The 103,171-nt window shown below is 70.4% G+C and carries 94 protein-coding genes (1 of these 94 only partly in view); 35 read left to right on the plus strand and 59 right to left on the minus strand.

All coding sequences use genetic code 11. The features are described 5' to 3' along the window. From IG98_RS0132885 to IG98_RS0132895, 3 genes are all read right to left on the minus strand, one after another. On the minus strand, positions 1 to 1,648 hold the 5' portion of the coding sequence (locus IG98_RS0132885; protein WP_030921227.1) for a bifunctional copper resistance protein CopD/cytochrome c oxidase assembly protein. 395 nt of this gene lie to the left of the window's left edge; the window shows 1,648 of its 2,043 coding nt (coding positions 1-1,648); its start codon is at positions 1,646 to 1,648; the stop codon falls past the left edge of the window. Continuing rightward, complete coding sequence (locus IG98_RS45555; RefSeq protein WP_051753261.1) at positions 1,645 to 2,241, minus strand: copper resistance CopC family protein; 597 nt, start codon at positions 2,239 to 2,241, stop codon at positions 1,645 to 1,647. Before IG98_RS45555 ends, IG98_RS0132885 begins: the two co-directional genes overlap by 4 nt. Before the next feature lie 82 nt (positions 2,242 to 2,323). Beyond that, positions 2,324 to 3,616, minus strand: a complete 1,293-nt coding sequence (locus IG98_RS0132895) for a helix-turn-helix domain-containing protein (RefSeq protein WP_030921231.1) — start codon at positions 3,614 to 3,616, stop codon at positions 2,324 to 2,326. A 1,496-nt stretch (positions 3,617 to 5,112) separates the two neighbouring features. Here IG98_RS0132895 and IG98_RS53715 point away from each other — a divergent pair. From IG98_RS53715 to IG98_RS0132915, 4 genes are all read left to right on the plus strand, one after another. Then, positions 5,113 to 5,547 carry a helix-turn-helix transcriptional regulator gene (locus IG98_RS53715; RefSeq protein ID WP_169750225.1) on the plus strand — a complete coding sequence of 145 codons (435 nt, stop codon included), beginning with the start codon at positions 5,113 to 5,115 and terminating at the stop codon, positions 5,545 to 5,547. Between the two features lie 93 nt (positions 5,548 to 5,640). Then, the gene (locus IG98_RS0132905; protein ID WP_030921237.1) at positions 5,641 to 8,667 is read left to right on the plus strand and encodes an AfsR/SARP family transcriptional regulator; all 3,027 of its coding nucleotides are present in this window, start codon (positions 5,641 to 5,643) and stop codon (positions 8,665 to 8,667) included. A 67-nt stretch (positions 8,668 to 8,734) separates the two neighbouring features. Continuing rightward, a complete protein-coding gene (locus IG98_RS0132910; RefSeq protein ID WP_211264217.1) occupies positions 8,735 to 10,966 on the plus strand; it encodes a molybdopterin cofactor-binding domain-containing protein in 2,232 nt (743 codons plus the stop codon). 36 nt (positions 10,967 to 11,002) lie between these two features. Continuing rightward, positions 11,003 to 12,379, plus strand: a complete 1,377-nt coding sequence (locus IG98_RS0132915) for an NCS2 family permease (RefSeq protein WP_051753263.1) — start codon at positions 11,003 to 11,005, stop codon at positions 12,377 to 12,379. Positions 12,380 to 12,411: 32 nt separating this feature from the next. Here the strand turns inward: IG98_RS0132915 and IG98_RS47580 are convergent, their stop codons facing one another. Continuing rightward, on the minus strand, positions 12,412 to 13,443 hold the full coding sequence (locus tag IG98_RS47580; protein ID WP_157594650.1) for an excalibur calcium-binding domain-containing protein: 1,032 nt from the start codon (positions 13,441 to 13,443) through the stop codon (positions 12,412 to 12,414). Positions 13,444 to 14,101: 658 nt separating this feature from the next. On the opposite strand from IG98_RS47580, the gene ald reads away from it, so the two are divergent. Next, on the plus strand, positions 14,102 to 15,220 hold the full coding sequence (ald, locus tag IG98_RS0132925) for an alanine dehydrogenase (protein WP_030921262.1): 1,119 nt from the start codon (positions 14,102 to 14,104) through the stop codon (positions 15,218 to 15,220). A gap of 25 nt (positions 15,221 to 15,245) precedes the next feature. Here ald and IG98_RS0132930 read toward each other — a convergent pair whose 3' ends face one another. Further along, positions 15,246 to 15,962, minus strand: a complete 717-nt coding sequence (locus IG98_RS0132930; protein WP_030921265.1) for a thioredoxin-like domain-containing protein — start codon at positions 15,960 to 15,962, stop codon at positions 15,246 to 15,248. Positions 15,963 to 16,083: 121 nt separating this feature from the next. Here IG98_RS0132930 and IG98_RS0132935 point away from each other — a divergent pair, with 121 nt between their 5' ends. Together IG98_RS0132935 and IG98_RS0132940 are read left to right on the plus strand one after the other, a co-directional pair. Next, a complete protein-coding gene (locus IG98_RS0132935) occupies positions 16,084 to 16,734 on the plus strand; it encodes a DUF305 domain-containing protein (protein ID WP_037971849.1) in 651 nt (216 codons plus the stop codon). Positions 16,735 to 16,808: 74 nt separating this feature from the next. Further along, a complete protein-coding gene (locus tag IG98_RS0132940; protein ID WP_030921269.1) occupies positions 16,809 to 17,108 on the plus strand; it encodes a DUF3467 domain-containing protein in 300 nt (99 codons plus the stop codon). A gap of 64 nt (positions 17,109 to 17,172) precedes the next feature. Here the strand turns inward: IG98_RS0132940 and trpS are convergent, their stop codons facing one another. The 8 genes from trpS to iscB all read right to left on the minus strand — a co-directional run bounded on the left by trpS (position 17,173) and on the right by iscB (position 25,983). Continuing rightward, on the minus strand, positions 17,173 to 18,138 hold the full coding sequence (trpS, locus tag IG98_RS0132945) for a tryptophan--tRNA ligase (RefSeq protein WP_030921272.1): 966 nt from the start codon (positions 18,136 to 18,138) through the stop codon (positions 17,173 to 17,175). Positions 18,139 to 18,304: 166 nt separating this feature from the next. Next, positions 18,305 to 19,381: a threonine aldolase family protein gene (locus IG98_RS0132950; RefSeq protein WP_030921274.1), complete on the minus strand. Its 1,077-nt coding sequence runs from the start codon at positions 19,379 to 19,381 to the stop codon at positions 18,305 to 18,307. A gap of 127 nt (positions 19,382 to 19,508) precedes the next feature. After that, on the minus strand, positions 19,509 to 20,150 hold the full coding sequence (locus IG98_RS0132955; protein ID WP_030921277.1) for an SDR family NAD(P)-dependent oxidoreductase: 642 nt from the start codon (positions 20,148 to 20,150) through the stop codon (positions 19,509 to 19,511). Next, positions 20,147 to 22,219 carry a DUF6421 family protein gene (locus tag IG98_RS0132960; protein ID WP_030921279.1) on the minus strand — a complete coding sequence of 691 codons (2,073 nt, stop codon included), beginning with the start codon at positions 22,217 to 22,219 and terminating at the stop codon, positions 20,147 to 20,149. Before IG98_RS0132960 ends, IG98_RS0132955 begins: the two co-directional genes overlap by 4 nt. Positions 22,220 to 22,348: 129 nt before the next feature. Next, a complete protein-coding gene (locus IG98_RS0132965) occupies positions 22,349 to 23,275 on the minus strand; it encodes a hypothetical protein (protein ID WP_157594651.1) in 927 nt (308 codons plus the stop codon). 282 nt (positions 23,276 to 23,557) lie between these two features. Continuing rightward, a complete protein-coding gene (locus tag IG98_RS0132970; protein ID WP_030921285.1) occupies positions 23,558 to 23,761 on the minus strand; it encodes a DUF397 domain-containing protein in 204 nt (67 codons plus the stop codon). Further along, a complete protein-coding gene (locus IG98_RS0132975; RefSeq protein WP_030921288.1) occupies positions 23,746 to 24,579 on the minus strand; it encodes a helix-turn-helix domain-containing protein in 834 nt (277 codons plus the stop codon). Before IG98_RS0132975 ends, IG98_RS0132970 begins: the two co-directional genes overlap by 16 nt. 96 nt (positions 24,580 to 24,675) lie before the next feature. After that, positions 24,676 to 25,983 (minus strand): RNA-guided endonuclease IscB, encoded by a 1,308-nt coding sequence (gene iscB, locus IG98_RS0132980; protein WP_030921291.1) that lies wholly within the window; start codon positions 25,981 to 25,983, stop codon positions 24,676 to 24,678. On the opposite strand from iscB, the gene IG98_RS0132985 reads away from it, so the two are divergent. The 6 genes from IG98_RS0132985 to IG98_RS0133010 all read left to right on the plus strand — a co-directional run bounded on the left by IG98_RS0132985 (position 25,891) and on the right by IG98_RS0133010 (position 30,230). Next, positions 25,891 to 26,223 carry a hypothetical protein gene (locus tag IG98_RS0132985; protein ID WP_211264236.1) on the plus strand — a complete coding sequence of 111 codons (333 nt, stop codon included), beginning with the start codon at positions 25,891 to 25,893 and terminating at the stop codon, positions 26,221 to 26,223. The two genes, iscB and IG98_RS0132985, sit on opposite strands and share 93 nt — an antisense overlap. A 109-nt stretch (positions 26,224 to 26,332) precedes the next feature. After that, positions 26,333 to 26,782, plus strand: coding sequence for an ATP-binding protein (locus tag IG98_RS0132990; RefSeq protein ID WP_051753264.1), 450 nt, complete (start codon positions 26,333 to 26,335; stop codon positions 26,780 to 26,782). Continuing rightward, positions 26,773 to 26,979 carry a hypothetical protein gene (locus IG98_RS0132995; protein WP_157594653.1) on the plus strand — a complete coding sequence of 69 codons (207 nt, stop codon included), beginning with the start codon at positions 26,773 to 26,775 and terminating at the stop codon, positions 26,977 to 26,979. The genes IG98_RS0132990 and IG98_RS0132995 overlap by 10 nt, the downstream gene beginning before the upstream one ends. Positions 26,980 to 27,639: 660 nt before the next feature. After that, positions 27,640 to 28,260 carry a hypothetical protein gene (locus IG98_RS0133000; protein WP_030921301.1) on the plus strand — a complete coding sequence of 207 codons (621 nt, stop codon included), beginning with the start codon at positions 27,640 to 27,642 and terminating at the stop codon, positions 28,258 to 28,260. A gap of 474 nt (positions 28,261 to 28,734) precedes the next feature. Then, entirely contained in the window at positions 28,735 to 29,217 is a 483-nt protein-coding gene (locus tag IG98_RS0133005) for a SigE family RNA polymerase sigma factor (protein ID WP_030921303.1), read from the plus strand. Then, positions 29,214 to 30,230: a hypothetical protein gene (locus IG98_RS0133010; protein ID WP_030921306.1), complete on the plus strand. Its 1,017-nt coding sequence runs from the start codon at positions 29,214 to 29,216 to the stop codon at positions 30,228 to 30,230. Before IG98_RS0133005 ends, IG98_RS0133010 begins: the two co-directional genes overlap by 4 nt. Positions 30,231 to 30,417: 187 nt before the next feature. Here IG98_RS0133010 and IG98_RS0133015 read toward each other — a convergent pair whose 3' ends face one another. Then, positions 30,418 to 30,723 carry a hypothetical protein gene (locus IG98_RS0133015; RefSeq protein ID WP_030921309.1) on the minus strand — a complete coding sequence of 102 codons (306 nt, stop codon included), beginning with the start codon at positions 30,721 to 30,723 and terminating at the stop codon, positions 30,418 to 30,420. A gap of 120 nt (positions 30,724 to 30,843) precedes the next feature. Here IG98_RS0133015 and IG98_RS0133020 point away from each other — a divergent pair, with 120 nt between their 5' ends. Next, positions 30,844 to 31,731: a phosphotransferase family protein gene (locus IG98_RS0133020; protein ID WP_051753265.1), complete on the plus strand. Its 888-nt coding sequence runs from the start codon at positions 30,844 to 30,846 to the stop codon at positions 31,729 to 31,731. Positions 31,732 to 31,925: 194 nt separating this feature from the next. Here IG98_RS0133020 and gdhA read toward each other — a convergent pair whose 3' ends face one another. Beyond that, on the minus strand, positions 31,926 to 33,269 hold the full coding sequence (gene gdhA / locus IG98_RS0133025; RefSeq protein ID WP_030921314.1) for an NADP-specific glutamate dehydrogenase: 1,344 nt from the start codon (positions 33,267 to 33,269) through the stop codon (positions 31,926 to 31,928). A 196-nt stretch (positions 33,270 to 33,465) separates the two neighbouring features. Between gdhA and IG98_RS0133030 the strand changes: the two genes are divergently transcribed. Next, on the plus strand, positions 33,466 to 34,170 hold the full coding sequence (locus IG98_RS0133030) for a hypothetical protein (protein ID WP_030921317.1): 705 nt from the start codon (positions 33,466 to 33,468) through the stop codon (positions 34,168 to 34,170). Here the strand turns inward: IG98_RS0133030 and IG98_RS0133035 are convergent. From IG98_RS0133035 to IG98_RS0133050, 4 genes are all read right to left on the minus strand, one after another. Further along, the gene (locus IG98_RS0133035) at positions 34,110 to 34,772 is read right to left on the minus strand and encodes a response regulator (RefSeq protein ID WP_030921320.1); all 663 of its coding nucleotides are present in this window, start codon (positions 34,770 to 34,772) and stop codon (positions 34,110 to 34,112) included. The genes IG98_RS0133030 and IG98_RS0133035 overlap by 61 nt on opposite strands. Positions 34,773 to 34,850: 78 nt before the next feature. Then, positions 34,851 to 36,032: a sensor histidine kinase gene (locus tag IG98_RS47585; protein WP_051753266.1), complete on the minus strand. Its 1,182-nt coding sequence runs from the start codon at positions 36,030 to 36,032 to the stop codon at positions 34,851 to 34,853. A gap of 87 nt (positions 36,033 to 36,119) precedes the next feature. Beyond that, complete coding sequence (locus IG98_RS0133045; RefSeq protein ID WP_030921326.1) at positions 36,120 to 37,667, minus strand: serine/threonine-protein kinase; 1,548 nt, start codon at positions 37,665 to 37,667, stop codon at positions 36,120 to 36,122. Then, on the minus strand, positions 37,667 to 39,247 hold the full coding sequence (locus IG98_RS0133050; protein ID WP_030921329.1) for a tetratricopeptide repeat protein: 1,581 nt from the start codon (positions 39,245 to 39,247) through the stop codon (positions 37,667 to 37,669). Before IG98_RS0133050 ends, IG98_RS0133045 begins: the two co-directional genes overlap by 1 nt. A 634-nt stretch (positions 39,248 to 39,881) precedes the next feature. Here IG98_RS0133050 and IG98_RS0133055 point away from each other — a divergent pair. Together IG98_RS0133055 and IG98_RS0133060 are read left to right on the plus strand one after the other, a co-directional pair. Further along, complete coding sequence (locus IG98_RS0133055; RefSeq protein WP_030921331.1) at positions 39,882 to 41,948, plus strand: hydantoinase/oxoprolinase family protein; 2,067 nt, start codon at positions 39,882 to 39,884, stop codon at positions 41,946 to 41,948. A 100-nt stretch (positions 41,949 to 42,048) separates the two neighbouring features. After that, entirely contained in the window at positions 42,049 to 43,749 is a 1,701-nt protein-coding gene (locus tag IG98_RS0133060) for a hydantoinase B/oxoprolinase family protein (protein WP_037971852.1), read from the plus strand. Here the strand turns inward: IG98_RS0133060 and IG98_RS0133065 are convergent. From IG98_RS0133065 to IG98_RS47590, 10 genes are all read right to left on the minus strand, one after another. Continuing rightward, positions 43,730 to 44,314, minus strand: coding sequence for a Uma2 family endonuclease (locus IG98_RS0133065; protein WP_157594655.1), 585 nt, complete (start codon positions 44,312 to 44,314; stop codon positions 43,730 to 43,732). The genes IG98_RS0133060 and IG98_RS0133065 overlap by 20 nt on opposite strands. 68 nt (positions 44,315 to 44,382) lie before the next feature. Next, positions 44,383 to 45,069, minus strand: a complete 687-nt coding sequence (locus tag IG98_RS0133070; RefSeq protein ID WP_425428139.1) for an adenosylcobinamide amidohydrolase — start codon at positions 45,067 to 45,069, stop codon at positions 44,383 to 44,385. 74 nt (positions 45,070 to 45,143) lie between these two features. Further along, positions 45,144 to 45,917, minus strand: coding sequence for an ABC transporter ATP-binding protein (locus IG98_RS0133075; RefSeq protein ID WP_030921342.1), 774 nt, complete (start codon positions 45,915 to 45,917; stop codon positions 45,144 to 45,146). 67 nt (positions 45,918 to 45,984) lie between these two features. Then, positions 45,985 to 46,986, minus strand: coding sequence for a FecCD family ABC transporter permease (locus IG98_RS0133080; protein ID WP_030921344.1), 1,002 nt, complete (start codon positions 46,984 to 46,986; stop codon positions 45,985 to 45,987). Positions 46,987 to 47,061: 75 nt separating this feature from the next. Then, a complete protein-coding gene (locus IG98_RS0133085) occupies positions 47,062 to 48,012 on the minus strand; it encodes an ABC transporter substrate-binding protein (RefSeq protein WP_030921346.1) in 951 nt (316 codons plus the stop codon). 400 nt (positions 48,013 to 48,412) lie between these two features. Next, the gene (locus IG98_RS0133090) at positions 48,413 to 49,267 is read right to left on the minus strand and encodes a Gfo/Idh/MocA family protein (RefSeq protein WP_030921348.1); all 855 of its coding nucleotides are present in this window, start codon (positions 49,265 to 49,267) and stop codon (positions 48,413 to 48,415) included. After that, a complete protein-coding gene (locus IG98_RS0133095; protein WP_051753268.1) occupies positions 49,264 to 50,076 on the minus strand; it encodes an SDR family NAD(P)-dependent oxidoreductase in 813 nt (270 codons plus the stop codon). Before IG98_RS0133095 ends, IG98_RS0133090 begins: the two co-directional genes overlap by 4 nt. Continuing rightward, complete coding sequence (locus IG98_RS0133100; protein ID WP_030921353.1) at positions 50,070 to 51,272, minus strand: cytochrome P450; 1,203 nt, start codon at positions 51,270 to 51,272, stop codon at positions 50,070 to 50,072. Before IG98_RS0133100 ends, IG98_RS0133095 begins: the two co-directional genes overlap by 7 nt. Continuing rightward, positions 51,259 to 52,275: a phosphotriesterase family protein gene (locus IG98_RS0133105; protein WP_030921355.1), complete on the minus strand. Its 1,017-nt coding sequence runs from the start codon at positions 52,273 to 52,275 to the stop codon at positions 51,259 to 51,261. The genes IG98_RS0133100 and IG98_RS0133105 overlap by 14 nt, the downstream gene beginning before the upstream one ends. Before the next feature lie 35 nt (positions 52,276 to 52,310). After that, positions 52,311 to 53,090: a phytanoyl-CoA dioxygenase family protein gene (locus IG98_RS47590; protein ID WP_051753269.1), complete on the minus strand. Its 780-nt coding sequence runs from the start codon at positions 53,088 to 53,090 to the stop codon at positions 52,311 to 52,313. A 119-nt stretch (positions 53,091 to 53,209) separates the two neighbouring features. On the opposite strand from IG98_RS47590, the gene IG98_RS0133115 reads away from it, so the two are divergent. Both IG98_RS0133115 and IG98_RS0133120 read left to right on the plus strand, forming a co-directional pair. Beyond that, on the plus strand, positions 53,210 to 54,124 hold the full coding sequence (locus tag IG98_RS0133115; protein WP_051753270.1) for a TIGR03621 family F420-dependent LLM class oxidoreductase: 915 nt from the start codon (positions 53,210 to 53,212) through the stop codon (positions 54,122 to 54,124). Between the two features lie 62 nt (positions 54,125 to 54,186). Beyond that, positions 54,187 to 54,780 carry a histidine phosphatase family protein gene (locus IG98_RS0133120; RefSeq protein WP_030921364.1) on the plus strand — a complete coding sequence of 198 codons (594 nt, stop codon included), beginning with the start codon at positions 54,187 to 54,189 and terminating at the stop codon, positions 54,778 to 54,780. On the opposite strand, the gene IG98_RS0133125 is transcribed toward IG98_RS0133120, so the two are convergent. From IG98_RS0133125 to IG98_RS0133150, 7 genes are all read right to left on the minus strand, one after another. Then, positions 54,777 to 55,535, minus strand: coding sequence for a hypothetical protein (locus IG98_RS0133125; protein WP_030921367.1), 759 nt, complete (start codon positions 55,533 to 55,535; stop codon positions 54,777 to 54,779). The genes IG98_RS0133120 and IG98_RS0133125 overlap by 4 nt on opposite strands. 41 nt (positions 55,536 to 55,576) lie before the next feature. Further along, entirely contained in the window at positions 55,577 to 55,729 is a 153-nt protein-coding gene (locus tag IG98_RS51080) for a hypothetical protein (protein ID WP_157594656.1), read from the minus strand. Beyond that, on the minus strand, positions 55,722 to 57,233 hold the full coding sequence (locus tag IG98_RS0133130) for an amino acid adenylation domain-containing protein (RefSeq protein WP_169750226.1): 1,512 nt from the start codon (positions 57,231 to 57,233) through the stop codon (positions 55,722 to 55,724). The genes IG98_RS51080 and IG98_RS0133130 overlap by 8 nt, the downstream gene beginning before the upstream one ends. Positions 57,234 to 58,487: 1,254 nt before the next feature. Next, the gene (locus IG98_RS54425) at positions 58,488 to 58,610 is read right to left on the minus strand and encodes a hypothetical protein (protein WP_281178559.1); all 123 of its coding nucleotides are present in this window, start codon (positions 58,608 to 58,610) and stop codon (positions 58,488 to 58,490) included. A 197-nt stretch (positions 58,611 to 58,807) separates the two neighbouring features. Beyond that, positions 58,808 to 59,065 (minus strand): hypothetical protein, encoded by a 258-nt coding sequence (locus tag IG98_RS0133140; RefSeq protein ID WP_245651823.1) that lies wholly within the window; start codon positions 59,063 to 59,065, stop codon positions 58,808 to 58,810. A 123-nt stretch (positions 59,066 to 59,188) separates the two neighbouring features. Continuing rightward, positions 59,189 to 59,425, minus strand: coding sequence for a DUF397 domain-containing protein (locus tag IG98_RS0133145; RefSeq protein WP_030921376.1), 237 nt, complete (start codon positions 59,423 to 59,425; stop codon positions 59,189 to 59,191). Next, positions 59,426 to 60,286 carry a helix-turn-helix domain-containing protein gene (locus tag IG98_RS0133150; protein ID WP_386311309.1) on the minus strand — a complete coding sequence of 287 codons (861 nt, stop codon included), beginning with the start codon at positions 60,284 to 60,286 and terminating at the stop codon, positions 59,426 to 59,428. Between the two features lie 316 nt (positions 60,287 to 60,602). On the opposite strand from IG98_RS0133150, the gene IG98_RS45575 reads away from it, so the two are divergent. Further along, the gene (locus IG98_RS45575) at positions 60,603 to 61,034 is read left to right on the plus strand and encodes an ATP-binding protein (RefSeq protein ID WP_063766330.1); all 432 of its coding nucleotides are present in this window, start codon (positions 60,603 to 60,605) and stop codon (positions 61,032 to 61,034) included. Between the two features lie 264 nt (positions 61,035 to 61,298). After that, complete coding sequence (locus IG98_RS0133160) at positions 61,299 to 63,695, plus strand: helicase-associated domain-containing protein (RefSeq protein WP_030921383.1); 2,397 nt, start codon at positions 61,299 to 61,301, stop codon at positions 63,693 to 63,695. Between the two features lie 134 nt (positions 63,696 to 63,829). On the opposite strand, the gene IG98_RS0133165 is transcribed toward IG98_RS0133160, so the two are convergent. Further along, positions 63,830 to 64,816, minus strand: a complete 987-nt coding sequence (locus tag IG98_RS0133165) for an ABC transporter substrate-binding protein (RefSeq protein ID WP_245651824.1) — start codon at positions 64,814 to 64,816, stop codon at positions 63,830 to 63,832. Between the two features lie 118 nt (positions 64,817 to 64,934). Here IG98_RS0133165 and IG98_RS0133170 point away from each other — a divergent pair, with 118 nt between their 5' ends. The 3 genes from IG98_RS0133170 to IG98_RS0133180 all read left to right on the plus strand — a co-directional run bounded on the left by IG98_RS0133170 (position 64,935) and on the right by IG98_RS0133180 (position 67,964). Then, the gene (locus IG98_RS0133170) at positions 64,935 to 66,011 is read left to right on the plus strand and encodes a FecCD family ABC transporter permease (protein WP_245651825.1); all 1,077 of its coding nucleotides are present in this window, start codon (positions 64,935 to 64,937) and stop codon (positions 66,009 to 66,011) included. 94 nt (positions 66,012 to 66,105) lie between these two features. After that, positions 66,106 to 67,173: a FecCD family ABC transporter permease gene (locus IG98_RS0133175; protein WP_245651826.1), complete on the plus strand. Its 1,068-nt coding sequence runs from the start codon at positions 66,106 to 66,108 to the stop codon at positions 67,171 to 67,173. Further along, complete coding sequence (locus tag IG98_RS0133180; protein ID WP_030921405.1) at positions 67,170 to 67,964, plus strand: ABC transporter ATP-binding protein; 795 nt, start codon at positions 67,170 to 67,172, stop codon at positions 67,962 to 67,964. The genes IG98_RS0133175 and IG98_RS0133180 overlap by 4 nt, the downstream gene beginning before the upstream one ends. Positions 67,965 to 67,966: 2 nt before the next feature. Here IG98_RS0133180 and IG98_RS0133185 read toward each other — a convergent pair whose 3' ends face one another. Continuing rightward, a complete protein-coding gene (locus IG98_RS0133185) occupies positions 67,967 to 69,574 on the minus strand; it encodes a DUF885 domain-containing protein (RefSeq protein ID WP_030921407.1) in 1,608 nt (535 codons plus the stop codon). Positions 69,575 to 69,693: 119 nt separating this feature from the next. On the opposite strand from IG98_RS0133185, the gene IG98_RS0133190 reads away from it, so the two are divergent. After that, entirely contained in the window at positions 69,694 to 70,014 is a 321-nt protein-coding gene (locus IG98_RS0133190) for a GroES family chaperonin (RefSeq protein ID WP_030921410.1), read from the plus strand. Positions 70,015 to 70,142: 128 nt separating this feature from the next. On the opposite strand, the gene IG98_RS0133195 is transcribed toward IG98_RS0133190, so the two are convergent. The 4 genes from IG98_RS0133195 to IG98_RS0133210 all read right to left on the minus strand — a co-directional run bounded on the left by IG98_RS0133195 (position 70,143) and on the right by IG98_RS0133210 (position 73,616). Continuing rightward, entirely contained in the window at positions 70,143 to 71,090 is a 948-nt protein-coding gene (locus tag IG98_RS0133195) for a TolB-like translocation protein (RefSeq protein WP_157594657.1), read from the minus strand. 122 nt (positions 71,091 to 71,212) lie between these two features. Further along, positions 71,213 to 71,485 (minus strand): hypothetical protein, encoded by a 273-nt coding sequence (locus IG98_RS0133200; protein ID WP_030921416.1) that lies wholly within the window; start codon positions 71,483 to 71,485, stop codon positions 71,213 to 71,215. A gap of 159 nt (positions 71,486 to 71,644) precedes the next feature. Continuing rightward, a complete protein-coding gene (locus IG98_RS0133205) occupies positions 71,645 to 72,475 on the minus strand; it encodes an ABC transporter permease (protein WP_037971855.1) in 831 nt (276 codons plus the stop codon). 148 nt (positions 72,476 to 72,623) lie between these two features. Further along, the gene (locus IG98_RS0133210; protein ID WP_342666868.1) at positions 72,624 to 73,616 is read right to left on the minus strand and encodes an ATP-binding cassette domain-containing protein; all 993 of its coding nucleotides are present in this window, start codon (positions 73,614 to 73,616) and stop codon (positions 72,624 to 72,626) included. A 126-nt stretch (positions 73,617 to 73,742) separates the two neighbouring features. Between IG98_RS0133210 and IG98_RS0133215 the strand changes: the two genes are divergently transcribed. Then, the gene (locus tag IG98_RS0133215; RefSeq protein WP_030921425.1) at positions 73,743 to 74,531 is read left to right on the plus strand and encodes a TetR/AcrR family transcriptional regulator; all 789 of its coding nucleotides are present in this window, start codon (positions 73,743 to 73,745) and stop codon (positions 74,529 to 74,531) included. On the opposite strand, the gene IG98_RS0133220 is transcribed toward IG98_RS0133215, so the two are convergent. The 6 genes from IG98_RS0133220 to soxR all read right to left on the minus strand — a co-directional run bounded on the left by IG98_RS0133220 (position 74,532) and on the right by soxR (position 82,964). Next, positions 74,532 to 75,677 (minus strand): AI-2E family transporter, encoded by a 1,146-nt coding sequence (locus tag IG98_RS0133220; protein ID WP_051753273.1) that lies wholly within the window; start codon positions 75,675 to 75,677, stop codon positions 74,532 to 74,534. A gap of 362 nt (positions 75,678 to 76,039) precedes the next feature. Then, positions 76,040 to 77,239, minus strand: a complete 1,200-nt coding sequence (locus IG98_RS0133225; protein ID WP_030921429.1) for a PucR family transcriptional regulator — start codon at positions 77,237 to 77,239, stop codon at positions 76,040 to 76,042. A 497-nt stretch (positions 77,240 to 77,736) separates the two neighbouring features. After that, positions 77,737 to 78,111, minus strand: a complete 375-nt coding sequence (locus tag IG98_RS0133230; protein WP_030921431.1) for a hypothetical protein — start codon at positions 78,109 to 78,111, stop codon at positions 77,737 to 77,739. Between the two features lie 212 nt (positions 78,112 to 78,323). Continuing rightward, complete coding sequence (locus IG98_RS0133235; RefSeq protein ID WP_084195825.1) at positions 78,324 to 78,881, minus strand: TIGR02611 family protein; 558 nt, start codon at positions 78,879 to 78,881, stop codon at positions 78,324 to 78,326. A gap of 444 nt (positions 78,882 to 79,325) precedes the next feature. Continuing rightward, positions 79,326 to 82,262: a cellulose binding domain-containing protein gene (locus IG98_RS0133240; protein ID WP_051753274.1), complete on the minus strand. Its 2,937-nt coding sequence runs from the start codon at positions 82,260 to 82,262 to the stop codon at positions 79,326 to 79,328. A 225-nt stretch (positions 82,263 to 82,487) separates the two neighbouring features. After that, positions 82,488 to 82,964 carry a redox-sensitive transcriptional activator SoxR gene (gene soxR, locus IG98_RS0133245; protein ID WP_030921435.1) on the minus strand — a complete coding sequence of 159 codons (477 nt, stop codon included), beginning with the start codon at positions 82,962 to 82,964 and terminating at the stop codon, positions 82,488 to 82,490. 118 nt (positions 82,965 to 83,082) lie between these two features. Between soxR and IG98_RS0133250 the strand changes: the two genes are divergently transcribed. From IG98_RS0133250 to IG98_RS52780, 6 genes are all read left to right on the plus strand, one after another. Then, positions 83,083 to 83,904, plus strand: a complete 822-nt coding sequence (locus tag IG98_RS0133250; protein WP_030921437.1) for a patatin-like phospholipase family protein — start codon at positions 83,083 to 83,085, stop codon at positions 83,902 to 83,904. A gap of 7 nt (positions 83,905 to 83,911) precedes the next feature. After that, a complete protein-coding gene (locus tag IG98_RS0133255; protein ID WP_030921439.1) occupies positions 83,912 to 84,508 on the plus strand; it encodes a P-loop nucleotide/nucleoside kinase family protein in 597 nt (198 codons plus the stop codon). A gap of 372 nt (positions 84,509 to 84,880) precedes the next feature. Beyond that, positions 84,881 to 85,840 (plus strand): LysR family transcriptional regulator, encoded by a 960-nt coding sequence (locus IG98_RS0133260; protein WP_030921441.1) that lies wholly within the window; start codon positions 84,881 to 84,883, stop codon positions 85,838 to 85,840. 78 nt (positions 85,841 to 85,918) lie between these two features. Beyond that, a complete protein-coding gene (locus IG98_RS0133265; RefSeq protein WP_157594658.1) occupies positions 85,919 to 87,382 on the plus strand; it encodes a hypothetical protein in 1,464 nt (487 codons plus the stop codon). Positions 87,383 to 87,513: 131 nt separating this feature from the next. Next, a complete protein-coding gene (locus IG98_RS0133270) occupies positions 87,514 to 88,695 on the plus strand; it encodes an ROK family protein (RefSeq protein WP_030921446.1) in 1,182 nt (393 codons plus the stop codon). Between the two features lie 4 nt (positions 88,696 to 88,699). Beyond that, complete coding sequence (locus IG98_RS52780; RefSeq protein ID WP_030921449.1) at positions 88,700 to 88,882, plus strand: hypothetical protein; 183 nt, start codon at positions 88,700 to 88,702, stop codon at positions 88,880 to 88,882. A 595-nt stretch (positions 88,883 to 89,477) separates the two neighbouring features. Here IG98_RS52780 and IG98_RS0133285 read toward each other — a convergent pair. The 4 genes from IG98_RS0133285 to IG98_RS0133300 all read right to left on the minus strand — a co-directional run bounded on the left by IG98_RS0133285 (position 89,478) and on the right by IG98_RS0133300 (position 93,488). After that, positions 89,478 to 90,707: a glycosyltransferase family 9 protein gene (locus tag IG98_RS0133285; RefSeq protein WP_063766331.1), complete on the minus strand. Its 1,230-nt coding sequence runs from the start codon at positions 90,705 to 90,707 to the stop codon at positions 89,478 to 89,480. Then, positions 90,704 to 91,927 carry a glycosyltransferase family 9 protein gene (locus IG98_RS0133290; protein WP_030921460.1) on the minus strand — a complete coding sequence of 408 codons (1,224 nt, stop codon included), beginning with the start codon at positions 91,925 to 91,927 and terminating at the stop codon, positions 90,704 to 90,706. The genes IG98_RS0133285 and IG98_RS0133290 overlap by 4 nt, the downstream gene beginning before the upstream one ends. Before the next feature lie 374 nt (positions 91,928 to 92,301). Further along, positions 92,302 to 92,763 carry a cytidine/deoxycytidylate deaminase family protein gene (locus IG98_RS0133295; protein ID WP_030921463.1) on the minus strand — a complete coding sequence of 154 codons (462 nt, stop codon included), beginning with the start codon at positions 92,761 to 92,763 and terminating at the stop codon, positions 92,302 to 92,304. A gap of 26 nt (positions 92,764 to 92,789) precedes the next feature. Next, positions 92,790 to 93,488 carry a RibD family protein gene (locus tag IG98_RS0133300; RefSeq protein WP_342666869.1) on the minus strand — a complete coding sequence of 233 codons (699 nt, stop codon included), beginning with the start codon at positions 93,486 to 93,488 and terminating at the stop codon, positions 92,790 to 92,792. Positions 93,489 to 93,884: 396 nt separating this feature from the next. On the opposite strand from IG98_RS0133300, the gene IG98_RS0133305 reads away from it, so the two are divergent. From IG98_RS0133305 to IG98_RS0133315, 3 genes are all read left to right on the plus strand, one after another. After that, entirely contained in the window at positions 93,885 to 94,865 is a 981-nt protein-coding gene (locus IG98_RS0133305) for an inorganic phosphate transporter (protein WP_030921469.1), read from the plus strand. Then, complete coding sequence (locus IG98_RS0133310; RefSeq protein ID WP_211264227.1) at positions 94,862 to 95,521, plus strand: DUF47 domain-containing protein; 660 nt, start codon at positions 94,862 to 94,864, stop codon at positions 95,519 to 95,521. Before IG98_RS0133305 ends, IG98_RS0133310 begins: the two co-directional genes overlap by 4 nt. 128 nt (positions 95,522 to 95,649) lie before the next feature. After that, complete coding sequence (locus IG98_RS0133315) at positions 95,650 to 96,279, plus strand: helix-turn-helix domain-containing protein (RefSeq protein WP_051753275.1); 630 nt, start codon at positions 95,650 to 95,652, stop codon at positions 96,277 to 96,279. Between the two features lie 92 nt (positions 96,280 to 96,371). Here the strand turns inward: IG98_RS0133315 and IG98_RS0133320 are convergent, their stop codons facing one another. From IG98_RS0133320 to IG98_RS0133350, 7 genes are all read right to left on the minus strand, one after another. Further along, positions 96,372 to 97,712: an FAD-dependent oxidoreductase gene (locus IG98_RS0133320; protein ID WP_030921477.1), complete on the minus strand. Its 1,341-nt coding sequence runs from the start codon at positions 97,710 to 97,712 to the stop codon at positions 96,372 to 96,374. Then, the gene (kynU, locus tag IG98_RS0133325; protein ID WP_084195828.1) at positions 97,709 to 99,091 is read right to left on the minus strand and encodes a kynureninase; all 1,383 of its coding nucleotides are present in this window, start codon (positions 99,089 to 99,091) and stop codon (positions 97,709 to 97,711) included. The genes IG98_RS0133320 and kynU overlap by 4 nt, the downstream gene beginning before the upstream one ends. Before the next feature lie 162 nt (positions 99,092 to 99,253). Continuing rightward, positions 99,254 to 100,300 carry an LLM class flavin-dependent oxidoreductase gene (locus tag IG98_RS0133330; RefSeq protein WP_051753276.1) on the minus strand — a complete coding sequence of 349 codons (1,047 nt, stop codon included), beginning with the start codon at positions 100,298 to 100,300 and terminating at the stop codon, positions 99,254 to 99,256. A gap of 11 nt (positions 100,301 to 100,311) precedes the next feature. Then, complete coding sequence (locus tag IG98_RS0133335; protein WP_030921485.1) at positions 100,312 to 100,632, minus strand: TIGR04076 family protein; 321 nt, start codon at positions 100,630 to 100,632, stop codon at positions 100,312 to 100,314. 18 nt (positions 100,633 to 100,650) lie between these two features. Further along, positions 100,651 to 101,052, minus strand: a complete 402-nt coding sequence (locus tag IG98_RS0133340; RefSeq protein ID WP_211264229.1) for a DUF4440 domain-containing protein — start codon at positions 101,050 to 101,052, stop codon at positions 100,651 to 100,653. Positions 101,053 to 101,101: 49 nt separating this feature from the next. Further along, complete coding sequence (locus IG98_RS0133345; RefSeq protein ID WP_030921489.1) at positions 101,102 to 102,373, minus strand: amidohydrolase family protein; 1,272 nt, start codon at positions 102,371 to 102,373, stop codon at positions 101,102 to 101,104. Beyond that, on the minus strand, positions 102,370 to 103,171 hold an 802-nt coding region (locus IG98_RS0133350), incomplete at its 5' end, for a hydantoinase B/oxoprolinase family protein (protein WP_030921492.1). The genes IG98_RS0133350 and IG98_RS0133345, both read right to left, overlap by 4 nt.

A 103,171-nucleotide genomic window follows, 5' to 3' on the forward strand; every position in this document is an offset into this window, starting at 1 on the left:
TACCGATGATCACCCAGAAGAACAGGGAGCCGCTGACCAGGAAGTGCACGGTCATCACGATGTGGCCGAGGTGCTCCTCCATCGCGGCGGCGAACAGCGGGGTGAAGTACAGCGCGTAGGTGGAGACGATGAAGATCGCGGTAGCGATCGCCGGATGGGTGACGAAGCGAACGTATCCACTGTGCAGGATCGTGGTCAGCCACTCGCGGGGCCCTCGGTCGCCCCTGCGGGCGGCGGGCTTGAGAGCACGCAGGGCCAGGGTGACGGGCGCGCCGAGCACCAGGAAGATCGGCACCATCATCGACAGCGTCATGTGCTCGGCCATGTGCGCGCTGAACAGCACCTTGGCGTAGCGGGCTACACCGCTCTGGGTGGCGATCAGCAGGATCAGCACACCGGTGAACCAGGCGGCCGTACGCCCCTTGGACCAGGAGTCGCCACGCCGGGTGAGCCGTACGACACCGGCGAGGTAGAGGCCGGCCAGCAGCGCGATGACCGTGCCGGAGAACAGGTCGAACCACCACAGCGAGGCCAGGTTGGCCAGCGAGATCTCCGGCGGCATGGTGTAGCCGAGCACCTCGAAGGCCCTGTCCACGGGCAGCACCGCCGGGGGCGGCGCGGTGCGGGAGAGCGCGACGGCCAGCCCGATGGCCGCGAACATGACGACGATCTCACCGGTGGCGAAGCGGACGAAGGTGCCGGGGCCGCCCGCGGCGAGCAACGGCAGGGTCCGCTTGCGGTGCCACCAGCCGACGGCGCCGAGCAGCGCGAACGCGACGGTCTTGGCCAGCAGCAGCAGGCCGTAGGCGGAGGTGAAGAGTTCGGAGACCGAGGTGAGCCTGGCCAGGACGCTGAACAGGCCGGACAGTCCCACTCCGACGAAGCACCACAGCGCCAGGGTCGAGAAGCGAGCGGCGGCGATCTCCAGGTACGGCTGCCGGCGCAACGCGTGCGCGCAGAGCACGCCGAGGCCACCCACCCAGAGCGCGAGGACGACGAGGTGGAGCGCGACACCGGTGGTGGCCAGGTCGTGGTTGGGCGAGGAGGCGGAGTGGCCGGTCAGCGCGGGCGGGAGCAGGGTGACCAGGGCGAGAACGAGCAGGCCGCCGGCCGCGCCGGCGGTGATCGCCCCTCGGGCGAAGAGCGCGATCGCGACCGAGAAGAGCACGACCAGGGTCAGCGCGATGCCCTGGGAGACCTGGCTGGCGAAGCTGGTGAGCTCGTTGCCGCCGAGCACGTCGGCCACCGGCAGCCCGAGCGCCTCGGAGAGGCTGAACACCATCGTGGCGGCGGCGGCACCGGCCCAGACGAGGGCGATCCAGGAGGCGGCCTTGACGTAGCCGAGCGCGGGTTTGCCCAGCAGACCCTTGTCGTTGGGGAGCAGGATCGTGGCGGCCAGGAGCACACCGACGGTGAGCACGCCCGCCGCGTCCATCGCCAGCTTCGCCAGCGGCAGCCCCCAGCGGGTGAAGGTTCCCTGGTCGGGCAGGCCGGGGATGATGCGCGGGGTCGCGGCGCCTCCGGCGATCATGGCGATCACCAGGGCGGCGGCGGCCGCCACCGCGGCCGCCAGGACGAGCCTCACCGCCCGGCTGTTCCCCGACGTCTCGTTCTGCGCCGTCTGCGCGGCCCGTGCGGGCCCGCTCATGGCCGCTTCTTGTTGCGCATGCTGAGGAACGTGCCGATGCCGACGCCGGTCACGCCGCCGACGACGATCCACATCCAGCCGGGCACGCCCTGCGAGGAGCCGGGTTCCTCGTCGCCGACCGCGGCGGCCGGCGTGCTCTCGGCTGAGGTCTCCGCGGTCACCGGGCTTTCGGCTGCCACCGGGGACTCGGCGGCGGTGGCGGACGGCGACGCCGATTCCGCCGGGGAGGCGGAGCCGAGCAGGGTGAAGGGAATCTCCCCCTCTATCGGGTGGCCGTCGGAGGAGACGACGCGATATGCGATGACGTAGTCACCTGGAGGGAGATCCTCCTTGACCTTCTGGGTCACCACCGCGCCGTCGATGACGGGTTTGCCGTCCTGGTGGTTCTCGTCTCCGGAACGTACGACGACGTTCGGGAAGCGCACCGAGGCGGTGAACGTCAGTTTCACCGCCTCCAGGCTCTCGACCTTGGCGCCCTTGGCGGGGTCGCTGCTCTTGAGCCGGTCATGGGCGAAGGCCGGCGAGGCGAAGGCCGTGCCGAGCACGAGGGCGGCGAGAAGCGCGAGGGCGACCGCGACAGGGGAAGTCTTCATGGCAACCCCAAGGCTACCCACGTGACCACGCGGTCTCGACCCCCCTGTCCGATCTGCCTTCGGCGCGGGTTCCCTGCCCCTCCTACAGCCCGACGCCGGCCAGTGCCCGCCGGTAGGCTTCGACGCTCCGGTCCGGCTCGTCGATACGTTCCAGGACCCGGGCCGCGGTCAGCCAGGCATGGGCGGTGAAGCGGGTCTCCGGCGCCTGCTCCAGGCATTCCGTCCCGGCGAGCAGCTCCTGCGAGGCCTGCTCCTGCAGGCCCAGCTCCGCCAGGGTCTCACCGTGCAGCAGGCGGGCCTCCGCCTGCATGGCCTTCGGCATGCCGTCGAGCAGATCGCAGACGAAGCGCATGCGCTCCTCGGCCCGTTCGGGCTGGGCGAGCAGCAGCTCCGCCCGGACGAGGTTCATCGCGCAGCGCATCTTGTCTATCGAGCTGGCAGAGCTCTCCGCCAGCTCCCTCTCCACCTTCAACAGCACATCACGCCAGGCCTCGGCCTCCATGGGCCGCACGATCAGCAGGACCTGGGCGTAGTCGCCACGCAGCCGGGCCAGCCTTCGGGCGTCGCCGTACTCGGACTGGATGGCCAGGGCACGCTCGGCCTGGGTGACCGCCTCGTCGGCGTGACCGCTCTCGACGGCGACGATCGCGGCACCCCAGTGCGCCAGGGTGAGCGCCTGCGGGCTGGCGAGGAGCTCCGCGGCGGCGATCATCTCGACGGAGAAGTGACGTGCCCGGAGCAGGTCGCCGCGCTCGATGTAGGCCGCGAGCAGCTGGCCGCCCAACCGCATCAGGCCGTCCGTCCAGGCCGGCCGGACCGCGCCGGTGAGGATCTCCTCGGGGACGTGCACCGCCCGGGCCAGGTCCCCGCTCTCCCGGTAACAGCGCGAGAGCGCGACCGCGACCGCGACGTGACGCTCGGGGCTCAGGGCCGCCTCGTCACTCTCGCGCAACCCGTTGAGCAGGACGATCGCCTGCTCCAGGTCGCCGCAGGCCTCGGTCGAGAGAGCCAGGCCGTACTCGGCGTCCTGTCGCAGCTGGGGCAGGCCCGCCAGTCCGCCGTCGGCGAGGAGCTCGGCGTAACGGGTGCGAGCCTCGACGACCTCGCCGTTGTCCATGGCCAGCTGCGCGTAGCTGAGCGCGAGCTCGATCTCCTGCATCTGCTCGGCCGTGACACCATTGATCAAATACGTAAGGGAACAGTCGAGTTTTTCGGCCAGCAGCTCCAGCACCGCGGGGGTCGGAGTACGCTTGCCACTCTCGATGAGAGATACGTAACTGTCCGACAGTTCTGGATGGGCGAGCTGCGCCTGGGAAAAACCACGTTGCCGGCGGACGGTTTTGATGCGCTGCCCCACCAAGTCTTGACCAGTCACGTTACCCCTTGAAAGATATCATTTGAGCAGCAGAACCTACGACAGGAGTCTCCCCGTGCGCCGACGTCTTGCCTTGTCTGCCCTCGCCATGCTATTTACGGCTGCTTTTGCCGTCACTGGCAATGCTACGACCGCGAGTGCTGATTCGTCTGCCCCCTTGAACGACACCGGTAAGTATTCTTTGCAGACGAGCGCCGCCCAGTCCTACCTGGGCTGGGGCTACCCGGACTGAGCGACGGCTCAGCCCGCTGTAAGGACAGGGAACGGAAAGAACCCCTCCCGCCCTCGTGGAGAGCTTCCGGCCGGCGAGCCACTCACCTGGCGGAGCCGGTGCGGCCCGCACCGGTGTGCGCGTGCAGGCCTCCGGCGTGCGCGCTCCTCGAGACGGGACCCGCGGGTAGCGGCGGAACCGGGATCCGAAACCCTTCCGTGGAAGACCATCACCCTCCACGGAGGGTCTCGGCCGCAGGCAACACCCACATACAGATCCCATTACATCCGTATAGATTTTATTGCAGGTCACGGCTCGAACCGAGGGGGACTACGGCGACCGCCCGTCCCCTCTCATCGGCCATGCCTGTCCGCCCGCCTTTCATCGCCGACCGGCCCGAGGGCCGGTCGGCTCGCGGAATTCGGGCCGCCTCCCCATGCCGCCGACCGATCTGCGGGCTCGTCGACTCACGGACCCCATGTCGCCGGCCCCCGTGTCACCGACCGCGTCTCTCGACACCCCGCTTTTAAACCAGCCATTACTCTAGAAATACATTGAACTAATCCGCTATCAAGTCAATGTCCTAAACCGGTCAGCCGGCTTCCCCGAAGACGGAGCGGCCTGTCCACTTCAGGCAGGGAAAGGCACCCGCGAGCGCGGCCCGCCCGGAGAGAAGCCACGGGGCGGCCCGCCCCCCGTGCCCGCCCCCACCTCGCCTCCCGCGGATCCCGCCCTCCTGCTCGGACCCGCGCGGCCCGCTCCCGGACATCTCTAGATGATCTCTAGGGCCGCCTGCGACAGTCGGATGGCGAGAATTCCAGAAAGATCCGGCGAGGACCACCGGCCGGGATTCTGTTGCTCCGGGCCTACGGCCTGAGAATCCCTTTCCCGGCGTCTCTCTCGTCATCGCGGACCGGCACGACAGGACGGAGGGACGATCGATGGACGCCCCTCCGTCACGCGCGTACGACGGCGGATTCAGCACATGTGCCACGCGCCTCCCCTTCCGCATCGCGAATCACCTCGGAAATCCATCGGAGTCCGATCCGAGAGCGGCGTCACCTACCGGGAGGAACATCCGGGTGTTCGGTCGAGCGCAGTTCGCGAGGGGCACATGACCCATTCTTTCCTGACCTCTCCCTCGGCCGGAGGGAGCGATCAGATACGACCCGATATCAACACCCTCTGCTCGTCCGCGAGGCGGAGCGTGGTCGTTCTGCTGCCCAATCCCAGAACCGGCGTCGTGTTTTCTCGCATCTTCAATTCGGCTGTCATTCCACCTGGCGTGCGGACGAGGGTCGTCGTCGACTCATCGTCCGGAGCGGCCGGTTTCCCCGAGTCGGTGGAACTGAGGGTCGATCCGCTGATCTCCGAGAGATTCCTGATGATCGACGGCCGCGTCGCCTTGACCGGCCACACCTCCCGGATGGCGGTGGTACGCACCCCCGCGCTGGTCACGTTGCTGGGAGAGTTGTTCGAGCGCGTCTGGTCACAGGCCGAACCGCGCAGCCGCGAGCGGGAGCCGCTGTCCTCGCTGACGGACCAGGAAAGGACCGTTCTAAGGATGTCCGCGGAGGGCCTGACGGACGAGGTGATCGCCCGCCATCTCGGCCTGACCTCCCGTACCGTACGCCGCCACATGGCCACCGCGATGGAGCGGGTCGGAGCGCAGAGCAGGTTCCAGGCGGGAGTCCGCATCGCCAAGGCCGGGATCGTCTAGGCGATCAGCGGGGAACTCCACGCCGCGAACTTGTCAGATAAGGTCGTTCTCCTCGACTTCGCTGTGTCATGCCCAACCGCGTGTGGAGGCCTGGTGGACGAGACGGAAGCCATTACCACCACCGGCGCCGCGGAGGGACTCGGCGTCGACGTCCTGGGACCGGTGACCGGCCGGAGGGGTCCACTCGAACTCGACCTGGGAGAGCCCAGGCAGCAGGCCGTCCTCTGCATCCTGGCGATCAACGCGGGACAGCCGGTCACCAGGGACCGGCTGATCGACGGAGTGTGGGGCGAGAGGCCGCCGAAGACGGCGGAACAGAGCGTCTACACGTACGTGTCCAGGCTGAGACGGACACTGGCCCCGGACCGGGATTCGCGGAGACCTTCGATGCCACTGGTCTCCGTCCCGGGCGGATACTCACTGCGACTCGCGCCGGAACAGGTGGACGCCCTGGTCTTCGAGCGCTGCCTTGAGCTGGCCAGGAGGTCGCACGCGAAGGACTCCTACGAGACCGCCCTGCACTCCCTGAACAGGGCCTCGGAACTGTGGCGGGGCACGTGCCTGGGTGGGATTCCCGGCCCGTTCGCCGAGTTCGAGCGGCACAGGTTGAACGAACTACGCCTGACCTCGCTGGAGCTGCACGCGGACCTGCTGCTCCTGCTCCGGCGCCCCCAGGAGGCCGCGGCCCGGCTGGTCCCTCTGATCCGTGAGCACCCGTTGCGCGAAAGGCTCCGCGAACTGCACATGGTCGCGCTCTACCGCTGCGGCCGGCAGGTGGAGGCGCTGAGGGTCTACCAGGAGATCCGGCGCCTGCTGGCCGAGGAGTTCGGCATCCAGCCGCACGAGAGTCTCCGCAGGTGCCATGAGCTGATCCTGCGCGCCGACCCACTGCTCGATCTGCCCTCGGCGACGCTCCCCACGCTCCCGGAGCGGGTTCCCCCGCTCCGGGAGCCCGCACATTCGCGGCACCGCGCCGCCGCCCGGGGGAAGGTGGCTCACCAGTTGCCGCGCGACCCCACCGACTTCGTCGGACGCGCGGAGGAGCTCGTACGGCTGAGAACGCTGCTCTCACCCTGGGACGGCCGCCCGCCCCGGCACGTCGTCGCGATCACCGGGGCACCCGGATCCGGCAAGTCGACCCTGGCGCTCCGGGCCGCGCACCTGGTCCGCGACCGTTTCCCCGACGGGCAGCTGTACGTGAACCTGCGTGGGGCGACGCCGGGCATGAGGCGGCTGGAACCGAGCGAGGTGATCAGCAGGTTCCTACGTGATCTCGGCATGTCCCAGCGCGACATTCCCGCCGACCTCGACGAGGCCGCCGCCCTGTGGCGCGGCGAACTCGACGGCCGCCAGACCCTCGTCGTGCTGGACGACGCCGCCGACCTGGCACAGATCCGCCCGCTGCTGTCGGTGCCGATGGGCAACACGATCCTGACGACCAGCCGGGAGAGCTTCACCCTGCTCGACGACTGTGTCCGTATGCCGATCTCCAGGATGCGGCGCGCCGAGTCCGCCACGATGCTCGCGAGGCTGATCGGGGAGGAGCGGGTCGCCGAGGACGTTCAGGCGACGGCGCGCCTGATCGACCTCTGCGGGGGCCTGCCACTGGCCGTCGGCATCGCGGGGGCCCGGCTGGCGAACCGGCCGCGCTGGGGCGTCGTCGATCTGGTGAGCCGGCTGGAGGACGAGCGGGGGCGGCTGCGGGAGCTGGCGGCGGGCGATCTCGCGGTCCGATCCAGTCTCGCGGTCAGTCACGACATGCTCGCCGGCAGCGACCAGCACATTGACCGGACGGCCGCCCGCGCGCTGCGCGCGCTCGGCGTGCTGCAGACGGCCGACGTGACGGCACATGTCGTCGGCGCCCTGCTGGACATCCCCGCGGATACCGCGGAACGCGCGATGGAACGGCTGGTCGACGCGCACCTGCTGGAGGAGGACGAGCCGGGAAGGTACCGGCCGCACGACCTGATCCGGCTGTTCGCCGGCGAGCAGGTCGCCCGCGAGGAGACGGAGGCGGATCGCGACGCCATGCTGAACCGGGCGCTGAGCTTCTACGTCGGGACCACCCGGCTGGCCGTGAAGCTGGCCCGCTACCCTCGCGCGGAGTCGGCGGACGTCGATCTCGGTGCCGGTCCTCTTCCGCTCGGCTCCCACCAGGAGGCCCACGAGTGGCTGAACCGGGAACAGGCCAATCTGCTGTCCGCCGCCTTCCAGGCGATGTCCGCTCCCCGGGAGCGGACATCGCGTCTCGGTGTCGCCCTGGTCTTCGCGCTCTTCTGGCACCTCCACCACGCCGGTCTTCCCGCTCGTCTCCTCACGATCAGCCGGCGGACCCTGGAGGCCGGGCAGCGGCTGGAGGATCACCGGCTTGAGGCGGGGGCGCACAGTCTCGTGGGTCTCGCGCTGAACATGGTCGGCCGTCTCGAAGAGGCCCTGCACCACTTCCGGCAGCACCTGATCCTGTGTCGTCGGCTCTCCGAGCGGCACGGTGAGCAGAAGGCGCTGGGCAATCTCGCCATGAACTACCTCGAACTCGGCTGCTACGAGAAGTGCATCGACTGCGCCGAGAAGCAGCGGGAGGTCGCGGACGCGATCGGGCACAGGTCAGGCGAGCACTACGCGCTCACCATGATCGGTTCGGGGTACCACGGCCTGCGCCGGTTCGATCAGGCACTGGCCGTGCTGGACGAGGCCCTGTTCAAGTGCCGCAGGGACGGCAACCTGTATCAGGAAACGGCCGTGCACGAGAGGCTGGGCGGCGTTCACCTCGACCTGGGGAACGCCGCGGCGGCCAGGGCCTCCTTCGAGGCCGGCCTCGACTGCGCGCGCACCGCGCAGGTGGTCGTCGCCGAACCGTACCTGCTGCTCGGCCTGGCCCGCTCCCTGCTGCTCCTCGGCGAGACCGAGCAGGCCGTGACCTACCTGGGACGTTCCGTCGCGTCCGCCCGGGCGACGGGGAACGACGAGGTGGAGCAGGAGGCGTCGACGGAGCGCGCGGCCATCGGGGCCACCCGCGAGAAAACCGTCCACCTTCCCGGGCCGGATGACGGCTCTCTGAGGACCGCGAGCCCGGCGGGCCGATCACGCGCACCCGCCGGGCACAACCGTAAGAGTCGCTAACGACCGCCTCCCACGTTCCCCCGTGTCTGCCATGTCCGGCCCCGTGCCAGGCTGATGTACTACCGGAGTGAGCGGCATCGAAACGCGGCAGAGCCTGGGCGTCGGCGAGAGCGTCCTGCGTCCCGACGGGACGCTGAAGGTCACGGGCGAGTTCGCCTACTCCTCCGACCTGTATCTGGCGGACATGGTCTGGGGGGTCACCCTGCGCAGTCCGCACCCGTCGGCGTGGATCCGTTCGATCGACGTCGGCCCCGCGCTGGCCATGCCCGGCGTGTACGCGGTGCTCACCCACGAGGACGTGCCCGGCGAGAAGTTCTACGGGCTGGAGCACAGGGACCAGCCGGTGCTCGCCATCGACCAGGTCCGCTACCAGGGCGAGCCGGTCGCGCTGGTCGCCGCCGACCACCCCGAGCGCGCCAGGCGGGCGGCTGCGGCCGTCGTCGTGGAGTACGAGGTCCGCGAGGCCGTCACCGACCCGCGCCGGGCCGCCTTCGACGCCTCCTGCCCCGCGGTCCAGGAGCGGGGCAACGTGCTGCGCCACCAGCCGGTCCGGGTCGGTTCGGTGTTCGAGGCCCCCGTGGTCGTCACCGGCGACTACGAGGTCGGCATGCAGGACCAGGCCTTCCTCGGTCCGGAGTCCGGGCTGGCCGTGCCCGCCGAGGACGGCGGGGTGGACCTGTACATCGCCACCCAGTGGCTGCACGCCGACCGGAGGCAGATCGCGCCGTGCCTGGGGCTGCCCGAGGAGAAGGTGCGGCTCTCGCTGGCCGGGGTGGGCGGCGCGTTCGGCGCCCGCGAGGATCTGTCCATGCAGGTCCACGCGTGCATGCTGGCCCTGCGCACAGGGCGTCCCGTGAAGATCATCTACAACCGCGAGGAGTCCTTCTACGGCCACGTCCACCGGCACCCGGCCCGGATGCGCTACGAGCACGGTGCCACCCGCGAGGGCAGGCTGTTGTACGTCAAAGCGGAGATCCTGCTGGACGGCGGCGCCTACTGCTCCACCTCCCCGGCCGTGGTCGGCAACGCGGCCTCGCTGGGGGTCGGCCCCTACGAGGTGGACAATGTGTGGATCGACGCCTACGGCGTCTACACCAACAACCCGCCCTGCGGGGCGATGCGCGGTTTCGGCGCGGTGCAGGCCTGCTACGCCTACGAGTCGCAGATGGACAGGCTGGCCGAGGCGTGCGGGATCTCCCCCGTCGAGATCAGGATCCGCAACGCGGTCGCCCAGGGGTCGAGGCTGGCCACCGGGCAGGTGATCGACTCGCCCGCACCGCTGGCCGAGATGCTCGCCGAACTCGCCGCGATGCCGCTGCCCGCCGCCCCCGAGACCTCGGACGGCGCGGGTGGGACGGACCTGCTGAACATGCCGGGCGGCATCTCACAGACCACCCACGGCGAGGGCGTGCGGCGCGGGGTCGGCTACGGCGTGGGTATCAAGAACATCTGCTTCTCCGAGGGCTTCGACGACCATTCGACCGCCAGGGTGCGGGTGGAGCTGATCGGCGGGGAGCCGCACGTCCTGGTGCACACGGCCGCCGCCGAGGTGGGACAGGGCCTGCTGACGATCCAGGAGCAGATCGCCAGGACCGAGCTGGGCATCGACACGGTGACGGTCGCGCGGGCGGACACCTCCGTCGGGTCCGCCGGGTCCTCGTCGGCGTCCCGCCAGTCCTACGTCACCGGCGGCGCGGTCAGGGCGGCCTGCCAGGCGGTGCGGGAGCGGCTGGACAAGCTGCGGGCCGACGGATCGTCGCTGGCGCGGGCCCTGGAGGTGGCCGGGGCCGTGGAGGAGACCAGGGAGTACCGGCACCGGCCCACCTTCCCGCTGGACCCGCTCACCGGGCAGGGCGACTCCCACACCCAGCTCGCGCTGTGCGTGCACCGCGCGGTCGTGGACGTGGACGTGGAGCTCGGCCTGGTCAAGGTGGTGGAGCTGGCCGCGGTCCAGGACGTGGGCCGGATCATGAACCCGCTGGCGCTGGAGGGCCAGATCCACGGCGGTTCGGCCCAGGGGCTGGGCTTGGCGCTCATGGAGGAGATCCAGGTCCAGGACGGGGTGGTGCGAAACCCCTCGTTCACCGACTACCTGATCCCCACCATCCTCGACATGCCGCCGATGCGGGTGTCGATCCTGGAGAACCCGGATCCGCACGCCCCCTACGGCCTGCGCGGCGCGGGCGAGCCGCCCACCCTCTCGTCCACCCCCGCGGTGGCCGCCGCCGTACGGGCCGCGACCGGCCTGCCGCTGCCCCGGGTGCCCATTCGTCCCCATGACATCGCATTGAAGGGGTAGGAACCGCTCATCCCCTCCACGTCCGGAGGGGAGAGCATGGATCGCTTCTTCGAGCTTTCGGCCAGGGGGACGACGGCCGGCCGCGAGCTCCGGGGTGGGATAACCACCTTCATGGCGATGGCGTACGTCATCCTGCTGAACCCGATCATCCTGGGCGGGGCGACGGACGTCACCAGGGCCAAGTTGTCGACCCAGCAGCTGACCACCTCGACGATCCTCGCGGCGGCGGTGAGCACGCTGCTCATGGGAGTGATCGGCAACGCACCGCTCGGGGTCGCGACCGGGCTCGGGCTGAACGCGGTGGTCGCCTACCAGGCCGCACCGCACATGACGTGGGCCCAGGCGATGGGGCTGGTCGTGCTGGAGGGGCTGGTGATCGTGCTGCTGGCCATGTCCGGGCTGCGGCAGCTCATCATGAACTCCATCCCGCTGGCACTGAAACACGCGATCAGCGTGGGTATCGGGATGTTCATCACGCTGATCGGGCTGGTGGACGCGGGTTTCGTCGGCAGGGGTACGGGATCACCGGTCCAGCTCGGCACCACCGGGCGCCTGACGGGGTGGCCGGTGGCGCTGTTCTGCCTGGGGCTGCTGGTGATGATCGCCCTTTTCGTGCGCAGGATCCAGGGCGCCATCCTGATCGGCATCGTGATCACCGCCGTGCTCGCCATCGTGGTCGACACCTTCACCACGGTCCCGCCGGAGCTCTGGGGTGTGGTGATCCCCCGGATGCCGGAAGCGGTGGTCGGGGCGCCCGACTTCGGACTGGTCGGCCAGGTGGACCTGTTCGGCGGATTCGCCCGCGCCGGTGCGCTGACCGCCACCGTCGTGCTGTTCACCCTCGTACTGTCGGGGTTCTTCGACGCGATGGGCACCATCATCGGGGTGAGCGACGAGGCGGGTCTGGTGGACGAGCAGGGCCGGGTGCCCCGGCTGGGGGCGATCCTCACCGTGGACGGCGTGTCCGCGGCGATCGGGGGTCTCGCGAGCTCCTCGGCGAACACGGTGTTCGTGGAGTCGGCGGCCGGGGTCGGAGAGGGAGCCAGAACCGGCCTGGCGGCCGTCGTCACCGGCGCCCTGTTCTCGCTGACCCTGCTCTTCACACCGGTCGCCACCGTCGTGCCCGCCGCCGCGGCGGCGCCCGCGCTGGTCCTGGTGGGCGCGCTGATGATGACCCAGGTCAGGAACGTGCCCTGGGAGGACCTGGCCATCGCGATCCCGGCGTTCCTGACGATCGTGCTGATGCCGTTCACCTACAGCATCACCAACGGGGTGGGCGCGGGCGTGATCTCCTACACCGTCATCCAGGCGGCCCTCGGCCGGGCCGGGAGGATCCCGTGGCTGCTCTGGGTGGTCAGCCTGATCTTCGCGATCTACTTCGGCGTCGACGGCATCGGAACGCTGTTCTTCTGAGAGACCCGTTTCGGATCACGCGGAGCCGCTCTTCAGGACCTGTCGCTCAGCTCGCAGGCGATACCGTTCTTGTTCCCGTCGATGTACCAGTCGTACTCCTCGTGGATCCCCTTGTGGTAGGGGCCGTATCCGTTGTCGTTCGCCTCCTTGCAGGTGCTGTACCTGGGGTCGGTGTTTCCGTCGCCTGCCGTGGCCGGAGCGGTGTTCCGGGTGACGGGGTTGGTGGCGGTGGTATCCGTTCCCGCCGGGTTCGTCGCGGTCGTGCCCGGCCCTGCCGGGTTCGTCGCCGACGGGTCGGTCGTGTCCGGGACGCCGTTGTTCGACGGGTTCACCGGCTGGTCGGGCCGCGGGTCCGTGGACGGATCGGCCGGCGGAGTGAAGACCGACGTGTCGTTCGGCTGAGGGTCGGCGCTCGGCTCGGTGCCGATACCGCTTGAGCCGAGCAGTCGGACGACCATCGCATCCGCCTGCTCCTTGGTGAAGGAGCCGGCGATGCTCAGGCTGTCGGCGGTGATCGCCTGGGCGACCCGGGGGGCCGCCACCACCTTCTCCCCCACGACGATCGCGATCTGCTGCCTGACCGGGTCGTCCTCCTTGACCACCTCCTCGGTCAGATCGGTGATCTGCTCGCGGAAGGTGGGCGCGAACGCGATCCTGACCGAATAGGTGCCGTTCTTCTCCTGGATCGCCTCGATCTTCCGCACCGCGTTCACGGTGACCCCGGCGGCGACCGAGTAGCAGTTCTGCCCGAGGTCGTCGGGGTAGGTCTCCGGAAGCGTGCAGGCTCCGGCCTTCGCCTCGGTCACCGGGGCGAAGTGGATGGGAACCGCCAGCCGGCTGGGTGGCTTGGCGCCGAGCGGCATGTCGGGGTTGCGGGTCATGAGCACCGCGATGGTGCCGAGCACGCCGGTGATCAGCACGACGACGACCAGGGTGGACACCAGGATCGCGGTCGTGATCCGGCTCGCCTGGGGCACCCCCGGCGCCCCGCCCGGCGGCAGCCCCCCGGCCGGCCTGCCGCCGGCCTCCGGCACGCCCGCTCCCGGGCCCCCCGCTCCGGGCACGCCCACTCCCGGACCGGCCGGCCCCTGACCACCCGGGCCCAGACCACCCGGCCCCTGACCGGCCGCCCCTTGACCAGCAGGTCCCGGCACCCCCGGACCCTGCCCGCCCTGACCTGGGCCATCCGGTCCACGATCGCCAAAGCCCGGGCCGGCGAACCTCGTGTCACCGGGGTCCGAACCACCGGGCCCCGAACCATCGGAGCCGGGATCGCCGGGCCTTGAGCCGGCAGGACCGGAACCACCGAAATCGGGACCGCCCTGCTCCGGTTCACCGGGGCCACGGGCGTGGCGTCCGGCTGAGAGGCCGGAACGTTCGGGCGGCGTGAAGGCGTCGTAGGAGGATGAGGGTCCCCATGACGCGCCCGCGGGCTCGCCGGACCCTGCTGGAGGTTCCTGCGGTACGGGCGGCCCACCCGGCCCCGCGTGCATCCCCATCGTCATATCCCCGTATTCCTCGCATCTGTTCGCGGCGAGCCTATCGATCAGCACGGGAAGCCGGTAACCCCGCAAGTCAGGGTGGGCACCGACCGGCCGGGCGTCGACGGATCGCTGACGGCATGTCACCGGCGCCGCTCCTTTCCCGGCCCCCTGTGCGTGATTACTCACTTTCGGGGAACGCCACGTGAAGAAGAGGACACGTGCCCACCCTGGAGGAGCCGTGAAGATCTCTGTTCCCAGCGAGGTCAAGAATCGCGAGTACCGTGTGGCCCTGACCCCCGCCGGAGCCCATGAGCTCATCCGGCACGGCCACGAGGTCTTCGTCGAGAAGGACGCGGGGGTGGGGTCCGCCATTCCCGACGCCGACTTCCGACGCGCGGGCGCGACCATCCTGGACTCCGCGGACGACGTGTGGGCCGAGGGCGACCTGGTCCTGAAGGTCAAGGAGCCCGTCGCCGAGGAGTACCACCGGATGCGCAAGGGCCAGGTGCTCTTCACCTACCTGCACCTGGCCGCGTCGCCGGCCTGCACCCGGGCCATGCTCGAATCGGGGATCACCGGCATCGCCTACGAGACGGTACAGAAAGCGGACGGCTCCCTGCCTCTGCTGGCCCCCATGTCGGAGGTGGCCGGACGGCTCGCCTCGCAGGTGGGCGCCTATCACCTGATGCGCCAGGGCGGCGGGCGAGGTGTGCTGATGGGCGGAGTGTCCGGCGTGCGCGCGGCCAGCGTGGTCGTGATCGGTGCCGGGGTCTCCGGTATGAACGCCGCGGTCATCGCGCTGGGCATGCAGGCGGAGGTGCTACTGCTGGACCGCGATATCGACAGGCTCCGCCAGGCGGACATGATCTACAGAGGCCACTGCAGGACCGTCGCCTCCACCGCGTACGAGATCGAACGGGCGGTGCTGGACGCGGATCTGGTCATCGGCGCGGTGCTGATCGCGGGCGCGAGAACCCCCAAGCTGGTCGACAACGCCCTGGTCTCGCGGATGAGGCCCGGTTCGGTCCTGGTGGACATCTCCATCGACCAGGGTGGCTGCTTCGAGGACTCCCGGCCCACCACCCATGACGATCCGACGTACCGGGTGCACGACTCGGTGTTCTACTGCGTGGCCAACATGCCGGGCGCGGTCCCGCACACCTCGACGTACGCCCTGACCAACGTGACGGTCCCCTACGCCCTCATGATCGCCGACCTGGGCTGGCGGGAGGCCCTTCTGGGTGACCCCGCGCTGGCACTGGGCCTGAACACACACGAGGGGCACCTGACCAGCCGGCCCGTGGCCGAGGCTCACGGGCTGGAGGCGGTGCCCCTGGAGTGGGCGTTGCGGGCCTAGATCGGGACCTGGGTCAGGACCCCGATCAGGACGTCGGGGTGGGACTGGGAACCGGGGCGTCGGTGGCCGGAGCGTCGGTGGCCGGGGCACTCTGGCTGGGATCCGTGGACGGCGCGGTCGCCGGGATGGGCGCCTCGGCGGTGGTGGTGCCCACGCCGCCGCTGCAGGAGGCACCGAGTTCGGGGGTATCCGGGTTGTTCTTGTACTTGGTGATGAACTTGGGCAGACGCGGGTCCTCCGCGCTGTCCAGCTTGAGCTGCTTGTTCCAGGAGCTGGCCACCACCTTGGAGGACAGCTCCGGGTACGGACTCAGCAGCATGTAGTCCTTGGACGCCAGCTCCTTGAGCGTGTCCAGCTCGGCCTTGGGCAGGTCGGGCCGGTAGGTGATCCACACGGCGCCGTGCTCTATGGAGTGGACGGCGTTCTCGTTGTTGATCGGCTGGTCGTAGATGCCGCAGTTCTGCCAGGCCGGGTTGTGCTCACCGCCGAGCGGAGGGCTTTCCTTGTAGGTCACCTTGGTCTGGGTGTGCTGGCTGCCGACGTACTTCGCGCTGGTGACGCTGTCCAGCGAGGTCGTGGCCCGCTCGTTGACCATGTAGAAGGCGACGAGCCCGACGAGCAGAACGATGACGAGGCCTCCGGCGCCCCACATCAGGAAGGCCGTTCTGCGCTCCTTGCGTTGCTGATCCGCACGCATCCGGGCAAGGTGCTCCCGCCTTGCCTGCGCCTTTTCCTTGGTCATCAACCCTCCAGCCAGCAAACAACTCCGGTCACCCTATGCCCTACCGGCGTATGTAGAGAATAAAGGGCTCATAACACGTGATAGAGCGATGATTCGCAGCAGTGGGTACGCTGGGCAGGCAATGGAAACTCTGGTCAAAGACAAAGCAAAGTCCAGACGCGGCCTGGCGCTCGGCGTCCTGCTCGGCTGCCTGGTCGTGGCGGTCACGCTGCTGTTCGTCGTGGGCAGGACGGCATCCCCGACCGACGCCTCGCCGGAGGCGGGATTCGCCCGCGACATGTCCGTTCACCATGCCCAGGCCGTCGAGATGTCCTTCATCGCCAGGGACGGGAGCAAGGACGAGGCGCTCCGGCGGCTGGCCTACGACATCATCGTCACGCAGACGGCCCAGCGCGGCATCTTCACGGGCTGGCTCCAGCAGTGGGGGTTGAACCAGTCGACGGAGCGACCGGTCATGGCGTGGATGGCCGGTCACGACGGCCACTCTGTAACGCCGGGCGCCTCCGCCGCGATGCCCGGTATGGCCGGCGAGGACGAGCTCAAAAAGCTCCGCGAGGCCACAGGCAAGGACCAGGAGATCCTCTTCCTGCAGCTCATGATCCGCCATCACGAGGGCGGCGTGCAGATGGGCCGGGGGCTGCTGAAACTGTCCGACCGCGACGAGGTGGCCACCATGGCGCAGCACATCGTCGACGGCCAGACAGGCGAGATCGAGTTGATGACCGACATGTTGCGGCAGCGCGGCGCCCAGCGGCTGCCTTCCATCCTTTAATAGCGTCGGCGCGTCCCTGTGTGGCCGGTCTCCGGTCAGGGCAACATGGAGTCAACCTGGCCGGAGGAAAGAGAATGGTGAACGACGAGCCGGAGAACCGCCTGGAGGTGAGCATCTCCGCCGAGGTAGAAATGGGGCAGTACGCCAATTTCGCCTCCGTGTGGCACACCCAGGATGGGTTCGTCCTGGACTTCGCGGTGATCACCAGGCCGCCCCAACTGGCCAACGACCCCTCCTCGGGGCATCACTTCGTGAGCGTGCCGACCCGGATCGTCAGCCGGATCCGCATCCCTCCGAGCCAGGTCTTCGAGCTGATGAAGGCTCTCGAACAGCAGCTGACCGCGTACGAGCACGAGACGGGCCAGAAGAACTGAGCCCGGCCCGCCCGGGAGTCCCACTCGCCGACCCCGGCGGGCGAGACCCGGCCTCAGGCCCCCTTCATGGCAGGCCGATGGCCTGCCGGGCCTCGGCCAGCAGGCCCGCGGTGCGCCGGGTGGCCAGCGCCGCCCCGTCCGACAGGAGCCGCGACAGCTCGGCCTGGTCCGCCGAGAGCTCGGCGTAGCGCTCCTGGACGGGCCGCAGCCTCTCCACCACGGCCTCGGCCACATCCCGCTTGAGCGCGCCGTACGACCCGTACGAGAACGACTCGATCGGCCGGTCCGAGCAGGCGGCGAGCAGGGCGAGCAGGTTGGAGACGCCGGGCTTGCCCACCGGATCGTGGCGGATCTCGGTGCCGGAGTCGGTCACCGCCCGCATGACCTTGCGCCGGATGTCGTCGGGCCGGTCGAGCAGATAGACGGTTCCCGCGGCCGAGCCATCCGACTTGCCCATTTTCGAGGTGGGATCGCTCAGGTCCATGACCCTGGCGGCGACCCGCTGGTGCATCGCCTCGGGCACCGTGAAGACCTCGCCGTACAGGCGGTTGAACCGCAGGGCCAGGTCCCTGGTCAGTTCCACGTGCTGGCGCTGGTCCTCCCCCACGGGTACGACGTCCACCCGGTGCAGCAGGATGTCGGCGGCCATCAGCGCGGGGTAGGTGAGCAGCGAGAGCCGCACCTCCTCCTGCCCGGCCGACTTCTCCCTGAACTGGATCATCCGCCGCATCTCACCGAAGTGGGCGGTGCTCTCCAGCAGGTAGGCCAGTTCGGTGTGCGCGGGCACCTGGGACTGGATGTAGAGGAGAGAGCGGTCAAGGCCGCAGGCGAGCAGCAGGGTCGCCGCCTCGCGGGTGTCGGCGCGGAGCCGCTCCGGGTCGTGCTTGATCGTCAGGGCGTGCAGGTCCGCGACGGCGTAGACGCAGTCGGCCTCGTCCTGGAGCCGTACCGCGGGCACGATCGCGCCCAGCAGGTTGCCCAGCGTGAGATGGCCGGTCGGTTTGAAAGCGGTGAAGACGCGCTTTGTCATGGTCACTCCTTGTGGAAGGGAGGACCGCCGCGCACCGGTCGTACCGGAAAAACAAGAACGACCGCCGGTGAACGGCGGCCGTTTCTGTGCGCAGTCGGGACTGGCTAGCGGATCCGCCTCTCAGCGGACCGCCACAGACCCAGACCGTGCTTGCTCATACCGGCGATTATAGGCGCTCCCCTGGGTCCCCGCCCACCTCCTGCGCCACCGCGGCGGCGAACGCGTCCACGTCGGCCTCGGTGGTGTCGAACGCGGTCATCCAGCGCACCTCGCCGGTGGCCTCGTTCCAGGTGTAGAACCGGAATCGCTTCTGCAGGCGCTCGGTCACGTCTCCGGGCAGGATCGCGAAGACCGCGTTGGCCTGCACCGGACGCGGGATCTCCACGCCGGGCACGTCCCGCACCGCCTCGGCGAGCCGCCGGGCCATGGCGTTGGCGTTACGGGCGTTGCGCAGCCACAGGTCGCCCGCGAGCAGCGCCTCGAACTGCACCGAGACGAACCGCATCTTGGAGGTGAGCTGCATGGCGCTCTTGCGCAGGTAGCGCAGGCCCCGGACGGCGTCGGGGTTGAGCACCACGACCGCCTCGCCGAACATCAGGCCGGCCTTGGTACCGCCGAAGGAGAGCACGTCCACGCCCGCGTCGGTGGTGAACGCGCGCAGCGGCACGTCCAGCGCGGCGGCGGCGTTGGTGGCGCGGGCACCGTCGAGGTGGACGACCATGCCGAGATCATGGGCGTGCTCGCAGATCGCCCTGATCTCCTGCGGCGTGTAGAGCGTGCCCAGCTCGGTGGTCTGCGTGATCGACACGACCCTGGGCTGGGCCCGGTGCTCGTCGCCGAAGCCCCACGCCTGCCTGTCGATCAGCTCGGGGGTGAGCTTGCCGTCGGGGGTGGCGACCGGCAGCAGCTTCAGCCCCGCCGAGCGCTCGGGGGCGCCGCCCTCGTCGGTGTGGATGTGCGCCGACTCCGCGCAGACCACCGCCTCCCAGTGGGCGGTCATCGAGCGGAGCGCGACCACGTTGGCACCGGTGCCGTTGAACATCGGCCAGGCCTCGGCCGTGGGGCCGAAGTGCCTCTTGAAGATCTCCTGCAGCGCCTCGGTGTAGACGTCGTCGCCGTAGGCGGTCTGGTGCCCCCCGTTGGCGAGCGCGATCGCCTGGAGGATCTCCGGGTGCACTCCGGCGTAGTTGTCGCTGGCGAAGCCCTTCACCAGCGGGTCGTGCCTGCGGATGGCGTCCGTCACGTGCTCTGTTCCCCTCGTTCGGCGCCTGGCCGGTTCACGGCTCGGCGCCGTCGTGCTTCTTCGCGGTCGTCGGGACCACGGTACGGGTGGCGACCCCCCGTACCGGTCCTGACCGGTTCCAGGCCGTTCACCCGGCGGTGAGGTCGATCCTGGTGCCGTTGACGTCGGTCTCCCAGAGTTCGCCGATCGCCTCGGCGAGGTCGTCGACGTCGGTGAACCCGGGGAACCTCCGTTCCGGGGCGGCCTCACGCATGGCCCTGTTCACCAGTGCCTTGACGACCAGGATGTTCGCGGTTGAGCCGGTGCCCTTCAGCGCGTCGGCGAAGGCCAGGGTCCACGCCTCGGAGGCGGCCTTGGCGGTGCCGTACACCGCGTCGCCCTGGCCCGGGTGCTCGGCCGTCTTGGCCGAGACGATGGCGAACCGGCCGCGCTCACTGGCCTTGAGCAGCGGTTCGAAGGCCAGCGTGACGTGCTGCAGGGTGCGGATCAGCAGGTCGTGCAGGAGCGACCAGTCGTCCAGCGACGTCTCGGCGAAGGTCTTGGACCCGCGCCAGCCGCCAACCAGGTGAATGATCCCGTCCACGCGGCCGTGCTCGGCCGCCACCTCCCGTGCCAGCCCCTTGACCGCGTCGAAATCGAGCAGGTCGACCGCCAGGGTCCCGTCGGCACCGCTCTTGTCGACGCCGATCACCGTGTGCCCCTGGCCGGTGAACCTGCGGACGGCGGCCTGGCCGGCGGGACCGGCCGCGCCGGTGACAAGGATGATCATGCTCGGATGCCCTTCGTGGAGTCGATGACATCGGTGAGCTTACGACGCAGGGCCTCGTAGAACATGCTCAGCGGGAACTCGTCGGGCAGCACCGCGTCGACCACGGTCTTGGGGAACCCCTCAACGGGGAGGGCCTCCACCCCCCGGGCCCAGACCGAGGCGGGGTGCGGCTCGACGTAGGCGGCGACCAGCTGGTGGGCGGCCAGCCAGTGGGCCAGCTTGGAGCGGTCGATGCCGTCCCGGTAGAGCTTCTCGACCTCGCCCCGCAGGTCGGCCACGCCGTCGGCGAGCCGGTCCCAGTCGACGCTCAGCCGGTTGTCGGTCCACCTGACGATGTCGTTGCGGTGCAGGTAGGCGAAGAGCAGCTGCCCGCCCAGGCCGTCGTAGTTGCGGACCCGGTCACCGGTGATCGGGAAGCGGAACAGCCGGTCGAAGAGCACCGCGAGCTGGACGTAGCGGGCGTGCGGCACGCCCTCCTGCTCCAGCTTCACCGCCTCGCCGAACGCGGTCAGGTCGCAGCGGAGCTCCTCCAGGGAGTACAGCCAGTACGGCATCCGCTGCTTGATCATGAACGGGTCGAACGGCAGGTCGCCGTGGCTGTGCGTGCGGTCGTGGATCAGGTCCCAGAGCACGAAGGTGTCCTGGGCCAGCTCCTGCGAGGCGATCAGCCTGGCCGCGTCCGGCGGCAGCGCCAGCTTGAGCGTGTCCGCCGCCGCCCCGCTCACCGCGCGGAACCTGGCGGCCTCGCGGTCGGCGAAGATGCCGCCCCAGGTGAAGCGGGCCGGGGTCTGGCGGACCGCGACGGTCTCGGGGAAGAGCACCGCGGAGTTGGTGTCGTAGCCGGAGGTGAAGTCCTCGAAGGCGATCGGCACGAACATCGGGTTGTCGTAGCGGGTCCGCTCCAGCTCGGCCAGCCATTCGGGCCAGATCGTCCGGATCCACACGGCCTCGATGAGCCGGGAGGTGCTGCCGTTCTGGGTGTACATCGGGAAGAGCACGAGGTGCTCCAGACCGTCCACCCGCTGGGTGTCGGGGTGGAAGGCGTCAAGCGCGTCGAGGAAGTCGGGCACACCCAGACCCTGCTCGACCCACTTGCGCAGGTCGGCGACCACGGCGGCCAGATAGCCGGCGTCGTGAGGGAAGCGCGGCGCGAGCCGCTCGACGTGCCCGGCGATCTCGGCGACCAGCTCGGCGGCCCTGGCGTGGTCCCCCGCCACGGAGCCGTCCTTGGCCTGCATCGGCTGCAGTTCCTCGATCGCCCGCTTCAGGTCCGCAAAGAGGGCGCGGGCCTCGGACTCTCTGGTCGCCGCCGGGGCGGGGACGCGGGCGACCCAGGTGACCAGGTTGCCCCAGAGCGCGGCGTGGTCGTAGTCGCCGATCGAGTCGTCGCCGAACAGGTCGGAGTCGGCGACGACCACCACGCGGCCCTCGCCGTGCCGTACGGCCACCGCCAGCGGGCGGCCCGCGGGGGTCGCGGTGGGCGAGGTCTCGAACAGCACCGCCGCGTCCTCGGGGGCGGTGAGCACCCCGGCCCGGTAGAAGCAGGCGCTCCGCACCCCGGCCAGCAGGTCCTGGCCCGCGACGTCGACCTTTCGCGAGGTGCCCATGACCCAGGCGGCCACGCCGTTGTGGGCGCTCCGCGGATCGTGGACGAGGGTGTGCTCGACCCCGACGCCGAAGCGCGCGAGCAGCTCGACGAGGTTGCTGCCGTACTTCTCCTGCTCGTACTCGGCCAGCACGACCAGCCCGCCGCCGTTCGCGACGTACTCCTCGATCGCGTCCAGCTCCTCGACGGGCAGGACCGGGCTGCCCAGCCCGGTGGTCCGCTCCCAGCGCCCGTCGGCGGGGTGCGCGATCACCAGCACGTCCCGCGCGCTCAGCAGGGCCGGGGTGAGCGGCCCGGTGACGTGCGCGTCCACGGTGTGCCCCAGCCGGCGCAGCAGCTCGGCGGCGCGCGCGTAGCTGCTGTCGTCGGGATGGCCGGGATTCATCGTCTCGGCCACGTCCCGCCGGATGGTCCACGACTCACTGTGAGCCTCGTCGAACAGTACCCGCGGAAGAGCCGCCACGATAAATCCTCCTTCAACCAAGAGCTAACAACGGAAAATATACACAATCCATCCCATTTTTGACACATCCCTTACGCTGGAGCCTGCCTGGAAGATCGACATCTCGTGGGACGGGCGGTGCGGGACGTGTCAGGTCGGTGCCACCGCCCAGCGCGGTGGGGTGCGCGCGGGCCGGTAGTCCTCGTCAAGGCGGACCTCACGGCCGTAGACGACCGTCCAGCACTCCAACTCGTGCAGCCAGAGCCGGTGCAGGTGCGCGCGGGCCACCACCTCCTCCATGAACACGTACGCGACTCCGGCGATCGGCGGGTCACCGGAGTCTTCGAGTACGGCCAGACGGGCGTCGCGCATCTCGGCGTCGTGCACGGCGCGGTCGTGCACGACGATCCGCAGGGTCCGCGTGTCGGCGTCGTACAGGCCGCGCAACCCGTTCCGGCGTTTCGGCCACGGGTGGCGCCGCGCCCCGCCGGGCGGCGGCGACAGGTAGCCGACCCCCGCCGTGAGGAGTTCGTGTCCCGGCCAGGCCTGCTGCCGCGCGGTCTCGGAGTCGGCGGCCAGGTCGTGGAACTGCACCAGCGTGATGTCCCCACGGGTGAGGAGCCGCCACGGGCCGTGCTCCAGCCACCGCCGCGACAGCAGGCGGTCGTGGCCCGCCCCCCGGAACGCGCACGCCCACCCGTGGCCGTAGTGGAGATCGGCGAAGCCGCCGTTGCCGGTCCAGTGATGGACGCCTCCGATGGAGGCGACGGCGAAGGGCAGCGCCTCCAGAACCTCCAGCAGCGACTCGGCGGTCCAGTCGCCGTCACGGCCCGCCTTCACGATGGCGTTACCGATGTTGAACACGAAGGGCTCGCCGTCACCGTTCCATCCGACGGCGCTCTCCGCCCCTTTCTGCTGGCGGGCGGCGAAGCGCTCCAGCCAGTCCACACCGGGCACCTCGTCCGCGAAGTCCACGGAGAACCTCGCGTCGGGCGGCCAACCCGGCCCGAACACGCCCACGACGGCCCGTGCCAACGCGGACAGATCCGGCCCGTCGAGCCCCAGCAACAACCTCATGTCCACGCGTCCCGCTCCCGCAAGGCTTGATCACTCTTACGGGACGGACGCTAGGAACCCACCCTTGCGAGCCACTGGGAGCCGGGTTGGGGCCGGCGATCGCCGTGATCGGTGCCGGGCGGGCGAGGCGCGGTGGGTGATCCAGGACTCGACACACGGGCTGCCCGTCATCGGCCGGCTCACGTGAGGATCCGTACTCCGCACAGGCCCTGGTGGAGACACGGGACAGGCAGGCCCCCGCAGCTGGATGCGGGGGCCTGCCGTGTGCGGATCGTCGTGGAGCTAGACGGTGTCGTCGGTGCGGACCCAGCGGGTGAACGCCGACCACTCGGCCGGGGTGAACACCAACGCCGGACCCGACCGGTCCTTACTGTCACGGACACCGACTCGGCCACCGGACAGCTTCGCGACCTCCACGCAGTTACCGCCGTTGCCACCGGAGAAGGGCGACTTCACCCAGACAGCCTCGTTCAGTTCACGGTCCATCGAGCCCTCATCTCCCTGATCAGCTCCAGCGACGCCCGCTGCGGAAGTGCCTCGGCGCGAATCGCCTCGTACTTGATGATGATGTCCGCCACGTCAACGGGGCGATCGGTGACCTGGCCCTGGCCGGCCGACTCCATGTAGACAGTATTGGCGAGCCCTCGGACCTGTGCAATGGCGAAACCGCCCAGCAACCCGACGGTGCTGCCCGCGTCGGAAGGCATGATCTGGATGGTGACGTGCGGCAGGCGCGCGACCTCAAGAAGGTGGTCCAGTTGGGCCGCCATGATCGCCTCGTCGCCGATACGGCGGCCGAGCACGCCCTCGTCGAGGACGACCCAGAACATCGGCGGATCCTCCCGCTCCAGGAGTCGCTGCCGTTCCAGCCGGGCGGCCACGTCCAGCTCCGCCTTCTCCGCCGTGGCCCGGGGCTCCCCGATGAAGAGCACCCGTGCGTAGTCAGCCGTTTGAAGCAGACCTGGAACGATGAGCGGTTCCCAGGCCCGGAGGATTTCGGCGGCCTGTTCTATCTCGGCCCACTGGCGGAACCAGGCCGGTAGCTGGGCTGCGACGTTGTCGATCATCTCCTTGATCCGGATGAGCGCCCCTCCGGCACCGAGGGCCTCGTCGCACCTTCTGACGAAGTCCTCGGTCGGGGGCCGCTTGCCGGTCTCGACCATGGAGACCGTGCCGAGCGAGTATCCGATCAGTTTGGCCAGCTTTTCCTGGGACAGACCTGCCTCCTGGCGGTATCGGCGGAGTTCGAAGCCGAAGAAGGCGACCGGTGACGTGGTGGGATCGAGCACCTTGGCCTGCGGCATGAAAATCACCAGAACCTCTCGAGGATGCTCCGGCCTTCAGGCCGGGGAGGAATCGGGAGCGGGAGGGCCGCCCAGGCCCGAGCGTGCCCTGACCGGTCAGTCATTTCGATCGGCTTCTTTCTGGGTGGTGTAGCCGTAGCCGTCCGCGCGTTGAAGGTGACGGACGTGCCGGTGGTTGATCCCGGTGACGCGACCGTGCCGGGTGGTGATGTCGAACGAGCCGGAGGAGCGGACCAGGACTCGCCCGAGGTGAACCCCGGCTTTCTTGCCCGCCGGGACGTGTCCCCGGACCAGGTCGCCGGTCTGGAAGCCGTGGTGCAGTTTGGTCCGTGGCCGGACCAGACGGAGGAACCCGTACCGGTCGGGGACGGTGCGAGCGTAGGTGCCGCGCCCGGTCGCCTTGGCCACGAGCACGGTGGATGGCCAGGTGGTCACGGTCTCCAGTTCTCCGACGTGCAACGCGTCCAACGTGTGCGACTTTGGCGCGCCGGTACGAGAGCGGTTCCACTTCGTACGACCGCCCGAGGCGGTGTGAACGGACAGGCCAGTGGCCTCCAGTGCCCGCCACAGCGCCCACCGGGTGGCGTTGACGGCGGCGGCGTCGCGCAGCGGTGCTTTCGCCTGCTTGAGGATCTTCGCCAGGAGTGCGGGGCTGGTTTTCAGGAACTCCTGCACGGGGGTGGCGTTCTTGGTCTGGTTGCACTGGACGCAGGCCAGGGTGAGGTTGCTGATCCGGTCGGAGCCGCCCCGGCTGCGGGGGTGGATATGGTCGAGGTTGAGCGGTACGCCGCTCGCGCTGCAGTACGCGCACGCCCGCCCCCACTTGGCCAGCAGGTATTCGCGGACCTCGTACCCGGCCAGGGTGCCCTGCTGATACTCAACGCCTTCCAACGGCTTGCCCGCCGACAGGGCGTGGGTGTCGAAGGAGACCTTCTCCATGTGGACGGCGGTCACGGGCGCCCACCGGGTCAGCCGCGCCACCTGCGACATGGTGGTCTCGACGCGGTGTCGCAGGGACGGCGCGAGCCACCCTTTCGGCTTGGTGCGGTTGAGGAAGCGGGGGGCGCGGTAGCGCAGGTTCCGCCCCCGGCGGCCCCGGCGCAACGCGGCCCGCGAGGCAAGCCTGTCGCGGATCAGTGCGCCCCGGTGGTCGAGCTGGATCGCGTACCGTCCGGTCCGGCTCCCGCCGCGGTCGGTGAACACGGCCAGGCCGGTGTGCTTGGAGCCGGGGTCGATACCGACCTGCACGCCTGCCACGACGGAGTCGGTAACCGACCGGTCTTTGAGGCGGATGACGAACGGTGTGTGGCGTTGAACCACCGCCCGCCCGGCCGCCAGCAGGCGGCGGGCGCGGGCGGGGTGGCAGGGGTCGAGCGGGTGGCCGCGAGCGTCCAAGACGAACACGGCCGGGTGAACCTCACGGTTCGCTCCCTCCGGCGCCGAGGCGCCCTCGGGGTGACGCCGAGCAGGTCGGGTGCCGACCCGCTCGATCTCCCCTCGCCCAGGTTGAACACCAGGTACCGCCTGGCGGCGGTGTCCGTGAGCCGTTTCGTGCCCACCCTCGGGCGTGTCTGCTCCCACGGATTCCAGAGCGGCAGGCTGAGGAAGCACCCGCCGGTGGGTCTGCTCGACGGTTTCACCTGAACCGTTGAACACTAACCGCACCCGTTCGACTACTGACTGTAGCCTACTAATGCGATGCTGCACAGACATATTCGGAACCCGGCCGTCTGAGCAGGTGACAATGAATCCGGTGAGCGGCTTCTGGCAGAAATACCCGGATGACGAATCCGAGGTCCTCGGGAAGGCGTATCTCAAAATCGATCCCGCGTCCGCGGCAAAGGCCCGCGCGTATGTCCGGGAATGGCTCGGTGCCGATCATCCGGCGTACGAGAACGTGCGGCTGGCGACGTCCGAGTTGGTGACGAACGCGGTTCTACACACCGAACGGAGACGTCCCGACGATCTGGTAATGCTCACGCTCACCCGGCGGGCGGATTCCCTCTGCCTGGAGGTCCTGGACCCGGGTGGCGGCTCCTGGCAACCCCGGGCGCCCGGGACCGTACCGGCCGACGAGGAGCGCGGGCGCGGCCTCGACATCGTCGACGAGATCTCCCGGCAGCGCTGGGGAGTCCATGACCAGGGAGACCTCGGCCGTACCGTGTGGTGCGCGATCGACCAGGCGGCGCTCCCGTGCGAGTGATCGTGACCATGACCCGCGACGGGGTCAGGCTCAGCGCCCCGGGACAGGCAGGCATCCTGCTCGGCTTCGACGCCTGGGACGCGTTCCTGCACCGGGTCAGGAAAGGCTGGTTCGACCAGGAAACGGATGGCAGGAGAACGCCCGGCGACCGGATCAGTTGCGCATCTCGCCGCGCTTTTTCACAAGAGGGCGGCTGACCTGGTCCTCGACCGCGCAGAGGTCACCGGGACGATATCCGGACTCATCGACGTCGCCTCCGCGTTCTTCGGACTGAAAAACCATCGGAACGGCGACGTGAATCGGTGTGCGTGGGATGACGGCGGATACGGATTCCGGAGCCGCCTTTCGAAAGGTTCGCATCGTTGATCGACGTTTTTCACGGCATCCGATTCCGTTCCGCCACCTCTCCCCGCGAATCTCGTCCCGCTCCGTCACCCCCGACTCCGCCCCCGGTGAACGACATGGCTCCGTTCCCCCGATCACCTTTACCCGGCGACACCGTCGCGAGCGTGGACGGCCCCCACCCTCGGCGCGTTCAACGCCGACCACCCTTGCGCCATCGAGTCGTTTCGCAGGCTCGCCGAACTTCACGTCGAGACGGCTCGTTTCGGGCACGGTGCCCCACTCACCGACGAGGCGTCGAAGGCCGTGCGCGCGGCGGTGGCCCAGCTCAGGGGCTGAGTGACAGCCAGGAGAGAGGCACCTCCGCCCCTTCTCCCGTCCGGCCGATTCGGCGCCATCGGTTCGCGACACCCCGGAGAGCCATACTCTTCACTTAAAGTGATGGAGAAGATACAGAGAGTAGAGTGCGGGGGAAGGTGCGAGTCACGGCACCGCGAAGTTCTCCAGGGGGGAAAATGCTTGCACGGGGGGCCCGATCCCTTGCCATCCCGGCGGCGGTGCTGCTGGCCGTGGCCTTGGTGGGTGGCTGCGGCGACAGCACGCCGGCCGACCTGAGGCCCGGTGCCATGGTGGCCACGACCTCGGCACCCGCTGCCGCCCCACCGGCCGCCACGACCGCCCCACCGGCGGCGAATACCGACCAGGAGTACCCCTCCGAGGAGTGCCCGCCCGCCGGCAACGCCAAGAAGTTCGCCAAGACCCGCTTCGCACTGCACGCGGGCCTCGCACTGGGAGCCTTCTACCGCTACATCTACCGACCGCTGCGGAGCGGGGGCTTCAAGGCAGGGGCGGAGAAGCGGAAGCGGACCTTCGCGAAGGCGGCCGTGGCCGGTCTCTTCACCGTTCACGAGCTGAAGGTCGCCAAGCGCTTCGCGCTGGCCAACCCGACGTTGTGCAAGGGCGTCACGGCGGTCGCCGCCAGCTTCGGCAACCTGACCTCCAAGCTGCAGAACGGCACCGCCACCGAGGCCGACCTCAACGCCAGCAAGAACTCCTTCACCGGCCTGCAGCAGAAGGCGACACAGAACGGCTACGGCTTCAAGGAGAAGAACGTCACCGTCCCCGGCGCGAGCTGAGAGCACGCCGAGACCGAAAGGGGGCCTGGTAGCTATGAGGAAATTTCCAACGAAATAGCCTTTGACCTGCGGTGATCCCGGACTCTATGACTAAGGTCTCGATTCGCTTACGGTGTGGACCATGGGCGACGATGACCCACACGGCAGGTCAGAGCCTGCGCATAGCTCAAGTTCCACAAGAAAGGACACTTCTCAACCCCGCGGGCCAGGACCTCGCGACCGGGCGTGTGGTGCGTCCGGGACGCGGTTGAGCTCGACGGGCCTGGGACGAAAAGGTCGGGGTCGACACTGGCGAGAGTTCGGGTAATTGCTTCGGGAGCGAATACGAGAGGCTCTGAACTGGGCCGACGTGCCCAATCCACGCCTTTGTCCCCGCCCGCCATCGAATTTCCCTGGATTGCACCCCACCATCGGGCAACCTGCCGCCGTGGCCGATGCGTCTGTACCGTCAGCAGACCAACGGAAGGCAACTAGGTGGCCGACAGGGCTATATTTCAGGGCTTCGTGGTGGCTCGGTCCGACCGGCTCCTGCGCTTCGCGTACCTCCTCACCCACGACTGGGCCACAGCCGAGGACCTCCTGCAGGAATCTTTGGCGAAAGCGTGGTTCGCCTGGCCGGGCATCGACGAGCCGGAGGCGTATGTGCGGCGCGTGCTCATCACGACCTACACCTCGTGGTGGCGCAGGCGGTGGCGCCGGGAACTGCCCAGCGACGGCCTGCCGGAGAAGCCGGTGCACGACCAGGTGGCGGACGAGCGGGCGGCGCTCTGGCAGGCGGTGGGCCGCCTGCCCGCCCGGCAGCGCGCGGTGATCGTGCTGCGGTTCTACGAGGACCTCCCGGTGGCCGAGGTGGCCCAGCTCATCGGCTGCACCCCCGGGACGGTCAAGAGCCAAACCGCCAAGGCGCTGGCCAAGTTGAGAATCGACGAGTCGGTGGTTAAGGAGCTGCAGAGGTGACCGTAGAGAATCTCCGCGACGTACTGCGCGAGCACGCCGACCTGCCGCCGCCGCCGAACCCGTCGCGCGACGAGCAGGTACGCGACCGCGTGCGAAGGATCCGGGGGCGCAGGCGGACCGCAGTGGGCACGGTGGGCGCGGCCGTCGTGGCGGCGGCGGTGGCGCTGGCCGTGCCGCTCCTACCCGCCACGCCGCAGCCCGAGACCACCACGACGGTCTCGGGCGGGCCCATGCCCGTGCTGCCGGAGCAGTTCACCTCGGCGGACGGCACAGGCTACCGGCTCGTGGCCAGGACCGCGATCGAGAAGACGGGCAATGCCAAGGTCACGCTCAAGGTCCCCTACACCGGCAAGCCGCTGGACGTCGGCGGCATGTGCGTGGGGCCGGGCGACAGCCCGGTGCGAATCGAGGTCAAGGGGTCTCGGCTGCGCGTACCGGCCTCGTTCATGAACTGTGATCGGGAGCTGCGGCTGCAGCCGCTGGATGTCCCCGAAGGCGCCACGGAGGTGACGGCCACTTTCAACACGGTGACCTTCGGTCAGGGCTGCACTCAGGAGGAGCCGGGTGGTCCGTGCGTCACCCAGGCGCGCGCGCATGGTTCGTGGGTGCTGGGCGTATACGAGTGGACCCCGCCCGCACGACCGGTCACGCCCGAACCACTGCGAAACATTCCCGAGAAGATAGGCAAGTGGCAGCTCACCGAAACGAAAAGCGGCCTCTGGCCGCAGGACACCACGGCCACCTTCAAGGTCGGCGGCAAGGCGGGCAAGGTCGCCCTCGACCAGCTCTGCTCGGGCGAGCTGGCCACGCGGCTGCAGTTCAGCTTCAGGGCGAACGGCCAGAGCGGGGGCACCATCAAGAGTTGCGGTGTCTGGACCTCAGGCAAGTTCCCGATGGCGATGAGCGAGCTCTACCTAACCGAGCCCACCACCATCACCGTGGAGCTCTCCATGGTCGGTCAGTCCACCAACCGCCCGATCCGGTGGTCGGTCGGCCTGTTCGAGCGATCGTAGGAACATGTCTACCACGCCAATATGGGTCAGCCGAGGCAGGGCCAGAAGCGGCCATTGATCGCGCTGCGGCGGCGTGAACATGGCAACCTCGGAAGTCCAGGTGCCATACTCCCACAGCGATGGCCCGCAAACGGCTCGCGGACCATCGCCACGCCCTGCGGTCAGCGTGCCGCAACCGCTCAGGGCGTCAGCCCCAGCTCGCGCAGTTGCGCGGGCCGCAACGGCCGCCGAGCCGGTTCGTCTCCTTCAAGATGGCCACCGCCTCCATCGACTCGCCCGTGCCGGGCCCGCCCTGAAAGTCGATCGCGGCCAGCACGTTCGGGGTGAACTGACGCAGGTAGGTGTAGAAGGACTCCAGCTTCGAGAGCCGACCGCTGTCCCTGGGCAAAGGCTTCCACACATCAGAGATGATCTCCCGCAGCCGCTGCATGCCGATCCGCTCGCGCAGCAGGCCACCGACCTCATCGTCGGCAACCAACGGGTCGGCCAGCACGGGAAGGATCTCCGGCGGCCATGGTCACCCGGCGTTGCCACGTGAATCACCCTTGTCGTCACGGGGCCCTGAGAGGCAGGAGCCGCTCCAGCCCGGCCCTGTGATCGGTAGGGTCACGGCATGCAGAGCCGCGACCGCGCCCAGGACTCCCACGACGCGGTGGCCGCGCAGCTGCCCGGCTACCGCATCAACACCGTCACACCGCTCGGCGAGGGACAGGACAACCTCGCGTACGAGGTCAACGGCGAGTTGATCGTGCGCTTCAGCAAGGAGGCCGATCCCGTACGACGTGCCACGCTCGTGGACCGTGAGGCCCGCCTCCTGACCACCGTCGCGGGCTTCTCCCCGGTGCCCGTCCCAGAGCCGAGGTTCACGATCGCGGAGCAGGGCTGCCTGGCCTACTTCAAACTCCCGGGCCGGCCGCTGCTCGACCTGCCCCCAGCGGAACGGCTGACCTACGGTCCGTCGGTCGCCGCCACGCTCGGCGACCTGCTCTCCGCGCTGCATGCGGTTCCGGTGGATCGGCTGGCCGGCCTGGTGGAGGTGGATGCCCCGCCGCTGTCCGAATGGCTGGACGAGGCGGCGGAGATCCACCCGACGATCATTAAGGAGATCCCTGAGGCCCGCCGGCGGGCGGTGCAGACATTCCTGGACACCCCACCCCCGGACGGCGACTATGACCCGGTCTTCTCGCACAACGACCTGGGAATCGAGCACGTACTCATCGCCCCTGCCACGGGTGCGGTGACCGGCGTCATCGACTGGAGCGACGCCGCGATCGTCGACCCGGCCTACGACTTCGGCCTGCTGTACCGCGACCTCGGCCCCACCGCCCTGGAGGCGGCCCTCGGCGGCTACCGGCCCGGCGACGTCACCGCCCTGCGCGAGCGCGCCGTCTTCTACGGCAGATGCGGTCTCTTCGAGGATCTGGCCTACGGCCTCGAAACCGGCCAGGACGCCTACGTCGGCAAATCCCGCACCGCGATGGAGTGGCTATTCCACTCGTAGAACGCCCCACCGGGGCTCCGGCGATCAGAGCGGCGTATTCGCGGTTTCGCCGGTGAACGGCCACTCAGGACGCCGCCGGCATCCCGGTGCACGGGGAGCGGGCTCGGCGTCCGGGACCGCGATGGGAGTGGCGCCCGGTTATGGAAGGTGTGCCGGTGACCGACGCCTTTGGCGGTCACGGCGAACACTTCAGCTCAGATCAGGCCGAGGGAGAGCATCGCGTCGGCGACGCGCTTGAAGCCGTCGATGTTGGCGCCGGCCGCGTAGTTGCCCGGCATGCCGTACTCGTCGGCGGTCTTCAGACAGCGGCCGTGGATGTCCTGCATGATCTCCTGGAGGCGGCGCTCGGAGAACTCGAAGGTCCACGAGTCACGGCTGGCGTTCTGCTGCATCTCCAGCGCGCTGGTGGCCACGCCGCCCGCGTTGGCGGCCTTGCCCGGCCCGAAGGCGACGCCCGCCTCCTGGAAGATCCGGATGCCTTCGGGCGTGGTGGGCATGTTGGCGCCCTCGCCGACCGCGACGCATCCGCCGCGCACCAGAGCCTCGGCGTCCTTGCCGGTGATCTCGTTCTGGGTGGCGGACGGCATCGCCACCTCGCACGGCAGTTCCCAGATGCTCCGCCCCGCCACGAAGGACACCTCGCCGCCGCGACGCTTGGCGTAGGCGTCCATCCGGAGGTGCTCGACCTGCTTGATCTGCTTGAGCAGGTCCAGATCGATGCCCTTGTTGTCGATGACGTACCCCGAGGAGTCGGAGCAGGCGATCACCGTGCCGCCGAGCTGCTGCACCTTCTCGATCGTGTAGACGGCGACGTTGCCCGAGCCGGACACGACGACGCGCTTGCCGTCGAAGGAGGTGCCGCGCGCCTTGAGCATCTCGTCGACGAAGAACGCGCAGCCGTAGCCGGTCGCCTCGGTGCGGACCTGGGCGCCGCCGTAGCTGAGCCCCTTGCCGGTGATCACCGCGGACTCGTACCGGTTGGTGATGCGCTTGTACTGGCCGAACAGGTAGCCGACCTCGCGCTGGCCAACGCCGATGTCCCCGGCGGGGACGTCGGTGTACTCGCCGATGTGCCGGTAGAGCTCGGTCATGAAGCTCTGGCAGAAGCGCATGATCTCGCGCTGGGAGCGGCCCTTCGGGTCGAAGTCCGAGCCACCCTTGCCCCCGCCGATCGGCAGGCCGGTCAGTCCGTTCTTGAAGATCTGCTCGAAGCCGAGAAACTTGACGATGCCCAGGTACACCGAGGGGTGGAAACGCAGTCCCCCCTTGTAGGGCCCGAGCGCGCTGTTGAACTCGACCCGGAAGCCACGGTTGATGTGGACCTCACCCTGGTCGTCCTCCCACGGCACCCGGAAGATGATCTGCCGCTCCGGCTCGCAGATCCGCTCAATGATCTTGGATTCGGCATACTCGGGATGCTTGCCGAGGACCGGTCCGATGCTCTCCAACACTTCGCGAACGGCCTGGTGGAACTCGATCTCACCCGGGTTGCGGCGCAGGACACTGTCGTAGATCGAGTCCAGTTTTTCGTGCAACATCACTTATCTTTCTGATCGCCGGCCACACACTGTGGTCTAGACCTTATGAGACGCACTTCTCACATCTTTCACCGGCCCATGGTGAGAACTTCTTACCCCGCGAGAGGGACCCCGGATCAGCCCGGCGACGGACGACCCGGCGAGGACCCACCGCCTAGCTTCCTGGTTAAGCGGCCCCCCACAGGAAGAAAAAACCATGTTCAAGGATTCAGCCGACTTCCGGCGCATCACATCAGGTCTACTGCTGATCGTCGCCCCGCTGCTCCAGGCCATCGCTGTCATCCTCGACCCCGGCACCTGGGGCGACGAGCGCGAAGCGGTCAGTTTCGCGGAAAATCCCGCCCTCGCCCAGGTCCAGTCGGTGATGTACCACTGGGCCTACCTGCTGATGGCCGTCGCGGTCTTCGGCCTGCTGCACGTGATGCGCCGCCGCGCGGTGGTCTTCGGCCACATCGCCGGTTCGCTCACCATCCTCGGCTACATCAGCCTGTCGGGCCTGCTCATGACCGACCCGGTGGAGTGGTGGCTCGGGCAGCGGAACACCCCTGAACAGGCGCAGCGAATCCTCGACGAGATGCTGAACCTGCCCGGCGTCGTCTTCGGGTTCCAGATGCCCTGGCTGTTCTTCGCCATCTTCGGCATGCCCGTCCTGCTGGTCGGCGTCTGGCGGGCGGGATTCGCACACTGGTGGGTGCCGCTCGTCGCCGGCCTCGGCTACCTCGCCTCGCTGCTGGTCCCGTACGGCCCGGTGACCATCCCGATGTGGGTCGCCCCCGCGGTCGCGCTGGGCTGGCTCGGCGTCAAGATGATCCGGATGAGCCGCGAGGAGTGGATCTCCTACTACCCGACCGCCGCCCCCGGCCGCACCACGCCCGACTCGTACGCGAACACCACCGCCTGAGCACGGTCCCGCAGATGGAGCTTCATCAATACCCGGGCCACATGGGTCTTGACCGTGGCCTCACCGACAAAGAGCTTCCCCGCGATCTCAGAGTTGGTCAGGCCACGGGCCAGGGAGCGCAACACCTCCAGCTCACGCGGGGTAAGGTCGGCCAGCTGCGGTGGGGGCGCGGGATCGTGACGGCCCGCGAAGGAGGCGATGACTCGGGTGGTGACGGCCGGGTCGAGCAGGGCGTCCCCGGCGATGACGACGCGGATGGCGTCCACCAGTTGCTCAGGCGGCGAGACCTTGAGCAGGAACCCGCTGGTCCCCGCGCGGAGCGCGGTGTAGAGGTTCTCGTCGGTGTCGAAGGTGGTCAGCATGACGATCTTCGGCGATTCCGGCTGCCCCAGGAGCTGTTTGGCCGCGGTGAGGCCGTCCATACGGGGCATCGAGATGTCCATCAGCACGATGTCGGGCTTGGTACGGCGGACCACGGCGATGGCCTCGACCCCGTCGGGGGCCTCACCGACCACCTCCATGTCGGGCTCACTCTCCACGACGAGTTTCAACCCGACGCGGACCATCGCCTGGTCGTCGGCGATCACGATACGGATGCTCACTTCTCCTCCTTCTTGCCAGGCGGCTCGGCGCCTCGTTCATGGTTCGGTCGGTCAACCGGCTCGTACGGCCGGTTCCACTCATGCGATCGGCTCACCGGCCGACACCTCCAGCGAGGTCGGCAGGGACGCGTGGACGCGGAAGCCGCCCTCCGGACGCGGGCCGGCCTCGAAGGTGCCGCCGAAGAGCGCGGCGCGCTCACGCATGCCGATGAGGCCGTTGCCCGTCGACAGCGCGGAGAACCTCCCGCCGTTCCCTCTCCCGTTCGTGACCTCCACCTCCACAAAGTCCCGATGGTAGGAGAGCGTGATCCGGATCTCGGACTCTCCGGCGTGCTTGACCGCGTTGGTGAGGGCCTCCTGGGCGATGCGGTAGACCGACAGATCCAGCCCGGGCGCCAGCCTCACCGCCTCCCCCCGTACGTCGAGGGTGACCCGCAGCCCGGAGGAGACGAGCGAGTCCACGGTGCCGGACAGCAGGTCCAGGCCGGGCTGCGGGATGTTCTCGTTCAGGGGCATGCGCAGCACACCGAGCATGACACGCAGTTCCTCGACCGCCTCACGCCCCATCCGTTCGATGCCCAGCAGTGTCTCGTCGTCCCCACCTCGCGAGCGGCGGAGCGCCCCGGCCCGCATGACCATCATGCTGACGCTGTGGGCGACCACGTCGTGCAGTTCGCGGGCGATGCGCGCTCTCTCCCGCGCGACGGCCTCGGCGGCCTCGCGTTCCCTGTCACGTTCCAGGTGGACGGCCTGCTCGGCCAGGTGGTGTACCCGAACAACATAGGCGCGCAGGGCGAGGCCGGTGAGGTAGGCGGCGCCGAAGAGGACGGTCAGGAAGATGGCCTCCTCCAGGGGGAGCCGGCGGTGGTCGACGGCACCGGAGCCGAACACCAGGATGCCGCTGACGGCGCAGGTGAGCCCGGGCCTGAAGGGGAGCTCGGCACCGACGGTGTGGAAGACGATCAGCAGGGCGGCGAGCTGCCAGGTCTGACAGTGTTCGTACCCCTGCCGGTGCCAGGCGTACTGGGCGAGGATCATCAGGATGAACACGGCGACCGGTGACCGGCGCCGGAACCACACGAGCACGCCGGTGACGAGCGCCTGACCGACCCACCACAGCTTGGTCATTCCGGTCGTGCCGTACTCGGTGGCGACGGTGAACGCCTCCAGCATGCCGAGGGCGACGATCGCGGCGCCGATCAGCAAGTCGGACTTCGGCACCGCGCGCAGGTGCCGAAAGGGGAAGAGGAGAACCGCCATGCGGGGAGACTAAAGCTTGATGACCGTCTTGCCCATAGGACAAAACACCCGGACAAGTCGATCACAAGTAGGACGCAAGTCAACCGTTCAGAACATTGGGAATGAAACACTCCGCACCAACCGATTGGCGGTCGCGTTGTCGCACCTGCCGGACGCGCAGAAATAGATGATGAGGGCCGGCTCGTCCGGCCGCTCGACGACCCAGCCGGTGAATTCGAGCTGGCCGCCGCGCTGCGGGTCGGCGATCGTCCCCTGCAGCCGGATGGCCGGCTGCCCGCCCACACTCACCTGGACGACCTGGGAGAAGACGCTGACCGTGCCGGGAAGCGAGGACTGCATCGTCTCCTGCAGCTGTTTGGCGCCGCTGCGCGGGTCGAGGGTGTCGAGCGTCTGCACGTAAAGGCCGCCGGCGTCCTGGGGGGCGTCCTTGATGATCTCGTTGACGGTCGCCCAGTCGGCGGTGACGGGCGTGGCGAACAGCGCCCGGAACTGCTCCACTCTCGGTGAGGCCACCACGAACACGTCGGCATGCGGCTGGAGGGTCCAGGCTCCGGGGTACTGGAAGGCGACCGGCACCGCGGCCGAGCCCTGGTACGCCACCCAGGTGTCGCCACCGCGCAGGAACGTCGCGAGCATCGCCACCAGCGCGACGATCGCCGTGATCGCCACTGCCGCACCGATGAGGATGCCCTTCCCGCCGGATCTGGGCCTGCTCGGCTCCTGTCGCCCGGCGGGCACCGTCGGTGCGGCGGGGCGAGGCTGGGTGAGCTGGTACGACTGGCCGGCACCGCTGATCGCGTCACGCAGTTCGGCGACGAACTGGCCGCAGGTCTCGTAGCGCTGCTCGGGCGACTTGGCCAGGGCCCGCATCATGACGCCGTCGACCTCTAGCGGCAACTCGGGGCGGAGCGTGGTGAGCGGGGTGGGGGTCTCGGCGAGGTGCGCCCAGAGCAGGGCGATCTCGTTGTCGCGCTGGAAGGGCAACCTCCCGGCCAGCGCCTCGTAGACCACGCAGGCCAGGCCGTACTGGTCGCAGCGGCCGTCGATGTGCTCCTTGTTGATCTGCTCGGGCGACATGTAGCGGGGGGTGCCGATGAACTGGTTGGTCTGGGTCAGCCCGGAGATCGAGGTGCGGTGCTTGGTGATGCCGAAGTCGGTGAGGTAGGCGTGGTCGCCCTCGGTGTGGGCGGCGATCAGGATGTTGGCCGGCTTGACATCGCGGTGAACCAGGTCGTGGGCGTGCGCGGTGTCCAGCGCGGCGGCCACCTGGGCGAAGGTCCGGTTGACCTGGCTGACCGGCATCGGGCCCCGGTCGTAGAAGAGCTTGCGCAGGTCGGGGCCGTTGACGTAGCGCATCGCGATGTAGAGGGTGCCGTCGTCGGCGGTGTCGGCCTCGTAGATCGGGATGATGTTGGGGTGGTCGATGCTCGCGACGGTGCGCGACTCCAGCACGAAACGCTGACGGAACCGCTCGTCCTCACCGAGGAGCGGGTTAAGGATCTTCAGTGCCACCCGGCGGTTGAGCCTGGGGTCGACCGCGAGGTAGACCACGGCCATGCCGCCCTTGCCGATGATGTCCTCGATCTGGTAGCCGGCCACTTCCCGGCCGATCAGCGCCCTGTCGTTCACCGACATCACGTCTTGGCCGGCTGGCCGCAGTAGCCGCAGAAGCTGTGGGCGGGACCCAGCCGCATTCCGCAGCCCGTGCAGTACTTCTGCACCGTCGTCTCGGCGGGTCTGGGGTCCGGAGCGGTACTGGAACCCGGATCGCGCGCCACCAGCACCGGCTGGCCGGGCGAGGTCGAGGAGATCTTGGGCAGTGCGGGGAAGGAGCGGCCGACCACGATCGTGGAGTCGACCTGCTCGTCGAAGATCGACCTCGTCTGCACGGGCGGCGGGTTCAGGCTGGGAGGCGGGGTGGGGGGCAGGGTGTCGGCGGGCAGGCTCGGCTCCGGTTCCGGTTCGGGGTCGGAGAGTCTGCGGCGCCAGAGCAGGATCGCGGCGGCCAGCACCACCAGCACCAGCAGGCCGCCGCCGACCAGGAACGGCCACAGCGGCGCGCCGCCGGGCGCGTCGGTGGAGGCGGCCGCCCTCTTGGTGCCCTCGTCCTCCGCGGTGCCGCGCTTGGCCTGGGCCGTCTTCAGATGCGCGGCGGCCACGGTGTGGCCCGGGTAGAGGTCCAGCACCCGCTGGAAGGCGGGGACGGCGTCACCGTAGTAGCGGGTGTGGAAGCGGGTCAGCGCCTGCTCGAAGGCGGCGTCGATCGGGCCGCGGGCGGGCGCGACGTCCGCCTCGGCCAGGGCCTTGGTGACCTCGCGGATGCCGATCATCCGGGCGTCCTTGCCGCCGCCGAGCAGCAGGCCGACGACCTCGCCCTTCTTGTCCTCGATCACCGGGCCGCCGAGCAGCCCCCTGTCGACGAGCGCGCCCAGCTTCTCCGGCTCGTTGACCTTGTTCTCCGGGTCCTTGAACTGCCGGCCGCCCTCACCGGCGCCACCCGCCCGCAGGTGGGCGATGTCGACGGTCTCCGGCAGGTTCGCGGCGGGCCTCCCGGTGAACCCGGCGACCGCCACCGGCGAGTTGTCCTTGGCGGGCACCTCGGCGGCGAGCGGGGCGGTGGGCAGGCCGGCGCTCCCGTCGGCGCGGCCGACGGGCCTCAGCACCGCCGGGCTGTCGGGCTTGTCACCGGGGCGGACGATCTCGGCCCTGAACCCCTCCGTGTCGGCGGGGGAGATGTTGGGGAAGACCCTGATCTCTGTGGTGACGTCGATGATGCAGGTGGCGGTGGGCTGTTTGGGCGGGTAGCACTCCTGCAGGTGATGGTTGAGCAGGTCGTCCTTGAGCTTGTGCCGTTCGAAGTCCGCCGGGATCTTGACCTTGTGGTGCTCGGCGAAGATCTTGTTGGCGGCGTAGATCCGGACGTCCCTGTCGTTCTTGACCACCCGGGTGAGGGTGACCATGCCCCCGTCGGGGTTGATCACCGTGCCGGTGCCGCTGCCGATCGGCACCTCGTAGGAACGCTCCACGTGGACCAGTTCGCCGATGTGGTCAAGGAGCGTGATGTCCACGTGCGCCGTGGTCTCGATCCTGACCACCGCGGGGGTCACCAGATCGGTGATTCCGCTGGGGTGCTCGTGAGCCAGGGCAGGCGCCACCCCGGCGACCGCCAACAGGAGGCCTCCGAACACCGCCGCCGCCGAACCGAACCGCCGCATCGCCACTCCCTACAGGGGATAGGACAAGGGTCGCAAACCTGAGTGAATAAGTGAACCGTTCAGGCCCGAGGGCTTGACTTTCTTTCCGCCGTTACCCACACCTGGTCACGAGACGGATATCTCCACCCCGTTCTCACCATCACCACTCCGGCGCTGACCATGTCTTTCACCATGCCCACCCCCCGTCGCGGACAGTTACGCAAAGTCTAATCCCGACCGGCCCTCGGCGCGACGATGTATATCGCGTGGGGACCGGTTCCTCGTCTCCCCCAATGCCCCCGGTCACCCCCAATCCAATGGGATAGAAGCCCCAAATTTCGATATTTCTCTCTAATAAGCAATAAGGGGGATAAAGCTCTCATTGCTTCCCGTGCACCCGAGGAGGCTCCTCCCGTACGCGGGCGAACGGCCCGCGAATTCGAAAACGCGAGAGGAGCCGGCGCCGCACGGAGGATGAGGGCCACCGGGCCACAGGCGAGCCGATCGCCTGGAAGTGGCCCCGGCGGGCCCAATGGACAAGCGCTTGCTAGGGAAATAACCTGCCCTTCGTGGGCGGGCGAGCGGGCGCGGGGCCCGCCCCCGCGCCGCGACGGGCCACCCGCCCGGAGCGCCGGACGATCAGACGGGAGAGCCGTTGAGCCACTCGATCGGGGTCGACGTCGGAGGGACGTTCACGGACGTGGTGCTCCGCGGGCCGGATGGTGGGATCAGCGTCGCCAAGTGCCTGAGCACCCATGACGACCCGGCCGACGGCATCGTCACGGGCATCACCACCGCGCTCGGTCACAGGGACCCCTCCCTGGTGACCAGGATCGTGCACGCGACCACGCTGGCCACCAACGCCGTGCTCGAACGCAGAGGCGTCCGCGTCGCCTATGTCACGACCAGGGGTTTCCGCTCGGCGATCCCACTGGGCCGCTACGCGCGGGTCGAGGAGGACCGCTACGACCTCCGCTTCGATCCTCCCGCGCCGCCGGTCGCCGCCGGTGACTGCTTCGAGGTGCCCGAGCGGGTGAACGACCGGGGCGAGGTGCTCGAACCGCTCGACGAGGCGGCCGTGGCCCGCGTCGGCGAGGAGATCGCGCGGCGGGGTGTCACCACGGCCGCCGTCTGCCTGCTGCACTCGTACGCGAATCCCGCGCACGAACGGCGGGTCGCCGAGATCCTCCGGCGCGTCGTGCCGACCGTGGTGATCTCTTCGGAGGTCTGGCCGGAACTGCGCGAGTACGAGCGAGCGACCACCACGATCATGTCCGCGTACGTCGGGCCCGTCATGGCGGGATACCTGCGGCGGCTGACCGCCCGGCTGGCCGGCATCGGAATCACCGCGCCGGTGCACGTCATGGACTCGGCCGGCGGCGTGATGTCCGCCGAGCTGGCGGCCCGGCGGGCGGTGGCCACCATCGAGTCCGGGCCCGCGGCCGGGGTGCTGGCCGCCGCCGCGTCCGGCCATCCTGACGTCATCTCCTTCGACATGGGCGGGACCACCGCCAAGACCTGCGTGATAAGGAACGGCGAGCCGGAGATCACCCACGAGTTCCACGTGGGCGGCAAGGGCAGCTTCGGCGGGCGCAGGGCCGGGACCGGGGTGCCGGTCAAGACCCCGGCCATCGACCTGGCGGAGGTGGGGGCCGGAGGGGGCAGCATCGCGTGGGTGGACCCGGCCGGCACCCTGCGGGCCGGTCCGCGCTCGGCCGGTTCGGAACCCGGGCCGGCCTGCTACGGCCTGGGCGGCGACGAGCCGACGGTGACGGACGCCAACCTGGTACTCGGTTACCTCGACGCCGCCTCGTTCGCCGCCGGGACGATGTCGCTCTCCCTCGACCTCGCGGAGAAGGCGGTCGACCGCCGCCTGGCCGGTCCGCTCGGGGTCTCCCGCGCCGAGGCGGCGCACGCCGTCCACGAGATCGCCAACGCCTCGATGGGGTCGGCGGTCCACGTGGTGACGGTGCAGCGGGGCATCGATCCCCGGGGGTTCGTCATGGTCGCCTTCGGCGGCGCGGGCCCGATGCACGCGGCCAGGGTCGCCTCCCGTTTCGGCATCTCCACGGTGGTCGTCCCCGCGCACTGCGGGGTCGGCTCCGCGGCCGGCCTGCTGGCCGGCGACCTGTCCACCGACCGCGTCCTGTCCGCCCCGGGTGCCGACCCGGTGCGGGTCTTCGCCATCCTGGCCGAGGCCGCCGCCGCCGACCTGAACGTGACCCTCGGCTCCCCCGGCGTCTCGGTCACCCGCTCGGCCGACGTCCGCTTCACCGGACAGGCCCACGACCTGACCGTGCGGTGGAGCGACTCCCCCGCCGAGCTGGCCGACCGCTTCTTCGCGAGATACCGGCAGGTGTACGGCATCGAGCAGCGGGGCCCCATCGAGGTCGTCAGCTACCGCGTCCGTGTCACCCAGAGCGCCCGGCACTCCCCTGTCGGCACCGCGCCCGGAGCCCGGGAACCCGGTGGCCCCCCGAAGCGCCCGCGGGCTCACGGCGCCGCCGATGCCTCCGACGCCGCCGAGGTGCGGCGGGCCGCGTACTTCCCCGAGCTCGGCGGGTACATACAGGTGCCGGTGCTCACCAGGGCGACCCTGGGCGAGAGGGCCGGACCGGCGATCGTCGAGGACGCCGAGGCGACGATCGTGGTGCCGCCGGGCTGGACGGCCAGGCTCGCGGACGACATGGCGGTAATCCTCACCGAGGGCGGAGCAGCATGACGCCGGAACCCTGGACGGCGCACCGGCGGCCCGCACGAGGGTTCCTCACGGAGGTCTTCACGGGGGTCTTCACGGGGGTCTTCACGAGGGGGCGAGTCGGTTGACGGCGGAGACGCTGACCGCGGAGGTGCTGCGGAACGCGCTGGTGGTGGCGGCCGAGGAGGCGAGCATCGTGGTGGTGCGCTCGGCCTACTCGACGTTCATCGTCGAGGGGTCCGACGCCTCGGCGGCGATCCTCGACGCGAGTGGGCGCCTGGTCGCGCAGTCGATGGCGACCACGCTCATGAACAGCATGGCGCTGAAGGTCGCGCTGCCCGAACTACTGAAGGACATCCCGGCTCCCGGGATGCGGCCCGGTGACGTGTTCGTGCTCAACGACGCTTACCGGGGCGGGGTGCACACCAACGACCTGCTCGTCTACCGGCCGGTCTTCGTGGCCGGCGAGCCCGCCTACTTCACCGCGACGATGATCCACGTCTCGGACCTCGGCGGCCTGTCCGCGGGCGGCATGGCCCCGCTCGCCACCGACATCTTCCTTGAGGGCCTGCAACTCCCCCCGGTCCTGCTGGCCACCGCGCACGGCGTGGAACCGGCGATCGAGGCGATCCTGCGGGCCAACAGCCGCACCCCCGACAAGGTCATGGGTGATGTGCGCGCGCTCGTCGCGGGCACCGCGGTCGCCGCGGCCAGGATCGAGGCGCTGGTCGGCGAGTACGGCCCGGCCGGGCTCGCCCGGGGGATCGACGACTATCTCGACCACACCGAGACGCTGACCCGCGCGGCCCTTCTCGCCCTGCCCGCCGGGCGCTACGAGGCCTCCTACCCGATCGACGACGACGGCATCGACCTCACCGCCTCGCACACCGTCAGGGTCGCGGTCACCCTGGCCCCCGGCTCGGGAGCCGTGCTCGACTTCGACGGCACCGACCCCCAGGTCCCCGCGGCGATCAACTCCTCCTCGTCACAGTCGCTGGCCGCCGCCGTGTTCGCGATGCGCTGCTTCCTGGACCCGTCCATCGCGATGAACGACGGCTGCCTACGGGCGATCGAGGTGCGGCTGCCACCCGGATCGCTGCTCAACGCCCGCCCGCCCTATCCGTGCGGTGGCCGGTTCGTGCCCATCTACGCGGCGATGGAGGCCGTCTTCCAGGCGCTGTCGGACGCGATGCCCGAACGCGCCATCGCGGCGAGCGGCATCCTGCAGCCCTTCTCCATCGCGGCCGTCGGGGCGCCGTACTGGATCCACCTGTCGTACGACTTCGGCGGGGTCGGCGCCCGGCAGGGCAAGGACGGCCCGGACGCGACCGGCGTGCACTTCGGCATCGGCCGCAACTCGGTACCCCAGGTCGAGCCGGTCGAGACCCGCTGCCCGCTCGTCGTGGAGTCGGTGGAGATCGTCCCCGACTCCGGCGGTCCCGGCAGGTACCGAGGCGGCCTCGGCTCCCGCACGGTGATCCGCTTTCTGGCCGACGCCCACGTCACCACCCGGGGCGACCGGCTGCGCAACGCCCCGCCCGGACGCTCCGGCGGCCTGCCCGGCCGGCTCGGTGGCTTCCACCTGCGGCGCGCGGACGGCTCGCTGGAACGCCTCGACTCCAAGGTGAACAACGTCCGGTTCGGCGCGGGCGAGGCGTTCGTGATCGAGACGACCGGCGGCGGCGGCATCGGCTCCCCCGGCGATCGTCCCGTCGAGGAGGTCCTCGCCGACCTCGACACCGGCCGTGTCACCCCGCACGGCGCCCTCGCCGACTACGGCGTCACCCTCCACCCCGACGGCAGGGCTACCCGCGTGGCCGGGTGAGCACGGCAGGGTCGAAGGAGACCTCGAACGGCGCGAGCAGGTTCGCGACCTCTCCCGCCTCGTGCCTGTCGGCGGGTTTGTACTCGTCACCGGCGAGTTCGTGGACGTGGACGGACGGGCCTTCGGACAGCTCGATCCGCCAGTAGGCGGGAATGCCCGCCGCGGCGTAGGCGGCTCTCTTGAGGTGACGGTCGCGCGCCTGGGTGCTCGGGCTGACCATCTCGACGGCGAGGAGGATGTCGCGTGGCGCGAACATCAGCTGCGTCTCGTCGACGGCCTTCGTCGGTACCACGACGAGGTCGGGGATGAAGAAGTCGCGGTCGCTCGCCCGGAGGTTGACATCCGGCAGTGGCTCGAACTCAGGTGGTGCGACGCCTTCGAGAATTACGAGAAGTCGAGCGATCGCACGCTGATGCAGGGGGACAGGAGAGGGACTCACCAACAGGCTCCCGTTGAAGAGCTCATAGCGGTTCCCGTCATTGGGAAACGTGAGCAGGTCGTCGACAGTGAACGGCGGCTCTCCTTGGAGAACCGTCTGCCTGGCCGCCGGCTCCTTCGTTGCCATCGTGGTCACCTGCTCAGTATCGGGAGTCTCGCCCTCGCCCACATGCTACTTCCCGCGATTCCCCTACCTTAAGTAGTCAACACATCACGGTTTGCCCACTGCTGGGCGCCCTGGCGGACGGCGGTGTGGACAGCGCGGGCGACGCGGGCGCCCCAGGTGGAGCGGGGGCCGCCGAAGAGTTCCTCCGGGCCGTGCTCGGGGACCGCCACGCAGACGGCGTCGGAGGCGGTCCCGGTACCGGGGAAACCGACCTCCAGCAGGGCCTGGGTCTTGGCCTCGGTCACCGTCATGACCGCGTTGACCAGGGCGGCGTCGCTCATCGCGACCGGTACGGCGACGACGATGTTGATCGTTCCCGGCAGGTACATGGGCGCCAGTTCGGGGTCCGGGACGCCCTCGGGGGCGGCGGCCCAGGTGGGGACGCGCAGGCCGACGGTCGCCATGACCTCCACTCCCCCGTCGGCGGCCCGGGTGAAGTGGTCGACGGAGGCGGCGGTGAGCATGCCGACCCCGGGGCCCGGCGGGGCGAGTTCCAGCAGGTGGTCCACCGGGTCCATCCGCGAGTATCCGCCGACCACCTGCGCGTTGAGCGCCCAGACGGCCGGGCCGATGCCGCCGCCGACCATGGCCGAGGAGATCGCCCGCCACCCGGGGCCGAACTCCCAGAGCAGCGAGGCCAGCCGGGCGCCGTCCTCCTCGCGGTGACTCAGCCCCAGGGAGACCTCGCGCGAACCGCCTCGGACATCCGGCTGGATCTCGGACCCGCCCGGTGGGCCTCCGGACGAGCCTCGCGGCCGCCCGGGAAGGCTCGGATGAGTCTCGGACCCGATCAAGGGCGCTCCAGGTGGACCTCGGGCCTGCCGCCGGGGCCGGTGGCGACGCGGACGCGGGCCTCGAAGTGCTCGCCGATCAGCTCTCCGGTCAGCACCTCGGCCGGGATGCCGGAGGCGGCCACCCGGCCGCCCGAGAGCAACATCATCGAGTCAGCGTACTGGCCGGCCAGGCTCAAATCATGCAATGTCGTGACAACGGTTAGTCCGTCGGCCAGCCGGAGCCGGTCCACGAGCTCCAGCACCTGCTGCTGGTGTCCCAGGTCGAGGGCGGTGGTGGGCTCGTCGAGCAGGAGCACCGGGGCCTGCTGGGTCAGCGCCCTGGCGAGCACCACGCGCTGGCGCTCGCCTCCGGACAGATGGCCGAGCCGCCGGGTGGCGAAGGACGACAGGTCCAGCCGCTCCAGCACCGACGCGGTCACCTCCCGGTCGCGGCGGCCCTCGCGCCCCAGATAGGGGATGTACGGGGTACGCCCGAGCAGGGCGTAGTCGAACACCGTCATGTCGACCGGCAGCGCCGGGGACTGCGGGGCGTAGGCCAGCAGCCTGGCCCGGTCCCTGGGCCGCAGCCGTCTGACCGGCACGTCGTCGACGAGCACCTCGCCCGCACAGGGCAGCACCCCGGCCAGCGCGCGCAGCAGCGTGGACTTGCCCGCGCCGTTGGCGCCGATGACGGCCAGCCAGCCGCCGCCCCCGACGTCGAGCCCGATGCCGGACAGCACGGTCCGCCGGTCCAGTACCACCGACAGGTCACTCACCGCGAGGCGGCTCACCGGATCTCCCCTCCGCACGGCGTACGGGCCACGGTCGCATGCTCCCGGTACGGATGGGTCTGGATGCTCATGTCTCCACCCGGCGGGTCATGCGCAGTACGGCCACGAAGAACGGCGCGCCGAAGAAGGCGGTCACCACCCCGATGGGCAGCTCGGCGGGGGCGAGCACGGTCCTGGCGATGAGGTCGGCGAGGACCAGGAAGGCGGCCCCGCCGATCAGCGAGATCGGCAGCACGACCCGGTACGAGGAACCGGTCAGGCGGCGGACCACGTGCGGCACGACGATGCCGACGAAGCCGATCAGCCCGCTGACCGCGACGGCCGCCGCGGTGGCCAGGGAGGCGGCGAACAGCACGACGAGGCGGACCCTGGCGGCGTTCAGACCGAGGGTCACCGCCTCGTCGTCACCGACCGAGAGCACGTCGAGCAGCCTGCCGTGCAGCAGCATGACCGTCACCGAGACGATCGCGTACGGGGCCACCAGCGTGACCTGACCCCAGCCGCCGCCGACGTTGCCGAGGATCCAGGCGTAGATGCGCTGGAGCTCCTCCACCCTGAGCTGCTGCAGGAACGTCTGGATGGCGGTGAGGAAGGAGGTGACCGCCACGCCCGCGAGGACCAGCGTGGCGGTGCCGCCGCCCCGGCCCGCCGCGTTGCCCAGCGCGTAGGCGAGCAGGACGCCGCCGACGGCGCCGACGAAGGCCGCGGCGGGGATGCCGATCGCCTCGCCGTCACCCTTGCTGAAAACGATCGCCGCCGTGGTCGTCAGACCGGCGCCCGCCGCGGCTCCCAGCAGGTAGGGGTCGGCCAGCGGGTTGCGGAAGACCCCCTGGTAGCCGGCTCCCGCGACGGCCAGCAGGCCGCCGACGATCGCGGCGAGCAGGACTCTGGGCAGCCGTATCTCGGTCAGCAGGCTCAGCTCGACCGGGGCCAGCCCGGAGTCGGCCGAGACGAACGGCAACCAGTCGAGCAGTTGGATCAGGACGCTGCGCGGCGCGATGTCCGCGGCACCGACCAGCAGCCCGGCGAGCATGCTCGCCAGCAGCAGGGCCACGGCCGCGGCCGTCACCGCCGGACTGAGCCGGGCCGCCTGCCCGGCCGTGCCGCCGCCGGGGACGCCGGAGGAGCGGGGGAGATCTGTCAACTAGCTGGCCGCGGCCTTCTGAACGGCCTCGCCGACCTGCTTGGCGAGGTCCACGACGCGCGGCCCCCAGCGGGAGGCGACGTCGTCGTCGAGGAGGATGACCTGGTCGTTCTTGATGGCCGACAGCTTGGACCAGCCCGGACGCTTGGCGAGGGTGTCCTTCGACTGGCCGCAGCACTTGGTGTCGGCCAGGAAGACGAGGTCGGGGTCGGCCTGCGCGACGAACTCGGCGGAGAGCTTGGGGTAGCCACCCGCCGCGTCGGGGGCCTTGTCGGCGATGTTGGTCAGGCCGAACAGCCCGTAGATCTGGCCGATGAAGGTGGTGGAGGTCACCGCATAGGGGGTGACGTCCAGCTCGTGGTAGTAGGTGAGCTTCGCGTCCTTCGGTGCGGCGGCGACGAGCTCGTCGATCTGCTTCCTCATCTGCGTGGCGATTTCGGTGGCCCGCTCGCCGTTGCCGGTGGCGGCACCGAGGTCGGTGATCTGGTCGTAGGTCTCGTCGAGTTTCGTGGCGGCGGGCTCCAGCAGCACCGGTACGCCGACCTTGCCCAGCGCGGCCACGATGCCGTCGAGGTCGTTGGAGAGCACGACCAGGTCCGGCTTCTGGGCGATGATCGCCTCAACGTTCGGCTTGAAACCGGACAGCTCGCTCTTCGGCGCTTCCGCGGGGTGGTTGGACTGGTCGTCCACCGCGATGACCTGTGCTCCCGCGCCGATCGCGAACAGACTCTCGGTGGCGGCGGGCGAGAGCGAGACGATCCGCTCGGGCCTGCTCTCGATGGTGACGGAGCCGTTGCCCGCCTCGACGGTGACGGGGAAGCCCGCCGCCGAGGGGGTGGCGGCGCTCGCGGAGGCGGTGGAGGGCGAGGTCGCGGGGGCTGTCTGGCCGCATCCGGCGAGGGTCAGCGTGACGAGCAGGGCGCCGGCGAGGGCGCTGCGTACGGGCCTCAAGGGAGGTCCTTTCAGGTACCGGAACCGAGGGACCCAGGCAAGGACGGGTCACCCTTTTCCACGAGGGTCGGCGTCGACGACGCGGCGGAGGCGACCTGGCTCGACCCACGAGGGGCCATGACAGTTGCGGGACAGCGCCGGGCTCACACCGGACTTCGCTCACACCACGCGTTGGACGAACGCTATCAACTCCCCCGAACAGCCTCTATGCCGAGGCTCCGGACGGACCGCTCTGCGGCTCTCCGGAGGGGCCGTCCTTCGGAAGGACCGCTCTCCACCCCTTCGGGCACATCGCCGCCGACAGGGCGCGCTCCGGCCCGCTTCGAAAGAGCCGCTCTCCAGAGGCCGCGCGCGTACGGAGCCGTCCGTCCGGCGGGCCGTCGTTCAGCGGGGCCGCCTCTCAGTCGAGCTGCTCCTCGGCGGCGGCGATGATCTCCTGCAGGCGCAGGCCGTGCGCGGCGTCCAGGGGGTGGCCGCCACCGCGCCGCACGGTCCGCTCGAACTCCATGAGCATGAGGGAGAAGACGTCGGAGCCCAGCCGGGTGTCGTCCATGCTCTCCCGGCCGAGGCGGCCGTAGATCTCGACGTCGGAGGGCGGGCTCTCACCCGGCACGCTCATGCACAGCGACACCTCGCTGACCGCGCCGGTCTCGTGCTCCAGCAGCAGGCCGACCCAGCCCAGCGGGTTGCCGTGGGCGCGGACCCCGACGACCCTGCCGAGCGCGGCGTCCAACATGTCGATCATGTGCGGGCCGACGTCGAGGATCGCGCCGCGCTCCAGTCGCCAGGAGGTGGCGAAGGCTCCGCCGAGCATCGCCCCCGAGATGTTGGCCGCCCGGCCGCCGAACGGCTCGATGGCCGTGACCCTGGCCAGGAAGGCCCGGGTGGCGGGCGAGTAACGCCAGGTGAGGACCATCTGTGAGGCCACGCCCGCCTTGGCGACCGCCTCGGCCAGCCGCCGTGCGCCGTTCAGATCGGCGGCGAGCGGTTTCTCCAGCAGCAGTGCCTTGCCCGCCTTGGCGGCGAGCACGCCGAGCTCCGCCTGGACGGCGGGCGGCACCGAGAACGCGACCGCCTCGCAGTTGTCGAAGAGTTCCTCGATCCGCTCGAAGACCGGAGCGCCGAACCTGGCCGCTGCCTCGGGGCGACGGGCCCACACGCCCGCCAGACGTGTGTTCGGACCAGCCGCCAGCATCGGCGCGTGCACCATCTCGGCCCACGGTCCGGCACCTACCAGACCCACAGATAACGTCACGGATCCAGTTTCGCACGCTCCCAGGCCCTGATCGCGTGCTCCGGACGGTGCGCCGTCGTCCCGCTGTCGACCACGATCGTCTGGCCGGTCACGCACCGCGCCTCGTCCGAGGCGAGGAACGCGACCAGCGCCGCCACGTCGTCCGGCTCCGCCGCCCAGGGCAGCAGGCGTTCGGCGGCCTTCTCCGCCAGCCGCCGCGGGGACATCGCCCCGCGCGCCGCGTCGGTCATGACGAGGCCGGGGGCGACCGCGTTGCAACGGATGCCGCGCGAGCCGTACATGGTGGCGACGTAGCGGGTGAATCCGGTCAGGGCCGCCTTGGACGCCCCGTAGGCCGCGTGGTCGGCGTCGCCCACCAGCCCGGACACCGACGAGGTCAGCACGATCGCGCCGCCGTCGCGCATCGCGGGGACCGCGTGCTTGACCATGAGCATCGCCCCTCGCAGGTTGACGGCCATGGTGCGGTCCCAGATCTCCACGTCCAGGTCGAGCAGGTCCTGGTCGCGGCCGTAGACGTCGCGGTCCAGGCAGGCGGCGTTGGAGTGCAGCACGTCCAGCTCGCCGAACGAACCGGTCAGCTGCGCCACGGCCGCCTTCACCTCCGCCTCGTCCGACACGTCGCAGTGGAGCGCGCACGCCGTACCGCCACAGGCCCTGATCCCCGAGGCCACCGAGCGCGCGCCCGCGGCCCACAGGTCGGCGACCCCGACGCAGGCGCCCTCGGCGGCCAGCCGGCGCGCGGTCGCCGCGCCGATTCCCGAGGCGGCACCGGTGACCAGCGCCACCCTGCCGTCGAAGCGCGTCACCATTCCACGTTCAGCGCGGTCAGGCCCCGCCCGACCAGCGACGTGCGGTAGGTGACGGGCGGTCCGCCGGATGCCAGGCGGAGCCCGGGGAGGCGGCGGCCCAGCACCTTCAGCGCGGTACGGAGCTGCAGGCGGCCGAGCGCGGCCCCCACGCAGAAATGGATGCCGTAGCCGAGCGTCATGTGCGCGTCGGCGTTGCCGCGGTCGATCCGGAACTCGTCCGGCTCGTCGAAGACGCGCTCGTCGTGGGCGGCGGAGTCGGTGGAGAGCAGGCAGAGCGAGCCCTTCGGGATGGTCACGCCGTGCATCTCCACATCGACGGTCGCATACCGGAAGGAACCGAGGCTGGCGCCGTCGATACGCATGCACTCCTCCACCGCGTTCTGCACCAGTTCGGGCGGCACCGGCCAGATCTCCTCGCGCAGCAGCCTGAACACGCTGTTGCCAAGCTGGTTGGGTACCGTGTCGTTGCCGCCGAGCAGGATCGTGGAGATCAGCTCGACGACCTCGCGGTGCGACAGCTCGGTGCCGATCAGCGAGGTCATCAGCGAGACGAAGTCGTCGCGCGGCTCGGCGGCGCGGGAGGCGACCAGCCTGTCGACGTAGTCGAGGTAGGTCAGGAAGCTCGTCGCCAGCACCAGCTGGCGCTCGGGCGGCTGCGGCGACAGGAAGAGCTGGAACCAGTCCTTCACGTGCTCCTTGACGAAGGCCTCGTCCTCCTCGGGGACGCCGATGAAGCGGGCGGTGAGCTTGGCCGAGGGCACGTGCGCGATCTCCGCGACCAGGTCTCCCCCGCCGCTTGGGATCACCCGGTCGAGCAACGCCTCGTTCAGGTCGCGGAAGCGCTGTTCCAACGCGGCGACGGCACGCGGGGTGAAGGCACGCGAGACCGAACGGCGCAGCCGGGTGTGGGCGGGCGGGTCGACGTTGGCCACGAAGCTGGACAGGAACGAGCCGTGCTCGCCCAGCATCCGCCTGGTCTCGTCGGCGAGGCTGCGGGAGATCGTCAGCGAGCCCTCGGAGGAGAAGCGCCCGGGGTCGCCGTAGGCGGCGCGCACGTCCTCGTGCCGGCTGATGACGTAGGCGCCCAGGTGCTCGCTGTGGAACACCGGGCGCTCGTCGCGGAGCCTGCGCAGGAAGTCGTAGGGCGCGGCGACGTGCCAGGCCGCGCTGACGTCGAAGTCCTCAGCGGTGATCATGACCTGCCTCTCGGTACGGCTCGCGCCGGGCGAGGATCTGGCGGGGGTTGGCGATGAGCATCAGGTCGATCTGCTCGGAGGTGACGCCCCGCCTGCGGAGCTCGGGCAGTACGTCCCTGGAGATGTGCAGCAGGTGGTAGTTGGGGTGACGTCGCCGTACGACGTCGGCGTCGAAGCGGTCGTTGAAGCAGTAGGAGTCGTGGGAGAGGACCATCCGGTCCGCGTGGCCGCGCGCGGCGAGTTCGGCGACGATCGCCACCCGGTTCTCGAACGAGCTGATCGTCTCGATGCCGAACCTGTCCATGCCCAGGTAGGAGCCGTTCGCGATGAGTTCTTCCAGGTAGGTGATGTCCGTCGCGTCTCCGGCGTGCCCGATGACGACCCTGGAGAGGTCCACACCCAGCCGGGCCAGCAGCTTCTGCTGCTCCAGGCCGCCGCCCGAGGCGCTGTGCGAGTGGGTGGAGATCGGCACCCCGGTCTCCAGGTGCGCCTCGGCGACCGCGCGGAAGACCCGCTCGCAGTTGGCGGTCATGCCGGGGTGGTCGGTGGCGCACTTGAGGACGCCGGCCCTCACGCCGGTACGGCCGATCCCCTCGGTGATGTCCCTGACGAAGAACTCGGCCAGCCGGTCGGCGCCGCCGAACAGCGAGCCCGGCCCGCGGTTGCCGAAGTAGGGCGGCAGCGCGTCGTAGGTGTAGAGGCCGGTGGCGACCACGATGTTGACCTCGGTCAGCTCGGCCACCCGCTGCACCGCGGGCACGTAGCGGCCCAGGCCGACCACGGTCAGGTCGACCACGGTGTCGATGCCGTGCCGTTTCAGGTCGTTCAGCTTGGCCGCGGCCTCGTGGGCGCGCGCTTCGAGGTCCCAGCCCTCGGGGATGTCCGGCCAGTTCCACAGGATCTCCGGGCTGAGCCCGAAGATGTGCTCGTGCATGAGCGTCGCGCCCGGGTCCCCGATGGGGCCGGTGATCGTCTCGATGCTCGGCGCGGGGTTGTCACTCATGTCCGGTCACCACTCCTCGCTCGTCGCCACCCCGTTCACGCGTGCGCGACGACCGGGAACCTCGGGTGTTCGAACGGCTGGTTGACGACCAGCCCCAGGCCGTCGGTCTGCCCGTACGGCATCCCGGTGTAGAGCGCGTCCGCGTCGAAGTAGGTGACCGTGAACGACAGCCTGGCGCTGTCCCTGCGGTTGGCGGCCGCCCCGTGGACGGTCAGCGCGTGGTGCACGGTCGCGTCCCCGGCGGCGAGGTCCAGTGGCGGGGAGGTCTCCAGTTCCTTCAGCCACGGGTGCTGGCTGAGCTGGTCGTCGCCGTCCCTGGCGAAGGAGCGGCCCAGCAGGCCGTACCGGTGGGAACCGCGCAGGAACCGGAGCGAGCCCATCTCGGCGGGCACGTCCACCAGGGCCAGCCAGACGGTGAGCATGGCCGAGCGGTCCATCGGCATCCATGGGAAGTCCTGGTGGAACTCGGTGGCGCCGTGCCCGCCGTCCGGCTCCTTGATCAGCAGGTTGGTCACCTGGATCCGTACCCCGGCCACCCCGTGCAGCAGCCGGGTGGCGCCGCGGCCGAGAGCCGGGGCGAAGGCCAGGTCCCGGAAGTGCTCGTCGGTCTCGGCGATGTCCCTGGACTGGCCGAACGCCTGGTCGACCTTGGAGGTGACCACCCGTGAGCGCTCGGCGAGGTGTTCCCGGGCGCGGTCGCGGAGCAGGGCCACGTAGCCGCCTTCGACCAGGCGTGGCAGCCTTACCCAGCCGTTGTCCGCGAAGAAGGCGACCTCGTCGTCGGTCACCTCGCGGACCAGGTTGTCGTCAGCCATTGGCTCAGTGTCGAACCTCCCGGCCGCTAAAGCAAGCGCTTGGTAATAACAGCCGCCTTTCCGCGCCCGGACGGCACATCTATGCTTAGCAAGCGCTTGGTCAAACAGAGGGGATGCCGATGGATCGCCCGTTCCGGTTCGCCGCCGTGATCCGCGAGGCCACCTCGGCCAGGGCCTGGGCCGAGGCGGCACGCCGCCTTGAGGGCTCGGGCTTCGACGTGCTGCTCGTCCCCGACCATCTGGTCGGTCCCCGCTTCGCGCCGGTCGCGGCGATGACCGCGGCGGCGTGCGCCACCAGCCGCCTGCGGGTCGGCACGCTGGTGTTCGCCAACGACTTCCGCCACCCCGCGGTGCTCGCCAAGGAGGCCGCCACCGTCGACCTGCTCTCCGAGGGCCGCCTGGAGCTGGGCCTCGGCACCGGCTGGATGGCCGCCGACTACGCCGGTGCCGGGCTGGCGTTCGAGTCGCCGGGGGTCAGGGTGGACCGGCTGGCCGAGGCGATCACCGTGCTCAAGGGGCTGTGGGCGGACGGCCCCTTCACCTTCCACGGCAGGCACTACCGGATCACCGCCCTGGACCAGACCCCCAAGCCCCTGAGCCGCCCCCACCCTCGGCTGTTGCTCGGCGGCGGTGGCCCGCGCATGCTCGGGCTGGCCGCCCGCGAGGCCGACGTGATCAACCTCGGCATGCGGGTACGCGCCGACGGCACCGGCCCCGATGGCGGGGACGGCGGTCTGGACGCCTTCCTCGCCAAGATCGACCTGGTACGGCGGGCCGCGGCCGGCCGCTACGACCGGATCGAGCTCGGCACCAGCGTGCAGCAGCTCGGCGTCCGCAAGCGGGACGAGCCGTGGAGCGCCGCCGACTCCTCCCGGCAGGACGAGACGCCGCAGGTGCTGCTCGGTACCCACCGGGACATCGTCGACAAGCTCCGCCACTGGCGCGACACCCACGACCTGTCCTATTTCGTGCTCCACCACGAGCGCGACCTGGACGCCTTCATCCCGGTCGCCGAGGAGCTCGCGGGCCGCTGACCCGTGACGCCCCCGGGGCCCGGGGCGTGGGCGACGGAGCCCCGGCGGCATGATTGGACATCATGGACCAGATGATTCTGTTGCGGCACGGCGAGACCGAGTGGAGCCGGGACGGCCGGCACACCGGGCGTACCGATCTACGGCTGACCGCCGGAGGCGAGGAGCAGGCACGGGCTCTGGCCCCGCTGATCTCGGACCGGACGTTCGGCCTCGTCCTGGTCAGTCCGGCCCGTCGCGCGAGGGACACCGCCGAGCTCGCCGGGATCAAGGACTACGAGACAGATCCCGACCTGTGGGAATGGGACTACGGCGGCTACGAGGGCATCACCACCCTGGAGATCCGCGAGAGTCGCCCCGGCTGGCACCTGTGGCGTGACGGCGTCGTCCCCGGCGACGCCGAGCACCCCGGCGAGAGCGCGGAGCAGGTCGGCGCCCGCGCCGACCGGGTGATCGCCCGCGCCCTGGCCGCGGACGGCGACGTGGTCCTGGTCGCCCACGGACACTATCTGCGGGTACTGTGCGCCCGCTGGCTCGGCCTGCCACCGACCGACGGCCGCCTGTTCCGCCTGGACACCGGCACCTACTCCCGGCTCGGCTTCGAGCGCGACGAACCGGTCGTCCTCACCTGGAACGCCCCGGTCCTGCCCGCCGCCTAGGTCGGGGAGAGGCGGGAGCCGGGGAAGGGCGCCAGCAGGGTCTCCCGCCACGGGCCCGCCAGGAACTCCCGGGCCCGCCTGCTCCAGTCGAGCAGCCGGCCGTCCGGCTCCACCTCGTCGTCCAGGCCGAGCGCCGCGTCCCTGGACCGCTGAAGCGCCAGGTGGTCGTCCAGCGTCATGCCCCAGACGGTGACGACCTCGGTGTCGCAGAACAGGACCTCGTACAGGCCGATCGGGCGGTGACCGTGGTCGGCGAGGACGGGCGCGCGCTCCTCGCGGACGGCGTCGAGGTAGTCCAGCGCGGCCCCGGGCCGCACCTGGGCGCTCTCGAACAGGTAGAACGGGGCCGCGTAGCCCTCGGCGGTGATGTCGGCGAGGGCCGGGCTGCCGCGCACCGCGCCCAGTGGCCGGGAGAAGGCGGAGAAACGCAGGTCGTCGATGTCGGAGAGGAAGAGCCTGCCGTCGACGCCGTCGTAGATGTTCATCATCTGCCGCCAGCCGCCGTCCCAGCCGCCGTGGCAGTCCCAGAGTGTGACCGCCTTGAACTGGGGATGGCCGGTGATGCCGACGGCGTAGAAGGCGCCCACCAGGTCGATGTCCCTGGACCTGATCGACAGCCCCCGGGTCAGCTCCGGGGTGTCGAGGACCTCGTCCTCCTTCTTGTAGCGGGTGAGCCAGGTAAGGTACTCCAGCGGCCTGCGGGAGTTCATCGGCCGGAAGTCGACCTCTTCGACCAGGTAGATGCCTCGCCGCACGGTAAGCGCCTCCTCAAACCAAGCGAATGCTTGGTTGAACACTAGTTGAGAAGGATCACGCCGTACAGCGTGGAGATCCGGGTCGTCGCCCGCGCCGCCGCGGTGGACGGCGAGGCCGTCCCGGTCGCCCACGGGCACTTTCCGCGGATCCTGTGCCCGCGCCGGCTCCACGAAACCCACCGTGCCTCAGCCATGTCGCGTCCGCTGTGCGGCGTGGTGGGCGGCGAGTCCCGCCCTGTCGAGCTTGCCGTTGCCGGTCAGGGGAAACGAGTCGAGCAGTTTCACCCTGTGCGGCACCATGTGACGTGGCAGCGACAGTCTCGCGTACCCCTTCACATCGGCTTCGGTGACCGCACCCGGCGACGCGGAGTCAACGTAGGCCACCATCTGGGGCTCCCCGATGGAGGTTTTCTCCACTACGCACGCGACGCCTCTCACGCCTGTCATCCCGCTGAGCACCGACTCGATCTCACCGAGCTCGATCCGGAACCCCCTGAGTTTGACCTGTGTGTCCCTGCGGCCGATGTAGTAGAGGTTTCCCTCCTCGTCACGCGTTCCCCAGTCGCCGCTGCGGTAGTGGCGTGATCCGGCCGGGCCGGTGACGAAACGGCTCGCGGTGAGATCCGCGCGTCCCAGGTAGCCGTGGGCGACCCCGCCCCCGGAGACCCAGATCTCCCCTGGCTCGCCGACACCGGCCTCCGCTCCGGTGGAATCCCGCAGGCTGACCGCGAGATGGCCCAGGGGTCGCCCGATGGGCGTGGCGGACTCCGGCGCTCGGGCGAGCGACTCGGGGGACAGAAGGCAGTGCGTCACATGAACGGTGGTCTCGGTGATCCCGTACATGTTCACCATCTGGGCTCCGCCGAGTTCGGCGCTCCACCACAGTTCCAGGTCCGGCGGGCACATCGCCTCACCGCCGAAGACCACGTATCTGAGCGCGGGCAGGCGAGTGCCCGAACGTACCAGCTCCCTGACCAGATAGCCGAACACCGACGGCACCTGGTTGAGGACGGTGACACGTTCGGAGAGCAGGGTGGAGATCATCGCCTTGGGGTCCACGACGACCTCCGCGGCGGGAACCAGCAGCCGGGCACCGTGCGACAGCGCACCCCACATCTCCCACACGCTGAAGTCGAAGCTCAGTGAGTGGAACAGGACCCAGACATCGTCCGCGTCGAAGGAGAAGACCTCGTCGGCGGCGTCCATCAGGCCGAGCACGTTGGAGTGGGAGACGACACAGCCCTTGGGAGCGCCGGTGGACCCGGAGGTGTAGATGACGTAGGCGGTGTCCGGAGGGACCTCCAGGGCTCCCGCCGACGCCCGTTCCACGATCCGGAGGGGACCGATCTCAGCGAGCACGGACTCGCCGTCCATCGGCAGGTCCGTGACGATGAGACGCACACCGGCGTCGGCCAGGATCTGGTCCTGGCGTCTCTCCGGATACGCGGGGTCGATCGGGACGTAGGCGCGATCGGCCATCATGATCCCCAGCGGCACCGCGACGGCGTGGTGGGTACGACCGACCCTCGCCGCGACGAGCCGATCCTCCGCGAGCCCGCGCAGCTCTCCCTCGACCTTCAGCGCCAGGGCTTCCAGTTCCCCGTACGTGAGCTCGCCGTCGGTCCCCCGCACTGCCACGCGCGAGGGGTGTGCTCCGGCCACGGCCTGGAAACGCGTATGCAGCCGTTCTTCTCGCATCCCCGCACCTCCTTGGTGATCGTTGTGTGTTTCGAACCGCATGTCAGCGGGGCTTTCGATGGGACGGGGGCGCGGCGTGTCCTCCGTCGCGTCGAACCGGGGAGTCCGTTCGGCGAGGCCGTGTGCGGCCATGGCCTCACGCACCGGCTCCCGTGCGGAGGCGTCGGCGTGCAGCGGCAGGAACCCGCCGCCGCCCGTGCCGAAGAGCCTGCCCCCCGGCTCCGGACGATCGCGCGTCCCGGCGGCGCGAGCGACACCGGGCGGGCACACTCCCGCGCGACTCCCGGCGGCGGCCGAGTAACGCCGCGGCCTCCCGGGTGTCTCCCTCGCGGGGCGTCCAGCACAGCGGGGAGAGGGCTTTGAGGTCGTGCGGGCTCCTCTCGACCTCCCGGTCCCCCGCGGCCATCCGCGCGCTCCGCTCGGCGAGAACCGTCCCCCCGTCACGGACGGCACCGGTGCGGAAGAGCAGGAGTTCTTCATCGAGACGGGCGCGTACCCTTCCCGTTTCGATATCGAAGCTCACCCCGTCGACGGCTGCGATGTTGTCTTTCTCATTTCGCCGGGAGTTCCGCGACCGACACCTCCTCAACCGGATGGTGCGGACTTTTCCCAGATCCTCGGCGTGAACTCCGGAAACCGTCACGCCACCATCGGAAAGGGAGCCTTTTTCGTACTCCTGTGTCCACCCCCGCGGGCGCAGTCGACATGGGACAGCTTGGACCGAGCGGCGCCGCAGAGCGACCTGCCCAGCGGCGCTCCTCGCGTTCTTCCGGCCAAGACCACTTCATGAGCTGCGGCGACAGGGCGAAAAGGCCCATGCTCCTCCCGGGCCGGGAGCAGCGCCGGGAACAGGAGAGGGGTCCGGTCGGCACGGGTTCCGAAAGTCCAGACGGCATCCGTCACTCGTTTGCGGTAGTTTTCCGCGCACCCCCCAGTGCTTTCACTCATCTTCGGTAAGAGCACGATCCCTCCGCTTCCTTTTCCATTTGCCCACCGATAGAGATCGGCGACGGAAAGCCGGGATCAGGTAGAGGCCCCGAGCGCTCTCACCGTCATTTCGGGAAGCAGCGATCACGCTAGTGGGCGATCCTGTGAAAATCTTGTAACATGCTTGGGTTTGGCTTGGAGCCCAGGAGGGGCGTGCCGCTCAGGACGCCACGGCGACAGAAGGCACCGGAAACGGTGGGCATGCCGGGTGAGCGCCCAGACCGCACCCGCCACCTGAGGAAATGCACCCTCCGGGCGGCCCTGCCGTCAGAGTCCGGCCAGGAGGAGACACGGGACGCGGGTGGAGACGATCTCCTGCCGCGGACGCGCGAAGCTCCACCGGGTGGGGGTGGATTCGCCGACGAGACGACGGGCCATGAGATCGTTCACGGCCAGGCGGATCATGGCTTCGGATCGGGCGGAAGGGCCTCGCGGCCGCGGCCGGACGGCGGTGCGGCATCACATCCGAAAGCGACAGTTCTCCGGAAGGAGAAACGGGGCGATAGCCATAAAGGCATCAAAAACCCTCTGACCGGTTGCCAGACCGGTCGAGGAAGGGGACCTTCTCGTGGTGCGGAAATGCCCGTTCAGGCGGCCGCCGCGGCGGGCTGCGGCCCTCGCCCCGTCAGCCATTCGAGGACCCGGCGGTGACCGTGGCAGGCGTCCTCGAAGTGACCCCAGCGCCAGTAACGTGGCTGGTCGCGCACTCCGGTGACCCATGTGCGGTAGGACACCGGAGTGGGCGCACCCTCCCCCGTCGCCGCCGAGGCGACGCCGTAAGTGCGGATCACGACGCGCCCGCCTGGCGCGAACAGCACGTCGTCGGCCACCGGGTACAAGGTCATCTGGTCGAGCACGGCTTGAGCCCCCAATCGCTGTGACCTCAAACTCTTCCGTGCCGTTCCACTCTCCCGGTTACGCCACCGGCGCGGCCCGGTTAACCCGGCGGCTCTGAGGTAAAAACGGTGTTACACCGTTAAACCGTCGAACTCCCCATCCTTCACCCCGAGCACCAGGGCACGAATCTCGTCCCTGGTGTAGATCAGGGCAGGCCCCTCGGGAAAACGCGAGTTTCGGACCGCGATGCTGCCATCCGAGAGTTCGGCAAGCTCGACGCAGTTACCCGTCGAGTTGCTGTAGCGGCTCTTGCGCCAGCTGGCCCCGGCAAGGTCAGTGGCCGGCATGCCGTTGTAGGTCTGCTCCATTTACATCTCTCTGAGAAGGTCGCCGAGGATCTCGGCGGCGCCCCCGGGCGTGGTGCTTTCCACGCACAACTGCTCCATGGCCGTGAGGTATGGATCGATGTCCTCACGTTTGTCCAGGTAGAGGGCACCCCAGAGCTGCTCGACATAGACGACGTCCGACAGGTCGGACTCGGGAAACCGCAAGATGCTGAACGCGCCACCCTCAGCCGCGTGCATGCCGAATCGGAAAGGCATCACCTGGAGGGTGATGTTGGGAAGCGTGGCCACTTCCAGCAGGTGCTGGATCTGCTCACGCATCGTCTCCTTACCTCCGATGGGACGCCTCAGGGCCGCCTCGTCGATGACCGCCCACAACCGGGGGCCGTCCTTCTTCGTCAGGCGATCCTGCCGCTGCATGCGCATATGCACACGACGCTCGATCTCCGCCTCCGGCGCGTCCGGGTAGCCCAACCGGATCACGGTGCGCGCGTAGGCGGATGTCTGCAGCAGGCCGGGAATGAACTGCACCTCGTAGGTGCGGATCATGTTCGTCGCCTCCTCCAGCCCCACGTAGGTGGTGAACCAGTTCGGCAACAGGTCGCCGTACTTGTGCCACCAGCCGGGGGTGTTCGCCTCGCGGACCATCTCCAGCAGGCCGCGCCGTTCTGCGTCGTCGAGTACGCCGTACAGGGTGAGCAGGTCTTCCACGTCACGCGTCTTGAAGCCGACGCGGCCGAGTTCCATACGGCTGATCTTGGACTCCGAGGCGCGGATGTGGAATCCCGCTACCTCACGGGCGAGCCCCTTCTCCTCACGCAGCCGGCGCAGACTCGCGCCGAGCATGATGCGCCGGACAGTGGAACCGGTACCGGGCGGATCCATGGACACGTGATGCTCCTTGCTCGCTTTCCTGATCGACAGTCTGTCACTTCGCGGCCGAAGAATCCCTGGCCACGATCAAGATCCCCTTTCGTCCAAAATTACCCAATAACCGGTAACGGTAGCGGTTGCACACACCTTATGCACGTGCATTCGCTCTTGCACCTGCACGGGAGTTTGCACCATGATTGCGACCGTGCAGTCCGCCCAAACCGCGCCCCCTCGAACGTCAACGTCATGGACGGCGCTCGACTGGTGGCCCCCCGCAGGCTGGTGGCCCGATTCCGCGCGCGATCTTCTCCCCGGATCCCCGGCGGTCATGGCCAGCGCCACCTTCGTGCTCCCGCCACACGCCGAGTCCGTCCACTCCGCCCGCAGCTTCGCGACGGGCACCCTCACCGGCTGGAACCTCGGCGAGCTGGGCGAGAACATGGAGCTGGTCGTCTCGGAACTTGCGACCAACGCCCTCAGACACGGCCTCCGGCTCGCCGAGTCGCGTGCCAGGGAGCCGATCCGGCTCTCCCTGATCCGGCGGAGCAATCTGGTCACCTGCACACTCAACGACCCGGGAGCCGGCTTCCCCGCGCTCCGCGATCCTTCGCCACTCGACGTCGGCGGCCTCGGACTGCACATCGTCGAGTCACTGAGCCTCCGCTGGGGCTGGGCACCGCTGGCCCCGTACGGCAAGATTGTCTGGGCCGTCCTGCGGACCGCCCCTCGTGAGGATCCCGCCCCCCTCGACCGCCCGTAGACCCCGAACGCCCACCCCGCTCCTTCACGACCTCCACCGACCTCTTCCGGACGGCGCCGCCTCTTCCCCTTTAGGGCGCCGATCGGTCCCGGGGCCGCCACTCCTCCCTCCCGGCGGCCCCGGGACCGGTTAGAACCGGATGGAGACCTCATATAACGCGTCGCATTCTGCGCGGTAGACGCCGTCAGAGATGCCCTCTGCATTACCGTGGATGTTTATGGCTCACGGAGAGTCCCCGCGCGAGATTCCTGAGAGAGCTGCGAGATGGACGATCACCTGCTCGGCTGGTTGAAAACCCTCGACGAAGAACGGCTCGCCCGAGTTCTGGCCAACCGGCCGGACGCCATCGCCCCGCCGTGGCCGCGCCGCCTGGACACCCTGGCGCAGCGACTGGGCAACGGGTTCGCGGTGATGGAGGTCATGCGCGGCCTGCCGCTGCCCTCCCTGGAGGTGGCGCAGGCCACGCTGACCCTCGGCGAGCAGGCCGGGCCGGAGACGGTGGCCCGGTTCATGGGCGTGTCCGAGGCCGAGGTGGCGCCCTGGCTCGACCTGCTGTTCGACCATGCCCTGGCGTGGCCGGACGCCGAGGGCCGTATCCGAGTGGCCGAGGGGCTCGCCCGCTGGTGGACCGCCCCCTGCGGGCTCGGTGAGCCGCTCCCCGACTACCTGAACTCCTGGACGGTCAGCGCGGACGCGCTGCGCGGGCTGGCCAGGGCCCTGGGCCTGCCGCACAGCCCCAAGCGGCGTACGGTCGCCAGGGTCACCGAGATCCTCTCCGACCCGCACCAGGTGACCGCGCTGCTGCAGAAGGCTCCCGAGGGTGCGAGGCGGCTGCTTGAGGAGTTCGCCTGGGATGGCCCTGTCCGCGACGTGGACGGCGGCGAGTTCGTGGTGCCGGGGTCTCCCGAGAAATGGGCCACCGATCACGGGCTGCTCTTCCGCCCCAGCTGGAATGTGGCCGAGATGCCCCGTGAGGTGGCGCTCGCACTGCGCGGTCCCGACTACCACCCGCCCTTCACCCCCGTACCGCCCGACCTCGCCACGCTCCCCGTCGACCCCGAGGCCGTCGACCACCTGATGACTCTGGCCGCGCCACACGTGGTGGAACGCTGCGCCGCCATGCTGGAGAACACCGCGAAGTTCCCGCTGCCGCTGCTCAAGGCAGGCGGGGTGGGTGTGCGCGAGGTCCGGCGGGTGGCCAAGGACACCGGCTGCGACGAGGACGAGACCCGGCTGCTGCTGGAGGTCTGCGCGGTGGCCCGGCTGCTGGCCTGGGACGACTCCGCCGGCGGGCTGGTGCCCACCGAGAAGTTCGACCGCTGGCGGCTGGACGACGCGGCCGCCAGGCTCAGGGTGCTGCTGTCGGCGTGGTGGCGGATGGAGCGCTCGTCGCTCCGGAAGGTCGACGGCAAGTACGGCACGGTGCTCGGCGACGATCCCGCCGGAGCCATGGTCGCCCGCGCCCGGCGGGCGGTGCTCGGCGTGCTGGCCCGCCTGCCCGCCAGCACCGCGTGCGTCGATCTGGCCGGGCTGGTCGAGTCCGCGTACTGGCACGCCCCGCTGCTGGACCGGTCGCTGCTGGCCGAGTGCGCTCCCGCCGTGCTGGAGGAGGCCCGGATGCTCGGGCTGGTCGCCCTCGACACGATCACCGATCTCGGCCGCGCGATGGCCGGTCTGGACGCCTTCCCCGGCGACGAGATCGACGACTCCGCGCCCCTGGTGGAGAACGACCCCGTGCTGGTCGAGTGCTCCACCAGGGCGCTGGCCAGCGTGCGGCGGAGCGCGCTCTTCGGCGCCGACCTCACCGCGGTGGTGACCGGCCCGCCCGCCGGCGAGCTCGCCGAGCTGCTCGACCGGGCCGCCGAGCGCGAGTCGCGCGGCGCGGCCTCGGTCTGGCGGTTCACCCCGGCCAGCGTGCGCCGGGCCATGGACACCGGCTACACCGCCGAGGGTCTGCTGACGGACCTCGCCGAGGTGGGCAGGGTGCCGCAGCCCCTTGAGTACCTGATTCACGACGTGGCCAGGCGGCACGGCGAGGTCACGGTGACCACCGTCGCCTGCATCGTGCAGGCCTCCGACCCGGCGCTGCTGGCCGAGATCGCCGGGCATCGGCGGCTGAGCAGGCTGGGCCTGCGGCTGCTCGCCCCGACCGTGCTGGCCAGCGCGATGCCCGCCGACAGGACCCTGGCGGCGCTGCGGGAGAACGGCTACGCGCCGGTGCCCATCGAGGACACCGGGGAGATCACCATCCGCAGGGCCCGCGTCGAGGAACCGCGGAACGGGCGGCTGATCCTGCTGCCCGGGGGCCGGGTGGCCGAGTTCGAACAGCCCCCGTACCCGCTGGTGGAGCCGCCGCCGGACCCCCGCGAGCACGCCCAGCGCCTGCTCGTCGCCGAGGGCCAGGCCGCCCAGTCCGGCGGCAGGACATGGGCTGTCATCGGCCGCATGGCCTCCCGCCTGCCGACCGCCCAGCAGTCGCTGCTCGGCTTCGTCGTCGATCGGGGCGTGCGGGCGGCGATCACACTGACCGACGGCCTGACCGCCACCATCAGCCACGGCGAGCTGCGCAGCGGCGTGCTCGACGCGTGGTGCGAGGAGGCGGGCGACTACCTGGAGTTCCCGCTGGCCGACATCATCGAGGTCCGCGGCGCCTACGCCTGACCCCGCCCGCCCCGCGGAGCCGAGCGCGTGGACCGGTGCCTCCGAGATCCGGCTGATGCGGTGAACATGAGGTGTGGCCGGGTTTCCGGTCGTCGTCCTGCCGAAGCCGCCGTCGAGGACCCCGGGCCGCCGGACTAGAGCTTCTTGGCCTTGACCAGGTCGGCCAGGAGCTTCTCCAGCACGTCGGCGTAGCCCTGGTAGCTGTAGCGCTCCTCGGCGTGCCAGGCGTAGACCTGCCCGGCCTTGACCGCGGGCAGCTTGGCGAAGGTCGGCTTCTTCTTCATCTCGTCGATCCGCATCGACTGGGTGCGGGCGTCCACCAGGATCACGTCCGCCTCGTAGGTGTCGGCGTTCTCCCAGCTCAGCGTCTCCCAGAAGCCCGCCTCGTCGACCTTGTCCGGCACCACGACGTCCAGGCCAAGCTCCTTGAAGTAGCGCACGTCCGCGTGGTCATCGGGATTGACCACCCACATCGTCTCCGGGCCACCCGACATGACCAGGATCTTCAGGTTCCTGGTCTCGGGGGTGACGAGCGCCTTGGCCGCGGCGTCGAACCTCGCCTTGGCCGCGGTCACCTCGGAGGCGTTGAGGTCCGCGCCGAGGGCGGCGGCCACCTCGCCGTACTTCCCGATGATCTCGGGCAGCGACCTGCCGACCAGGCGGACGCCGAGGGTGGGCGCCACCTGCTCGATGGTGGAGGTGGACTTCTCCGGCACGTACCAGAGGGTGTCTCCGGTGTACATGCCGCTGACCAGCAGGTCGGGCTGGAGCGAGATGTACTTCTCGACGTTGAACTCGTCCCACACGTTGCCGATCGACTCGACCTTGGTGATGTCGACATTGCCGACCTGGGGGTCCCTGGTCCCGTCCTTGAGCTTGTGCGGACCGAAGACCGCGACCGGGCGGACCCCGAAGTCCCAGAGCGCGGCGGCGGCGCCGACCTGGGCGACGACGCGGACAGGGCGCTCGGGCCGCTCGATCTTCTTTCCGCGGTCGTCGGTGAAGGCCCACGGACCCGCCGCCGACGAGGAGGCAGCCGGAGAGCCACTGGCCACGGGTGCCGTCTCGGTGCCGCTCCCGCACGCGGCCAGGGCGAACACGAGGCCGAGGCCGACAGCCATGAATCCTCGCCGAGGAAGGACAGGTAGGGACATTTCGCTCTCCAAAGGATAGGCTTACCTTAATGGCTATTTCATTAGATTAGCCTTACCTTAGCTATACCGACAGAGAGGGGGACCGGTGAGCAGGGCCGGTGTGGCCACGGCCGCGTCCGAGACGGCCGGGGAACCGGACGGCACGCCGCCGCCGTCGGCGAAACGGCGTACGGCCGCGCTGGCGGCCGGACTGCCGGCCGCGCTGGCGATACTGGTGCTGCTGGCGCTGATCAGCATCGCGGTGGGATCGCGCTCGGTCCCGCTCTCCACGGTGCTGGACGCGCTGCTCGCCCCCGACGGGTCCACCGACCACACGGTCATCAGAGACCTGCGCGTGCCGCGGACGTTGATCGGCATCGGAGTGGGCGCGGCGCTCGGCCTGGCCGGCGCGCTGATGCAGAGCCTCACCCGCAACCCGCTCGCCGATCCGGGACTGCTGGGCGTCAACCAGGGCGCGGCGCTCGGTGTGACGGTCGCCATCGGGCTGCTGGGCCTGAGCGACCCCGCCGCCTACGTCTGGTTCGCGTTCGCCGGCGCGGCCGCCGCCGCGGTGCTGGCCTACGCGCTCGGCTCCGCCGGACGCTCGGGCGGCGGCCCGGTACGGCTCACGCTCGCCGGTGTCGCGCTGGGCATGGTGTTCAACGCCGCGGCCTCGGCGATCCTGCGGGCCGACACCGCGACCTTCGACCGGATGCGGTTCTGGCTCACCGGTTCGCTGGCCGGGGTCAGCGCCGACGTGGCGATCCGGCTCGCCCCGTTCCTCGCGACCGGCCTGGTGCTCGGGCTGCTGATGGCCAGGCCGCTCAACACCATGGCACTGGGCGACGAGGCGGGACGCGCACTGGGCGTGAACATGGCCCGCACCCGCGGGCTGACCGCGCTCGCGGTCACCCTGCTGTGCGGGGCCGCCACCGCCGCCGCCGGGCCGCTGTGGTTCGTGGGCCTGGCCGTGCCGCACGCGGTACGCGCCGTCACCGGCCCCGACCAGCGCTGGGTCCTGCCGTACACCGTCGTGCTCGCCCCCGTGGTGCTGCTCGGCTCCGACATTCTCGGCCGGGTGGTCGCCGCCCCCGCCGAGGTACAGGTGGGCATCATGTGCGCGTTCGTCGGCGCCCCGGTGTTCATCCTGCTCGCCCGCCGCCGGAGGCTCGCCGCGCTATGAAGAACCCCCTTCCGGCACGGGCCTCAGAAACCCGCCGCACGGACCCGTATATGAACCAGGCACGGACCTCAGAGACCCGCCACATGGACCTCTCGTGATCGCCCCACCGTCGGCCCCCGCCGGGAAGAGTGGCCGCCCCACCGGGCCTCCGCCGACCGCCCTGCGCCTGCGTTCCTGGTCTCTGCGGCTCTCCCCGCGCGGCCTCGTCACCGGCACCGCCATCGCCGTACTCGGCCTGGCCGTCAGCCTGGTCGCGCTGTCCGTCGGCGAGTTCACGGTCCCCATCCGCGACATCGTGGCCGCGCTGTTCGGTGAGGGACCCCCGGTCGCCGAGCTCATCGTGAACCGCCTGCGGGCACCGCGCATCGTGACCGGCCTGCTGGTCGGCGCCGCGTTCGGGCTGAGCGGGGCGATCTTCCAGAGCCTCACCCGCAACCCGCTCGGCAGCCCCGACTTCGTCGGCCTCACCTCGGGGGCGGCCACCGGGGGCATCGCCGCCGTGGTGCTGGGCGGCAGCGCCTGGCAGATCGCGGGCGCCTCGCTCGCCGGGTGCGTCGCCGGCGCGCTGGCCGTGTACGCCCTGGCCTTCCAGCGCGGGGTGCAGGGTTACCGGCTGATCCTGGTCGGCATCGGGGTCAACGCACTGCTGATCTCCGCCGACTGGTACATGCTGACCCGCGCCGACATCAGCGACGCGGCCACCGCCGGGGCGTGGATCACCGGCAGCCTCGGCGGGCGCGGCTGGGAGCACGCGATCCCGGTCGCGTGTGCGATGGCCGTGCTCCTGCCCGCCTGCGCCTGGCTGTCGCGCCCGCTGCGGATGATGGAGATGGGCGACGACTCTGCCAGGGCCATGGGCGTCCGCGTCGAGCCGGTGCGCGCGGCGGCGATCGCCGTCGGCGTGCTGCTGTGCGGCGTCGCCACCGCCGCCACCGGACCCGTGATCTTCGTGGCGATGGCCGCTCCCCAGCTGGCCCGGCGGATCAGTCGTTCCCCCGGCGTCACCCTGGTCATCTCGGCGCTGACCGGTGCCACCCTGCTGGTCGGCGCAGACCTGGCCGCGCAGCGCCTCTTCGCGCCGGTCCAGCTGCCGGTGGGAATCATGACCGCCGCGATCGGCGGCGTATACCTGGTGTTTCTCCTGCGGAGGGAACGACGTTGAGACTGTACGGCACCGGCCTGACCCTCTCCTACGACAAGCGCGTGGTGGCCAGAGACCTGGACGTCACGATCCCCGACGGGTCGTTCACCGTGATCATCGGCCCCAACGCATGCGGCAAGTCCACGATGCTGCGCGCCCTGGCCCGGATGCTCAAGCCCCGCGCGGGAGCGGTCCACCTGGACGGATCCGTGATCACCTCACTGCCCTCCAAGGAGGTGGCACGCAGGCTGGGCCTGCTGCCGCAGAGCTCGATCGTGCCCGACGGCATCACGGTCGCCGACCTGGTGGGCCGGGGCCGCTACCCGCACCAGCGGATGATGCGCCAGTGGTCCCGCGAGGACGAGGCCGCGGTGGCGGCGGCCATGGAGTCGACGGACGTGACCGAGCTGGCCGACCGCTGCGTGGACGAGCTCTCCGGCGGCCAGCGCCAGCGCGTCTGGCTGGCCATGGCGCTGGCCCAGGAGACCCCGATCCTGCTGCTCGACGAGCCGACCACCTTCCTGGACATCGCCCACCAGATCGAGGTGCTCGACCTCTGCGCCGACCTGCACGAGCAGGGCAGGACCCTGGTCGCCGTGCTGCACGACCTGAACCAGGCCTGCCGCTACGCCACCCATCTGATCGTGATGCGCGACGGCCGGATCGTCGCCGAGGGCGACCCCTCCACGATCGTCACGACCGACCTGGTACGGGAGGTCTTCGAGCTGCGCTGCGAGATCATCGAGGACCCGCAGAGCGGCACCCCGCTGATCGTCCCCGAGACCCGCCGCCGCGCTCCCGTCAGGACATAGGGCTAGGCCTCCAGCGCCACCCGGCGGGCCAGGCCCAGCGGGAGACCGCCGGAACCCGCCAGTGCGTCGTGGAAGGCGCGCAGGTCGCCGCGGCCCGCGGCCAGGTAGTCGTCGCGGATGCGGTCGATCTCCAGTGCCCCGGTCAGGTAGGAGGGCGCCTGGGTGGGCCACGCGCAGTAGCGGTTGACCTCCCCCTTGGCCGTACCGGGGGTGAGCGAGGACCTCGTGGTCATGAACTTCTCGGCCTGCTCGATCGTCATGTCACCGCAGTGCAGCGAGGTGTCCACGATGATGCGGGCCGCCCGGAAGAGCCGGAAGTCCAGGTGGGCGAGCTCCTGGGCCGGAGTGGTGAAGTAGCCCTGCTCGTGCATGAGCTTCTCGACGTACAGGCCCCAGCCCTCGACGAGGTATGGGGTGCGGAACAGCCTGCGGGCCCGGCGTGGGTTGCCCGCCATCCAGGACAGGTGCCAGTGGTGACCGGGGTACGCCTCGTGCACGGCGATGGAGGGCATCTGGGCCCTGGCGTTGGTGCGCAGCCGCTGGCGGACCTGCTCCCCGGTGAAGGAGGACGGGGTGAAGGGCACGAAGAAATGCCCGATCCTGGAGGTCGACAGGGGCGGCGGCGGCATGTAGGAGGCGACCGCGAGGATGGGCCGCTGGAACTCGGGCGACGGGACGACCAGGCACTCCTCGCCCTCGGCGAAGGTCACCAGGCCGCGCTCGCGGACGAACCTCCTGGCCCGCTCCGTCTCGGCCTCGTACTCGGCCCGCATGTCCGCCAGTGTCGGCGCGTGGTCGTCCTGGAGCTCGGTGATGGCCGCGTGCCAGTCGCCCGAACCGCCGTCCAGCCGGGCGGCGATCTCGCGCATCCGCGCGTCCAGCTCGTCGTAGGCCGCCTGCCCCCGCCTGAGCAGCTCGTCGGCGCCGTAGCCGAGCATCTCCCGCTCGCGCAGCAGCGTGGAGTAGAGCTCCTCCCCCATCCGCCAGGTGCCCTCCGCCCGGAAACCTTCGAGGAACTCCACCAGCTCGTCGAAGGCCGCCGCCGCGGGCTCGGCCGCCGTGGCCAGCCGGGCGCGCAGCGCCTCGTCGGACACCTGGCCGGGGACCGTCTCGGTGAGGAAGCGGCGAGCGGTCCGCGCCTGGCCCAGCCCCCGCTCGATCAGCAGCGGGGCCGCCAGCGCGGGGTCGAGGTTGGCCCGGCAGGCGGCGATGACGTCCGGCACCTCGGCCAGCCGCGCGACGGCCGCGTCCACCAGTTCGGCCTCACCGGAGAGCCGCTGCAGGAACGGGCTGAACATCGAGGAGAAGATCGGGCCCACGTAGGCGGCCGGGTCACGCCGCCAGAGCGGCCACGACTCGTACGCGATACCGCCGCGCAGCGTGGACATGACGAGTTCCCGGTCGATCTCGTCCTCGAAGTCTCCGGCGTCCCGGGCCCCCTGGAATCGTTCCAGCCGGCGACGCGACTCCCGCTCCCTGGCGAGGATGCCGGCCTCGGTGAAGTCACCGAGGGTCCTGTCGTACCCCGGCGCGCCCGCGAGGGCGGCGTAGATGGGATTCTCCGCCAGGTACCAGTCCAGAAATTCGCTTACCAGCTCGGGGGACGTCATACCGCGAGATCCTACTTCTCAGGCGATTTCACCACCGATGTGGTCACCGTCCGGCCTTTGCCCCCTCTGCGTCCACGGACAGGCAGGCGCGGCTCCGCTGTTCCCATAAACTTCATGATGTGGGTGACCCGAAGTTCGAGATCCAGATGCTCCACGACCGCGTCATGGTCAAGGTCGAGCAGGAGTCAGAGGAACGGCGCAGCACGGCCGGCATCGTCATCCCGGCGACGGTGAAGATGGCCAACCGCCTCGTCTGGGGTGAGGTCTGCGGCGCGGGCCAGAACGTCCGGGCGGTCAAGGTCGGTGACAAGGTCCTGTTCAACCCCGAGGACCAGTACGAGGTCGAGGTCCACAGCCAGATCTATCTGATCATGCGCGAGCGCGACCTGCACGCCATCGCCACCCCGCAGACCGACAACGGCACCGGCCTCTACCTCTGAGCTCCACGGAGGACGTCACCACCGCCCGGTTCCGCTGAACCGAGTCGTCCCCGCCGGATGACCGGCCCGCTTTCCGGCGCGGGGTCCGCCCATGCGTGAAAGAGAGCCCGCCCTCGGGCCGCACGGGATCATTTCCGGGTGTATCCGAGATAGAGCTTGTTGTTCCAGTCCTCGGTGGAGAAGGCGGCCAGCACCCGCGTGGTCTTGCCCTTGAGGGTCGACAAGACCACCTGGTAGTGGTTCCCGGAGGGGACGACCGCGATGAAGTGCTTCTCGTCCCACCATCCCCACAGGGCCTTCGGCCGGATAGCGGGCACCTTTGCCGCGAGCTTGCCCGAGGTGCGATCCCAGACGCAGACGTGCTCGGTGTAGCTGGACGGGCACCAGGTCATCAGGCCCTTGCCCGAGGGGGTGAAGGCATCCTCACCACCGGCGGGCCTGCCGGTCTTCGCCAGGGTGCGGCGGACCGTGCCGTCCGGCCCGTAGAAGCGGGCACCGCCCTGGTACTCGGCCACCACCTCGGTGCCGTCGGAGCTCCAGCGGAACCGCGCGGCCTTGTCGACATCGGCCACGGTCACCGTCTTGGCGCTCTTCGCGGACACGTCGACGACCACGAACCCGGAGGTCACCCACGCCGAGCCGCTCTTCCGCTCGGTGGTCAGCACCGCCTTGCCGCCGTCGCGGCTCCAGTGCACGTAGTGCGCGACGAGCGGTTTGCGCACCGTACGGATCCGGGTGCCCTTGGAGGTCGCCAGGTCGAGCAGGACGACCGAGTCGTAGCCGCTCTTGTAGGAGGTGGGCACCGCCAGCGCGCTGCCCCCCTTCGGCGCGACCGTGATCTCCTGGTAGGCGGCCTGCCGGGTGAACCCGTCACCCCTGCGCAGGTAGGTCATCTTTCCAAAGGAGTACGACGTCACCCTGAGCGGGTCCGTGGCGTCCTCCCGTACGGTGACCCGGGTGCCGGGCAGCACGGTGTCGACGGGTGCGGCCTCGGCGTGCGCGGCCGCGGAAAGCGGAAGGATCATCGAGGCCGGCACGACAAGGCAGCCGAGGAACCGGTAAATCCCAGGAGTCACGGACACTCCGGAATCCTAAGCCGGAAATCTCTCAAGATCCCGATCTAGACCGAATCGGTTAGAACAGGTGTAAGAGGGGCCGGTGATGGTGAAGGGCCGCCCTCCCTTCGGCCCCTGCCGCGTCATACCCCCTCCCCCGTCGCGGCCCCGCAGCTCAGGCACTCCCCGACCACGGGGACGCGATGGCGCCGATGTTCGTAGAACCGGTGACCGAGCGCCGCCGCGACGAGCACCCCGCCGAGCAGCAGGAGCATGAACGGCCCGTGCTTCTCATGTCCGATCAGGCCCATGACGAGATGGGCTATACCGGCGGCGACGATGATCGCGCCGACGTTGAGCAGTTCCCTGTTGAGCGTCCACCCCGAGGCGGATCGTTCCCGTTCCGTCTCACTCATGCCCTCAGATTCACTACCGTCAGTTACAGGCCCCGACGAATCCCGTCACCACGATGTAAAACCCGGAGCATCTTCTCGCGGCGGCAAACGTTGTGATCCATTGGGAAACAGGACCTCCCCCGGCCGCACGAAGATCCGGCGGCCGGGAGGCCCACTCCGTCAGCCGCCGAGCCGGCGGAACCTGTGCGCCGACAGCGGCAGGAAGACGGCGATCAGCAGCAGCGGCCAGAGCACCGCCATGAGGGTGGCGTTCTGCACGATCCACGCCTCTCCCGCCCAGCCGGGGTTGTCGAAGAGCCTCCTGGTGGCCGTGGCGGTGGCCGAGAGCGGGTTCCACTGCGCGATCGCACCGAGCCAGCCGGGCATGGTGGCGGGGTCGACGAACACGCTGGACAGGAAGCCGATCGGCCAGACCAGGATCTGCACCGACGTCACCACCTCCGGTCCTCCCGACACCAGGCCGACGTAGATCCCCACCCAGAGCAGGGCGAAGCGCAGCAGCAGGAGCAGGCCCACCGCGGCCAGTGCCTCGGCCAGGCCGCCCTCGGCACGCCAGCCGAGCAGCAGCCCGGTCCCGATCATGACGGCCAGCCCGACCACCGAGTTGAGCATGTCGGCGATCCCGCGGCCCATGACGACCGCCGAGGCGCTCATCGGCATCGAGCGGAACCTGTCGGTCACCCCCTTGGCCGCGTCGGTGGTGACCGCCATCATCGTGCTCTCCAGACCGAAGAGCATGGTCATCGCGAACATGCCGGGGATCAGGAAGTCGAAGTAGCCGCCCCCGCCGGGGACGCCGATGGCGCCGCCGAACAGGCCGCCGAACATCAGCACCATCATGACCGGGAAGAGCCATCCGACGGCGACCGTTCCCGGGCTGCGGACCCAGTGGCTCAGGTCGCGCAGGGTGATGGTCCAGGAGTCGGCCAGCGCCCAGCCGAACCGGGAGAGCGGGGAGGTGGCGGGCGGGATCGAGGTCGTCGTACTCACGCGGGTGCCTCCGTATCGGGGGTAGGGATCGTCGTATCGGCCGGGGTGCCCCGGCCGGAGAGGGGGGTCGCCCGCACCGGGGCGCACGGCGACGCCCACTGCCGGGGTGGCCGTACCGAACCCCTGCCGGAGAGCGCGGTCGCGGCGCTCACCCGGACACCCCGGTACGGGCGGCCGTGTCCTCGGCCCCGCCCGTCAGGTGCAGGAAGACCTCGTCGAGCGTGGGGCGGCGCAGTGTGACGTCGATCGGCTCGATCCCGGCCTCGCCGAGCGCGGTGGCCATGGCGACGAGCGCCCGGGTGCGCTCGGCCACCGGGATGCTGACCCGGCGTGACTCGGCGTCCACCAGGATCCCGCCGGAGGCGACCCGCGCCGCGAGCGCCTCCGCCCCGGCCACGTCCGCCGGGTCGGCGAGGACGAGGTCGAGCCAGTCGCCGCCGATCGCGGACTTCAGCTCCTCGGGGGTGCCCTCGGTGACGACCCGGCCCGCCCCGAGCATGGTGATCCGGTCGGCCAGCCGGTCCGCCTCCTCCAGGTACTGGGTGGTGAGCAGCACGGTCGTGCCGGAGCCGACCAGGTCGCGGATGGCCGACCAGACCTCCTGGCGGGCGGCCGGGTCGAGGCCGGTGGTGGGCTCGTCCACGAAGAGCACCGAGGGTGCGACGATGAGGCTCGCCGCCAGGTCGAGTCGCCTGCGCATGCCTCCGGAGTACTCACCGACCGCCTTGGTGCCGGTGTCGGCCAGCGAGAAACGCTCCAGCAGGTCGTCGGCCCGTTTCCTGGCCTCGGCTGCCGGGAGGTGGTTCAGCCTGCCGAACATCACCAGGTTCTGCCGCCCGCTGAGGATCTCGTCGACCGCCGCGTACTGGCCGACCAGCCCGATCCGCTCGCGCACCTGCCGCGCCTGCACGACGACGTCGAATCCCGCGACGCTCGCCCGGCCCGAGTCCGGGCGCAGGAGCGTGGAGAGAATCCTGATCGCCGTGGTCTTGCCCGCACCGTTGGGCCCGAGCAGGCCACAGACCGTTCCGGCCGCCACCTCCAGGTCGAACCCGTTGAGACCCGCCTCTTCGGAGGCACCCGCGTAGTTCTTGCGCACGTCGTGCGCGGCGATCGCGAACTCCGTCGCTCTCACAACCACCTGTTTCACCTTTTTCCACCCGTCTTACCGGCTGACACCGTTGCCCTCCGTAGAGCGTAGACCGTACCGTACATCGTACGACTCAGCTACGGTGGTCCCAACGACGAAAATCTGGAGACTGTTCCCGTGAGTGCGAAGAAAGCTTCCGACGCCGACCCGGCACGCAGCCTGGCGCTGCTGTGGGGTTCGCACAGCAAGCCGGGGCGCTCCGGGCTCACCGTGCGCTCGATCGTCCTGGCCGCCATCGAACTGGCCAACGCCGAGGGGCTCGAAGCGGTCTCGATGCGCCAGGTCGCCGAGCGGCTGGGGGCCGGGACCATGTCCCTCTACACCCACGTCCCCGGCAAGGGCGAGCTGATCGACCTCATGGTCGACACCGCCTACGGGGAGCTGTACGCCGATGTGGACGCCCCGTCCCGGCAGGCAGGCGGCTGGCGGGGCGCGCTGGAGTTCGTCGCCGCCCGCAACTGGGACCTCTACCGGCGCAACCCGTGGCTGCTGCAGGTCATCGACGCCCGCTCCACGCTGGGGCCGAACGCGTCGCTCAAGTACGAGGCCGAGCTACGCCCGCTGGACGGCGTCGGCCTGACGGACGTCGAGATGGACTCCGTGCTGGCCCTGGTCCTCAGCCACGTGCAGAGCACCGCCAGGGCCGCGGCCAACCAGGCGCGGGTCCAGCAGGAGAGCGGGATGACCGACGTCGAGTGGTGGCTGTCCAACGCCCCGCTGCTCGACAAGATCATGGACGAGGCCCGCTTCCCGGTCGCCTCCCGGGTCGGCCAGGCCGCGGGCCAGGCCCATCACGCGATCTCCGACCCCGCCCACGCCCTCACCTTCGGCCTGGACCGCATCCTGGACGGCGTCACCGACCTGATCGCGAGCCGGAACCCGGCGAACGGGAGACAGGGCCACTGATCAGGTGGGCTCCTTCGCCGGTACGGCCGTGTCGGTCTCGGGCTTCTGGGGCGGTCCGGCCGCGTCGGCCTGGGGTTCCCGGGGCGGGTCGCTGAGCTGTTCGCGCAGGTAGTTCCAGACCATGGCGATCAGGGCGGCGACCGGTACGGCGAGCAGGCTGCCCACGATGCCGGCCAGGCTGGCACCCAGCGTCACCGCGAGCAGGATCACCCCCGCGTGCAGGCCCAGGCCGTGGCTCTGCACCATCGGCTGGAACACGTTGCCCTCCAGCTGCTGGACCGCGACGATGATGGCCAGCACGATCAGCGCGTCCGTCGGGCCGTTCGACACCAGCGTGATGAGCACGGCGACGAGACCGGCGAACAGGGCGCCGACGATGGGCACGAACGCCGTCACGAAGGTCAGGACCGCCAGCGGGAACACCAGCGGCACGCCCACGATCCACAGGCCGAGGCCGATGAAGACGGCGTCGAGCAGGCCGACGAACGCCTGGGAGCGGACGAACGCGCCGAGGGTGTCCCAGCCGCGTGCGGCCACGGTCGGCACGTCCACGGCGAGGCGGCCGGGGAGCTGGCGGGTCAGCCACGGCAGGAACCTCGGGCCGTCCTTGAGGAAGAAGAACATCAGGAAGAGCGCGAGGACGGTGGTGATCAGACCGTTGGCAACGACGCCCACCCCGGTCACGGTGGCGGTGACGATGCCGCCGATGCTGTCCTGGATGCGGGCGATCATGGCGTCGAGCGCGCTGGTGACCTGCTCGTTGCCGATGTTCAGCGGCGGCCCGGCGGCCCACGCGCGCACCTGCTTGATGCCGTCGACCACGCCGGTGGCCAGCTCTCCGGACTGTGCCACGACGGGCACGACGATCAGGACCACGATGCCCGCGGCGACCAGGAGGAACAGCACGGTCACGGCCGACGCGGCCAGGGCGGGAGGCCAGCCGTGCCGGCGCAGGAAACGGGTTATCGGCCAGGTCAGCGTGGTGAGCAGCAGTGCGACCACGAGCGGCCAGACCACGGACCACATCCGGCCCAGGACCCACAGGGCCACCGCGCTCATCAGCAGGACCAGCAGCATCTCCGCGGAGATGCGTGCCGAGGTGCGCAGTGCGGCCCTGGTTTTCGTGGTACTCAGCGTGGCAGGCATGTGATCACCCTATGCATCCTCATGATCGGGCCCGTATCAACGCACAGGACTCAGGCTGGCGTAGCGCCGCTTGCCCTGTTTCGCCCTGTTGAAACGGCGCCCTGCTTCATAGTAGAAGGAGCCGTACATCCGTTTCTCCCAGAAGCCCGGCAAAAAGGGCGGCCGCACCGTCATCTCCGGGGTTCCAGGCCGCGGACGCGACTGCGTCGACATCGCACTCTCTCATCACAGCCCGGCAGGACAACCACGTCTCAGACAACCCGCGTCTGAGAACGATCATTGCGGGGAGAGACCCCGAACCGGGCGGCGGGGCCCGCAGGACGGGGCGTCCGCCCCGGATGCCGGGTGAGTGTGGAGCCGCCTCAGCCCGGCGCGGGGGTGAGACCGGCGGCGCGGGCCCGGAGGACCACTTCCAGTTCGAAGCGGTCGCCGGAGGTGCCGAGCTGGTCGGCGAAGAGTTCGGTGGCCTGGCGGAGGCGGTAGCGAACGGTCTGCGGGTGGATGTGCAGCCTGGCCGCGACCTCGGTGGCGTTGCCGCTCTGCAACCAGGCCAGCAGGGTCTCGGCCAGCCGGTCGCGCTGGGCGGGGCGCAGGGCGAGCAGGGGTTCCAGCCGGGCCCGGCCCATGATCTGGATCAGCGGCTCGTCCTGGAAGATCATCAGGGTGGCGAGGTGCTCGGACACCCTGATGATCCGGCGGCCGTCCAGCACCCCGCGCCTGGCCAGGGCCAGCGCGTCCTTGGCGAGCCTGAGCGAGAGACCTGCCTCCCTCACCGCGACCGCGGGGCCGATCACCACGGTCCAGTCGGCCGCCATGGCGTTCAGCAGGCCGTGCCGTCCCGGGCCTTCGGGGTCGGGCACGACCATGCAGGGGTCGGAGCGGTCGAGGTCGACGAGCACGTCGGGCGGGAGGCCCGGCCTGGGCAGATCGCCCTGGGCGCGGGCCGCCAGGGCGACGCAGGCCAGGGTGCGCGGCATGGTCCAGCGCACCGACCTGGCCAGGTCGGCCACGGCGCGGGAGTCGGCGGCCGGGTGGGCGACGAGCAGGTCGAGCAGCCTGCGGCGCCTGAGTTCGAGTTCTCCCGCCACCCGGACCTGAGCCTCGGAGTAGCCGTCGGCCGCCGCGGCGGCGATCTCGTCGAGGTAGACCAGGATCGCCTCCCCGATGTCGCACATGCGCTGCCGGGACAGGTTGAGCTGCTCGGACTCCTCGGCCAGCCGCCGCCACGCCACCCTGGCGCAGATCCGCAGCGCTGACTGGAGCGAGTCGAGGGGGCGCCCCTCCGCGGCCTCCCCGCCGCCGACGGCACGGAAGACCTCCAGCAGCCGGGACCGGCTCGCCCCCCGGTCACCGACCCGGTTCACGAATCCGGCGAGTGCCTCCTCGACGGCGTGCCTGACGATGCGGGCGTAGGCGCCGCTCTGCCGGGAGTACTCCGGCACGCTGGCCTGGATCTCGCCGATCATCTCCTCGGCCAGGACGTCCAGATAGGGGCGGAGAGCCTCGGCGAACTCCCGGGGGATGTCCGCCTGCGGCTGTTCGACGACACGGGCAAGGCTCACGGGGACTCCTCCTGACTTCGGACGCTACTCCGATGTCAGGAAACCGTCTGCTGACCGCAGCGCACATTTTCCCCGGCGCTCCCACTCATCCCCATAACAAGAAATCACCACCCGCGACCGCCTCCCGTGAGGCTTCCCCCACCCCCCAGCACCCGGCCACATCCCCTCCAACCAAGCCGACGAGCCGCCCCAAGAACCACCCTGGGGACATGTTTCATGCTCTCTGTCCTTGAGGGACGACCCGTGAGGCCGCGCCGGGGACTGGACCGAGGAGAGCGAGGTCGCGAGGAACGAGCGGCCTCCCTCGACGAGGGAAGGAGCCGGGCAAGAGCGGCCGAACCGCGACGCGTCAGCGTCGCCGGCAACCCGTGAGGCCGCGCCGGGGACTGGACCGAGGAGAGCGGGGTCGCGAGGAACGAGCGACCCCGCTCTCCTCGGGAAGGAGCCGGACAAGAGCGGTCGAACCGCGACGCGCCAGCGTCGCAGTCAGTACAGAGTTAGAAGTAGCCGGTGCCTGTGATGGCGGCCGTCGTGTCGCCCATGTTCTTCACCCGGTAGCGGATGCACTGGGCGGGCTGGGGGCTGCTGGCGGCAACGTACGCGGCGTGGTCGTTGGCCGCGATCGGCACCGACCCGATGTACCGGCCGCGGCAGTTGCCGACCCTGACCTTGACGGGCACGCTGTTGTTGTCCAGCTTGACCAGCACGTTTCCGTTGTACTGGCGCCCGGGGACGAGCTCGGGCGTGAGGAACACCTCCTCGCCGGGCTGCACCCTCGCGGACAGGTTGACGTCATCGGCGTGGGCGGGGGTGCCGGTCAGGGCGACGGCTCCGGCGGCCGCCAGGACCAACATCGAGGACAGGGCGCGCATCGAACGTCACTCTCCTTATTCGTCTCTGCCGATCCGTCCCTGCGGATCGGACGTGGAGACACTACGGAGAGTCACATCCAGGGATGATAACGAGGTGACCGAGTCCGGGTAAAACTCCCGGGGGTGCCGATCTCGTTGCCCCGACATACCTGTCATTGCCGGTCAGAGCGGCAGCCCTTGCCGCTGCTGAAGAGCTTCGCGCTGGAGGCGGGCTATCGGGTGATGAGCTTCTGGGCCTCGACGATCAGGTCGAGGTCGAGGCTGAGCTTGAGGCCGTAGTAGACGATGGCGGTGGCGGTCACCGCGGCGGCGAGGACGACCAGGATCTTGACGCTCCAGCCCTGGCGGCCCAGCCAGGCCGTCCAGGCCGACAGGGTCCGCTTGCCGAACTCCAGCAGCCGGTGTGCCCAGTGGAACTCGGTGGCCAGCACCGCCAGCCCCGCGAAGACGACCAGCCAGCCGGGGCCTGGGAAGGGCACCATGATGAGACCGCCGATGACCAGCACCGCGCCGATGGTACCGATGACGATCTTCAGGGTGAGGCGTCCGGCACGGGTGGACCTGATCCCGTCGAGCCGGCCGTGGATACCGGGTCGCCCGGCGGCCTCATCCTTCGGCACGTCGGCGTCGGCGGTCTCGCGGACCTCGCTCCAACCGTCACGGGCCTCGTTCCGCCTGTCAACGATCTCGTCTGGCACGTCGGCGGCGCCGGTTTCCGACGGGCGTCCCGTCTCGTCCTGAGGGTTGCGCACACCGTCTGAGATCGCCATGCTCTCCCCCGGACAATTGGTTTCTTTCACAATAGGCTCTGCCGGGCGGCCCGGTCGCCGTTGACGCCTTACATCATCCTTAAGGCGGAGGCCATGGGGTCCTCCGGTCGGAGACCGGGGATACCTGGACCGGGCCCCCTCCGTTCGGCCGGACATACCCGCGAACAACGTATAGGACGACAGGTAGCACTTACGCCGCGAATCGCCCAGCGGAACGGCGGAAGCGGAACGGCCCCGCCCACGCCCGTTCGGGGCGTGGGCGGGGCCGTACGGACTCCCGGTGCCCCGTGGTTCTTCACGGGGCACCGGGAGCGCCGGTGCGTCCGACGGCCTGGACCCCCCGGCCTCGGCGACGGGCCGCACCGGCAGGTCTCCCTCACCGGCCGCCCCTCCGGGGTGACCAGGCCGTCAGGAAAACACCGTTCGTGGGCGCGGAAGGCGCCGTCAGGGGGCGGTGCAGGTGACGTTGGCGGGAACGCCGTTGGTACCGGTCCAGGAGGCACCGAAGCCGAACGAGGTGGAGGCCCCGGCGGCCAGGACGCCGTTCCAGCTCGCGTTCTTCACGGTGACGTCGGCGCCGGTCTGGGTATGCACGCCACTCCAGAGCTGGGTGATCGTCTGACCGTTCGGGAACGACCACTTGACGGTCCAGCCGGTGGTCGCCGAGGTGCCGGTGTTCTTCACGGACACCTCGCCCTGGAAGCCGCCGGGCCAGGAGTTGGACACCGTGTAGGTCGCGGTGCAGCCGCCGCCGACCGGCCCGGTGAGGGTCCTGAAGGTCACCGGATCGGAGGCGGTGGAGCTGTTCCCCGCGGCGTCACGAGCGATCACGTAGAAGGTGTACGAGGTGTCGGAGGTCAGCCCGGTCGGCGCGAACGACGCCGAGGTCGGCGAACCGACCTTGACATCCGTCGCCCCGGCCTCGCGGTAGACGTCATAACCGCTCACCCCGACGGCGTCCGTCGAGGCCGTCCAGGTGAGTGCCGCCCCCGAGGAGGTGATCGCCGAGGCGACCGGAGTACCCGGCGTGGTCGGCGGGACGGTGTCGACCGGCGGGACGACCCCGCCGTTGTCGGCGTACAGGATGCCTCGGCCGTTGGTGCCGAGGTAGACGCGGCCGTAGACACGCGGGTCGCCAGTGATCGCCTCGCCCGCGTTGCCGTACCGGTGCTGGTCGTCGTTGATCCTGACCCAGCTCGTGCCGGCGTCGTCGGAGCGGAACACGCCGTTGACGCCGCCGACCGTTGCGACCGCGTACAGCGCCTGGTAGCCGGAGGCGGTGGCGGACTTGCCGAAGCCGATGTTGACGGCGCTCGTGACGCCGGAGAGCTTGGTGAACGACGCGCCGCCGTTGGTGGAGTGCCAGATGCCCGAGCCGGTCGTCGATCCCCCGGCCAGCCAGATGTCACCCTCGCGGCCGGGCACGGCCTTGAACTTGACGTTGCCCTCGGTGGGCAGCCCGGTCGCGGCGGTGGCCGCGAAGGAGGCGCCGCCGTTGGTGCTGGCGTAGAACTTTCCGGCGCTGAAGCCGTAGAACCTGTTGGAGTTCACCCGGTCGGACTCGACCACGGCATTGGTCGGGAGCCCGGTGGAGGCGGTCCACGAGTTGCCGTAGCCGACCGAGTAGTGCACGCCCACGTCCTTGGGCGCCCAGACGAACCTGGACCCGTTGGCCGCGGCCGCGATCGTGCCGCCCTCGTTGATCCCGCTCGGCTCGGTGCCCTGGAACCAGTTGGCGCCACCGTCGGTGGAGAACGCGGCGTGGCTGTCGTTCGGCCGGTCGGAGTCGGTGAAGTTGCCCGCGCGGACCATGATCGACGGATTGGTCTCGGCGTAGTCGAGGCTGGTCGTCGAGGTGAAGTTGGGCGAGGTGAACATCATGGGCGGTACGGCGTCGAGGTTGGTGTGACGGAAACCGCCGATGTCGCCGAGACCGCTGACCAGCGGGGCTCCCGAGGGCGGGCTGATCAGGTCGAGGACCGCGGTCTCCTCCAGTCCCTTCACCATCGGCTTGATGGTGAACTGGCCGCCGGTGTCCCACTTCTTCAGGTCCTCGGTGCCGTAGAGCGTGGCGCCGGTGCCGTACATCATGCGGTTGCCGTCGAACGGGTCGATCTCCAGCGATTCGGTCATCCAGCCGAGCTTGGGCGTCGTCTCCGGCGGCTGCGGGTTGGCCCCGAAGGTGAGCCACGGCGAGGAGGAGACGTCCATCGTGTAGCGGAAGCTGCGGTTCGGGTAGGAGGTGAAGTCCCAGACGCGGGTCCAGGTCGCACCGGAGTCGGTGGAGCGGAAGAAGACGACGTCCGGCCACCAGGCGATCTGGGTGGCGACCATGATCGTTCCGGGGTTCTGCCGGTCGATGGTGAGACCGCTGTAGCCGAAGTAGTCGTCGGCCGAACTGGAGGGGACCGGGCTGATCTGGGTCCAGGCACCGGTGGTCGTGTTGAGCTTCCACACGTCGCCCTTGGCGCCGTCGTACGGGCCGCCGGTGTCGCTGGTGGCGATGTAGAGCGTGTGGTTGACGTGGTCGAGCACGCCCTTGTGCGCGATGTAGCCGGTGGGCTGCCCGGCCACCCTGCTCCAGGTGGACCCGCCGTCGGAGGAGCTGTAGACGGTGTTCGCCTTGTCCGCGACACCGACGTAGATCTTCTGCGTGGTGTTGCCCGCGGTCGCCGAGCTCGGGTCGAAGGTCACCCAGACCACGCCGGGGCGGTGGCTGAGGTAGCCGTTGGGATCGGAGGGGTCGGCGGCGTAGTCACCCGGGTTGGTGAAGGAGGTGACCTTGGCCCAGGTCACGCCCTTGTCGGTGCTGCGCCACAGTCCGTTGCCGTCGGGCGCGCCGAAGTAGACGACGCTGTTCTTGTTGGGGTCGACGGCCAGCCGCTCGCCCATCCCCCGGCCGGGCATGTTGCCGCCGAGCTTGAACGGCAGCGCGGTGGCCTGCCAGGTCGCGCCCTTGTCGGCGGAGCGCAGGATGGCGCCGTTGTTGGGATCCCAGCTGTTGGTGTACATCCCGGCGGCGACGTAGACCCGGTTGGTCTCCACCGGGTCGGTGGCCAGGCTGACCACGCCGTTGTAGCCCCACTTGTCCCAGCCCACCCAGTCGAGCAGCGGAGTCCAGGTCTTGCTCGCCTGCTCCCAGCGGTAGGCGCCGCCGATGTCGGTGCGGGCGTAGATCAGGTTCTTCTCCTTCTGGTTGAACACGATCCCCGGCACGAACCCGCCACCGTCGATCCTGACGTTCTTCCAGGTGTACGTCTCGGCGGCGGCAGCGGCGGTCCCGGACGCGGACGCCGGAGCGACCCCGCCCGCGACGGCCACGCCGACCGACGCGCACGCCACCGCCGCGGCGGTGAGCATGCTGAACAGCCTTCTTCGCATGTACGGCTTCCCTTCGCAATGCAACGGACAAACCGCCATGCACGATCAGGTGACGGGACCCTGACCTTCGACCGCCCATGATGCGCGTGCATGAACGCCCAGAGGTTCACATGCCGGACCCCGCGCCGTCAATAGTTTGAACAGACAACTAACAAATCCGTGCCGGATCACCGCGTACCGCACGGAGAGGACGCGGGCCGGGAAGGGGTCCCGCCTGCCCCGGGCCTACTCCGGTCCGCAATCGGGGGCGCACTCCCGGCGGGGAGCGACCATCAGCCGCGAGCCCGGCCCGCTCGCCGCGGCCACGTCGTCCGGGTTGGCCAGCGCACAGCGGTCCAGCGAGAGGCAGCCGCAGGCTATGCACTCGGTCAGCCCGTGCCGGAGACGTTCGAGCTGCCTGATGCGGTCGTCGAGCTCGTGCTGCCACATCGCCGAGAGCCTGGCCCAGTCCTCCCTGGTGGGGGTCCGCTCGTCTGGGAGCGCGGACAACGCCTCCTGGATCGCCCGAAGCGGGATCCCGACCCGCTGGGAGACCCGGATGAAGGCGATCCTGCGCAGCGTGTCACGGGAGAAGCGGCGCTGGTTGCCCGCGGTGCGGCGGCTGCGGATCAGTCCTTTGGACTCGTAGAAGTGCAGGGCGGAGACGGCGACCCCGCTGCGCGAGGAGAGCTGGCCGACGGTTATCTCCGGATTGTTGGGCATAGGGCAGTCTACCCTGACCTCAACTTAGATTGAGGTTATCGGCCGGCACGCCGTTCGCCGGAGCTCGTCCAGCCGTCCCCCTCGGCTCCAGAGGGATATTCGGGTAAGAATAGGCCGCATGACGAGAACACTGGTACTGGGTGGCGGAGGCGTGGCGGGCATCGCCTGGGAGGCGGGGATCATCACGGGTCTGCGCAAGGCGGGACTGGAGCTGGGAGAGGCCGACCTGGTGGTCGGCACCTCGGCCGGCTCGGTGGTCGGGACGCTGGTCACCACCGAGGTCGACCTGGAGAGCTCGGTCGGCGTCCAGGCGGACACCGAGTCCGCGACCGTCTCCGCGGTGGACATGGAGGCGGTCATGGCCGCCTTCGGCGTGCTGTACGACCCGTCCCTGGAGCCGCGGGAGGCCCGGCGCCGGGTCGGCGAGCTGGCCCTGGCCACCAAGGACACCGGCGCCAGGATCGAGACGATCGGTGACCGGCTGCCCGTCAAGGAGTGGCCGGAGCGCCGCCTGCTGATCACCGCGGTCGACGCGGCGACCGGCGAGTTCGTGGTCTGGGAACGCGACTCGGGGGCGCCGCTGGTGTCCGCGGTCGCCTCCAGCTGCGCGGTCCCCTGCGTGTTCCCGCCGGTGGAGATCGGCGGGCGCCGCTACATGGACGGCGGGGTGCGCTCGGCGACCAACGCCGATCTGGCGGCCGGCAGTTCGGCCGTGGTCATCCTGGAACCGCTGGCGCACGTCTCACCGAGGGCGCGCTTCGAGGCCGAGCTGGCCGAGCTGGGGGACGCGGCGGTGGCGCACATCGTCCCCGACGAGGCGTCGGTCGCCGTGTTCGGCGTCAACGTCCTCGACCCGGCGCTGTGGCGCCCCGCCTTCCAGGCCGGCCTCGCCCAGGCCCCCGCCGTCGCGGCGGGCGTGGCCGGGGTCTGGAAGGACTGAGAACGACGTGGGCGCGGACGGGGCGGCGCCGCTCTGGGTGGTGAGCGGACCTCCCGGAGCGGGGAAGTCGACGGTCGCGGCGGCGCTGCTGGCGCTGCTCGACCCACCTCCCGCGCTGCTCGACAAGGACACCGTCTACGGCGGTTTCGTCGCCGCCACCCTCCGCGCCCACGGCCGCGACGACGGGGAACGCGAAGGCCCCTGGTACAACGAGCACATCAAACGGTACGAGTACGACGGGCTGACCGAGGTCGCCCGGCAGATCCGCTCGCACGGCTGCCCGGTGATGCTGGAAGGCCCCTTCACCACCCAGGTACACGACGCGGCGGTGTGGGAGCGCTGGGTCGGGCGGCTGGGCGGGCCGCCCGTGCGCCTGCTCTGGGTCCGCTCGGACGGTGCGGCGCTGCGCTCCCGGCTGGAGGCCAGGGGGCTCGCCAGGGACGCGGGCAAGCTCGGCCGCTTCGAGGACTACCTGCGGGCCATCAGGGTGGACGAACCACCCGTCGTGCCGCACGACGAGGTCGACAACCGTCCGGGGGCGCCCGCCCTGACGGCACAGCTGGAGAGGATCATCGCCTCCCGCCGTGGCGTCTCCGAACCCTGACCGGCCCGCGCCGGACCCGGGACGGGAAAGCGATTCACCTGCCGGGTAAACCCGGCGGTCCTCTCGCAGAGCGAGATGACGGACGCCGGCGCGTCCGTATCGGAATCCCGGGCACCGGATATCGGCGTGCCCGGCGCCCGAAACCCCGGTGAAATTCGAATCGCGGAAATCTCGGATGCCGGACACCGGCACCGGCTCTCGACCATAGGAATCGGGATCTTCCGGATTCGGCCCCCGGCAGACGCCAACGGTCACCCCAAGACGCCCCAATTTCCGGACCAGAATCCCTTTTGGAACGATTCGACAAAATTGAGTCATATTTCATGACAAGTTTGCATTGCAGGCATAACGTAACGGCCTTACGTTCCCGGTATGGATCTCGAGCTCCGACATCTCAAGATCGTGCGCGCGGTGGCACAGGCCGGTAGCGTCACCAAGGCCGCCACCCACCTTGGACTGGCCCAACCCGCACTGACGGCACAGCTCAAACGGATAGAGCGGGTTCTCGGGGGAGCTCTTTTCGAACGCGATCACAACGGCGCGCGGCCCACGCCCCTGGGGGAGCTGGTCCTGTCACGCGCGATGGTGCTGCTGCCCGCGGCCCGCGAACTCCAGGAGGAGGCGCTTCGATTCGCCAACGCGAACGCCGATGTCCTCAGCTACCGGCTGGGCGCCACCAACGGCCCGATACTCGGCGGCCTGATGGACCGCCTCGCCACCGCCTGGCCGTCCACTCCCGTGAGCACCTACACCTCCTGGTCCGCCAAGGAGCTCACCACCATGGTGATGCTGGGCCGGATCGACTTCGCGTTCATCGGCGCCTGCGGGGAGAGCCCGCCGCCGGTGGAGGGGCCGGTGGTGTGGTCGACCGTGGGCACCGACCCGGTCTTCGTACTGCTCAACGAGGACCATCCGCTGGTCGACAGGGAGGAGGTGGAGCTGGCCGAGCTGGCCGACGAGCAGTGGACCGTCACCCCCGGCGACAGCTGCTTCAGCGACTGCTTCGCCACCGCCTGCGCCCGCGCCGGTTTCACCCCCAAGACCATCTACGAGACCGACGTGGCCACCTGCATGCACCTGGCCAAGGTCGGCCGCGCCGCCGCGCTCTGCCAGGCGACCTTCCAGCCCGCCGAGGGGCTGAAGCTGGTGCCGCTGGCCGGGGCCCCGCTGCGCTGGCGGCAGCTGTTCGGCTGGCACCCGGAGGCGGCCACCGCCAGAGCCGCCACGGCGATCCTCGAACACGCGAAGGCCGCGCACTCCGACGCGGTCGGGCGGAGCAGACGGTACGCCGCCTGGCTGGCCGACAAGCCCGGGCTGGGCACCTCTCCCTGACGTGACGGCACCGCCCTCCCCCCGCTCGTGGGGGGGAGGGCGGCGTCGCCATGTCCGGACGTCGAGAACAATGGGATGATGAGCGACCTTCTGAGGCTGAGTGAGGGCGCGGTGTTGACGCACCTCGTCACCCGGGCCGAGCTGGCGAGCGGGGTGCTGCCGGCCTCCGACGACCTGCGGCTGTGGGCGCGGCTGGCCGACGGCGACGGGGTGCCGCTGGCCGGGGGCGGCCGGGTGCTGACCTCTCTCGACACCGGAGAGCCCGTCCTGACCGGCCCCGAGGGCTGGCTGGCCCGCCTGGAGCCCGAGCAGGTGATCGCGCTGCGCCTGCGCGACGGCGTCCTGGAGCTGTCGGCCGTCGAACTGGACGACGTTCCGGCGGAACGGGTGATGCGGGTCGTCCAGGAGTTCGGCGAGCAGGCCCTCGACGCGCTGCGCGCCTTCGCGGAGGGGCTGGAGCCCAGCCCGGGCGTACCGGTCGACGTGGTGGTCCTGGAGCTGCTGATGAAGGCCCCGGAGACCTTCGCCGACCCGCTGCCGCCGCTGGCCCCGCTGCTGCGCAACGCCTCGCTGGAGGTGCGCGGCGGCAGGGTGGGCATCGTGGGCGCGCCCTGGGACACGGCGTCGGTCGCCGATCTGGCGCCACTGGACATCATCAGGCTGGCCCTGGTGCGCAGCGCGCTGCGCACCTACGGCGAGGGCGCCGACCTCTCCAAGGCCGTCACCTACCTGTCCCGCTCCGACACGGTGCTGGCGAGGATCGCCGACGAGGTGGAGCGCGAGCCGCTCGGCCCGGCACTGGTCGAGGCACTGCCCCGCACCGAACCGGCCGCGCTGCTGCTGATCGCCAGGTCGGCCGAGGGCGAGGGCCGCTCGTTCGAGGCGTCCGGGCTGATCTCCGAGGTGCTCTCCCTCGCCCCCGGCCTGGCTCCGGCCGTGCACGACGCGGCCGAGTACGCCGCGTGCCGCACCGACCCCGGCGCCCCGCTGCCCGAGCGCGCCGCGCACCTGTACCGGCAACTGCTCGCGTACGCCTACCGCCCGGCCCGCAGGCGGCTGATCGAGGACCTGATCGCGCTGAGCGTCCGGGTGGCCGAGCCGGCCCTGGCGGACCTGGCCCTGTTCGAGAACGACGTGGTCGGCGAGTTCCTGGACGCGCGCGCCGAGTGGCTGCGCGACGACGAGGTGGGACTGCTGGAGTCGTGGCGGCGGACGCCGCTGCGTCTGTGGGAGGTCCTCGACGTCTCCGGGAACGAGATCACCGTGGCCGCCGCCGAGGGCGGAGGCCGGGATGGGGAGCGGGTAACGCTGGCCGACGAACTGCTCTCCGGGCAGGCGCTGCCGGGAGACCTGATGCTGACCCGGCTGCTGGGCGACGGGGAGGGCCCGCGCGTGTTCGGCCACCCGTTCAAGGTCGCCCCGGAGCGGAGGGAGGAGATGCTGGAGCTGCTCACCGACCCCGTCGACCCCTACGCGGTGGCGGCCTTCTTCAGGCGCCTCGGCCGAGCCCCCGGCGCGCCGGGCGGGGACGCCCGGCGCTGATCCCCTGGCGGGCACGCAGGCTCCCTTATGTCGATGACTGAGCAAAAGAAAATCACCGATAGGCATAATGGAGCAGGTTGAGGGCGTAAGTCGCTTTGACGTGGCGGAAACAAGGAGTGTTGACTGTGCGCATGCTTAGCGAAGCGAACGGCTCGATCGCCGGCGCGGGGGCGCTTCTGAACATCATGCGCGACGGTCGGGCCAGGACGCGGGCCGAGCTGATCCAGCTGACCGGGCTGGCCAGGTCCACGCTGGCCCAGCGCCTCGACGCGCTGCTGAGCCGGCAGTGGATCGTCCCGACCGAGGAGGCCATCTCCTCGGGAGGCCGGCCCGCCGTCGCCTTCACGTTCAACCGCACCGCCCGCGTCGTCCTCGCCGCCGACCTCGGCGCCACCCACGCCCGGGTGGCGGTCACCGACCTCGGCACCGCGGTCCTGGCGGAGCGCGCGGCCGAGGTGCCGATAGACCGCGGCCCCGAGGAGACGCTCGGCTGGCTCCAGCACACCTTCGAGGAGATGCTCGCCGAGACCGGCCACCGCCCGGACGAGATCTGCGGCATCGGCGTCGGTCTCCCCGGCCCGGTCGAGCACAGCTCGGGACGCCCGGTCAACCCGCCGATAATGCCGGGCTGGGACGGCTTCCCCGTGCCGGAGTGGCTCGGCTCGCGCCTCGGCGCGCCCGTCCTCGTCGACAACGACGTGAACATCATGGCGCTGGGCGAGCACTGGGCCGCCCGCCCCGAGGCCGACCACCTCATCTTCATCAAGATCGGCACCGGCATCGGCTGCGGCATCATCAGCGACCGCCGCCTGCACCGGGGCGCCCAGGGCGCGGCGGGCGACATCGGCCACATCCAGGTGGCCTCGGCCCTCGACACCGTCTGCCGCTGCGGCAACGTCGGCTGCCTGGAGGCCGTCGCCAGCGGCGCCGCCATCTCGGCCAAACTCTGCGCGGCCGGGGTGGCGGCCGAGGACAGCCGCGACGTGGTCCGTCTGGTGCGCGGCGGCAACACCCAGGCCGTCCAGCTCATCCGGCAGGCGGGCCGCGAGGTCGGCGACGTGCTCGCCTCGATCGTCAACTTCTTCAACCCCTCGGTGATCGTGGTCGGCGGCGACATCTCCGAGGCCGGGGAGCAGGTGCTCGCCGGCCTTCGCGAGGTCATCTACAGCCGGTCGCTGCCGCTGGCCACCCAGCATCTGACGATCACCGGCAGCGAGCTGGGCGACCGCGCGGGCGTGATCGGCGCCGCCGTCATGGTCATCGAACACGTCCTGGCCCCCGGCAGCGTCGACCGTTCCGTCAGCCCCGCCTGACCGCGTGCGGTTCCGGCGCCGCGGTCCCGCCGGGGAGGCCGTGGTCGCCCTCGTCGACCGGCTCAGGGCACGCGGCACGGCCGTCGTCGCCTCGTCGGCCGTGGCCCGCGGGGCAGGGCCGGCACCGACCGGCGGCCGGGTGGACGGGGAGGTCGTCTGGAGACATGGCGGGCGCGAACCTGAGTAGGAGTGCTCAGCCGCCGCTGAGTGCGTACGCTCTTCCCCGGCTTGGCGATCTTCGAAATTCTCAGGTCATGAAATGGTGGATTTTTCTGGTCGCGCTCGTCAGCACGGTGGTCGCGGCGTGGCTGCTCGTGTACGCCGACGTCCCGCTCTCCACATTCCTGTCGCTCGGGCTCGGCGCGATCAGCCTGATCTGGCTGATCGTGCTCCTCACCCTGCCGTGGAACCTCTACTTCGGGGCACGCCAGGTGGTCCACGAGATCCACGTGTCCAGGGAGCGCGGCATCCAGGTGCCCGAGGGACACGAGGCCGAGGCGCTGGAGATCGCCGGGCGGATGCGCCGGTTCGCCATCGGCGGTCATCTCCTCTCCGCGGTGCTGCTCGCCGTCATCACCTACCTGTCCGGCGCCTTCGTGGGCTATTACTTCGCCGGTTTCTACCTGCTGAGCACCGGTTTCCGTCCGGCCGGGGCCTACCTGTCCCACCTGCGCGATCGGGTCAGCACGCTGATGAAGGAGACACACCACCCCCGCGAGGACATCGTCTCGCTCATCGCCAGGGTGGACGGCCTGGCCACCGAGGTGACCGCGCTGACCGGATCAGCCGAGCGGCTCCGGGACGACGTCGAGACGCTCGGCGCCGACCTGCGCGACGGTGACGAGGCCCTGGAGCGCCGGATCACCGGGCTCGCCCGGCGTTTCGAGGACACCGTGGACGGTCTCACCGACAACCACGAGGTCATCACCGGGCTCAAGGCCTTCCTGCGCCTGGTCCGGGCCGACGCCCCCGGCCGGACCTGACTCGCGCCACGCCCGGGGCGCCACCTCCAGCAACCGCGCCGCGGCACCGAGGACGTCCCGGACGCCGATTTCCAGCAGACCCGGATCGGGCCGGTAGGCGTAGGGGTCGCCATGGCCGCCCGCCCACAGCACGACGTGCGGTCCCGTCTTCGGAGGTCCCCACACGGCGGGTGCGACGGGGCCGAACAGCGCCACGGAGGGCGTGGCGAACGCGGCCGCCAGATGGGTCACCCCGGTGTCCCCGCAGACCACCAGCCTGGCCCTGGCCACCAGCGCGGCCAGCTCGCGCAGCCCGGTGCGCCCGGCGAGCACGCACGAGGGCGGCAGCCCGGCGAGCAGGGCCACCCGCTCGGCGAGGTCCCGCTCCCCCACGCTCCCGGTGACCACCACCTCGTACCCGTTCCTCCGCAGGTCCGCCGCCACCAGCGCGAACCGCTCCGGCGGCCAGCGCCTGGCCGGGTACCCGGCCCCGGGGTGGACGACGACGGGCCGCGACTCCTCCTCGCGGAAAGCGGGGCGCCGGAGCCCCAGATCGGCGGGGTCGGCCACGATGTCGTACCAGGCGAGCAGGTCGCACCAGCGCCGCACCTCGTGCACACCGTCCTGCCACACCGGTCCGCGCGCGCCGGGGAAGGCGGGGTGGGAGTGGGTCAGCAGCCGGGCCGGGGTGGTGCGGTGGAGCGCGGCGATACCGCGCGGGCCGGCGCCGTACAGGTTGACCGCGATGTCGACGCGTCGGCCGAGCGGCGGTACGTGACCGGGCCCCGACACGTCGCACACCTCGTCCACCGCGCCGATCAGCGGCACCAGGGGCGCCAGCGCGGAGGGCGCGGCCAGCACGATCCGGTGGCCGGGGTGGGAGCGGCGCAGGGCGCGCAGGGCGGGGACCGAGGTGAGCAGCTCACCGAGTCCCAGCCCGCGCAGCACCACCATGACCGGGCGGTCCGCCTCGGGCCCGGCGGGAGTGCTCCGCCCTTCGTCGCCGGCACCGGTCTCGCGGAGACTCACCCCGGCCGGAGCGGTGCTCATCCGATCGTCTCCTTGACGGAGGTCAGGTGGTCGACCGCCTCGACGACCCGCGCGCTCGGCACCGACGACAGACAGGGATGACCGGCGACGGCGCAGGTACCCTGCCGGGTCACCCGGCAGGGGGTCCGCTGGTCACCGAGGATCACCACCGGCACGCCGTGCGGCGCCCAGCGGCCCGCGGGGGCCAGCGGGGCGAACAGGCTGACGACCGGCGTGCCGACCGCCGCCGCGAGGTGGGCGGGCCCCGCGTCCGCGACGACCACGGCGCACGCCCCGGCGAGCACCGCGGCGAGTTCGGGAAAGGTGGTCCTGCCGCCCAGGTCGACGACGGACCTTCCCCGCTGCCCGCCGTACGCGGCCGGGGGGCCGTTCCAGTTCCGGCCGCCCGTCGCGGCACACGTCCCGTCCACCCAGCCGGCGGTGAAGGCTGGCTCGTCCACCCTCCAGCCGCGCAGCCGGGCGGGTCCGCCGCCCATCCAGCCGCCCGCGAAGACGGGTCCCGGCGACAGACCGTGCTGCCCGGCACCCGCGGCGATCCGCGCGGTGAGCCCGTGCTCGTCCTGGCCGCCGGTCACGACGACCCTGCGGCCCGAGCGGACCAGGTCCTGAACCGCGCGCGCCCACCTGTCCGCGGGCCATGCCCTGGCGGGGACCGAGGTGCCGGGATGCACGACCACGTAACCCGGCGGCCCGGTGAGGTGGCGCACCTCGGGCAACGGGTGCCGTACGGCGAGCCCCCCCGAATCTCCGTGCGGGAGCTCGAACCCCGCCGCCCTGGCCAGTCCGAGCATGCGCTCGCTCTCCGGCACGTCCACCTCCTCGTCGACGAGGTGCCGTACGTCGAGCAGCGAGCCCGGGTCGTCGGTGGAGACGGCGGCGACCCTCGGCGTACCCGCCAGCCTCAGGATCAGGGCCAGCGGCAGCGCGGACTGGTGGCACGAGGTGAGGATCAGCGCCTGCTCGGGAGCCGTGTCCCGGATGGTCCGCAGCAGTCTCAGCACGTGCGGTCCGGCCACCGGCGGCGCGGTGGGGTCGATCCACGGCGCGCGCCACTCCACCACCCGCGACACCCCCGGCAGCAGCTCACCCGCGGGCCGGCCCCGGGGGCCGGTGAGCAGCACGACCTGCCGCGCGTCCGCGGCCACCGCGCGGATCGCGGGCCCGGCCAGCAGGACGTCGCCCGCGTTGTCCAGGCGGGCGACGAGAACGGTGCCGGTCACCGCCGGCCTCCGGCGCACCCTGGATGCGGTACGTGGGCCGCCAATGGAACGGTCGTTAAATCACGAAATATCGCGTCTTCCCTAAGAAACCTCATGGGGCCGGGCCTCTCATTCGATATCTAGTGACTACCGAGAGTGGCGCCCCTTAAACCGAAAAATCGGACATAGAGGTAGTTAAGAGCATTGGCCGATCGTCTTTATCACTACAGGTAATTATTTTGAGGATTACCAGTCCTCCCCGCCGGGCAACGAGCGGGGAGTCGACCGGGGCGAAGCCCCCGCGCGAGACGGGGATGAGAGAAACCGAGCCACCGGCGCGACCGGCTCACGCGGCCCCCCACCGCGAGACGCGAGGGGCCGGGGCGGGAAGCCGGTCAGCCGGGGATGCCGGGGGCGTCGGGCAGTAGGTGCGCGTTGGGCTCGCGGGCACGGTCCGCCAACTCGGGGATCTCCACCACGGTCACCCCCGCCTCCGCGAGCTCCTCGGCCCCGTGGCAGTCGACGAAGAGCAGCGGCTCCCGCCACGCCAGCACCACTCGCCGGACGCCGCCGTCCAGGATCAGGCGGGTGCAGGTCCTGGGGCGCGACCTGCGCGCGCTGCACGGCTCCAGGCTGCTGTAGACCGTGGCCCCGGCCAGCCTGGGGTCGTCCGGGGAGATCTTGCCGAGCGCCGACTCCTCCGCGTGGACGCGGGGGTCACCCTCCCGCGAGTAGCCGCGGGAGATCTCCTCGCCGTCCTCGGAGACGACCACGGCGCCGACCGAGAAGGCCGTCTCGGAGGGCGGGCACAGCCTCGCCAGGTCGCACGCCAGCCCCAGCCAGTCGTGGTCGTTCATCCGGACCTCCCGGTAGACGGTGCGTGTCAGGCCAACAGGTAGCGCAGCAGGGTGACGTCGCCCATCCTGCGGACCTCCGCCAGGTCCATTCTGCGGTGGCGGTCCCGGGGGAAGTCCCCGTCCAGGACGAAACGCGGGGCGGCGGAGTCCCCGACGAAGAACGGGGCGACGACGAGGTGGAGCTCGTCCACCAGGTCCTGGCGCAGGAAGCGGGTGTGGACAGAGGTGCCGCCCTCGACCATCAGACGGCGCACTCCCCGCCCGTACAGGTCGGCGAGGACCCGGCCGAGATCGATCGGCTCCCCCGCGTCGATCACCTCCGCGGCCCCCGCGAGGCGGACGGCGAGTTTCGCCACGGCGGGCGACGCGGCGTAAACAATCTTCTCCGTTTCGCCGGCGGTGAAGAAGGCGGCAGCCGGGTCGAGGTCCCCGGTGGCGGTCAGCGTCACCTTCGCAGGGGACGGCGGCAGGCCGCGCGCGACCCGCTCCCGCCCGCGCTCCGGCGACCTGACCAGGAGCCGGGGGTTGTCGCGGCGGACGGTGCCCGCCCCGACCAGGATCGCGTCGCAGCCGGCGCGGACCTCGTCGACCCGGTCGAAGTCCTCGTCGTTGGAGAGCAGCAGCCGCTGCGGCGTGCGGTCGTCGATGTAGCCGTCGACGGACATCGCGCAGCTCAGCAGCACGTACGGGCGCTCGCCCACTCCCCGCCTCCCCCGGTCAGGCACCGGCCGATCGTAACAACCTTCCACCCGGCCCGCCCGCGGCGGCGTCCACCTTCCCCCATCCCCCGCGCTCCGATATCCGCTGGTGAACCGCTACGACGGATCTTCCGATCAGCGACGCATGCCCCTGTTTGTTTACCTTCTGTTAACCTGAAACTGAAGCATCCCGGGGTGAGGAGTTCATCATGCGTGCGGTTCTGCCGGACCTCGGTCACAAAGGCGCCTGTTCCGCTCCTGTCGAGGAGCCGATCGGCCGCCACCTCCACGACCCCGGCGTGCCGCCAGGAAGCACCGTCCACGCGACCGGCACCGGCCGGGGCAGGGAAGGTACATGACGGCGGGCCACCCGGGGCCCGAGTGTCCAGCAGGCGCCGAGCACGACCGGCGGCACCGCCTCTGATGGGATGGACTCTGGCGTTCGCCGCCGTGGCGATCCTCTTCGTACTGGTCAGCGGTGCCAACGACGGCGCCACCCTGATCGGTCTCGGGCTCAGGTTCCCCCGCTTCCCCGGATGGGCCGCCGCCACGATCCTGGTGGTCGCGCTCTTCGCCGTCCCCTATCTGCTGGGGGTGACCGTCGCGCGCACCTTCACCGAGCGGCTGGCCGGGCTCGGCACGAGCGGCGGCGCGGCGGCGTTCCTGGTGGGGGTGGTGATCGCGGTGGCGGTGGTCGCGGCGCTGACCGGCAGAGGACTGCCGACCAGCCTGACGCTCGCGGTGATCGGAGGCATCGGCGGCGCGGGGCTCGGCGCCGGGCTACCGGTCTCCTGGACCGACCTGGGCACCGTCCTGGCGATCGGGGCCTGCGCGCCCATGGCCGGGCTGGTCCTGGGCTACCTGCTGGGGACCGTCTCGCGCCGGGTGCCCTCCTACCGCCGCATGTCGCGGCTGGTGTCCGGCACCCACCTGCTGGCCTATGCGGCCCAGTGCGTGGCATACGCGCTGAACGACGGACAGAAGATGATCGCGGTGGTGAGCGTGGCGATCGGCGTGAGCCGCGGCGGGCTTGGCGGGGTCGGCCCCATCGAGGTCCCGCCGGTGTGGATGGCCGCCCTGGTGGCGCTCTTCCTCGCCGGCGCGCTGACCAGCCTGATCCGTGTCGGAGGGCGGCTGGGCCGCGGGCTGGTCATCACCCGCCCGCTGCACATCGTCACCGCGGAGGCGGCGGCCACCGGCGCCGTCCTCGGCAGCTCGGCTCTGGGAAGTCCGGTGAGCATGACTCAGTCGATCACCGCAGGGGTGGTCGGCTCGGCGGCAAGTGAGGGAATGAGGAGAGTGCGATGGCAGGGCGTCGTGAACGTGGGTACGGCATGGCTGGTCACGCTGCCGTCGTCAATGGCGCTGGGCTGCCTCGGCGGTCTCGCGCTGAGACTGATGTGAGCGGCAAGGACGGTCGCACCCGGAGGTTCGTGCGCGCCTGGGACGACCTGCGCGGCCGGTCGGGGCAGCGGATCGTCGGACTGGTGAGGAGCCAGGTCGCCGTCGCGCGGGCGGGAGCCGAACTGGCCCGCTCGACCGCGGCCGGCGAGATCGAGCGGTCCGCCGCGCGCGCCCGGATGGCGGAGGTGGAGCACGAGGGGGACGAGGCGCGGGCCGAGCTGGTGCGGATACTGCGGCGGGTGCTGGCGACCCCCATCGACAGGGAGGACCTGTTCCGGCTCTCCCGCTCGATCGACGACGTGCTGGACCAGCTCCGTGACTATGTGCGCGAACTCGACCTGTTCGGCCCGGAGGACCTGCGGTTCGCGGTCGAGCCCCTGCAGGCGGTGATCGACGGCCTCGACGAGCTGGAGGGCGCCGTGCTGAAGATGATCGACGCCCCGGGATCGGTCACCATGGCCGTGCTGGACACGCGCAAGGCGTGCAGCCGGGTCCGCCAGCTCTACCAGGCCCGGCTCGCCGAGCTGTTCGCCGAGCCGCTGGACATGGACACCCTGCGCAGGCGCGAGCTGCTGTCACGGCTCGACGCGGTGGGCCGCCGGCTCGGCGAGGCCGCCGACGCGCTCGCCGACGCGATGCTCAAGCGGAGCCACTGAAACCGCGCCGCCTTGCCCATCACCGTCTGCCATTCCCCACTCCCTTTTGACGAAGGACGACTCTTGTTATGAAATATGTTTAGCTAGAGCGAACAGGCGGCCAAGCCGCTTGACGGAGGGAGCCGTGGGTGGGCACATCGGAGCGTCATGGCGGTGAGGAGCCGGACCGCCAAGACGCCGTCGGAGCCCGGATGCGGCAGTTCCGCAAGGAGCGCGGCCTGACGTTGCGTGGTCTCGCCACCCACTCCGGGCTGTCCATCGGGTTCCTCTCCCAGGTCGAGCGGGGCATCTCCTCCATCGGCCTGACCGCGCTCAACAGCGTGGCCACGGCGCTCGACCGGAGCGTGGCGGAGTTCTTCAACGACGCGCCGCCGGAGGGGGAGACCGAGGAGAGGCAGCCATCGGTCTCTCCGCTGCCGAGCCACTTCACGCTCACCCGCTCCGCGACGGCCGCCACCGAGTACATCTCGGGCCAGCAGACCTACCGCATGCTCTCGGCCAGGGGGCCGAACCTGGTGCTCGAACCGCTACTGGTGCACATCGCGCCCGGCGGCAGGCGGGAGAACTCCTACGGGCACGCCGGTGAGGAGTTCGCCTTCGTGCTGGAGGGGGAGTTGCTGTACGAGGTCGACGGCGTCGAGCACCGGTTGCACCCGGGCGACAGCGTCCACCTGAGGTCGACGGTCCCGCACAGCATGTTCAACGACACCGACCGGGTCACCACCGTCGTGTCCGTGGTGACCCCTCGGCTGTTCTGACCTGCTCCACCGCTCGCGCTCTCGCCTCGCGAGTGCCGACCCTCGCGAGTGCCGACCCTCGTGAGTGCGGACTCGCGGCGGCGGAGCCGCGGTCAGTGCCGGCGCAGGGCGCGGATCGCCGACACGGCCAGCCCGGCCACGGCCAGCGCGCCGAGCGCTCCGGCGGCGACCGCCCGGCGCTGGCGGGAGATGCGCGGCTGGATCTCGGCGTACGGCACGGTACTGAACGAGACGAGCTCGTAGCGCGAGGTGTAGCGGCCGGGCAGCAACCGCTCCAGGCCGTGCTCGACGCGCTTGCCCAGCAGGAACGTCCGGGAGGCGACCTTGTCGCGCATCTCGACGAAGTTCGCCAGCGCGAGTTCGGCGATGGTGTCGGCGTGCTCCTTGCGGCGGGCGCCGTACCGGGCGAGGGCCTCGGGAAAGTCGTCGCCGGTCTCCCGCAGGCAGCGGTCGAGTTCCACGCAGTCCTCGAAGCCGCAGTTGGCGCCCTGGCCGTAGAAGGGGACGATGGCGTGGGCGGCGTCGCCGAGCAGGCCGACCACGGCACCGGTGCCGCGCACCTGCCAGGGGTGCGCCCGCACGGTGACCAGGTGCCCGACCGGGTTGTGGGCGTAGTCTCCGGCGAGGTCGGGCATGAGCGCGCGGGCGTCGGCGTAGTTGGCGGCGAAGAACTCCTCGAACCGCTCCGCGGTGTCCAGTTCCTCGAAGCTGCCGGGCCCCGACTTGGGCCAGAACAGCGTGCAGGTGAAGGACCGGTCCGGGTTGGGCAGCGCGATCATCATCGCCTTGCCGCGCGGCCAGATGTGCAGCGCGCCGGGATCGAGGGCGAACCCGCCGTCGCGTGCCGGGATCGTCAGCTCCTTGTAGCCGTAGTCCAGGTAGTCCTGGCTGAAGTCGAAGCCGGGCAGCAGTTGCAGCCGCCCGCGTACCGCGCTGTAGGCGCCGTCGGCGCCGAGCACGACCGGGGCGCCGTGGGTGACGGGCCCGGTGGGCGTGTCGAAGTCCATCCGTCCCGAGTCGACGTCGAGCCCGGTCAGCCGGTGCTCGAAGAGGGCGCGGACCCCGGGCATGGCCAGGGCCGCCTCCAGCAGCGTGCGGTTGAGCTCGGCGCGGCTGATGGAGTTGATCGCCCGCTGCCCTCCGGCGCTGTACGGCTGGAAGCCGAGTGTGCCGTCCGGGGCGTGCACCATCCGGCCCGGCATCGGCAGCGCGGCCTTCAGCACCACCTCGTCCAGCCCGATCCCGCGCAGCGCGTCGATCCCCCGCTCGGAGATCGCCAGGTTGATCGAGCGCCCGCGCTCCGGCGTCGCCTGGCGCGGATCGGGCCTGCGCTCGTACAGGGTGACCTCGTAGCCTCGGCGGGCCAGGTAGCAGGCCGTCAGACAGCCGACCAGCCCGGCACCGACCACGGCGACCTCGCCACGGGAGCTCATACCGGGTTCACCTCCTCGGCGAGCGCGGCGGCCGCCCGCCAGCAGTCGTGGAACGTGGAGTACATCGGCACGGGGGCCAGCCGGATGACGTCCGGCCGCCGCACGTCGGCGAGGACACCGTGCGTCTCGTGCAGCCGGGCGGCGAGGTCTGCGGCATCTGTGGTGTCGGGGCCGCCGGCCACCCGCAGGGAGAGCTGCGCTCCGCGCCTGGCCGGGTCGGCGGGCGTGACGATCTCCAGTGGGCGGTCGCGGACGACCTCGGCGAGCAGCCGCTCCAGGTAACCGGTGAGCGCCAGGCTCCGCTCCCGCAGCGCCGCCATCCCGGTCTCGGCGAACATCCGCAGCGAGACCCTGACCGGGGCCATGGCCAGGATCGGCGGGTTGGAGATCTGCCAGGCGTCGGCGGTGGGCACCGGGACGAGTTCGGGCCGCATCTCGAAGCGGGTCGCCTGCTCGGTGCTCCACCATCCGGCCAGCCGGGGCAACTCGGGGTCGGTCACGTGGCGCCGGTGCACGAAGCAGCCCGCGACGGCACCGGGACCGGCGTTGAGGTACTTGTACGAGCACCAGGCCGCGAAGTCCACGTCCCAGTCGTGCAGCGCCAGCGGCACGTTCCCCGCGGCGTGCGCGAGGTCCCAGCCGACGACGCACCCGGCCGCGTGCCCGGCGGCGGTGACGGCGGGGATGTCGAGGAACTCTCCGGTCAGGTAGTTGACCCCGCCGAGGAGCACGAGCGCCACCCGGTGCCCCTCGCGGGCCAGGTGGTCCACGATGTCCTCGGTGCGCAGGCAGTCCTCGCCGGGGCGGGGGCGCAGCCGGACCACCGTCTCGTCGGGGTCGAGACCGTGGTGGACCGCCTGGCTGCGCACCGCGTAGCTGTCCGAGGAGAAGGCATGGTCCTCGATGAGGATACGGGTGCGCTCGCCCGCCGGGCGGTAGAAGGTGGCCATCATCAGGTGCAGGTTGACCGTGAGGGAGTTCATCACCACGGTCTCCTCTGGGGCCGCGCCCACCAGCGCGGCGGCGTCCTCGCGCAGCTCGGCGTGGTAGGGCAGCCAGGGGTGTACCGCCCGGTGGTGCCCCTCGACCGCGTGCAGCGCCCAGTCGTCCAGCTCGGCCAAGAGCGCGGCGCGGACGGCACGGGGCTGCAGGCCGAGCGAGTTGCCCGCGAAGTAGGCGACCTCGGGGTATCGGCAGGAGGCGGGAGCGGGCGGCAGCAGGAACTCCTCGCGACGGCAGACCGAGTCCTCGGCGTCGGCCGCCAGCGCCGCCCGCTCACCGAACTCGCCGTCCGCGCCGAACACGGCGGAACCGCCCCGGCCGGATCCCGCCGAGCCGGGTCCGCTCGGATCACGGAGCTCCTCGGCCCGCGCGGCCATCACGCCGACGTCCTGATCGCCGGACCTCCGGCACGCTCGCTCGTCACATCGTCTCCTTCTTCCCCGCCAATGTTCACTCATGCTGAACTCAAGTGAAATTGAGAGTACGAGACGATTCAGGCAGTGTGCTTTGCGGATGAAAGGTTCTGCGGGGATCCGGTTTCAGGATGACGGAGCGTCACCCGCAGGCACCGCCACCCTCCTCGACGAGCGGTTCAGCAGCGGCAGCACCTCGGCGCCCAGCAACTCCACGCCACGGTCGTCGGTGAGGCCGTGCGGCGTGCCGAACTCCACCCGGTGCGCGCCCGCGTCGATGAGGGCCTGGGCCTGCGCGGCGACCTGCTCCGGGTCGCCGGAGAAGGCGAACAGGTCGAGCAGGTCGTCGGGGATCAGTCGTCCGGCGGCCTCGTCCCTGCCGTCGTCGACCAGCTCCTTGACCCGGCCGAGCAGGTCGGCGGGGACCTCCACGGTCGGGTCGAGGTCGGCGACCACCGCGAGGTACATGGCCACCTCACTGCGTGCCCTGGCTCTGGCCGCGGCACCGTCGACGTCCACGACCGTCACCGCGCCCAGGACGACGCCCACCTCGCCCGGGTCGCGTCCGGCCGCCGTCGCCCCGGCCACGACCCGCTCACGGATCACCCCGACCATCGCCGGGTTCGCGCTGCCGCCCACCTTGATCTCGTCGGCGATCCGCCCGGCCAGCGCCGCGCCCTTCGGCCCCCACGCGCCGAGCAGCAGCGGCGGCCGGGCGCGGTGTACCGGGTAGCGCAGCCGGGTGCCCGGTGTCAGGCGGAACATCTCCCCCTCGTACCCTCCGGCGTCGCCGGCCAGCAGCCGGTAGACCACCTCGGCGGCCTCCGCCAGCGCGGTCAACGGCCGGGGCTGGGTGATGCCCACGGCGCCGAGCCAGGTGCCGCGTGCCAGGCCCAGGTAGGCGCGGCCGTGCGAGGCCAGGTCAAGGGCGGCGAGCTGGCCGGCGATCTCGTACGGCGCCGCCGAGTAGGGGTTGAGGCAGGCCGCGCCGAGCCGCACCCTCTCGGTGGCGGCGGCCATCTCCAGCAGCGGGAAGATCGGCGGCTGGTACATCAGGTCGCCGAACACGCTCAGCACGTCGAAGCCGTGCTCCTCGGCGCGGCGCGCGAGCCGCGCGTAGTCACCGGCCCGCTTGTCGCTCTGCAGGCCGAGACCGATCTCGACAGTGGTCATCGGGGATCACCTCAGGTCAGGTCGGCGGAGTTCATCCGGCGGCGGCGGGTCCGCTCGACCCGCATCACCAGCCGCTCCTCCGGGTCGGGGCAGCTGAAGTGGGAGTCCTGCGCCAGCCAGTCGCCCTGGGCGAGGTCGCGCTGCTTGGCGGCGAGGAACGGCAGGACCGAGGCGAGCGCGTAGACGCAGAAGTGCTTGCCGTCCGGGAGCCGCAGGTGCGCGCTCCGCTCCAGCGTGAAACAGTCGCCCACCTCCATGCCGCAGACGGATCTGCCCTCGATCCGATCGACCACGACCCGCAGGTCGTACAGCTCCATGTCATCGTCGTCCATGCCTGTTCCTCTCCCGGCTCACGGCACGACCAGTTCGGAGTGGTGGTGCACGATGAGCCAGTCGCCGCCGGTCCTGCGCAGCACGTCGGTCACCCGGCTGTACTGCGCGGGTTCGCCCGGCGCCTCGGCGACGAGCACGTAGCGCGCCACCCCGGCGTCGCCCCACACGTCGATCTGCTTGTCCTCGGCCGCCAGCCTGCCGAGTGCGGGACGGGCACCCGAGCCGTCCCTCTCGTCGCGGTAGGCGTCGAGTTCCGACCGGGTACGCAGCGGTCCCGGCAGGTGCGTCTCCCAGGTGGTCACCTCGGCGTGCAGATGGCTGTCGAACCGGCGACGGTCCGCCGCGAGGAAGGCGTCGTACATGTCGTCGATGCTCGCCGCGATCGCGGCGGCCTCCGTGTCGTTCACAGAACCGTTCACCGGTACCTCACCCAGCTGCCCCGGTCTTCAGACCCCGGGAAAATCGCGTTCACTGCCTCTCCCATCCCGACCGGTCGTCGCGGACGACCCGGCCGCCCTTCATCACCCAGCGGACCCCCCGGAAGGCCGAGGTGTCCGCGAGCGGGTCCGCGTCCATGGCGATAAGGTCCGCGTACTTGCCGACCTCGACGGTGCCGAGGTCGGCGTCGGCGCCAAGCCAGCGCACCGGGCCGAGCGTGCCCGCGTAGAGCGCTCCCGCCGGGCCGAGACCTCCCTCGGACATGCACTCCAGCTCGCGCACCGAGGCGTTGGTCCCCTCGAAGTCCCAGAACGGCGGCATGTCGCTGCCCAGCAGGACGTCCACCCCGGCGTCGAGGGCCATGGCGTAGCTCTCCAGATGCCGGGGGCCCGCGCCGAGCGAGCGGCACTGCATCCACTCCGGCACCCCGAGCTCGTCGAAGAACTCCTTGCAGCGGGTGACGAGCAGCGTCGGCACCAGGGCCGTGCCGCGCCCGGCCATTCTCTTCGCGACCTCGGGGGTGAGCTGATAGCCGTGCTCCACGCAGTCGAGGCCCAGCTCGACGGCCTCGGCGATCACCGTCGCCGGGCCCGCGTGCGCGGTGACCTTCCGGCCCCAGGCGTGCGCGGTCTGCAGTGCCGCCGCCATCTCGTCGGAGAACAGCTGCGGGGTCTCGATGCTCTCGTGCTCCCCGGCGATGCCACCGGAGATCATGATCTTGATGAGGTCGGCACCCGCCTTGACCTGGGTGCGCACCCCGCGCCGGAACCCGTCGACTCCGTCGCACTCCATGGTGTCGTTCGCCTCGTGGCCGTGGCCGCCGGTGCAGACCAGGGCCTGGCCCGCGGTGAAGATGCGCGGCCCGGTCGCCCTGCCCGACTCGATGGCACGGCGCAGCGCGAAGTCGGCGTGGTCCTTCTCTGCCACGCACCGCACCGTGGTGACCCCGCAGTGCAGGGTACGGCGGGCACCGTCGGCCATGTAGAGGACGAGTTCGTGCGCCGTCATGTTCTTGACGTTGTCGCCTCCCTGGCCGGGCAGCGACAGGGACAGGTGGGTGTGCATGTTGACCAGGCCGGGGGTGACGTAGGCGCCGTCGAGATCGAGCCGCTGGGCCTCCCCCACCCGCGCCAGGACCTGCTCGCGGGGACCCACGGCCGCGATCCGGTCGTCCCGGATCCACACCGCCGCGTCCGCGATCCGCCCCTCGGCGCCCTTCGGAGCCCCGGTCGGCGCCGCACCCGACGGTGCGCCGGCGCGGGCGTCGGTTACCGTGCAGTTGACAATGACCACGTCGTTCATCGGACGGCCTCGATCCCGTAGATCCTGCGGGCGGCGTCGGGAGAGACATAGCCCTCGGCGACGTCACGGCGGACCAGCTCCGGATCGCGCTCGCACGGATCCCCGTGCCCGCCGCCCCCGGCGGTCAGCAACCTGATCCGGTCACCGACCCGCACCCCGGTCTCCGGGTGGATGCCGACCATCATGAACCCCGGCACGTCCCCTCCGGAGGAGGCGGGCAACCTCTCCGGCATACCCTGCGCCAGCGCCTTGTAGATCAGTTCCAGGGCGACGGTCCCCGTCCACTGGGTGAAGGTCGCCGCCGGGTAGACGGCGTGGAAGAGCGTTCCAGGCTCGGCCCGTACCCGCAGGGGGGCGAAGTGCCCGGCGTTGGTCTGCTCCCCCGGAGTGGTGATCGCCTTGAACGCGACCCGGCAGGTCGCGATGGTCGCGCCGAACGGGAGGTTGACCGGCCCGGCGGTCGCGCCGGACGAGCCGGCGAAGTCGACGGTGAAGGTGCCGTCGGCGACGGTGACGGTGACCTGCATCCGGATCGGGTCCTCGGTGATGCCGTCGTCGTCCAGCCAGTCGACCGCGGTCCACGACCCCTGCGGGAGGCGGGCGACGGCCTCGGCGGCCGCCTCGGCGGCGGCCTCGACCACGATCTCGACGACGGACTCGACGACCGCCCTGCCGTAGCGGGCGTACAGCTCCTGGACGCGGCGCTCGCCGGTGCGCAACGCGGCGACCTGCGCGTTCAGATCACCGATCACCAGATCCGGCATCCGCGAGTTGAACCGGATCAACTCGATGATCTCC

The organism is Streptosporangium amethystogenes (genome assembly GCF_000721075.1).
Taxonomy (GTDB): Bacteria; Actinomycetota; Actinomycetes; order Streptosporangiales; family Streptosporangiaceae; genus Streptosporangium; species Streptosporangium amethystogenes.

Coding starts and splice junctions, on each gene's coding strand:
- IG98_RS45555 (WP_051753261.1), bottom strand. CDS start 2,241: ATGAAGACTTCCCCTGTCGCGGTCGCCCTCGCGCTTCTCGCCGCCCTC.
- IG98_RS0133045 (WP_030921326.1), bottom strand. CDS start 37,667: ATGTCGGTGAACGACAGGGCGCTGATCGGCCGGGAAGTGGCCGGCTAC.
- IG98_RS0132915 (WP_051753263.1), top strand. CDS start 11,003: ATGGATCGCTTCTTCGAGCTTTCGGCCAGGGGGACGACGGCCGGCCGC.
- IG98_RS0132955 (WP_030921277.1), bottom strand. CDS start 20,150: ATGATCATCCTTGTCACCGGCGCGGCCGGTCCCGCCGGCCAGGCCGCC.
- IG98_RS0133285 (WP_063766331.1), bottom strand. CDS start 90,707: ATGAGCACCGCTCCGGCCGGGGTGAGTCTCCGCGAGACCGGTGCCGGC.
- IG98_RS0133020 (WP_051753265.1), top strand. CDS start 30,844: ATGCAGAGCCGCGACCGCGCCCAGGACTCCCACGACGCGGTGGCCGCG.
- IG98_RS0133105 (WP_030921355.1), bottom strand. CDS start 52,275: ATGAGTGACAACCCCGCGCCGAGCATCGAGACGATCACCGGCCCCATC.
- IG98_RS0133115 (WP_051753270.1), top strand. CDS start 53,210: ATGGATCGCCCGTTCCGGTTCGCCGCCGTGATCCGCGAGGCCACCTCG.
- IG98_RS0133150 (WP_386311309.1), bottom strand. CDS start 60,286: ATGGATCCGCCCGGTACCGGTTCCACTGTCCGGCGCATCATGCTCGGC.
- IG98_RS0133220 (WP_051753273.1), bottom strand. CDS start 75,677: ATGCCTGCCACGCTGAGTACCACGAAAACCAGGGCCGCACTGCGCACC.
- gdhA (WP_030921314.1), bottom strand. CDS start 33,269: ATGTTGCACGAAAAACTGGACTCGATCTACGACAGTGTCCTGCGCCGC.
- IG98_RS0133100 (WP_030921353.1), bottom strand. CDS start 51,272: ATGATCACCGCTGAGGACTTCGACGTCAGCGCGGCCTGGCACGTCGCC.
- IG98_RS0133200 (WP_030921416.1), bottom strand. CDS start 71,485: ATGAGTGAGACGGAACGGGAACGATCCGCCTCGGGGTGGACGCTCAAC.
- IG98_RS0132965 (WP_157594651.1), bottom strand. CDS start 23,275: ATGAGGTTGTTGCTGGGGCTCGACGGGCCGGATCTGTCCGCGTTGGCA.
- soxR (WP_030921435.1), bottom strand. CDS start 82,964: ATGCCCAACAATCCGGAGATAACCGTCGGCCAGCTCTCCTCGCGCAGC.
- IG98_RS0132975 (WP_030921288.1), bottom strand. CDS start 24,579: ATGCCGCAGGCCAAGGTGCTCGATCCCACCACGTCACCGGTCGCCTTC.
- IG98_RS0133265 (WP_157594658.1), top strand. CDS start 85,919: ATGAGCGACCTTCTGAGGCTGAGTGAGGGCGCGGTGTTGACGCACCTC.
- IG98_RS0132970 (WP_030921285.1), bottom strand. CDS start 23,761: ATGGACCGTGAACTGAACGAGGCTGTCTGGGTGAAGTCGCCCTTCTCC.
- IG98_RS0133335 (WP_030921485.1), bottom strand. CDS start 100,632: ATGGACGACGATGACATGGAGCTGTACGACCTGCGGGTCGTGGTCGAT.
- IG98_RS0133320 (WP_030921477.1), bottom strand. CDS start 97,712: ATGAGCTCCCGTGGCGAGGTCGCCGTGGTCGGTGCCGGGCTGGTCGGC.
- IG98_RS0133065 (WP_157594655.1), bottom strand. CDS start 44,314: ATGGCAACGAAGGAGCCGGCGGCCAGGCAGACGGTTCTCCAAGGAGAG.
- IG98_RS0132930 (WP_030921265.1), bottom strand. CDS start 15,962: ATGACCAAGGAAAAGGCGCAGGCAAGGCGGGAGCACCTTGCCCGGATG.
- trpS (WP_030921272.1), bottom strand. CDS start 18,138: ATGACAAAGCGCGTCTTCACCGCTTTCAAACCGACCGGCCATCTCACG.
- IG98_RS0133130 (WP_169750226.1), bottom strand. CDS start 57,233: ATGCGAGAAGAACGGCTGCATACGCGTTTCCAGGCCGTGGCCGGAGCA.
- IG98_RS0133165 (WP_245651824.1), bottom strand. CDS start 64,816: ATGGCTGTCGGCCTCGGCCTCGTGTTCGCCCTGGCCGCGTGCGGGAGC.
- IG98_RS47590 (WP_051753269.1), bottom strand. CDS start 53,090: ATGGCTGACGACAACCTGGTCCGCGAGGTGACCGACGACGAGGTCGCC.
- IG98_RS0133235 (WP_084195825.1), bottom strand. CDS start 78,881: ATGGCGATCTCAGACGGTGTGCGCAACCCTCAGGACGAGACGGGACGC.
- IG98_RS0133000 (WP_030921301.1), top strand. CDS start 27,640: ATGCTTGCACGGGGGGCCCGATCCCTTGCCATCCCGGCGGCGGTGCTG.
- IG98_RS47585 (WP_051753266.1), bottom strand. CDS start 36,032: ATGGCGGTTCTCCTCTTCCCCTTTCGGCACCTGCGCGCGGTGCCGAAG.
- IG98_RS0133305 (WP_030921469.1), top strand. CDS start 93,885: ATGGGATGGACTCTGGCGTTCGCCGCCGTGGCGATCCTCTTCGTACTG.
- IG98_RS0133030 (WP_030921317.1), top strand. CDS start 33,466: ATGTTCAAGGATTCAGCCGACTTCCGGCGCATCACATCAGGTCTACTG.
- IG98_RS0133250 (WP_030921437.1), top strand. CDS start 83,083: ATGACGAGAACACTGGTACTGGGTGGCGGAGGCGTGGCGGGCATCGCC.
- IG98_RS51080 (WP_157594656.1), bottom strand. CDS start 55,729: ATGGCTGAGGCACGGTGGGTTTCGTGGAGCCGGCGCGGGCACAGGATC.
- IG98_RS0132940 (WP_030921269.1), top strand. CDS start 16,809: ATGGTGAACGACGAGCCGGAGAACCGCCTGGAGGTGAGCATCTCCGCC.
- IG98_RS0133295 (WP_030921463.1), bottom strand. CDS start 92,763: ATGAACGACCACGACTGGCTGGGGCTGGCGTGCGACCTGGCGAGGCTG.
- IG98_RS0133270 (WP_030921446.1), top strand. CDS start 87,514: ATGCTTAGCGAAGCGAACGGCTCGATCGCCGGCGCGGGGGCGCTTCTG.
- IG98_RS0133185 (WP_030921407.1), bottom strand. CDS start 69,574: ATGACGTCCCCCGAGCTGGTAAGCGAATTTCTGGACTGGTACCTGGCG.
- IG98_RS0132935 (WP_037971849.1), top strand. CDS start 16,084: ATGGAAACTCTGGTCAAAGACAAAGCAAAGTCCAGACGCGGCCTGGCG.
- IG98_RS0133050 (WP_030921329.1), bottom strand. CDS start 39,247: ATGCGGCGGTTCGGTTCGGCGGCGGCGGTGTTCGGAGGCCTCCTGTTG.
- IG98_RS0133145 (WP_030921376.1), bottom strand. CDS start 59,425: ATGGAGCAGACCTACAACGGCATGCCGGCCACTGACCTTGCCGGGGCC.
- IG98_RS0133260 (WP_030921441.1), top strand. CDS start 84,881: ATGGATCTCGAGCTCCGACATCTCAAGATCGTGCGCGCGGTGGCACAG.
- IG98_RS0133345 (WP_030921489.1), bottom strand. CDS start 102,373: ATGAACGACGTGGTCATTGTCAACTGCACGGTAACCGACGCCCGCGCC.
- kynU (WP_084195828.1), bottom strand. CDS start 99,091: ATGGCCGCGCGGGCCGAGGAGCTCCGTGATCCGAGCGGACCCGGCTCG.
- IG98_RS0133120 (WP_030921364.1), top strand. CDS start 54,187: ATGGACCAGATGATTCTGTTGCGGCACGGCGAGACCGAGTGGAGCCGG.
- IG98_RS0133330 (WP_051753276.1), bottom strand. CDS start 100,300: ATGACCACTGTCGAGATCGGTCTCGGCCTGCAGAGCGACAAGCGGGCC.
- IG98_RS45575 (WP_063766330.1), top strand. CDS start 60,603: ATGGCCAGCGCCACCTTCGTGCTCCCGCCACACGCCGAGTCCGTCCAC.
- IG98_RS0133160 (WP_030921383.1), top strand. CDS start 61,299: ATGGACGATCACCTGCTCGGCTGGTTGAAAACCCTCGACGAAGAACGG.
- IG98_RS0133230 (WP_030921431.1), bottom strand. CDS start 78,111: ATGCGCGCCCTGTCCTCGATGTTGGTCCTGGCGGCCGCCGGAGCCGTC.
- IG98_RS0133095 (WP_051753268.1), bottom strand. CDS start 50,076: ATGGTGACGCGCTTCGACGGCAGGGTGGCGCTGGTCACCGGTGCCGCC.
- IG98_RS0133140 (WP_245651823.1), bottom strand. CDS start 59,065: ATGACCTTGTACCCGGTGGCCGACGACGTGCTGTTCGCGCCAGGCGGG.
- IG98_RS0133240 (WP_051753274.1), bottom strand. CDS start 82,262: ATGCGAAGAAGGCTGTTCAGCATGCTCACCGCCGCGGCGGTGGCGTGC.